Source organism: Kosakonia pseudosacchari, from assembly GCF_900184035.1.
Classification (GTDB): domain Bacteria; phylum Pseudomonadota; class Gammaproteobacteria; order Enterobacterales; family Enterobacteriaceae; genus Kosakonia; species Kosakonia pseudosacchari.
Genome location: NZ_FXWP01000009.1, coordinates 515542 through 630884 on the forward strand (window position 1 = coordinate 515542; position 115343 = coordinate 630884).

Consider the following 115343-nt stretch of genomic DNA (forward strand, 5'->3'; position numbering starts at 1 on the left):
ATCATTGCCGGGCAGACGCTCAACGACCCATGGCTATTTTTGTTCGCCATGGCCGCCTGGATTGGCTTTTGTACCTGGGCTTGCGCGCAGTTCACCAACAACGTCGCCTATGCCTTTCAACTGGCGGGTTATACCGCCGCGATTATCGCTTTCGCAATGGTCGATGTGACCGATATTACTGAGCTGTGGGACATTGCTCAGGCGCGCGTGTGCGAAGTGATTCTGGGAATTTTGTGCGGCGGCATGATGATGATGATCCTGCCCGGCAACGCGGACGGTACAACCCTGCTGTCTGCATTGAAAAAAATGCATGCACGTTTGCTGGAACATGCTAGCCTGCTGTGGCAGCCAGAAACCACCGATGCTATCCGCACCGCCCATGAGAGCGTTATCGGCCAGATCCTCACCACCAATTTACTGCGGATTCAGGCGTTCTGGAGCCATTACCGCTTTCGGCGACAAAACAGTTTGCTTACCTGGTTACTGCACCAACAGTTGCGCATGACCAGTGTGATCTCCAGCCTGCGCAGAATGCTGCTGAACTGGCCCGACGCGCCGGAAAATTTGCGCCCGGTTCTCGAGCAACTGCTCTCCGAGCTTGCTCACCCACGCACGGATGCCCTCACCGTCGCACGTCTTATCGCCCCGCTCGTACCCGGGATAAGGGACGATTACCGGCACCACGCATTCTGGCAGCGCTTGCGCTACTTTTGCCGTTTATACCTCACCAGTAGCCGCTGGCTGGCACGTGTGGAGAATGCTTCGCCGGTCAGCAGTTACACACCACCGCGAAGCCCCGGTTTGATGCGTGATACAGATAATGCCGAAGCGCTGTGGAGCGGCATTCGCACTTTTTGTGCGCTGAGTCTGGTCGGCGCATGGAGCATCAATACGCAGTGGGAATCGGGCTCAGCGGCACTGACGCTGGCGGCGATCAGCTGTGTGCTCTACTCCGTCTCGCCCGCGCCGTTTAACTCCCTGGCGCTGTTACTGCGCACCTTGATCTTGCTGTCGCTGTTCAGCTTTATGGTGAAATTCGGCCTGATGGTGCAAATCAGCGAGCTGACGGTGTTTCTGCTGTTTCTTTTCCCGCTGTTAACCACCCTGCAATTGTTGAAACTGCAAATGCCAAAACTGGCCGGGTTGTGGGGGCAATTGATTGTTTTTATGGGGTCGTTTATCGCAGTGACCAATCCACCCGTTTATGACTTTGCGAACTTCTTAAACGATAACCTGGCGAAGATCTCAGGTGTCGCGCTGGCGTGGCTTGCGTTCGCCGTGTTGCGTCCGGGTTCAGATGCCCGTAAAAGTCGGCGTCATATTCGCACGCTGCGCCGCAGCTTTGTCGATCAACTGAGCCGTATGCCGCAACTGAGTGAGCATGAGTTTGAATCGGTGGTTTATCACCACATTAGCCAGTTAAGTCATAGCCAGGATGCGCAAGCCCGGCGCTGGCTGCTGCGCTGGGGCGTTGTGTTGTTGAATTGCTCGCATGTGGTCTGGCAGCTACGCGGTTGGGAAATCCGCTCGGATCCGCTCAGCAAAGTCCGCGAATTGTGCATTGTGCTATTGCGCGATGTGATGAGTGAGCGTGGCGTCCAGCAACGAACGCTTTCTGCCACGCTGGCCGAGCTACAGCGGATTAGCGCGGTGCTGGGTAAACATCACCAGCCTGCCGCGCGAGAACTGGCCTCGGTTATCTGGCGCTTATATTGCGCGCTTTCGCAGCTGGAGCAAGCCCCGGCAGCCGGGACGCTTACTTGATAACGCCACAGGCATAGCGTGCGCCGCCACCGCCGAGCGGTTTCGGTTGATCGGACATATTATCGCCGCCGACATGAATCATTAGCGCTTTGTCTTTCACATCCGCAAGTTTTTTCAGACGCGGCGCCACTACCGGATCGGTCGCTTTACCGTCGTTGTTGACTACCAGCACGGGCAGATCGCCTAAATGTCCTGCACCTTCTGGCCCTTCATGCTTGCCGGTATGTTGCGGATCGAGGTGGCCTCCTGCCGCTTCCGCCGCAGAGGCTTTCCCCTCTTTAATAGCAGGCTGGCAACTGCCTTTAGCATGGACGTGAAAGCCATGCTCACCGGGTGGCAGGGCTTTCAGGTCTGGCGCAAACTCCAGCCCCTTGTCGGTTTCACTGATTTTTACACTACCAATAGACTGCCCCACGCCTTGCGCGGTGACCAGGTTCATCTCCACTTCTTCACTGGCGGCTTGCGCCCCGGCGCAAACCACGAGCGCCAGCAAAGCCAGACTAAAACGCTTCATATGACCTCCTTCGGTCTGTTTTTACCCTGTAAGTTTAAACCAGGGTGACAGATTTCACCGGGAGGTCATTTTCCCGCGTTACGGCACGTCGTAACCGAGCGCCGCTTTGCGAATGCGGAACCACTGCTGGCGCGTCATCTGGAGATTCAGTGCCCCCAGCGCCGAACGCACACGCTCAATTTTACCCGAGCCAATAATGGGCAGCGGCGCAGACGGCAGACGCATCACCCAGGCATAGACCACCTGTTCGATGGTTTCGGCATTCAGTTCCTGTGCAACGCGCGCCAGTTCATCCCGCAACGGCTGGAATGCAGCGTCGTTAAACAGACGCCCGCCGCCGAGACATGACCATGCCATCGGGCGAATACGCAGCTGTTGCAGTTGATCCAGCGTGCCATCCAGCAGTAGCGGCTGGTGTACGGGCGAGATCTCGACCTGATTGGTCGCCAGCGTAAACGGCAGGCGTGACTGCAACAGTGAGAACTGAGCCGGGGTGAAGTTAGAAACGCCAAAGTGGCGTACTTTTCCGCTCTGATGTAAATGCAGAAAAGCTTCCGCTACCTCATCGGCGTCCATCAACGGATCGGGACGGTGGATCAGTAACAAATCAAGGTGATCGGTGGCAAGATTCACCAGCGACTGTTCGGCACTGCGAATAATGTGGTCGCGTTCAGTAATGTAATGACCCAGCGCATGTTCCGGTTTCGCGGTGGTGGCGATGCCACATTTGCTGACAATCTCCATGCGGGCGCGCAGATGCGGAGCGAGCTTGAGCGCCTCGCCAAACGCGGCTTCACACAGATAACCGCCGTAGATATCGGCGTGATCAACGGTAGTAACACCGAGATCAAGATGAGACTCAATAAAGCTAACCAGCTGCTGCGGGGACATGTTCCAGTCCATTAAACGCCAGTAGCCCATCACAAAACGGGAGAACTCAGGGCCTTGCGGCGCGAGGGCAATACGTTGAACCATAATGATTTCCTCGAAGGTAATTTGCCTTCGAGTATACGCATTTTCGCGTTCAAAACAGTGAAGGTTGCTGAGGTTCTTCCGCAGAAGAGGCTTTGTTTGCACGCATTTTGCGCTGCAAACGCTGGCGGCACAAACGCAGCACCTCCTGCTTTTGCGCATCGGTCATTTTTTGCCAGTTAAAACGCTCATCGCGACTACGCATGCAGCCACGACAAAAACCACGCTCATCCGACTGACAAATACCGCGGCACGGGCTCTGGACGGGGAAAAACTCCAGTTGTTCTGGCACAGTCGTCTCCGTTAATACAGGCAGTTCCCTTTATTGAAGACTGCCTGTCGACAACGTGCAAGGCGAAAAACGCATTGTTCGCCACTTGCAACAGACCGATCGGTCTAGTAGAGTGGCGCGATGAGCAGAAATACCGAACATGACACGCGCGAACATTTACTGGCGACCGGCGAGCAGCTTTGTATGCATCGCGGGTTTACCGGTATGGGCCTGAGCGAATTACTGAAAACGGCAGAAGTGCCAAAAGGCTCTTTTTACCACTATTTTCGCTCCAAAGAGGCGTTCGGCGTGGCGTTGCTTGAGCGTCACTATGCCGCTTATCACCAGCGGCTGGCGACCCATTTCGCCAGCGGGCCAGGAAACTACCGCGACAGGCTGCTGGCGTATTATCAGGAAACGCTCCGGCAATTTAGCCAACAGGGAATTATTAGTGGTTGCCTGACGGTGAAGCTGTCGGCTGAAGTGTGCGATCTGTCGGAAGACATGCGTTCAACAATGGACAAAGGCGCGAGCAGCGTTATCGCCCTGCTCGCGGATACGCTGGAAAAAGGGCGTAACGATCGCAGCTTAACGTTTCAGGGCGAACCACTCACGCAGGCGCAAGTGTTGTACTCCCTGTGGTTAGGCGCCAATTTGCAGGCCAAAATTTCGCGAAGCGCCCTGCCGCTGGAAAGCGCGCTGGCGCATGCAAACAACATCATCGCAACGCCTGTCTGATAACAGGCATTTTTATTTCACTTTTTACTAGTCGACCGGTCTATTCAGGAGTTGTTATGTCCAGTAAATTATTTACGCCGCTGAAAGTGGGCGCGATTACCGTTCCAAACCGCGTTTTTATGGCGCCGTTGACGCGACTGCGCAGCATCGAACCGGGTGATATTCCTACGCCGTTGATGGCTGAATATTATCGTCAGCGCGCCAGCTCCGGCATGATTATCAGCGAAGCCACGCAAATCTCCGCCCAGGCGAAAGGCTATGCCGGCGCACCGGGTCTGCACAGCGCGGAACAAATCGCGGCGTGGCAGAAAATCACCGATGGCGTGCATCGCGAAAACGGTCGTATCGCCGTGCAACTGTGGCATACCGGTCGTATCTCTCATACCAGCGTACAACCGGGCGGCGCCGCGCCTGTTGCACCCTCGGCCATCAATGCCGGAACCCGTACTACACTGCGCGATGCCAATGGCAACGCCATTCGCGAGGATACCTCCACGCCGCGTGCGCTGGAAACCGACGAAATCCCGGGTATTGTGAACGATTTTCGCCAGGCGGTTGCCAACGCTCGTGCGGCCGGTTTTGACATGGTGGAGCTGCACTCGGCTCATGGCTATCTGCTGCACCAGTTCCTTTCACCATCAGCGAACCAGCGTACCGACCAGTACGGCGGCAGCGTGGAAAATCGCGCACGTCTGGTTCTCGAAGTGGTCGACGCGGTGAGCAAGGAGTGGGATGCAGAGCGTATTGGCATTCGCGTGTCCCCTATTGGCACTTTCCAGAACCTGGATAATGGCCCGAACGAGGAAGCCGATGCGCTCTATCTTATTGAGGAACTCGGTAAACGAGGAATCGCCTATCTGCATATGTCCGAGCCAGATTGGGCAGGCGGCGAGCCGTATACCGACGCGTTCCGTGAAAAAGTGCGCGCGCGCTTCCACGGCCCCATCATCGGGGCGGGTGCGTATACGCCAGAAAAAGCGGAAGAACTCATTGAGAAAGGCTTGATTGACGCCGTGGCTTTTGGTCGCGACTTCATCGCCAACCCGGATTTAGTAAAACGTCTGCAATTAAAAACGGAACTGAACCCGCAGCGCCCGGAAAGCTTCTATGGCGGCGGCGCGGAAGGTTACACCGACTACCCTTCTCTGTGATCCTCTGATTGTTCATTGATAGCGGCGGCTCTCCGCCGCTATACTTAAAACTGTGTTTCTATTCGGAACGTTAACACATTCATACAAGAGGACATTATGCGCTTACTTCACACCATGCTGCGCGTCGGCAATCTGCAACGCTCCATCGAATTTTATACTAACGTGCTGGGCATGAAGCTGCTGCGGACCAGTGAAAACCCGGAATATAAATATTCGCTGGCTTTCGTTGGCTACGGCCCGGAAAGCGAAGAAGCGGTGATTGAACTGACCTACAACTGGGGCGTGGAAAGCTACGATCTGGGTAATGCTTACGGTCATATCGCGCTGAGCGTGGAAAACGCGGCGCAAGCTTGCGAAGCTATCCGCAACAATGGCGGGAATGTGACACGTGAAGCGGGTCCGGTTAAAGGTGGAACCACGGTTATCGCCTTTGTTGAAGATCCGGATGGTTACAAAATCGAGCTGATCGAAGAGAAAGACGCCGGTAAAGGCCTGGGTAACTAATCCCCTCCGGGCGCGGTTTGCGCCCGCTGTTTTACATCCCTTCGTAAAATTTGCCATAATGCGCTGCCATTTTCCCGTATCAAGAGATCCTGATGTCCGATAACGCTCAACTGACTGGTCTGTGCGACCGTTTTCGCGGTTTTTATCCTGTGGTAATTGATGTTGAAACCGCCGGGTTTAACGCCAAAACCGACGCACTGCTGGAAGTCGCCGCCATTACGCTGAAAATGGATGAACAGGGCTGGCTCATGCCCGACAGCACGCTGCATTTCCACGTTGAGCCTTTCGAAGGCGCGAATCTGCAACCCGAAGCACTGGCCTTTAACGGCATTGATCCGAGCAACCCGCTGCGTGGCGCGGTAAGTGAGCATGACGCGCTGCACGCCATTTTTAAAATGGTGCGCAAAGGCATTAAAGATCAGGGTTGTAACCGCGCGATCATGGTGGCGCACAATGCGACATTCGATCACAGTTTTATGATGGCCGCTGCGGAGCGCGCTTCGCTGAAACGCAACCCGTTCCACCCGTTTGTCACTTTCGATACCGCGTCATTAAGCGGACTGGCGCTCGGGCAGACAGTGCTGTCAAAAGCGTGTGGCGCGGCGGGCATCGCGTTTGACGCCTCGCAGGCACACTCCGCGCTGTACGATACAGAGCAAACTGCCCTGCTGTTTTGCGAAATCGTCAACCGCTGGAAGCGTCTCGGTGGCTGGCCGCTGCCCATCGCGGACGAAAATCAGGCATAAAAAAAGCGACCGTCAGGTCGCTTTTTTGTTGGCAGAAATTACTCTGCGCCCGGCTCGTCTTTATGTTTTGCCGCTGCTTCTTTGATAAGCGTCTGCAATTCACCGCGCTGATACATTTCAATCACGATATCGCAGCCGCCAACCAGTTCGCCTTCAACCCACAGCTGCGGGAAGGTTGGCCAGTTAGCGTATTTCGGCAGTTCTGCGCGAATATCCGGGTTTTGCAGGATGTCTACATAGGCAAAACGTTCACCGCATGCAGAAAGCGCTTGCACCGCCTGGGCGGAGAAACCGCAGCTTGGCAGCTTCGGAGAGCCTTTCATATACAGCAGAATCGGGTTTTCAGCGATCTGGCGCTGGATTTTTTCAAGTGTTGTGCTCATTGTCTTGCTTCCTTCAACTTCTTCTACGGCAGATGTTCGCCATTGTAACGGTTCAATGGGACATCGGAAAATAACATTTTGTTCACCGTTCATGATTTTATCGTCTGTCGGCAAAAGTTGCCTTAAGAATATGACTTAACGCAACTCGCCATCCCGCTTGCTGCCTAACTCTTGCGCACATAGAAACGTTTTGCTGCTTTTTTTTGCGCTTGTTAACGAAACGAAGCTATAGATGCAAAAACAGTATTAACTTTTGGGGTTTTTATGGATTAGAATCGACGAGTTTTAAAAAACCATTTGCAGGCATATTAAATGCTTGCCCTAACAGGGGATTGCTCAGTGGCGCGGATACCAAAAGCTTCAATCACGCTCTGTGCTTTGTTGTTCACCACGATTTCTTTCACGCCATTAGCGAGTGCCTCAGAACAGGCGCGAGCATCGGCCGTGCAAAAATCGCATCTGGCGAAAGCATCCGAACGTAAGAAAAAAAATACATCCCAAAAGACATCAAAGAAAAACAGTCGCAGTCCGGCAGAAAAAACCACCAGCAAAAAAATAACGGAGAGCAAAAAAACTCCGGCAAACAAAAAAGTTACCACCAGTAAAAAAGCCAGCAAAATCACCTCGCGTCGTAATGCATCCAGCCCGTTAAAAACCACCGCTGTCACCTGGACTGAAAAATGTACGCCGCGCAAAGGCCACAAGCCGCATTGTGTGAAGGTCAAAAGCACTAACGCCATCGCCGATGTGCATAAAGTTCGCATTCAGAAAGCCCAAAAAACCGCCATGTCCAAGCTGATGAACCAGATTGGCAAGCCTTATCACTGGGGCGGCACCTCACCGAGCACCGGTTTCGATTGCAGCGGTCTGGTCTACTACGCGTATAAAGATCTGGTGAAATTCCGTATTCCGCGTACCGCCAATGAGATGTATCACCTGCGCGATGCATCGCCGGTGAATGTGGCGGAACTGGAGAGTGGCGATCTGGTGTTCTTCCGTACCCAGGGCCGTGGTACAGCCGATCACGTTGGCGTGTACGTCGGCAATGGTAAATTCATTCAGTCTCCGCGTAGCGGCCAGGATATTCAGGTCACATCACTGAGTGAAGATTACTGGCAGCGTCATTATGTTGGCGCGCGTCGCGTCGTAACGCCGAAAACCATTCGCTAATCCCTCACCTGCCGCACCTGCGGCAGGTAACTCCCTCTTTAGTCTGCCCTTTCGATTTGCTACCCTAATCCGCACATCCAGTAGGGCTATTGGATGTCATTAAAATAATGAAAGGAGAATAGCAATGTCGTTTGAATTACCTGCATTACCGTATGCAAAAGACGCCCTGGCGCCGCATATCTCAGCCGAAACGCTGGAATACCATTATGGTAAACATCATCAGACGTATGTCACCAACCTCAACAACCTGATCAAAGGCAGCGCTTTTGAAGGGAAAACTCTGGAAGAGATTGTGAAAAGCAGCGAAGGCGGCGTGTTCAACAATGCCGCCCAGGTCTGGAACCATACCTTCTACTGGCACTGCCTGGCTCCGAATGCCGGCGGTGAACCGACCGGTGAACTGGCGGCGGCTATCACCAAATCATTCGGTAGCTTTGCCGAATTCAAAGCGCAATTCACTGATGCGGCAGTAAAAAACTTCGGTTCAGGCTGGACGTGGCTGGTGAAAAAAGCGGATGGCGCATTGGCCATTGTTTCAACGTCTAATGCGGGCACTCCACTGACAAGCGATGCAACCCCGCTGTTAACCGTCGATGTGTGGGAACATGCGTATTACATTGATTACCGTAATGCGCGCCCGAACTACCTCGAACATTTCTGGGCGCTGGTAAACTGGTCATTCGTTGCCAAAAATTTAGCGGCATAAACGTGACATAAAACAAAGGAGGGGCCAGCCCCTCCTTTTTTGCATTCCTGCTATTTATTCTGCAGCGGCATAAGCACGTTCTGGCTGTGAGCGACCAGAGAACAGCACCACCAGCAGGCCCAGCCCGGCAATAATCGCCCCCATAACCGGGACGAAATCATAACCCAGCCCACCGGAAATCACTGCCCCACCGGCTGCCGCACCCAGCGCATTACCAAGGTTAAAGGCACCGATATTGACTGACGATGAAAGCCCAGGTGCTTCGTGCGCAACGCGCATGACACGCATCTGCAACGGTGGAACCACCGCAAACGTCGCCGCGCCCCATACCACCATGCTGATAGCCGCGCCCACTTCACTGCGCGCCAGGAACGGGATCGCCAGCATGATGGCAATCAGCAGAAGTAAAAAGCCTTTCAGCGTGCCGGTTACGGAACGATCCGCCAGTTTGCCGCCGAGATAGTTACCAATGGAGAAGCCAACGCCAATCAACACCAGCATCGCCGTGACAAAAACGGGAGTGGCATCGGTAATGGTATGCAGCACCGGCGCAATATAGGTATACAGCGTGAACATGGCACCCGCACCGAGCACGGTGGTCAGCAACGCGGATAACACCTGCGGGCGCACCAGCACCGACAGCTCTTTACGCACGTCCGGGCGCTCACCTGCGCCACCTTTCGGCAGTGAAAAGAACAGACTCGCCATGGCAATCACACCCAGCCCGGCGGTAGCCATGAACGACATACGCCAGCCAATGGTTTCACCCAGCCAGGTCGCGGCAGGTACACCGCCAATGTTAGCAATGGTCAACCCCATGAACATGGTCGCCACCGCGCTGGCCTGCTTCTCTTTCGCGACCACGCTTGCTGCCACCACCGAACCAAGACCAAAGAAAGCGCCATGGTTCAGGCTGGTGACGATACGCGCCAGCATTAATGTGGCGTAATCCGGCGCAATCGCCGACAGCACGTTACCGAGCGTAAAAATCGCCATCAAAAAGATCAGGGCGTTGCGTCTGCCGCGGTGAGACAGCAGCAACGTCATTAACGGCGCACCGACCATCACGCCGATCGCGTAGGCGCTAATCAGCATCCCCGCCGCCGGAATAGAAACGTCAACGCCGCGGGCAATAACCGGCAGTAATCCCATCGGGGAAAACTCGGTGGTACCAATGCCGAAGGCGCCAATCGCCAGGGCAAGCAAAGGGAAATTAATTTTCATCTGTCACTCCAAAATAGACATGCCGACTTGCGACCCTGTCGCTGAAGTCAAAAGTATGACAGCTATCACAAAAAACAGAAGTTAGCAGAATGACAAAAGATTATTGCAGAAGTGATAACAATAGCGGGGGAAGAAAACCGAGGGAGAAGAGGCTCTCCCTCGCGATAGATCAATGCAGTGCAGCAGTCAGACCGCCGAAAACAATCAGGCCCAGAACGATGACGGTAGTGATTAAAGAATACTTCAGATCGGTGCTCATCAATTTTCCCCTTTTTAATTTCCCCACAAAAAGTGAGATAACGCATTTTTGCACAAATTATCTTAAAAATCTTGCGGGAATTGGCAGGAGAAACGTTTTAATACTTCCCCTTTTGCTCAAGATCAGACAAAATTCGACGCTAAATTTATTAGCGTACCGGCCATTGACTCCCCTCCTGACGTCCAGTGTCGTTTTCCCGGCGTACCGCACCCCCTTTGATGGGTACAGGGTGATTAAAGGCAAACGTTTACCTTATGTATTATCAGGAGCTTATGATATGGTCTGGAGTGATATCTGATGGCAACGATTAAAGACGTAGCGAAACGAGCAAACGTTTCCACTACAACCGTATCACATGTAATTAACAAAACCCGTTTCGTCGCCGAAGAGACGCGCAATGCCGTGTGGGCGGCGATTAAAGAGTTGCACTATTCCCCCAGCGCCGTCGCCCGCAGCCTGAAAGTGAATCACACAAAATCAATCGGCTTGCTGGCCACCAGCAGTGAAGCGGCCTACTTTGCTGAAATTATTGAAGCCGTTGAGAAAAAGTGCTTCCAGAAGGGTTACACCCTGATCCTCGGTAATGCCTGGAATAGCCTGGAAAAACAGCGGGCTTATCTGTCGATGATGGCGCAAAAACGCGTCGATGGCTTGCTGGTAATGTGTTCCGAATACCCGGAATCGCTGTTAAGCATGCTCGAAGAGTACCGCCATATCCCGATGGTGGTGATGGACTGGGGCGAAGCGAAGGCCGACTTTACGGATTCCGTTATTGATAACGCCTTTGAAGGCGGTTATATGGCCGGGCGCTATCTTATTGACCGCGGACACCGCGATATTGGCGTGATCCCCGGTCCTCTGGAGCGTAACACTGGCGCTGGCCGTCTGGCTGGCTTTATGAAAGCGATGGAAGAAGCTCTTATTAGCGTGCCGGAAAGCTGGATCGTCCAGGGCGATTTCGAGCCGGAATCCGGCTATCGCGCGATGCAGCAAATCCTCGGTCAGGCGCATCGTCCTACCGCTGTCTTTTGCGGTGGTGACATTATGGCAATGGGCGCGCTGTGCGCTGCCGATGAGATGGGTTTACGCGTACCGCAGGATATTTCCCTGATTGGTTATGACAACGTGCGTAACTCACGCTTCTTCACCCCGGCGTTGACCACGATTCACCAGCCGAAAGACTCGCTGGGAGAAACGGCGTTTACCATGCTGCTTGATCGCATCGTCAACAAGCGCGAAGAGTCGCAGTCTATTGAAGTGCATCCGCGCCTGGTTGAGCGCCGTTCCGTGGCCGATGGTCCGTTCCGCGACTACCGCCGCTAATCGCTTATTACGGAGCCGTTAATTCGGCTCCCGTAACCATTCATTATTCAGCGTTTCACTATCTCCCAGGTATTCCAGCAGCCAGTTTAACGCCGGGGAAGCTTCATTTTGCTGCCACGTCAGGCAGCACGCCGCATCCGGGAAGGGGTTTTCCAGCGTCAGCGCGACCCAGTCACCGCTGTCGAGCCGAGGGCGGGCAAAGTGTGCCGGCACCATTCCCACGCATAACCCTGCCGATAAGCACGCCTCCGACGACGCCCAATCCGGGACGATCACGCGTTTCTGATTATCCAGCAGCCAGGTAATACGCTTCGGCAACGAGCGGGACGTATCTTCCTGGATAAGTGAAGGCCAGTTGCGTAAGGTGTCGTCGCTAAGCGGGCCCGCCAGTGACGCCAGCGGATGGCGACTGGAAACCACACATTTCCAGCTCAGCATCCCCATATCGCGAAACGCATAGCGCCCGCCGACGGGAATGGCCTGCGTTGCGCCGATCGCCAGTTCAACCCGCCCATCAGCAAGCGCATCCCAGACACCGTTAAATACTTCCTGGTAGACCTGTAACTCAACGTCGCTGAAATGGCGATAGAAATCGACGATCAATTGCCGGGTACGCTCAGGTTTGACGATGTTGTCGACCGCAATCGCCAGTTGTCCGCGCCAGCCGTTGGCGATTTGCTGACACTGCTGACGGGTGATCTGCATTTTTTTGATAACAGCACGCCCTTCTTTCAAAAACCAGACCCCGGCAGGCGTGAGCTCGACATCACGATGGCGGCGTTCAAACAGCGGAACAGCCAGCCACTCCTCAAGCTGTCGCACGGTATAGCTCACTGCAGAGGGCACACGGTGTAACTCCTGCGCTGCACCGCTAAAACTGCCATTGCGGGCGACAGCATCAACCACTTCCAGCGAATATTCTGACCACATAATCTGCCTGCAAAAATTTTGAAACCACTACGCAAATATTAGCGTTTCACAAGCCTTAATGCACTCCTTACACTCAACAGCCCTGATCACCTGCAATAAAGAGAAACCCACATGCAACCTGGCAATGGATTTTTAGTCTGGCTCGCGGGATTAAGCGTGCTCGGCTTTTTAGCCACTGATATGTACCTCCCCGCTTTCAGCGCAATACAGCAAGATTTACACACATCGTCTGCGGTGGTTAGCGCAACCTTAAGCCTGTTTCTGGCGGGCTTTGCCATTGCGCAACTGGTATGGGGGCCGCTATCGGATCGCTATGGCCGCAAGCCGGTTTTGCTGGCCGGGCTGGCGATTTTCGCGCTGGGCTGTTTGGGTACATTATGGGTACGCGATGCAACCCTGCTGCTGGTGCTGCGCTTTGTCCAGGCGGTTGGCGTCTGTGCCGCGACAGTAAGCTGGCAGGCGCTGGTGACGGATAACTATCCCGCGCATCGCGTCAATCGCATCTTCGCCACCATTATGCCGCTCGTTGGTTTAACACCCGCTCTGGCACCGCTGCTGGGAGCCTGGATCCTTGCGCATTTCAACTGGCAGGCCATTTTCGCCACCTTACTGGCGATCACAGTGATTCTGATGATCCCGGCATGGCGACTGAAAGCACCGGCGAATAAAATTGAGCACCACGAACAACCGCTGACCTTTATGGATCTGCTGCGCGCCAGGGATTACCGCGGGAATGTCATTATCTATGCCGCCTGCTCGGCCAGTTTCTTCGCCTGGCTGACCGGTTCGCCGTTTATTCTGCATGAAATGGGTTATGGCCCATCGGTGATTGGCCTCAGTTACGTGCCGCAAACCATCGCCTTTTTGGTCGGCGGTTACGGTTGCCGTGCCGCGCTGCAGAAATGGCAGGGTTCGCGTTTACTGCCGTGGCTGCTGGGGGCGTTCGCGTTAAGCGTCCTCGCCACCTGGGCCGTTGGTTTTATGCCGGACGTTTCGCTGACCGCGCTGCTCATCCCCTTCTGCTTTATGGCGATGGCCAACGGCGCGATTTACCCGATCGTGGTCGCGCAGGCGCTGCGTCCTTTCCCGCAAGCTACCGGCCGCGCCGCAGCTTTGCAGAATACGCTACAACTGGGTTTATGTTTCCTGGCAAGCCTGGTCGTCTCATGGCTCATCGCCACACCACTGCTTACGACAACCAGTGTCATGGTAGCAATGGTGCTGCTGGCCGCATTGGGCTATCGGCTTCAGCGCCGCGCAGCCGATGAACTGGCAGATAAAAAGGTGGTGGCTTCCTCGTCGCATTAATCGCATTGATAGTTGCGCAAGCGACTATCAATAACGCAGTGGTTAGCTTGCTACTGGCTTTTTATTGAATCACCCGATTTTGAAGCCTATACTCATTTTCGGCTGTTTAATAAATACGATAAATATTATGCATTAACGGGTACCGGATTGTACCCGTTTACCCATGGAAGGCCTTTCGGCAAGGGTCCTCTCCCTTCCTCTGTTCTACGTCGGATATCAGCCTCACGGTGAAAACCGTGAGATTTCTCACAAGCCCGAAAAAGCGTCTACGCTGTTTGAAGGTTCTGATCACTACCAGTGATGGAGAAGTTATGAGTTCATCGTGTATAGAAGAAGTTAGCGTACGGGATGACAATTGGTTCCGTATAGCAAACGAACTGCTGGGTCGCGCAGGTATCCGCGTCAACGGTCCCGCAGCGTCAGATATTCAGGTGAAAAATCCTGATTTTTTCAAACGCGTTTTACAGGAAGGCTCGCTCGGACTCGGCGAAAGTTATATGGACGGCTGGTGGGATTGCCCCCGCCTGGACATATTCTTTACCAAGGTGTTGCGCGCCGGGCTGGAAAACCAACTTCCGCATCATCTCAAAGACACACTCCGCATTGCCGGAGCAAGATTATTTAATCTGCAAAGCAAAAAAAGGGCCTGGATTGTGGGCAAAGAACATTACGATCTTGGTAATGATCTCTTTACCCGCATGCTGGATCCGCAGATGCAATACTCTTGCGCCTACTGGAAAGACGCTGAAACGCTGGATGACGCACAACGGGCAAAACTGCGGCTTATTGGTGAAAAGCTGCAGTTGAAACCCGGCATGCGCGTGCTGGATATTGGCTGTGGGTGGGGTGGCCTGGCGCAGTTTATGGCGCAACATTATGGCGTCAGTGTGGTTGGCGTGACGATTTCTGCAGAGCAGCAAAAACTGGCGCAGAAGCGTTGCGAAGGGCTGGATGTCGATATTCGCTTGCAGGATTATCGCGATCTCGACGAGCAATTTGACCGCATTGTTTCCGTTGGCATGTTTGAACATGTCGGGCCAAAAAACTACGCGACCTATTTCCGCGTCGTTGATCGTAACCTGAAACCCGATGGCATTTTTTTACTGCACACCATCGGCTCAAAACGAACCGATCACAATGTTGATCCGTGGATCAACCGCTACATCTTCCCGAATGGCTGTCTGCCTTCTGTGCGCCAGATTGCGGATGCCAGCGAATCACACTTTGTGATGGAAGACTGGCACAATTTCGGCGCGGATTATGACCGTACGTTGATGGCGTGGTATGAGCGTTTTCTTGACGCCTGGCCGGAAATTGCCGACAACTACTCGGAACGCTTTAAACGGATGTTCAGCTATTATCTCAATGCCTGCGCGGGAGCGTTTCGTGCGCGAGATATTCAGCTCTGGCAGGTGGTTTTCAGCCGGGGGATCGAACACGGGTTGCGCGTGGCGCGTTAACAAAATAAACCCCGGCATGCCGGGGTTTATTTTTACTCTTCACTGGCAGCGGCTACGATCGCCGCTTCTTTCGAAGCCAGCACGCGTTCCACGGTATCAACAACCGCCTGCGTTTGCGGGTCGATTTCGATATTCACGCGATGGCCCAGCTTTTTCGCGCCAAGCGTCGTGCGCTGCAGCGTTTCCGGAATCAGATGCACACAAAACCGGCTGCTGGTGACTTCGCCAACCGTCAGACTTATCCCGTCAATGCCGATAAATCCTTTGTACAGAATGTATTTCATCAGCGCAGGATCTTGCACCTTGAACCAGATCTGGCGGTTATTTTCCGAGGTCAGAATTTTGACAATTTCGGCGGTGGTCATGATATGACCCGACATTAAGTGACCGCCAATCTCATCACTGAATTTTGCGGCGCGCTCAACGTTTACCGTGTCGCCCACCTGCAGATCGCCGAGATTGGTGATACGCAGCGTCTCTTTCATCAGATCAAAGCTGATATGGCTGCCATTAATTGCCGTAACTGTCAGGCAGCAACCATTATTGGCAATGGAAGCGCCGGTCTCAATGCCATCCAGCATCGTCTCAGGCAACTCAACAACGTGAGTGCGGAAATTGGGTTTATCATCAATTGACACCAGTTTCGCCGTGCCTTGCACAATACCCGTAAACATACTTACCACTCCTGTTCCATTCATACGGTCATTACCGTGTTCTTTACGCACAATAACAGGTGAAATTTACCCTTGCCAGTTTCAATCGCCCTGCCCCCCTTTTTCCCGCCACTCTGGTGAGAAGATAAGCGTAGCGCCGCGTGCTAAAAGATAATTTTGCTTTATGACTGGCATGGCAAAAGCGCGCCATAGCAGGTAATATTTGTACACATGTCGCACCCATCGCTGTGCGGCATCCTTTTTAGCACAAGGAAAAACTCCTTCCTGATTAGTCGTTCCTTTCTTATTTATAACAACAAGATAAAAGGTGTTCGCGTGCAGAAGTATATAAGAGAAGCGGGTCAGTTACTGGCGCTCGCCGTGCCGGTTATTTTCGCGCAGGTCGCCCAGACAGCCATGGGCTTCGTCGATACGGTCATGGCCGGTGGCTACAGCGCCACGGATATGGCGGCGGTGGCAATCGGGACGTCAATCTGGTTTCCCGCCATTCTGTTTGGCCACGGCCTGCTGCTGGCAATGACGCCGGTGATTGCCCAGTTAAACGGTTCCGGACGTCGCGACAGAATCGCCCATCAGGTTGGCCAGGGGTTCTGGCTGGCGGGCTTGGTGGCGGTGTTGATCATGATTGTGCTGTGGAATGCCGGTCATATTATTTACGCCATGCATAACATCGACCCGCAACTGGCGGATAAAGCTGTGCGGTTTTTGCGTGCGCTGATGTGGGGCGCGCCAGGCTATCTCTTTTTCCAGGTGATGCGTAATCAGTGCGAAGGCCTCGCCCGCACGATCCCGGGTATGCTGATGGGGTTTGTCGGCCTGCTGGTGAATATCCCGGTGAACTACATCTTTATTTACGGTCATTTCGGTATGCCCGAACTCGGCGGCGTGGGCTGCGGTGTGGCGACAGCGTCCGTCTATTGGGTGATGTTTTTCTGCATGCGCCTGTACGTCAAACGCGCCCGCGCGATGCGTGATATTCAAGCCATGCAACGTTTTGCCAAACCGGACTTCGCGGTGTTAAAACGCCTGACCCAGCTCGGGCTTCCCATTGCGCTGGCACTCTTTTTCGAAGTGACGCTGTTTGCCGTGGTGGCGCTGCTCGTTTCGCCGTTGGGTATTGTCGATGTCGCCGGACATCAGATCGCGCTTAATTTCAGTTCGCTGATGTTCGTTCTGCCGATGTCACTGGCTGCCGCAGTGACAATTCGCGTCGGTTTTCGCCTTGGGCAAGGCTCAACGCTTGATGCAAAAACATCAGCGCACACGGGACTCATTGTCGGTATCTGCATGGCGGCATTAACAGCGATTTTTACCGCGTTAATGCGTGAACATATCGCGCTGATCTATAACGATAATCCAGAGGTCGTGACGCTGGCATCGCACTTGATGTTGCTGGCGGCGATTTACCAAATCTCCGACTCCATTCAGGTGATTGGCAGCGGTATCCTGCGTGGCTATAAAGATACGCGCTCGATCTTTTTTATCACCTTTATAGCTTACTGGGTGCTGGGTTTACCGGTGGGTTACACGCTGGCGTTAACCGATTTAGTGGTCGACAGAATGGGGCCAGCAGGCTTCTGGATGGGCTTTATTATTGGCCTGACGTCAGCGGCGATAATGATGATGCTGCGGATGCGTTTCCTGCAACGCCAGCCTTCTGCGCTGATTTTGCAGCGCGCCGCACGTTAAAACCGCAGTAGCCGCCCGCTGGCGGCTACTTTCACCGCGTTTTGGTTAGTTGTTCCGCAATCGAGTGAATTGCGTGAGAAATTTGCCATTTTCCACTTGCCACATCTCCGGCCTGCCGCTAATATTCGTCCCCGTTGTCAACCACAACACTGCGTTCATAGCTCAGTTGGTTAGAGCACCACCTTGACATGGTGGGGGTCGTTGGTTCGAGTCCAATTGAACGCACCATTCCTCTTCAGTGCGTCCGTAGCTCAGTTGGTTAGAGCACCACCTTGACATGGTGGGGGTCGATGGTTCGAGTCCATTCGGACGCACCATTCTTAGTTTTTCTCAGCATTTATTCCTCTTGTTTCATCTCATCATGAAAATCACCGTCACGCGTAAGCGCCCCTGATAAAGCGACCTTCCCCATATGCTGCAAATACCTGATAAAAAAAGCCGCACCCTGCGGCGCGGCTTTTCGTATTACAGCCTGGTTATCAGAAGCCGACTTTCAGCGTGATTTGACCACCGTAGCCGCCAGTGCCTGCGTCGTCGATGCTCCGGGTGTAACCCGCGCGCACGCCGAGGGTAACGTTATCGCGGATCTGGCCGTCGATGCCAACATCCAGCGACGCGGCGGTGCCGTCCTGATCCGGATTGAACGCGACCTCGCTGCCTGCTACGCCCGGCGCGCTGACGTTCAGCGTACCCTTCGAGTCGAAAGTCTGGATGAAGGACGGACGCACCCACCAGCTTACCGGTACCGGTTTGCCTGTCTCTTTCAGCGTCGCGTTGTTGCCCAGACGCAGACCGGCACGCACCTGCTGGCTGTGGCCGTCACCGAACTTCACGTCTGCGACGTCATCATTGCCATCTTTCAGGTTCACGCCGCGATACTGGTACTGCACCTGCGGTTCCAGCACCAGGCCGCCGCCGATCTCAAACGGCAGACCGGTTTCGAAGGAGCCAACGTAGCCCCAGCCATGGGTTTTCAGACCGTCGCCATCGCGCGGGTTGGTATCGAAGTTGTGGCGCGTCCCCTGGGCCACCACATCCATCCACCAGCCACTCTCATGCACGCCGTTGAGATAGAGACCACCGCTGTAAGCGTCGTCGCGTACCGTACCGGCTTTGGACTTGTTGTTGCGCTGCACGTCGACGGCAGAAAGCCCCGCCGCACCGTACACGCCAACAGTCCATTCCATGGTAGAGGCCGCTCCCTGCCACAGATCGCTACCGATCTGCAGGAAGGTATAGCCGCCTTTACTATCCGGCGTGTTGCCACTGCGCAGGTCGTTGCCGCCGTGATCGTGGCTCAGTTGACCGGCCTGGAAACGCGCCCACATGTTGCTACCGCTTTCGGCTGCGGTACGCGCCGCATAGCGACGGGCATCCAGCGAGCCGAGCAGCGCACTGTCGTAGTCCATTGCCTGCGCATAGACGGAGCTATAGAGATACGTCGCCGAACGGTAGTTTTGCGGGCCGTTCTCGTTGCCACCCGCTTCCGCAGTCGTCAGATACCAGCTCTCGTCGGCGCTGCCCTGTTGCAGGGTGTAGTTATACGCACCGGCCTGCAGGCTGCCGTTGAGGCTGAAAGCATCATCGGTCGTGGTCGCGCCGTTGATGGCATTCACCACCTGAATGCCGTTGCCGGTGGTACGTGCCCCCAGGCCACCCTGGCTACGAATGGCAATCTGCGTATTACCAGTGGCGGTGCCGCCGTCCAGCACTAGGCTGTCACTCACTGCGGTATTACCGGTAAACAGAGTGTTCAGGGTAATGGTGCCGCCATTGCCTACCAGGTTGGTAACGGTCAGGGTTTTCGGAACGAACGTCCCGGTCGGTGCCTGGTAATCGATCGAGCCGCCCAGCGTCAGGTTATTGAGCAGGGAGTCTGCGGTCATCAGCCAGCTTGAACCGGCATCGACGGTGAGATCGGTCGGGTCGATCATCCCGGTCAGCGTGGTACCGTTGGTCAGCTGCAGCGAGGTGCCGCGCTGAGCGATGATATCGGTCACGGCATCCAGCCCGCTGAATACCAGGGTACCGCTCTGCAGATAGGTACCGCCCGCCTGATTAAGCGCGCCGCTCAGGGTCAGCGTGTTATCACCTTCTTTATACAGCGTACCGCTACCATTGATGGCCGCGTTGACGGTGTTGGCACTGCTATCAGTGGTGATGCGCAGTTCGCCGCTGTTGTTAACATTACCGGCAAGCGTAGCACCATCGTTGACTTTAGTGACCCCAGTCAGCATACCGCCCTCGGCGACGCTCAGCGTACCGTTCTCGCTTACTACGGTGTTGTTGGCGCTGCCGTCAGCGGCAACCGACAGCAGACCGCCGCCTTCCAGTAGCACGCTTTCCGCAACCTTATTGGCAATAGAGAAGCTGCCAAGCGCGTTGGTGCCGTTGAGCGTGGTATCGGTGCCCGCCATCAACGCTGCGCCGCTATTGAGATTGATATTGGTGACCGTTGCACCATCTTCCAGCGCCAGCATGCCGCCGCGCTCAATAGCCGTCAGATCCGCCACGCCCCCGGCACGCACGAACTGGGCGCCGCCTTTGCTGACGGTAGTGGCAATCGCCGTGCCGCCAAAGGTGACACTCTGGGTACCGTTTTCGCTGACGGTGGACGAGGCGACAGTGCCGCCCTGATTAACCACCTGATCGCCAACCACCTTGTTGTCGATAACGATCGCCCCGTCATTGACGTTCTGGATCCCGCCCTCACGGATAATGGTGGAGATCACCGTCCCGCCGCTGTTGACGTTCTGGGTACCGCCACCGTTAATGGTGGTGCTGGTCGCGGTACCGCCGTTCAGCACGTTCTGGATCCCGCCAGCCTGGATGGTGGCAAAGACCGATGAACCCCCGCTATAGATATTCTGGATTCCGCGTTCGTAGATCGCCGTGCGCGTGGCGGTCCCGCCGCGGTAGACGTTCTGCACGGCATTCGCGGAAAGATCGGTATCCACCGCGCTGCCGCGCACGTTCTGCTGGCTGGAGTTGATCATCGAGGTGTTCACCGCCGTTGCGCCTGCGGCGATGTTTTGTACGGCGAAATCATCCATCAGGTTGTTTTCCGCGCGCCCACCGCTGTACACATTCTGGATGCTGTTGCGGTTACGGGTATCGGTCACCACTGCGCCGTCGTAAATACCCTGTATCGCCCCGTCGCTCAGCACGGTAGAAGTGGCTGAACCCCCGCTAAAAATACGTTGTTCCGCACGGGTGATTTCCGATCCGGTGGTAGTGCCGAAGACTTCCTGAATGCCGCCATCAATCACCACAGAGACTTCAGCATTGGCATTTTTGTTGATGACCTGACGTCCGCCGTTTTTCACAATGCTGACAATCGAGGTACCGTCAACCACCTGCAGGCCGCCATCGACAAAAGTAAAATCGGTGACGCCACCGGCGGCAACGTTTTGTCTGCCACCAGTAAAGATGGTGCCGCCGTAGGTGTAACCGCCCGCGTTAACGTTCTGCACGCCCCCCTTCTCGACGCGTGTTTCGAAGGCCTGCCCGCCGCTGCCGATATTCTGCGTACCGCCGAGCAGTCGCGCGGCGAAAGATTTCGCGCCGTTGTTGACGTACTGCGCACCGCCGTTCAAGACGGTGGAGATTGCCACCGCAGCGTTACTCAGGATCTGCGTCCCGCCGGCGTTAATGACGCTCTGGCGTGCCCAGCCATACGGATCCACGATCTGCGCACCGCCGTTATTAATCACCGCGTCGAACGACTGGCCGTGCACGCGCTGCACGCCACCGCTGTTAATCAGCGTGCCGCTGGCCTGGCCGCTCTTGGTTACCAGTTGCACCCCGCCGTCGCTGATGCTGGTGCCGGAAGCCGAACCTTCTACCAGTTGGGTACCACCGCCGAACACCGTACCATCAGACGCCGCACCGCCAGCGGAAATGTGTTGCACCCCGCCGTTATTCACGATCGAACCGGCAGCCAAGCCGCCATAATTGACGATTTGCTGACCGCCGTTATTGATCACGGACGAGATAGCCGTACCATCTACGCTCTGTACGCCACCGCTGTTGATATGGGTGTCGGTGGTTTTACCACTCCCTGCCACCAGTTGCGTACCGCCATCGTTCACGCTGGCACCGGAGGCAGTACCTTCCACCAGCTGTTTGCCGCCGCCGAAGATGGTGCCGTCAGACGCCGCGCCGCCGAGATTGATGTGCTGCAGGCCGCCGCTGTTCACCGTGGTGCCTGCCGCCAGACCACCTTTATTCACTAGCTGGATGCCGCCGTTACGCACCACGGCCGAGGTCGCGTTGCCATCAACGCTCTGTACACCGCCGCTATTGATGAGGGTGCCGGTCGCTTTGCCGGTGGTTGTGACAATTTGATAAGCGCCATCGTTGATACTGGTGCCGGACGCCGTGCCCGCCACCACTTGTTTACCGCCGCCGAAAATGGTGCCATCAGATGCAGCGCCACCAAGGTTGATGTGCTGCAGACCGCCGCTGTGAACGGCGGTGCCTGCCGCCAGGCCACCGTTATTCACCAACTGGATACCGCCATTGCGTACCACGGATGAGGTGGCGCTGCCGTCCACACTCTGCACACCGCCGCTGTTGATTTGGGTACTGGAGGTGTTGCCGGTAGCCTGCACGATTTGCAGACCGCCATCGCTGATGCTGGTCCCGGACGCGGTCCCTGCCACCAGCTGTTTACCCCCGCCAAAGATGGTGCCATCAGACGCCGCGCCACCAAGGTTAATGTGCTGCAGACCGCCGCTATTGACGATAGAGCCAGCGGCCAGCCCACCGCTGTTCACCAGCTGTACGCCACCGTTATTCACCACGGCGGAGGTCGCCGAGCCGTCAACGCGCTGCAGGCCGCCGCTGTTGATAAGCGCTCCCGTGGCAATGCCGCCGACCTGGACGTGCTGAATGCCGCCGTCGCCAATAACGGTATCGCCTGCCATACCCGCGACCTGCTGCGTTCCGCCCAGCAGCGTCGTTTTTGAGGCCGCGCCGCCGGCACGCACAATCTGCACGCCATCTTTATCGACGCGAGTATCGTTCGCATGACCGCCGCTGCGGATCAGCTGTTTACCGCCGGTGTAGACGATCGTGCCGTTAGCCGTGCCGTCAACATCCTGGAAACCGCCGTCATAGATTTTGCTGTCGATGGTTTTGCCGGTAACGTGAACCTGCTGCACGCCGCCTGAATCCACACGGGTATTGGATGCCGTACCTTCGACAATCTGAGTACCGCCAAACAACAGCGCATCCGAGGCAGCGCCGCCTTCGTTAATGTGCTGCAGCCCCCCAGAATTAACCAGCGAGTCCGTAGCAAGCGCACCGGAGTGGATCAACTGCACCCCGCTATCGTTGACCACGGCGGCGATCGCTGTGCCGTCCACCGCCTGAGTGCCACCGCTGTTGATGATGGTGTCGGTGGCTTTACCGGTGACCTGCACAAGCTGGTAAGCGCCGTTATTGATACTGGTGCCAGAGGCCGTACCGGCAACAACTTGCTTACCGCCGCCAAACACCGTGGTGTCGGATGCAGCGCCACCTTCATTGATGTGCTGCAGGCCGCCACTGTTAACCGTCGCGTTGTCCGCCAGGCCGCCGCGGTTCACCAGCTGGGCTCCGCCGTCATTGATAACCGATGAGGTAGCCGTGCCGTCCACACGTTGCAGGCCGCCTTCATTGATCAGCGATCCACTGGCGCTGCCACCTACCTGAACGTGCTGTACGCCGCCGGCACCGATAATGGTATCTGCCGCCACGCCCGCCAGTTGCTGAATACCGCCCAACAGTGTCGTGAAGGCAGTTGAGCCACCTGAGAGCACATTCTGAATACCGCCGCTGTTGATCACCGCGCTGGTAGCGGCTCCACCGCTGCGCACTTTCTGCAGACCGCCGTCGTTCACTTCTGCGGAGAACGAGACGCCGTCCACATCCTGTTCACCGCCGGCGTTAACCACCGCATCACTGCTCGTGCCGCTGGCGTGGATCTGCTGCAATCCGCCATTATTAATAATGGTGCCGGAGGTGGTGCCTTCCACCAGTTGAGTGCCGCCGAGCAGAATGGCATCGGATGCTGCACCGCCCTGGCTGATATGCTGCAGACCGCCGGTATTCACTACGCCGCCTGTCGCCAGCCCCCCACGGTTAACCTGCTGCGTACCGCCAGCATTAACAACCGAGGAGATGGCCTGGCCGTCTACGGTCTGCGTACCGCGATTGTTGATGATGGTACCGGTAGATTTGCCGGTTTCCTGTACCAGTTGCGCACCGCCGTCGTTGACGCTGGTGCCGGATGCAGTCCCCGCCAGTACCTGGGTGCCGCCGCCAAACACCACGCCGTCGGAAGCTGCTCCGCCCTGATTGATATGCTGAACCCCGCCGCTGTTCACGATGGTGCCCGCCGCCAGCGCGCCACTATGCACCAGTTGGGTACCGCCGCCGTTAACAACGGCGGAGATAGCGGTGCCGTCTACCGTCTGCGTGCCACGGTTGTTGATGATGGTACCGGTAGCTTTGCCGGTTTGCTGAACCAGTTGCGCGCCACCGTCGTTAAGGTGCGCACCGGATACCGTACCGGCCACGAATTGATTACCGCCGCCAAAAATAGCGGTGTCGGCAGCGGAACCACCGACGTTAACGTGCTGGACACCCCCGCTGTTTACCGTCGCGTCCTGAGAGAAACCACCGCCGTTGATGAGCTGGATGCCGCCTGTGTTAATAACGCCCTGGACTGAACTGCCGTTGACGGCTTGCACGCCGCCAGAGTTAATAATCGTCTGGCTTGCCAGTCCGCTTTCCAGCACCGTCTGCTCACCGCCAGCACCGACAATGGTGTTATTAGCCCTGCCGGCGACCGCCTGCTTGCCGCCGCTGTTAAGCTGCGTGCCTGTTGCCGTCCCGTCCACTTCAACAATCTGTGTCCCGTCAGTGACAACGGTGCCGGTCGTCTGACCGTTCTGGCGCACAATCTGCGAACCACCGTCCTGAACACGGGTATCCACAGTCTGGCCGCCCGCCACTATCTGGGTGCCACGGCTGGTGATGGTATGGTTGGTGGTTAACCCGCCAGGATGCACATTCTGCACGCCCTCCTGCACCACCTCATCGCGCGTCGAACCGGTGACGTCAAGGGTGAACGCCATCACCCCGCTGCTTGCGAACAGGCCGCCCACCGCCGCCGAGATCAATACCGCGCCGCCAGCGCGCTTGCCTTTCGCTCGGGTCAGTTCTGAAACCACCACAAACGCCCGCTGAACGTCATTCCACACCAGCCGGTAACTGCAGTTAAGACTTTTTTTCATTTCTATGTCCTCGAAACCCGTCTCTCATCCGTCAGGCGGCATGTTGATCGGGGTCTGCCAATGCTGTTGTTTTGATGCCAAAGGGATTGCTTCGCAGGGCAATCAGCCGACGAAGATGGCCGATAACCTGCTTGCCAGTGATAAAACGGGTGCATTCGTACTGCCGGTCCGTGCCTTTGTGGCGCGGACACCAGAAATAGTCCTGATGATCAAAATTGAACCGCACGTCATCCCAGCAGCCGTTGCAGACATGGGTATTGATGACGCGCCAGGGGGTATGAAATTCGCTGTTCGGCAGGCTGAATCCGCTGATCAGCACCACCGGGATCCGACAGCCCCAGGCAAGCCAGGAGAGACCGCTGCCGAGGCCGATAAAAAATTCGGCGTGCTCCAGCAGCGCCACACGTTCAGCAAGGGGCAGATTGCCGGTGAAATCTTCCGCGCCGTGGGGGATTTTGTTCCAGATGTAACCGCGACCTACCACGCGCTCTTTGTCGATACACAGCACGCGGTAGCCCTGCTCTTTCAGATAATCGATGACTTCATGCCAGCCGTTGCCGTTGTTCCAGAATTTGGCCTGGCTGGTGGACTGGGTCGCGATGCAGACATAGGGTTCAGCGATACGACGCGCGCTGCGCTGGCGCAGATCCGGAACGATTTCCTTGGGATCGACACCGAGAATATGCCCGGCGGTGCGGTGCAGACCCACGGCGCGAAAATCGAATGGCTGCTTGTCGAGATCGCCATGAAAAAACAGCCCGACGCGCCAGCTGGCATAAGGCGGCTCGCTCATGCCCGGCCCAGCCTGCCACTCTTCAGGAGTAGCGCAATGGAGCTGCGGATAGACCGGTTTGAAGAGATCGACGATCGGCTGTGCCATGGTGCAATAAACGTTGCACTGGTACGTCTGCCGAAAGCGTTCAGCGTAAGGTACCCAGCCAATGAGGTCGCCCAGCGTACCACCGGGAAATGAAACCAGTACCGTTTGGCCGCGCATATCCAGAACGTGATCCAGCACGGGCTCCGGCTGGGCGCCGTCCCAGACCCGCAGACGAAACGGCACATAATATTTTTTTGTGCTGATCACCCAGCCCTGCGCGACATCGTCGGCAAAGAGGATATTTCCCGTTTCGTCATCGCTTATTTCGACCCGCCAGTTACCGGCTGGCAACAATAACCGGGCACCGTCATTAAAATCATACAGGATACCCATCGGTCCCTGCTGAGTCGGAATTTCTGGCGGCGGAATAAAAGCATATCCCTGCCCAACAACGGCGGAAGTCGTCATCACCCAACCTTCATCATGAGTAAACGCGTTAAATAAGGCTGGCAATAAATAATAATCAGGCACCAGCCGACCTCCGGCGTTAATAATCCGGAACGAAATTTTTTATGAATTTTTCGAGTCTCATCAAGAGTCGATTAAGAGTAGTAACAAGACGTTTTATTGCAAATTCTTTCTAAAAGTTAAGTTCCAGAAATATCAACCAGTTAGTTTTTGCCCTCTTTCGCACCTTATTTATAATAAACATTAGAAACAATCACTTAACTGCAAACGGAAGTAGCTAATTTAGGATTATCCTTAAAGCAAATTTCATGCAAAAACGTGATATTAATTCAGAAATATAAAATATATTTCCACGCATCCAGGGAGTCTTTCCCAGATATATCCGCCTCACTGAGATGACAGAGAGAAGTAAAAAAAAGTCGTCCCGACAATTATTAAAAAGCAAACTGGCGCACACTTTTTATTTAATTAAGGGCTACGCCCTTTTACGCAGCGAAATAAACAGAACAATCTTATTGTTTATTTTTATGATTCATCAAGTGAGAAGATAAATAAGCGTAGCCGTAGCAGCGTAATAACGTTGCCGCAAAGGAGATTTCGCTCACATCGCCACGATGGCCAGGCCACAGGCTGACCCGTCTGCGCAACGGTTGCGCAATTATGTGATAACGGTTACACAACAAATCGATAATGACGATAAATTCGTATTTTGAAACAGCGTTTTTAATTCCTTTCTGCCAATGTCGACGCTATAATGCCGCCATCCTAATTTGAATGGATTCAGCTGATTGAACTGTAAAACAAATTACTCATATCAATTTTTCCCCGATCTGGCTGAATCTCAGGCACACATTCTTCTGCACGCTTTTTTGATGTCACCTATCCTTAGACTGTGGCATCGCTCTTTTCGCAACACAGGTTTGACTCCGAAGCCGTGCGCTAACCGGAGCGTAAATTCCCAATCCTTCTCAACTCAAACTTAAAGACCAGAACTGTCATGAAAAAGACCAAAATTGTTTGCACCATCGGTCCGAAAACCGAATCCGAAGAGATGCTGGCGAAAATGCTGGACGCTGGCATGAACGTCATGCGTTTAAACTTCTCTCACGGTGACTATGCTGAGCACGGCCAGCGCATTAAAAACCTGCGCAACGTGATGAGCAAAACCGGTAAAAAAGCGGCAATTCTGCTGGACACCAAAGGTCCGGAAATCCGCACCATCAAACTGGAAGGTGGCAACGACGTCTCCCTGAAAGCAGGTCAGACTTTCACCTTCACCACTGACAAATCTGTTGTCGGCAACGCGGACACTGTTGCCGTGACCTACGAAGGTTTCACCAACGATCTGAGCGTTGGCAACACCGTACTGGTAGACGATGGTCTGATTGGTATGGAAGTAACCGAAATCGTTGGCAATAAAGTTATCTGTAAAGTGCTGAACAACGGCGATCTCGGTGAAAACAAAGGCGTAAACCTGCCTGGCGTTTCCATCGCCCTGCCGGCATTGGCTGAAAAAGACAAGCAAGACCTGATCTTCGGTTGCGAACAAGGCGTCGACTTTGTTGCGGCGTCCTTCATCCGTAAACGTTCTGACGTGGTTGAAATTCGTGAGCACCTGAAAGCGCACGGCGGCGAGAATATCCAGATCATTTCCAAAATTGAAAACCAGGAAGGCCTGAACAACTTCGACGAAATCCTCGAAGCATCCGACGGCATCATGGTTGCGCGTGGCGACCTGGGCGTTGAAATCCCGGTTGAAGAAGTGATCTTCGCGCAGAAGATGATGATTGAAAAATGTATCCGCGCGCGCAAAGTTGTTATCACTGCGACCCAGATGCTTGATTCCATGATTAAAAACCCGCGTCCGACCCGCGCTGAAGCTGGCGACGTGGCGAACGCCATCCTCGACGGTACCGACGCAGTGATGCTCTCTGGCGAATCCGCTAAAGGGAAATACCCGCTGGAAGCGGTGACCATTATGGCCACCATTTGTGAGCGTACCGATCGCGTGATGACCAGCCGTCTGGATTTCAACAACGACAGCCGTAAACTGCGCATCACGGAAGCAGTTTGCCGCGGCGCGGTTGAAACTGCTGAAAAACTGGAAGCGCCGCTGATTGTTGTTGCGACTCAGGGCGGCAAATCTGCTCGCGCTGTGCGTAAATACTTCCCGGATGCCACCATTCTGGCGCTGACCACCAACGAAGTGACCGCGCGTCAGCTGGTGCTGAGCAAAGGCGTTATCCCGCAGCTGGTGAAAGAGATCTCTTCTACCGATGATTTCTACCGTCTGGGCAAAGAAGTGGCGCTGGACAGCGGCCTGGCAAGCAAAGGCGACGTAGTGGTTATGGTTTCCGGCGCACTGGTTCCGAGCGGCACCACAAACACAGCTTCCGTCCACGTTCTGTAATAATAACCGGACAATTCGGACTGATTAAAAAAGCGCCCTCGCGGCGCTTTTTTTATATTCTCGACTCCATTTAAAATAAAAAATCCAATCGGATTTCACTATTTAAACTGGCCATTATCTAAGATGAATCCGATGGAAGCTCGCTGTTTTAACACGCGTTTTTTAACCTTTTATTGAAAGTCGATGCTTCTTTGAGCGAACGATCAAATTTAAGTGGATTCCCATCAAAAAAATATTCTCAACCTAAAAAAGTTTGTGTAATACTTGTAACGCTACATGGAGATTAACTCAATCTAGAGGGTATTAATAATGAATCGTACTAAACTGGTACTGGGCGCGGTAATCCTGGGTTCTACTCTGCTGGCTGGTTGCTCCAGCAATGCTAAAATCGATCAGCTGTCTTCTGACGTTCAGACTCTGAACGCTAAAGTTGACCAGCTGAGCAACGACGTGAACGCAATCCGTTCCGACGTTCAGGCTGCTAAAGATGACGCAGCTCGCGCTAACCAGCGTCTGGACAACCAGGCTCACTCTTACCGTAAGTAAGAGTTCCTGTAATGAAATGGCGCACCCGGTGCGCCATTTTTTTTTGCCTGTAATATGCCCTTCTTTTTCGTCTACTGCGTTATAGCCTCTTGTTGTGCTTCTGCATCCACCGTTGTTCCTTTCACCCTGTTCTGTACCGATAACACGCTTTCTTTTGACGCTACCGCCGATGTTCTGGCCGGAATTGCTACCGGGTAACCCGCCCGACGATTCAACGCTTGCGTAATCATGCCACTATCACCGCCAGCACTGTGGATAAAAGCCTCCAGCGCGGGAGAGAAGTTGATCGGCACCGTCTGCGTATTTTCTTCAACTTTTTGTGCCAGCGGACGATGCACTTCAATAAAGTGCCGCCCGTCAGGCTCTACGGTGTATTTCACCGGCTCGTTGATGATTGTCACCCGCGTCCCAGCCGCAACCTGCGCAAACAGCGCCTGAATATCCGGCGCATTCATGCGGATACAGCCTGAGCTGACCCGTAACCCAACGCTGTCCGGCGCATTCGTACCGTGAATGAGATATTCACCATTACCAATCCCCAGACGCAGCGCAAAGCGCCCCAGCGGATTATTTGGCCCTGCGGGTACCACCGGCGGCAATTCAATGCCGTTTGCTAATGAACGCGCGCGAATGCCCGCAGTCGGTGTCCATGTCGGGTTCGGGATCTTCTGGCTAACTCGCGTCACCGAAACCGGCGTTTCCAGCCCCTGTTGACCAATACCTATCGGGTAAACCTGCACACTGTTTTTCCCCGGCGGGAAATAATAGAGTCGCAATTCCGCCAGATTAACCACAATGCCTTCGCGCGGCGTATCGGGCAAAATCATTTGTGAGGGGATAGTGACGATCGTGCCCGGTCTCGGTACGGGTGCAATCGTATTATTGGCTTCAAGGATCAACATGGCTGCCGTGTCGAAATGGCGGGCGATCGCCTGCAGGTTTTTATCCCCCGCCTGCACGGTGTAAGTCTGGTTTTGCCCAATGACACGGCTACCATCGGCAGGCAGGGGATATTCTGCCGCACGAGCCACCTGGAGTGCGCTTAAAGCGCCGAAAAGACATAAGGAGAGTAAAGACGCGCGTTTCATAGGAAGTTCCTGTATCCACTGACAAGGTGTCAGAAAGCTGAAGATCCAGCGAGGCGCTAAACACCTCGCGTCGTAACAGGATGAAATATGGTCTTTTAAGTTTAGCTAATGTTGGCTGCTTTGTTGCGAATCGCGCGGATCATCGCCTCAAGACCCTGCGAGCGAGAAGGGGTCAGATGTTGCGTGAGGGACATCTTTTCGAACCACGGGCGCACGTCAAACGCCACAATATCTTGCGCGGTCATCTGCTGATAGAGCACAAAGACGATGGCAATAAGCCCTTTGACAATCGCGGCATCGCTGTCGCCAGCCAGCTCTATCACGCCCGCTTCGTTGCAATGCATGACAATCCAGACCTGGCTCTGACAGCCCTGAATAATGTTCTCCGGGTTGTGCGCTTCGGCACTTAATTCCGGTAGACGCTGTCCCAGTTCAATAATATAGAGGTACTTCTCTTCCCAGTTGGCACAGCGGCTAAAATTGCGCAGCAGTTTCTCTTTATCGGGTAATGCGGCCATTTTTGCCTCTCACGTTAGCCCAGCAACTGATGAATACGTTTCAGGCCAGCCACCAGACGATCCACCTCTTCTTCTGTATTGTACATAACCAATGACGCGCGACACATGGCGGGAACATTGTAAAACGCCATCAACGGCATCGCACAGTGATGCCCGGTACGCACCGCAATACCGTAATTATCGAGGAAACTGCCGACATCATAGGCATGATGTTTCCCAAGATTAAACGCGATTACCCCCTGGCGCTGCGTCGGGCCATACAGTGTCAGATCCGGCACTTCTGCCAGCGCGTTGAGTGCGTAATGCATTAACGTCTGCTCGTATTCACCAATCGCTTCCAGCCCTAACTTATTGACATACTCAATCGCCGCGCCAAGCCCAATAATGCCGCCTGTGTTCGGCGTACCGGCCTCAAAACGCCACGGCGCTTTCGCATAAGTTGTGCCTTCGATCAGGCTCACAGTGGCGATCATCGAACCGCCCCCTTCCCACGGTGGCATATCCTGCAAGATAGCCTCTTTGGCATATAACACGCCGATACCCGTCGGCCCGTACAATTTATGGCCGGAGAAAACATAGAAATCGCAGTCCAGCGCCTGCACATCCACCGGATGGTGCATGACCGCCTGTGCGCCATCCACCAGCACTTTCGCGCCATGTTGATGTGCCAGCGCAATGATTTCCGCCACCGGGTTTTCGGTGCCCAGCACGTTCGACACCTGCGTGATCGCCAGTAGCCGCGAGCGTTCATCCAGCAGCGTGGGCAACACGTCCAGCTGCAGCGTGCCATCCTGGTTAAGCGGGATCACACGTAACTCTGCGCCCACGCGCTCGCACAGCATCTGCCACGGCACGATATTGGCATGGTGTTCCATCGCGCTAATGATAATGTTGTCGCCCGCGCGCACCTGCCTGTTCCCCCAGCTGTTCGCCACCAGGTTAATTCCCTCGGTCGTGCCGCGCACAAACACCAGCTCTTCGGGCAAACGTGCATGAAGAAACGCCGCTGCCTGCACCCGCACATTTTCCATCCGCTGAGTGGCTTCCGCGCTCAGCGTATGAATACCGCGGTGTACCGCCGCATAACCGTGGCGGAAAAATTCAGCTTCGGCATCAATCACCGGGTTCGGTTTTTGCGCACTGGCCGCACTGTCGAGATAGGCCAACGGTAGTCCGTTCACTTCACGCTGTAGCACCGGGAAATCGGCGCGAACGGCGTTCACGGGAAAACTCATACTCTGCCCCCTGCCAGGCGCTGGCTGATACGCGCCAGAACCTGTTGTTTCAATGCTTCGTCGCTAATGGCTTCCGTCAGTTCAGCCGCGAAGGCATGGATTATCATCTGTTGCGCCGCCTGTTGATTGATCCCTCGCGAGCGCAAATAAAACATCTGTTCATCATCAATGCGGCCAACGGTCGCGCCATGGCTGCATTTCACATCATCGGCATAAATTTCCAGTTGTGGCTTGGTGTCCACTTCAGCCAGACGACCGAGCAACAGATTATTGTTGGTCATCTGCCCGTCGGTTTTGATGGCATGTTGCGCAACTTTGATCAGACCATTAAACACCGCCCGGCCTTTATCGCTGACGATGGTTTTATGTAGCTGGCGGCTGTTGCAGTAGCCCTGATTATGCTCAAGCCAGGTACGGGTATCGCATACTTCCGCTTTCACCGGCATCGCCAGACTATTGATGCGCAACTGCGTGTTTTCGCCATTAAGTTGCGTACTGGTGTTATGACGCAACACCGCGCCGCCGAGCAGGAAACTGTGACTATCTGCCGCCGCATCTGCCGCCAGCAAGAGGTCATTATGCGCAAAGTGGTAGCTTTGCGGGTTTTCGAATGCCAGCTTGACGTGGTGCAGGTGCGCATTCGCCGCCACATTCATCGTCAGGCGTGAACCTGTAAAGTGGCGCGCATCGTTCAGGCTGACGTAATGTTCATAAACTGTCGCTTCCGCCCCCAGGCCAAGCTCAAGATGGTGGCGATAATGGGCGGTATTCATCTCCTCGCCCGCCAGCCCTTGAGTAATGTGCATAAGCAGCAACGGCTTAGCTGGCCGCTGGTTTCGCGCCACCTGAATCCAGGTCACGCTCTGCGCCAGGCTTTCTGTCAGATGCAGGAATACTTCCGGCTGCACCGGCGCAGGCAGCGCCTCTCGCACATCAGCAAAAGTGACATCAAAACCGGAACCCGCCGTGTCGTCACTCAGCGCCGCGTTAAATTGACCATCAACAAACACCAGCCGCACGGCGTCCACCGGCAGCGCCAGCGTATCGCGCTGCGCGGCACCGATAGTGCCATAGGTGCTAACAAACTGGCTGTTCAGCAACCCTTCCAGCGGCGTGTATTTCCAGTTTTCATGTTTGCGCGTCGGCAATCCTAAACGCAGCATTTGCTGCAGATGCTGCTGCGCCGATTCAGAACGCGCGCCGCCCTGCGTTTCAAACAGATGATGCCACTGTTGCAGCGCGTTACTGCTGTTCGGTAAGCCAGCCATAGCCCTGCTCCTCCAGTTGCTTAACCAGCGTGAAATCACCGGATTTCACGATGCGCCCCTGATACAACACATGGACGAAATCCGGCTTGATGTAATCCAGGATCCGCTGGTAGTGCGTGACAATGATAAATGCGCGTTTTTCGTCACGCAGCGCATTCACCCCTTCGGCAACAATTTTCAGCGCATCAATATCAAGGCCGGAGTCCGTTTCATCCAGAATGCACAGGTCAGGTTCCAGCACCGCCATTTGCAGAATGTCGTTACGTTTTTTCTCACCGCCGGAGAAGCCAACATTGACCGAACGGGTCAGCAAATCTTCCGGCATTTTCAGCAGCTTGATTTTGTCTTCCATCAGATCCTGGAAGTCAAACCGATCCAGCGCCTCTTCGCCGCGATACTCACGTACCGCATTAAGCGCCGTTTGCAGGAAGAACTGGTTACTGACGCCGGGGATCTCCACCGGATACTGGAACGCCATAAATACGCCTTCGCCGGCGCGGTCTTCCGGCGACAGCTCCAGTAAATCTTTGCCTTTAAACTCGACGCTGCCGCCTACCACTTCATAATCTTCACGTCCGGCCAGCGTCGCAGAAAGCGTGCTTTTCCCGGAGCCGTTCGGTCCCATAATCGCGTGAACTTCACCGGGGCGCACCTCCAGGCTCAGGCCACGCAGAATCGCTTTATCTTCAACGCTTACCTGCAAGTCTTTAATACTTAACATTTCTTATCCTTTAATCCTTAACCGACGCTGTGTTCAAGGCTGATAGCCAGCAGTTTTTGCGCTTCAACGGCAAACTCCAGCGGCAGTTCAGAGAAGACATCTTTACAGAAGCCGTTGACGATCATGGAGATAGCATCGTCTTCACTGATTCCGCGTTGCAGGCAATAGAAGAGTTGGTCTTCACCGATACGCGATGTCGTGGCTTCATGCTCAAGTTGCGCGCTGTTATTCCGGCACTCGACATACGGGAAGGTATGCGCCCCGCAATCTGGGCCGATCAGCATCGAGTCGCACTGGGTGAAATTACGGGCATTGGTCGCGGTCGGCATAATTTTCACCAGCCCCCGATAGCTGTTCTGGCTATGCCCGGCGGAGATCCCTTTCGAAATAATCGTCGATTTGGTGTTCTTGCCGATATGGATCATCTTGGTGCCGGTGTCCGCCTGCTGATGTCCGCTGGTCAATGCGACGGAGAAGAACTCACCGATCGAGTTATCGCCGCGCAGAATACAGCTCGGGTATTTCCAGGTAATGGCGGATCCCGTTTCAGACTGCGTCCATGACATCTTGCTGTTTTCGCCTTCGCACAGCGCACGCTTGGTCACAAAATTGAGGATGCCACCGGTGTTGTTATCCCCCGGGAACCAGTTTTGCACCGTGGAGTATTTCACTTCCGCGTCTTTGTGGATGATCACTTCCACCACTGCCGCGTGCAGCTGATAGCTGTCGCGCACCGGTGCGGAACACCCTTCGATATAGCTGACGTAGCTCCCTTCATCCGCCACCAGAATGGTGCGCTCGAACTGGCCGGTTTTTTCCGCGTTAATGCGAAAATAGGTCGACAGTTCCATCGGGCAACGCACGCCTTTCGGGATGTAGATAAACGTGCCGTCAGAGGCAACGGCGGCGTTAAGCGCGGCGAAAAAGTTGTCATTAGAGGGCACCACCGTTCCGAGGTATTTTTTTACCAGTTCCGGGTGGTCATGTATCGCCTCGCCGAACGAGCAGAAGATGATTCCTTGCTCAGACAATTTTTCACGGTAGGTCGTCGCCACGGAGACGGAGTCAAAAATGGCATCGACTGCCACTTCTTTGCCTTCGCGCACCGGGACGCCGAGTTGGTTAAACGCCTCTTCAACTTCTTCCGTCAGCCAGGCATTTGCGCCGGTCTGTTGCACCGCGCCGGGCTGTGAGGCGCACGTGTCGTCGCAGTTGCCACAGGAAGGTGCGGAGTAGTAACTGTAATCCTGATAATCCAGTTTTTCGTAATGGGCTTTCAGCCAGTGTGGCTCTTCCATCTCCAGCCACGCCCGGAAAGCGTTCAGGCGAAATTCGAGCATCCATTCTGGCTCATTGCGTTTCGCTGAAATGGCCCGCACGACATCTTCATTGATGCCTTTTGCCAGCTCGTCAGTGCTTAACCTGGTAAAAAAGCCCTCTTTATAATTGAGGTTGCCGCCGGTCCAGATTTTGACATCGTCAGTTGCTTCAGTATTACGAGACATAGTACCGCCTATACCCCGAAACTTTCGCCACAGCCGCATTCGTGCTGAGCTTTCGGGTTATGAAATTTGAAGATCTGATTTAAACCTTCACGCACGTAATCTACTTCGGTGCCGTCAATAAACGGCATCGCCTGCAGCGGTACGTAAAGGCGTGCGCCGTCAGATTCGTAAAGCAAATCGTCTTCGTTCGGTTCCGTCACGGTATCGAGTACATAGCCAAAACCTGCGCACCCCGTCTGCTTGATACCCAGCCGTACACCGAGTACTCCGGCCTGCTTACTGACCAGCGCACGGATATGTTCTGCGGCAGCGGGTGTCATGGTTAGCCCCCGCCACGTAAAATCTTGCGGATTAAATGATTCCATCGTTTACCTCACATCAGCAGATCAAAGGCTCATAATGCTATGTTAGTGATAATGATTATCACTTCAACCTCTTTTCCGAAGGGTTATTACCCATGAGTCCCTTTTTTCGGCACATGGTATAAGCATAGACTCTGCGCCAGGGCTTTACAGGTAAGTGAAAATTTGTTTAATAAATTGATAAATAATGATTTTAGAGGGCACTGCGGCGAATAAGGGGTAAAAAAGAAAAGATGTATAGTCAATACCTATTATTGAGATAGGGTGTTGGTATTTCTTAATGAAAAAAGTGACTCGCTTAGTAAAACATTACCTTTTCGCAAAACGGCGTCTTAAACGCATAACCCCAACTTCAGCGCTTTGCGTTTTCAAAATTAATCTCCAGTGATATCAATAGGCCGCATGTCGACGGCAAAATAGTCATAGTAAAAAGTTGAACCGGATGCTGGAATGAGTGTCCGAAAACAAGGATTTTTGACCACATTTGAGCAAGTTATGGATAAAACGGCGTTGATTTTGTTGTTGCTTGCGGTGGTGGTTCTGGTGGTGGGTTTATGGTCAATTTTCAGCGAAACGCTGTGGGTAGTAGCCAGCTTCCTGGAAACGTTGCTTTACCCAACTATCTCCACGCCGGAGTGACGTTATGGTGTTCTGGTCGCGACAGGAAAATGGCTCTGGAATAAGAGAAAACTGTCGAAAAAGAAGAAATGCCCCTCTCATTTCTGAGATAAAGTCAGCTATGTTCGGTTTTTTAAAAATGCGCTCACCTCGCTGGGCCATCAAACAAGGAGAGTATTGATGCATGCAAAACCAATGATGTCTTTTTTAGATAGCGGCGCGGGTTTTCCCGTGCTGTTGGGCCATAGCTATTTGTTCGATAAATCGATGTGGTCGCCGCAAATAGAAACACTCAGCCAGCACTTTCGTGTGATAGCCCCGGATTTGTGGGGACATGGCGAATCCCCTGCTTTGCCTGGCTCCCCAGCCTCTCTGGCCGATATTGCCGCAGACCATTTGGCTTTAATGGATTCACTCAAGATCGACCAGTTTGCCGTGGTCGGCTTATCGGTTGGTGGAATGTGGGGAGCAGAACTCGCTGCCGCCGCACCTGCGCGTGTGAAGGCAATGATGTTATTTGATACCTTTATTGGTGATGAAACCGATGTGGCGCGTGAGCGTTACTTCGCGATGCTCAACGCCATCGATGCGACTGGCACCATTCCGCCAGCGTTGCTTGATTATATTGTCGGTCAATTTTATTCGCAGTTTGCCGCGCCTGCAGATGTTCAGCAGCTTACCGCATATCTTTCCTCACTTTCTGCGGAGCAGCTTCGCAAAAGCATCGTGCCGCTTGGTAAATTGATTTTCGGCCGACCAGATCGTATGAGCATTCTGGATGCTGTGGCTTGTCCGGCGCATGTGGCAACTGGCGAACTGGATCTGCCGCGCCCGCCAGTGGAAGGGCGACAGATGGCAGAAGCATTAGGTTGTGAATTCACGTTGATTCCTAATGCGGCGCATATCAGTAACCGGGAGAACCCCCAATGTGTTACGCAATTGATTGTCGATTTCCTGAAACAACATTGTTGATTCCCCTTACATTGTAAAAGGCAGGTAATTTACACACCCGGCGATAGTTTAAGACTGACCATTTCATTAACCGGACGGGAAACAGAATCAGATGATATGTTTCCCGTTTTTTTTCTGTTATTCCCAATCAGGTTATACCTGTCATAAAAATGTCATTATATTTTTATGTTCGCCCATCTATTTTTAAACGTATCCTAAATACATCTTCAATACGCCTGCTTAACATTGCCGCCCTAAAAGGTAATAAAGCTCCCGGCTTTTAAATACCCGCGTATTATCCGCAAACATCTTACTTATGGTTAATAGTGTTAATTCATTGGTGCTTTATTGCTGTAAGCCAAACACCGGGCAGGCGCTCGTTATGCTTATTCGCAGCCAATCACATTTATCACGACAAAACAACAACCTAACTCAAACCATACGTAAAAATCAAAATCATCAAACCAACTAAATATAAACATTAAGAATAATCTTCTCTGTTAATTTATAGATTTAAGCGATCATTTTCCTAAGAGTAATAGCTACAAACTATCAAAATAAGATAATCGATCATTTAAAACAATTTTCAATCGTTATCCGGGCCTGTGTAGAATTAAAAATTGTTCATTAAGAATGTCCTGTTCTTTTGAGTAGGGGCTAAATCAGGAAAATGAAAATTAACACACTGGAAATTAAAGGCAGAAAATTCCTGATGACGGCAGAGTTTCATCCCATCATTACGCTCTCAGGAAAAAAGATCCTCCGCTATCAAGCAGTAGCACAATTCTATAACGGTGAGGATTTTCTCATTCCCGCTGAGCAAACAGGCGTGCTTCTCGAAGAAACGGCGGTCAACAGAAAAGTAACCGATTTTATTTTTGAGGTTATTTGTCATGTACTAAAAATGAAGGAAACCATGACGGTTTCCTTCATTTTATCGCCGCAGTTAATTAATGATATGGATTATCTTACCCAGCTCATTGAACGCTGCCAGCACAATGATATTGCCCCGCAACGTATCGAAATTGAAGTCAGCAACAATCTTACTTACCCTCAATTTATCAGTAAGTTACCAGCATTAAAGCAAGCCAGAGAGTACGGTTTTATGGTTTCACTCGGTAAGTTTGGTTGCGGAAATGAACATGCAGAGCGCCTGCAATTGTTTGCATTCAATACCATCAAAATCGATCGTTCCCTTGTTGACGGCATTGCCCGCCACCCGGCAAAACTTTCAACACTGCACCGTTTCATTGACAGCGTGATACCAGCCGGGACGGATGTGATTTGTGAAGGCGTGGACAGCACCGCCGACCTCGCCCTGCTTAACAGGTATAACGCTGGCGGTATTCAGGGGTACACCTTTTCCCGCCCGCTGACCTTTAAGCAACTCCAGCTACTGGAAGGGTTCTGAACCCGCACAAAAGCCGCTGGCGGACGATCGGTTAAAAGCGCTGCATCAGACTGGCTGCCCGTGTCTTATTCCTCTGCGTTTTCGCGGGTGCAGATGATCGCTTTATCTTCAGTGTGCTTGCTGTCCGCGTAGAAAAAGGCTTTTTTGCCCGTTTCGATCTGCGTGATGATATGGATCGCCGCCCAGTTGGTCGCCTTGTTTTGATCCTGGCTGTCGGTGTAAATCAGCGCGCGTCCGGAGTATTGATCGGAGATCTCATATGGCTTCTCCTGTGGATTCGTGTAATGTCGGCCATTGATAGTGAGCCCATCCGGTTCGACGCTGGCGCGGTATTCATCGCACTGCAGTGTGATGCCCGCAGCAGAGGAATACGCCGATAATAAGGCTAAACAGCCGCCCGCAATAAACTTGACCATAACCATCCCGTATACATTTTGTTGGCAACAGAATAATACAGCGCCCCTGAAAAGGGGCGCGTTAACAAAGGTTAGTTATAAAGCGAAGGTTCGCCGACCGGGCGGGTTTTAAAACGCCGGTGGATCCAGAGATACTGCTCCGGTGCGCGCAGAATTTCGCGCTCAATCACTTTGTTCATGTAGCTGGCGGCGGCAAACTCATCCTGAACCGGATAGTCATTCATCGCCTGGCCGATATGCAGCGAATAACCAGAGCAATCCTCTTTGCGCACCATCGTGACCGTCAACATTTTTGCCCCGGAAAGGCGCGATAAAACGTAGGTGCCGTTGGTGGTTGCCGCGTTTTGAACACTAAAGAACGGGGCGAAAATACTGCCTTTGCGACCGTAATCCTGATCCGGCGCGAACCAAACGGCTTCCCCTTGTTTCAGCGCATTGACCAGGCCTTTCAGGTTACGGCGATCAATCATCGACTTATTGGAACGCATACGACCGCGCGTCTGTACCCACTCCATTAGCACATTATTATGGGGACGATAGGTCGCCATCATTGGCTGACAAAGCCCCATTACGCGCCCGCCTAACTCCAGCGACATAAAATGCACGCCGACCACCATCACGCCACACTGGCTGGCCTGGGCGGTCTGTAAATGCTGATAGCCTTCGACGTCAAACCAGCGGCGTACGCGCTTATCCGACCAAAACCACGCCATGCCGGTTTCAATCAACCCCATGCCCAACGACATAAAGTTTTTCGCAATCAGCCGCTCACGCAGCTCATCACTCATATGGGGGAAACAGAGTTCGAGATTACGGCGAGCGATACGCTCGCGACGTTGCAGGAATCGACGCGATTGCCGACCGAGCCCCGCGCCAAAGCGGGCAAGAACAGGATAAGGAAGTTGAACAAGTAGCCAGAGTAAACCGAGTCCGGCCCATGTCACCCAATGTCGTGGGTGTAAAAACGCTAACTTAAATGATGTCATCATTGTTACCTAAAAGCCTCTATTCAGTAGCGCTTAAAGAGACAATGAATCACTTCATCAGGTCATTACGCGTTACAGCCAATCGCGCCGGTTGCAGATAACCGGGCGGTACATCCAGTGCCGGACAATATAGCACGAAGAGCTAAAATCTAATGCGCAGAATAATGAATAAAAAATGAAGATTTTTCGGCGGTTATCCCGCCGAAAATAATCAGACGATTGCTGTGGTCAGCCGTGATGAACAGCACAGGCGGGATTGTTCGTCATAAATATCGATTTGCCAGACCTGATGCCGCCCGCCCGTATGCAGCGCCCGACAGACACCGCGCACGCGCCCGCTACGCACCGAGCGCAAATGGTTGGCGTTAACCTCCAGCCCCACCACTTTCTGTTCCCCTTCTGTACACAAATAGCCTGCAACAGAACCGAGTGTTTCAGCGAGTACCACCGACGCGCCACCGTGTAACAGGCCAAAAGGCTGATGAGTTCGTTGATCTACCGGCATGCTCGCCTCCAGCGCATCGTCACTGATGCGCTCAAAGTGAATATCCAGCAACCCCACCATATTGCCATCACCCATTGCATTCAGGGCTTCCAGCGTAACCGCACGTTTCCAGATCATCCCAAAATCTCCAGTAAGGCCTGAAGTGGATGGCGCACGCCATTCCCTTCGATTCGTTTCACCTGGCTGCGACAAGAGTAGCCGGTCGCCAGACAGCGATTACGCGGCAAACGCTGCATTGCCTGATGCCAGGAAAGCTCATAAATGCCCAGCGAACTGGCATGGTTCTTCACTTCATGACCATACGTTCCGGCCATACCGCAGCAGCCCACGCTGACATTTTCCAGCACCGCGCCGAAGCGCGCGAAAATCGCCGCCCATTGCCCCGTAGCACCCGGTAGCGCCGTCACTTCTGTGCAATGACCGAACAGATACCAGGGCTCGCCGCTGCGTGCTCGCTCATCGATGTTATCCAGCGCCGAAGGCAACCATTCATGCACCAGTTGCACATGAAAATCCCCACGCTTATCGCCTAACGCCAGCTTGTACTCGTCGCGGTAGCAGAGCACCAGCGCCGGGTCGACACCCACCATTGGCATGCCCAGTTGTGCCACGCGATTAAGGAAATCTGCGGTTTTCTGCGCCGTTTTGGCAAAGCGATTGAGGAAACCTTTAATGTGTTGCGCCTTGCCGTTTGGTGAGAAAGGCAGCACTACCGGCGCGAAGCCGAGCCGTTCGACCAGTCGAACAAAATCGGCCACCACTTGTGCATCGTAATAGCTGGTGAACGGGTCCTGCACCACCAGCACAGTTTTCGCTTTCTGTGCGTCATCGAGCTGCTCAAGCTGCTCAAGCGTCATGTTCGCCGTGCGATGCCCAACCATCTGACGCTGCAATGACGGCACCGACAGCAACGGTAAATCCACCATGCCGATATGCTTCTCAGAAAGGGAACGTACCCACGGCTGGTTCATAAAGAAGTTAAAGGTCTTCGGCGCGCGCGCCATTAAAGGCGCATAGCTTTCCACCGTGGCAACCAGATGATCGCGCACCGGGCGCAGATAACGGCTGTGATAGAGCTGCAGGAAGCGTGACCGGAACTCCGGCACATCAATCTTGATTGGGCACTGCGTTGAGCACGCTTTACAGGCCAGGCAACCGGACATCGCCTCTTTGACCTCATGCGAGAAATCATACTCACCGCGACGCGCATGCCAGCTATTGCGCGTACGCTCAATTAATGTACGTAAACTGGCTCGCTTTTCCGGCAGCTCTTTTTCCAGCTTAACCGGATCGATGCCGCGATCGGCCAGCAATCGCAGCCATTCGCGCACCAGCGTTGCCCGTCCTTTTGGTGAATGAATACGGTTCGCCGAGATTTTCATCGACGGACACATCGGGCTTTTCACATCGAAATTAAAGCACAAGCCATTACCGTTACACTCCATGGCACCACGCCATGAGGAGCGCACGGCGATAGGAATTTGCCGGTCAAGCGTGCCGCGTTTAACGTCATCCACCTTCTTCATCGGCGCATCAATGCCTTCAGGTGGGCAGATTTTACCGGGGTTCAGACGGTTTTCCGGATCGAATGCCGCTTTAATTTTGCGTAACTCGCCATAAAGCTGCTCGCCAAAAAAGGCCGGGCTATATTCGGCGCGGAAACCTTTCCCGTGCTCGCCCCACAGTAAACCGCCATATTTCGCCGTTAGCGCCACCACATCATCGGAAATGGATTTCATCAGCACTTCTTGCTGCGGGTCGCACATATCCAGCGCAGGCCGCACGTGCAACACCCCGGCGTCAACGTGACCAAACATGCCGTAGCTCAGGCCGTGCCCATCAAGCAATGCACGAAATTCAGCGATATAGTCCGCCAGATGTTCCGGCGGTACGCAGGTATCTTCCGCGAAGGGAATCGGCTTGGCCGCGCCTTTCGCGTTCCCTAACAACCCGACGGCTTTTTTACGCATGGCGTAAATGCGCTCGATCCCCGTCAGATCCTCGCACAATTGCCAGCCAATCACGCCGCCTTCACCATTGGACATTAACGTATCGAGGCGCTGGCACAACGCCTGTACTTGCGCATCAATCAGCGGTTGATCGTCACCGGCAAACTCAACAATATTCAGGCCAAGCATGTTTTTATCCGGCACATCAGTAATTAACTCTTTCACCGAGTGCCAGACAATATCTTCCCGCGCCAGGTTGAGCACTTTCGAATCCACGGTTTCGACGGAGAGCGCTTGCGCTTCCACCATAAACGGCGCATTGCGCAGCGCGGAATCAAACGAATCATATTTAACGTTCACCAGACGGCGAACTTTTGGTAGCGGCGTAATATCAAGGCGCGCTTCGGTAATAAACGCCAGCGTCCCTTCTGAGCCAGTCAGAATGCGGGTTAAATCAAATTCGGTCATTTCGTCATTAAACACATGACGCAGATCGTAGCCGGTCAGAAAACGGTTCAGTTTAGGGAAACTATCCAGAATCAACTGACGATTATCACGACAACGCTCCAGCACCGTTTTATAAATGCGTCCGATAGCGGTGCTGGCATTGCCCAGCGTTTCTGCCAGCGCCACCGGCATCGCCTGTGTATCAAGGATATCGCCGCCCAGCAACACAGCGCGGACACCCAGCACATGGTCAGAGGTTTTCCCGTAAACAAGGGAACCCTGCCCGGAAGCGTCGGTGTTGATCATTCCCCCCAGGGTCGCGCGGTTGCTGGTCGACAGCTCTGGCGCGAAGAAGAAGCCATAAGGTTTCAAATACTGGTTGAGCTGATCTTTGATGACGCCCGCCTCAACGCGCACCCACCCCTCTTCGGGGTTGATTTCCATAATGCGATTCATATAGCGGGACATATCAACGATGATGCCCTGGTTCAGCGCCTGACCATTGGTGCCGGTACCGCCGCCGCGCGGAGTAAAGACCAGCGTGCGAAAACGCGGCTCGGCAGCGAGGCGTGTGATCAAGGCAACGTCGGACGTTGAACGAGGGAAAACGACGGCATCGGGTAATAGCTGGTAAATACTGTTGTCTGTCGCCATCGTTAGCCTGTCGGCGTAGCTGGTGGCGGTATCACCGGTAAAACCTTGTTGCTCCAAAGCCTGCAAAAAATTCAGCACCAGTTGAACGACGCCCGGTGCCTGGGAAATCTGTGGGATCATTATGCTTGACCCTGCCTGACTGTTAGTGTTGTGAAGTGTTAATCGTTTGCTTTAAGCATTCATCGTTGTATCACATTTTTTTCTTATGCGCCCATGAGAATTACAGGCAGAATCGGACTGTCCAAAACTGCTGAAATCATTAATCATTATCACTGGTGATTTCCAGAAACACCGAATTTTCAGCCACTCAACAAGGTGAGTAAATCATATGGTTGATCTACGTCAGTCCAGGGATGTACCGCAAATCATGCTGTCGGTACTGTTTTTAGCAATCATGATTATCGCCTGTCTGTGGGTCGTCCAGCCCTTCATCCTCGGTTTTGCCTGGGCGGGAACGGTGGTGATCGCCACCTGGCCACTGCTGGTGCGCCTGCAACGCGTGCTGTTTGGTCGCCGCTCGCTGGCGGTGTTAGTCATGATGTTGCTGTTAATCCTGCTGTTTATTATTCCTGTCGCGCTACTGGTTAATAGCCTGGTGGACTCCAGCGGCCCGGTGATCCATGCCATCAGCACCGGTGCCATGTCACCGCCGGATTTAGCCTGGCTAAACAGCATTCCTTTCGTTGGTGAGAAGCTCTATGCGGGCTGGCACAGCCTGCTGGATATGGGCGGCAGCGCCATTATGGCTAAACTGCGCCCGTACGTGGGGGCGACAACCACCTGGTTTGTCGGCCAGGCCGCGCATATCGGGCGCTTTATGCTGCACTGCGCCCTGATGTTGCTGTTCAGCGCTCTGCTCTACTGGCGCGGTGAGCAAGTTGCCAGAGGGATCCGCCATTTCGCCATTCGTCTTGCCGGAAAACGTGGCGATGCCGCTGTGCTGCTGGCAGGCCAGGCAATCCGCGCCGTAGCGCTTGGCGTGGTAGTCACCGCACTGGTGCAGGCCGTGCTTGGCGGCGTTGGTCTGGCCATTTCCGGCGTGCCGTACGCGACATTGTTTACCGTGGTTATGCTGATGACCTGTCTGGTACAGCTCGGGCCATTACTGGTGCTGGTTCCGGCCATTATCTGGCTTTACTGGAGCGGAGATTCCACCTGGGGCACCGTACTGCTGGTGTGGAGTTGCGTTGTCGCCACGCTGGATAACTTTATCCGCCCGGTACTTATCCGTATGGGCGCGGATTTACCGCTGATCCTTATTCTTTCAGGGGTAATTGGCGGACTGGTCGCTTTCGGTATGATTGGCCTGTTTATTGGTCCGGTATTACTGGCGGTTTCCTGGCGGCTATTCTCCGCTTGGGTGAATGAAGCGCCCGAACCGGTAGCGGCAGATAATGCGCTAAGCGAAGTCGACGATTTAGACAACCCCTCCTGAAAATAATAAGGCGGGGTAGCCCGCCTTAATTATTATTAAGCGCTACTTATCATTTCAGACACGAAATCCCGATCAGATCCCTCTGAAAGCGAAATAATGGCCGGTTTAGCCCATATATTCTTCACGTCCATTTAACTAATGAGACGAATCTGATCGACGCAAAAAATCGACATGCCTACTATTAGCTCACGGTTATAAATCAACACCTTGATTTATAAGCATGGAAATCCCCTGAGTGAAACAACGAATTGCTGTGTGTAGTCTTTGCCCATCTCCCACGATGGGCTTTTTTTTCGCCGCTTTGCGCGCAAACACTTATTTACCGGATGCAGACACGCTACCTTTGCCGCTCACTGCGCAGGCACCATTATCAATAGCCGCACCAATCGGTAGCTAATGCATCGTGCCCGTCACCGGCACGAATATGACCGTTATAAGGCACACAGCCATTAAGATGTCGCCCATGCCGGCACGAGAAACATTAATAGACAACGTTTCATTTAAATAACCTCAGCACTATTACTGGCAATAGCTATTTACCTTCCGCATCTGCGAAATAAAAACGGTAATATTGAATAAATTGAAACCACGACAATGCGCTCAAGAAAAATCAGCTTATGTATTTACCTGCACCCGCTGCTAATAAGATTATGCTGAGATAGCACATGATCAACGATGTTACGTAACCGACCCTGTAGCGCCCTATCAATCCTGCGTGAACCACGCGTAGTTCACCCGCCGGGTTCAACGTCGATAAACCCCGTCACGTCATGACAAATAAAATGAACATCCTGACACTCAGCTATTTCTACCATTAGATAAACCTCAATAAAATTATCTCTTAAAACACGGGGGAAATAGAAAACCACAAGATGATAAATCACAAGAGAGGGTTATATGCAGGGCAATTCTCAATACAATAAACCTATACCAGGGGCAGGCACGAATAGCTTACGATCATACAAATACCTTACGTAATTCTAGGCCATGCAGCGTGGTTGTAATTTCAGCAGGTGTATTGTTGTCTGTTTGTGCAAATAGCTGGCTTAAAGCTGAAAGCTTTCCGAAACCCCCAGCCAGGCTGGGGGTTTCTACAGACAAAAAATAGCCCACCATTCGATGGGCTACGATTTTATCCCTGGCTGACGTCGCACCAACTCATCATTTTCCAGGCTCCGGGAAGCACGCGGGTCTCGCCGTAAACGTTCACCGTGAGCGCTGCGCGAATATCTGCCGATGAGGCACCGATTTGCAGCTCAAACTCACCCGGCTCAACAATGCGTTGCCCGTCACGCCGAGTAAAGTTGAGCATATCCACCGGTACGGTGAACGTCAGCGTTGCCGTTTCACCCGGCGACAATGTCACGCGCTGGAACGCTTTTAGCTCCTGTATCGGGCGTACCATCGACGCTACCTTATCCCGGACATACAGTTGCACTACCTCACTGCCGCTGCGCTCTCCGGTATTTTTCACCTGCACCTGTACGCGAATATCGCCATCGATCGCCACCTCAGGCGTGAGCAGCACCGGGTTGATATACTCGAACTGCGTCCAGCTCTTGCCGTAGCCAAAGGGGTAAAGTGCGCCAAAATGGAAGGCAAAGGGTGTACCACCGCTTTTCAGCTTGTGGTTGTAATAATAGGGCATCGCACCCGCGCTTTTCGGCACGCTGACCACCAGACGCCCCTGCGGCTCTGCTCGCCCGGTCAACACATCAGCAATCGCCCGGCCCCCCTCCTGCCCCGGTGCCCACGCCATCAACCATGCGGCAACGCGCGACTCCAGCCCTTGCAGGTTATACGGACGCCCGCCAGTCATAACCACCACTACCGGCTTCCCGGTTGCCACTAACGCCTCCAGCAACTGCTGTTGCACACCTGGCAGCGTCAGGCTATCCGTGTCGGAACCTTCTCCCACTGTCCCGCTCTGGAATAGCCCGGCAAGATCGCCCACACAGGCAATAATCACCTCGCTTTCTTGCGCCACGCTCACCGCGTGCGGGATCAGGCTCAAATCCATGGAAACCGGTGACTGCTGCATCGGTTTACCCGATGCGTCCCCGGGGAAAACGGGGGCGCCAGCCATACGTTTTTCAATAATATGGCAGCCTTTAGCATAGCGGACGTTTCCCTCTCCCAGCGTCTGGCGCAGCGCCGCAAGCGGCGTGGTGACCTGCGTGGTCTCCTCCAGCATATCGCTAATGATCAAATGCACCGGGAAACTGTAACCGCTGAGCAAAGCCAGCGGATCGTCAGCGGTCGGGCCAATTACCGCCACTTTCGGCGTGCCGTTCAATGGCAGAATGCCGTTATTTTCCAGCAGCGTCATTGAGCGCGTAGCGACCTCGTGCGCTACCTGCCGCGTCTCAACGGACTGCAAGTCGATACCCTGTTCATCGGTATAAGGGTGTTCGAACAAACCGAGGCGAAATTTCACTGCCAGCACGCGGGCGACGATTTCATCCACTTTTGCCATGGAAATAAGACCGCGCTCAACGGCCTCTGCCAGGTGACGCGCGCAGTCATCTTTTGGCAACTCAACATCCAGCCCGGCATTAAACGAGAGCGCTGCGGATTCTGCGGCATCGTGTGTCACACCGTGATGTTGATGTAACAGGCTGACGCCGCCGTAATCGGCAACAATAATGCCCTCGAAGCCCCACTGTTCACGCAGCAAGGTGGTGAGCAAGAAATGATCGCTGTGACCAGGCTGATTATCAATGTCGTGATAGGCCGGCATCACCGATCCTGCTTTCGCCAGCTTTACCGCCATCTCGAACGGCAGCAAAAAGGTGTCGTTCAGCTCGCAAAAACCCAGGTGCACCGGGGCATGGTTACGCGCGCCTTCGCTAAACGAGTGACCAACATAGTGTTTGAGCGTCGCCAGCATATCGCCCTTTTCACCCTGCAAACCTTTCACGTACGCGCAAGCCATCACTCCCACCAGCCACGGATCTTCACCAAACGTCTCTTCAGTGCGTCCCCAGCGGACATCACGCGAGACATCCAGCACCGGAGCCAGCCCCTGTTTGCAGCCGGTCGATCGCGCTTCCAGCCCAATATGATGAGCGGCACGCTGCACAAGTTGCGGATCCCAGGTTGAACCGTAGTTCAGCGAGGAGGGAAATAACGTTGCGTCTTTGCACAACAAGCCAACCAGGCACTCTTCATGAAACAGCGCGGGGATACCCAACCGCGTCTCTTCCACTAACGTTTTTTGTAGCCGATTAGCCGCGCGCACGCCGCGCTTCGCCTCCACTATATGCGTGCCCAGCGGACGGGTTATTTGCCCGACGCCCAGCTTAAGCCGCTGCGCCAGCGCCGCCTGCGCGCTGACGCCGGCAAACTCATCGCTGAGATCGGTGCGCTCGCGGTGCTCACCCTCTTCTGAAAGCACCAGCCATAAAGCATGCATTTGCGCGAATTTCTCTTCCGGCGTCATCCGCGCCAGTAAGTCCGCAACGCGTTCGGCCACGGGACGGTTTGCGTCCTGGTAGATAGCAGTCATCGGGTCACTCCTGTGTTATTGAAATCCGGGGCGGTTTGCACTGTCGTGTCGCTTTCGCTGTTACCGCGTTTACGTATCAGATCTTGCGCGATACTGTCGGCAACCTGGCTATTCAGTTTGTAGCGGGTCAAGAGCAGTACCATGCAGATAAACAGCAGGCAGGGGATCAGCGTAAACAGCGCGTTAATGGTCGTCAGCACCGTGGCACTCTGGGCTGCCTGGTTCGGCGCATAGTCCACTGCGCCCAGCACCCAACCCACAACGGCACCGCCGAGCGCCAGGCCAAATTTAATGGCGAATAACGCGGTAGAGAACACCAGTCCGTCAAGGCGACGCCCGCTGCGGTGCTCTTCGTAATCCACCACATCAGAGAACATGGTCCATTGCAGTGGCGTGGTCAGGTTCTGAATAAAGCTGAAAACGATATTGAGGCCAAAAATAAGCCACACTTGTGTCGGTGGGATAATAAAGATCAGCGCCGCGAAAACAACGAACGTAATAATTGTCCACTGGTAGGCGCGCACCCGGTCAAATTTCCCTAACAACCGTGCTGATAATAGCGCTCCGCTTAGAGCGGCGATCATGCCGGAAACAATAAAAGTAAACACCATATCCGGGCGCTGTAATACGTATTTGACGTAATACATCGTGGCAGAACCACGCGTTACAACTGCGGTTAACAGCAAAATATTAAACACAAAAACAATGCGCCACTGCGTATTCCCCGCCAGCAATTTGAGATCGCTGAACAGCGAACCGGAGCTATCATTTCGCGGCGTAAAACGTTCGCGCGTCAGGAAAAAACAGCCAAAAAATAGCGCAATGCCCAGCAACCCCATCATGCTCATGGCATAGAAATAGCCTTTCTGATCGTTACCCGCGCCCAGTTTCGCCACCAGCGGCAGCGCGATAACGGTGACGATCAGGCCGCCGATAAACGATAAACCAAAGCGCCAGGACTGCAGCGAATGTCGCTCGTGTGGATCCATCGTCAGCGCACCGGGCATCGCGCAGTAAGGTACGTTAATCGCCGAGTAGATGAAGCTAAGGATGGCGTAAGTGACGCAGGCATAGAGGATTTTTGCCGTTGCCCCGGCGTCCGGGACATAAAAGGTAATAATGCAACTCACACCGAACGGTATTGCAAACCACAGCAGCCAGGGGCGAAAACGCCCGTGTCGCGTTTGCGTGCGATCCACCAGTGCGCCGATACAAGGATCGACAAAAGCATCCACCGCGCGCACAACCAAAAACATGGTTCCCATAATGGCGGCGGGTAAGCCAAACACATCCGTATAGAAATAAGCGAGAAACAGCGTTGCGGTTTGCCAGACGAGGGCGCTTGCCATATCGCCAAGACCATAACCTATTTTGTCTTTTGTACTCAGGACAGAGGAGATTGTCATTTTTATCAGCCTTGTGAGGTCAAAAAATATTTCAACGTGGCGCGATAAATTAACGTCGCGCGGCTCACTACAGGCTCAAGTATTGGAAGAAGCCTACGAGGGGACAATTGCAATAATTGCCAGGCTTTTTACGTTTTTTAGTAATTGTGATCGCCGCCGAGTTCGCGGCTGAAATAAAAAAATCCCCGACATTATGCCGGGGATTTTACTTTTGCCTTTATTTTTTCAGTTCGGCGAGACTGAGCCAGGTCTGCACCACGGTGTCCGGATTGAGCGAGAGACTATCAATGCCCTCATCCATCAACCATGCGGCAAAATCTTCGTGATCCGAAGGTCCCTGCCCGCAAATACCGACATATTTGCCCTGCTTTTTCGCCGCACGGATCGCCATGGAAAGCAGCGCTTTCACCGCGTCGTTACGTTCGTCGAACAATTCAGAGACCACGCCGGAGTCGCGATCGAGGCCCAGCGCCAGTTGAGTCATGTCGTTCGAGCCGATAGAGAAACCATCGAAATACTCGAGGAACTGCTCCGCCAGCAGCGCGTTGGACGGGATTTCGCACATCATGATGATTTTCAGCCCGTTCTCACCGCGTTTCAGTCCCTGACGCGCAAGTTCATCAACCACCGCTTTTGCCTGTTCAACGGTACGCACAAACGGGACCATGATTTCTACGTTGGTCAGCCCCATATCGTTACGCACGCGTTTTACCGCTTCGCATTCAAGCGCAAAGCAGTCGCGGAAGCTGTCGGCCACATAACGGCCCGCGCCACGGAAGCCGAGCATTGGGTTCTCTTCTTCCGGCTCGTAACGCTCACCGCCAACCAGATTGGCGTATTCGTTCGATTTAAAATCGGACAGACGCACAATCACCCGTTTTGGCCAGAATGCTGCGCCCAGTGTCGAAATGCCTTCCGTCAGACGCCCTACATAAAACTCAACCGGCGAATCGAAGCCTTTCATCATTTCGCGGATTTCATTTTGTAATTTCGCGTCCTGGTCATCAAACTCCAGCAGCGCGCGCGGATGCACACCGATCATACGGTTGATGATGAATTCCAGACGTGCAAGCCCTACGCCTTCGTTTGGCAGGCAAGCAAAATCAAACGCGCGATCCGGGTTGCCGACGTTCATCATGATCTTCAGCGGCAGATCCGGCATGGTGTCTACGCTTGAACTTTTCACGCTGAAATCCAGCAGATCGGCATACACATAACCGGTATCGCCTTCGGCGCAGGAGACGGTGACTTTCTCGCCGGTTTTAATGCGTTCCGTCGCATCGCCGCAGCCCACCACCGCCGGGATACCTAACTCACGCGCAATGATCGCCGCGTGGCAGGTCCGACCGCCGCGGTTGGTCACAATGGCCGCCGCTTTTTTCATGATCGGTTCCCAATCCGGGTCGGTCATGTCGGTCACCAGCACATCGCCTGGCTCGATCAGGTTCATCTCACTGATATCATGAATGACTTTTACCGTACCTGCGCCAATGCGATGCCCAATGGCACGGCCTTCAGAGATAATGCGCCCCTGAGCATGCAGCGTGTAACGCTCCATCACCTGGCCACGCGAGCGTACGGTTTCCGGACGCGCCTGAACGATGAACAAGTTGCCAGTATGGCCGTCTTTCGCCCATTCAATATCCATTGGACGGCCATAATGTTTCTCGATTTGCACCGCCTGCTTCGCCAGCGCTTGTACTTCGTCGTCGGTCAGGGAGAAACGGTCGCGCTCGGCCTGCGGAACATCTTCAATTTGCACCTGCTTGCCATGCTCTTGCGTCGGTGCATAGATCATGCGGATTTTCTTCGACCCCATGGTGCGACGCACAATGGCCGGACGATTTGCCGCCAGCGTTGGCTTATGCACGTAGAACTCATCAGGGTTCACGGCGCCCTGCACCACCATTTCGCCCAGCCCCCAGGCAGAGGTGATAAACACCACCTGATCAAAGCCGGATTCCGTATCAATGGTGAACATCACGCCAGAAGAGCCGATATCCGACCGCACCATGCGCTGTACACCGGCAGAAAGCGCGACGCCACGGTGATCGTAACCCTGATGCACGCGATAGGAGATGGCGCGATCGTTAAATAACGAGGCAAACACATGCTTCACCGCCACCAGCACGGCGTCATACCCTTGCACGTTGAGGAAGGTTTCCTGCTGACCGGCAAACGAGGCATCCGGCATGTCTTCCGCTGTCGCAGAAGAGCGCACCGCGAAAGAGGCTTCGGCGTCATCTTCGGAGAGTTTGGCGTAGGCTTCGTGGACGGCTTTTTCCAGATCGGGCTGGAACGGCGTGTCGACAATCCACTGGCGGATCTGCGCACCCGCTTTTGCCAGTTCGGAAACATCATCGATGTCGGTTTTATCCAGTAATTCGTAAATGCGCTGATTTAGCCCGCTTTGTTCCAGAAACTGGTTAAACGCATCGGCCGTGGTCGCAAACCCATTCGGTACGGAAACCCCCATACCGGACAGATTAGTAATCATTTCACCAAGGGAGGCATTTTTGCCCCCAACTCTGTCTACATCATTCATGCCGAGTTGGTCATACCAAAGCACCAGCGGAGACGAGCCATTGTTGGACATCGAAACAATCCTTTTGTGATATATGAATGGGTAAAAACGTCGAACTACATTTTTATCCTGGCATAATTAATTCCGTTGAAAAAACGGTGAATCGTGTAAGCAATTACGATTTCTGGTTTTTCGGATAGATTCCCATCAATAAATCACCTTGAGTAATTTCTCAATTTTGTATCTCCTTATTTTTTATAGGGGAAACTAAAAAAATGAACCACAGAGTTCATTAAAAATAAAAACACCATTTCATTTTAAAAATGAGAAAAAGGAGATACGCATGTTGCGGATTTTAATTTATGCTTTCAGCGAATTACGCATGTCATTCAGGATGGGTTAAATGGACAGTTCAGTTGATCGCCACGTCTTTTATATTTCTGATGGAACCGCTATCACCGCTGAAGTATTAGGCCATGCGGTAATGTCGCAATTCCCGGTCGCTATCAGCAGTATCACGCTGCCGTTTGTCGAAAACGAGAGCCGTGCCCGTGCCGTCAAAGAACAAATAGACGCCATCTATCAGCAAACCGGCAATCGTCCCCTGGTGTTCTACTCGATTGTGATACCGGAAATTCGCGCCATTATTTTGCAAAGCGAAGGATTTTGTCAGGATATCGTCCAGGCGCTGGTTGCGCCGCTGCAGGAGGAATTAAAACTCGATCCTACCCCCATTGCGCACCGCACACATGGGCTTAATCCAGGTAATTTAACCAAATATGATGCGCGTATCGCGGCAATTGATTACACCCTCGCGCACGACGACGGTATTTCGTTGCGCAATCTTGATCAGGCTCAGGTGATTTTACTGGGCGTTTCGCGCTGTGGGAAAACACCGACCAGCCTGTATCTGGCGATGCAATTTGGTATTCGCGCGGCAAATTATCCTTTTATTGCCGACGATATGGATAACCTCGTTCTCCCCGCTGCGTTAAAACCCCTGCAGCATAAATTATTTGGTCTGACCATTAATCCGGAGCGTCTTGCCGCCATTCGCGAAGAGCGCCGGGAAAATAGCCGCTACGCGTCGTTGCGCCAGTGCCGCATGGAAGTCGCAGAAGTGGAAGCGCTTTACCGCAAGAATCAAATCCCCTGCCTTAATAGTACCAACTACTCGGTAGAAGAAATTGCCACCAAGATGCTCGATATTATGGGGTTAAATCGCCGCATGTACTAACATGCTAGTACATGGGTGCATAATGCGCTATGATACTGCCCGGAAACGTGATGTCCTTTGTAACCCCTCTTGAAATAAGCCGGGATTGGTTTAAGGTGTTGCGCATCACTTCCGGCATTCCTGCCGCTGAAGCACCTAATTTTTGAGATTCTTGATGAACAAAACTGATGAACTTCGCACTGCGCCTATCAGCAGCCTGGTGACACCAGCTGAACTTGCGCAGCGCTACCCTGTTACCTCAGAGGTAGCTGAGCATGTGACCGCATCCCGTCGGCGGATAGAAAAAATACTGAATGGTGAAGATCGCCGCCTGTTGGTGATTATTGGTCCCTGCTCAATTCACGATCTTGACGCCGCCGTTGATTACGCGAGCCGTTTACAAGTATTACGTGAAAAACACCACGCGCATCTGGAAATAGTCATGCGCACCTACTTCGAAAAACCGCGCACCGTAGTGGGCTGGAAAGGGTTGATTTCCGATCCGGATCTGAACGGCAGTTACCGCGTAAATCACGGTCTTGAGCTGGCGCGTAAGCTGCTGTTGCAGGTCAATGAGCTAGGCGTGCCCACCGCCACAGAATTCCTCGATATGGTGACCGGCCAGTTTATTGCCGATTTAATTAGCTGGGGTGCTATTGGCGCGCGCACCACGGAAAGCCAGATCCACCGGGAAATGGCCTCGGCGCTTTCTTGCCCGGTCGGTTTTAAAAATGGTACCGATGGCAATACACGTATCGCCGTTGATGCGATCCGTGCTTCACGCGCCAGCCATATGTTCCTCTCGCCGGATAAAAGCGGGCAAATGACCATTTATCAGACCAGCGGCAACCCCTACGGCCACATCATTATGCGTGGCGGTAAAAAACCAAATTACCATGCCGAAGATATCGCCAATGCGTGCGATACGCTGCGTGAATTTGGTTTGCCGGAGCATCTGGTGGTGGATTTCAGCCACGGCAACTGCCAGAAAGAGCACCGCCGCCAGTTGGATGTCTGTGACGACATTTGTACGCAAATCCTTAATGGCTCGCTCGCGATCGCTGGTGTGATGGCGGAAAGTTTCCTGCAAGAAGGCACGCAAAAAATTGTCAGTGGCCAGCCGCTCGTATACGGGCAATCTATTACCGATCCCTGTCTGAACTGGGAAGACAGCGAACTGCTGCTGGAAAAACTCGCAACCGCGGTTGCCACCCGCTTTTAACTTTTTCCTGCTGACTACCTCAGAATGACGCATTCCCCCTACTTTTTCCTGGGGGAACTGCGTTTAAGTAAGCAATCTCCCTTGCGTCACATCACCATACTATTGATAATCATTATCAATATCATTATTGGTTTGTCTTAAAACGGATATGTCGCACATGGATAGCACGCCTGCATCACCAGTCATGCCTCAGGAAAAGCCCACGCTCATCACCCCAACCGATCGCCGCATTCATAGCCGTTCATTGCTGGGGGATGAAGGACGTGTCGTTATTGAGCACAACGGGCAGCAATATCTGCTGCGCCAGACGCACGCCGGAAAATTGATCCTGACAAAGTAGGCCGTTTTTAACTCGAGCAGCTTACTTCCAGCCGTTTGCCCCAGTCAGGCGGGCGGCTGACATAATCATCACTGCGATCAATAAATGGCTGTCGTAATGCCTCATGAAGTCGCTCCAGCTCGCTGTTATCACCTTTCTCTGCGGCATCTATGGCGCGCTGCGCCAGCCAGTTCCGCAACACCATCGCCGGATTAACCTGCTGCATATGCGCCTGTCGCTGTGCGTCATCGATATTCTCCTGCTGTAAGCGCGCCCGATATCGTGCAAACCAGTCATCAAATGCGCCGCGATCGATAAACTCATCGCGTAACGGCGACGCAGCACTTTGCTGCCCGGTCAGACTGAGCATGCGGAACGTACGCGTATAATCGCTGCCTTCACGCGCCATCAGGGCAAACAGCGAATTCAGAAGATCGTTATCCCCTTGCTGGCGGGTGAAGAAGCCCAATTTGCTGCGCATCAACAGGCCATATTCAGTGAGTAACTGGTGCTGGTAATCATCCAGTGCGGCGTTTAGGCTCTCCGCAGCAATAAATGGCGATAGTGACTGCGCCAGGCGCTGGAGATTCCAGAGCGCCACCGCCGGCTGGTTTTCAAAACTGTACCTTCCCTGGTAATCAGAGTGGTTGCAGATAAAACCGGGCTGGTAATCATCAAGAAAACCGAACGGGCCATAGTCGATCGTTAAACCAAGAATCGACATGTTATCGGTATTCATTACACCGTGCGCGAACCCTACCGCTTGCCAGCGCGCAATCAACTGCGCGGTACGCCGCACGACATCCCGGAACCATGCGACATATTTATCGCTTTCGTTTTGCAATTCCGGCCAGTGATGACGGATAACAAAATCTGCCAGTTGACGGACTTTTTGCGGATCGCGTCGGTAGTAAAAATGTTCGAAATGACCAAACCGCACATGGCTTTCGGCAATACGCATCAGCATCGCGCCCTGCTCCTGCGTTTCGCGCATCACCGGCGTATCGCTGGTCACAATGCTCAATGCGCGCGTGGTCGGGATCCCCAGATAATGCATTGCTTCTGAAGCCAGGCTTTCGCGAATGGTCGAACGCAACACCGCACGGCCATCCCCCATGCGCGAATACGGCGTCAGCCCGGCGCCTTTCAAGTGCCAGTCCCGGGTTGTGCCGTCCGGGAGTTGCTGCTCACCGAGCAAAATCCCGCGTCCATCACCTAATTGTCCGGCCCAGACACCAAACTGATGTCCACTGTAGACCTGCGCCAGGGGAGACATGCCAGGCAACAGCGCTTCACCGCCCCACACTCCTGCTCCCGAGGCGGGATGAAACAGCGCATCCGGTACATCCAGCGCATGTGCCAACGGCTCATTGCGCCAGAGCAACCGGGCGTTGTGCAGCGGCGTTGGGGATAATGCGGTATAAAAATCTGGCAATTCATCTCGCCAGTGGGTAGTAAAAGACAGGGTCATGGTTCCTCCTGCCTTTAGTGTAGTGCTAACTATGGTGTTTAAACACCGGGTAAAAGCAGGGCTATGGTTGAACCAGAGAGGTTAACTGTTCGACGGCGACGGGTGGCCACATTGCGCCAAGCATGGCGCTAAAGGGAAAGGCCGAAGCGCGGTTGAGGGCGTGTTCATCATCAATGCCTGCAATCATCAATGCATCACAATAGGGCTCGAGCTGCGAAACAATCACCCGCATAAAAGGTTCGAATGAAGGTGAAGCCAGCCGCTGATGAACAAAATTTTTATCCAATACCACCCGCTTAAATAAGCCATCAAAAATGGCTTTGGTCGACGCGGTTCCGGCACCAAAATTAGACAGCACCAGGGAATATTGTTTCGCCAATAGAAACAATAGATGATTATCTTTTCCCCTATTTAGATCGGGAAAATTCTCATTAATGGTAAATTCAAGAAAAGGAAATTTCCTAATGTTTGTTGCAAGCGTTTCATCTGTTAACAGGACATCAATCAAAGAGGGCGCAATATTAATCCAGGCCGTTAATTGATGTTGGATAAAAAAGAGTTGGCAGGCTTCAAGCAGTGCCAGTTGTTCATTGAATAAGGTGAGTATTTCTTCAGGCGTAAGGCGCGGGAGGACCAGCTCTGTAGGCGTGCGGACATTGCTGTCGGGCCCCACAAAGTTAATGATAATTTCCAGTCCCTGTAGCATTCCGTTACTTTTTCTCGCAGGAAGTAATAGAAGCTCAGAGCGATAGGTGTCATCCAGCGATACTATCATTGCGCCAGCCCCGCATTAAGGGTGATATCCGGCATTGTCAAACACAGGGGAAGATATTTCAAATCTATTGTTTTAAATGAGATTAACTTCATTTTTTTCCCGTTTTATTTTTTGGCTGCTCCTTAACCTTTATTAGCCTGATAACGAATTCACGGATGTCCGGATCCCAATGTACACAGATATTAATTAAGATAAACGTGATTATTTAGTGGAAATTTCCTGGTTTAAAAAAAGCCCTTGCGGGCTTTCTCATTTTAGATGCGACGTGCTTGCCAGAAATTTTTACGCCAGTAGACATTATCCAGAGAAGAGCGCATCACTCCCCGGCTGGTTGAGGCATGAATGAACTCATTATCCGTATCGTAAATACCAACGTGCAATCCGCTCTCTCCGGAACCGGTTTTAAAGAAAACCAGGTCGCCTGGTAGCAAATCATCTTTATCGATTTTCGTGCCGATTTCCGCCTGTTGGCGCGTCTCGCGCGGCAGTTGTAAAGAAAACTTATCGCGAAACGTCATCATAACGAAGCCGGAACAATCAACGCCGGAACGGCTCATGCCACCGTAGCGATACGGCGTACCATGCCACTGGCTCAGCTGATCATTCAGGCCAGCAATAACGGTTATCGAATCTGACAATCTTGGATTTGGCGGCGGCGCGCGATGAGAACTACATCCTGCAAGGAATAACGCCGCTGCCAGCAATAACCAGATACGCATTCTGGATCACGCCTCTTTATTTCTTTTTCTCGGAATAATCTACCGTGTGAATCAGATCTGTGGCAAGTCACCTTTTCGTCACGTTGCGGGGATCAGCACGCGGTGACCTTCCACATCCAGTTGGCGAAAAGCCAACCCATACGCCGTCGCCAGATGAGATGGTGTCAGCACCTCGTCCTGCCGCCCGCTCATTAACAGTTTGCCGCCACTGAGCAGCCAGGCCTGACGCGCATGTCGCAACGTATGGTTAAGATCGTGGCTACTCATCACCACGGTAATTCCTGCGGCAACCAGCTCGTTTAAAAGCTTATCGAGTGCTGCCTGCTGGGCAACATCGAGGCTATTCATCGGCTCATCCAGCAACAAAAGCTCCCCGGTGGGGTTACCGGCGGGGTGAATTTGTAAAATCACTGCCGCTAAGCGTACCCGCTGCCACTCCCCGCCTGACAGGTGATTCACCGCCCGCCCCAGCTTATCGCTGAGGCCAAGCTTGCCCGCGATCTGTGCAAGCAGCGCGGTATGTGCGTTATCGCGCTGATGCAAGGACAAGTACTGCCAGACTGGCATCGCGAACGGCGGTGCCTGCTGCTGGGCCAGGTAAGCGCGGTGTTGCGCCAGCTGCGATGCTGGCCACTGTGTCAAAGAACGGGCATTAAACAGCACGCTTCCCTGCCCGCCTGATAACCCAGCAATGCGCGCCAGCAGGGTGCTTTTCCCTGCACCATTCGGTCCGACAAGATGCAGGACTTCTCCCCGGCCGATCGATGCTGTTATCGGCCCAAGCCTTCCGGGTTCAGCCACATCCTGAAGCTGCAACAGCATTGACATTACTTCGCCAGCGCCTGTTTCACCGCATCAACGAGAATCGGATCTTCCGGTGTCATATCCGGTGAGAAGCGTTGAATCACGTTGCCATCACGACCAATCAGGAATTTTTCAAAATTCCACAGAATATCGCCCGGCTCTTTCGGCGCTCGCCCCTTGCTCTCCATACGTTCGTAGAAACCACTTCCCTCAGGTGCAACGGCCTTCGGCGCTGCAGCAATGAGCTTTTTATACAGCGGGTGACGTGCTTCACCATTCACATCGATTTTGCTGAACAGCGGAAATGTTATGCCATACGTGGTGCTACAGAAGGTTTTAATCTCCTCTTCTGAACCTGGTTCCTGGCCGAGAAACTGATTGCAGGGAAAACCGAGTACGGTAAAACCTTTGCTTTCAAATTCTTTTTGCATCTGTTCCAGTTGTTCGTACTGTGGCGTCAGCCCACATTTAGAGGCAACGTTGACCAGCAGCAGCACCTTGCCGAGGTAACCTGCAAGCGTTGTCTGTTCACCATCGATAGTCTTAACTTCAGTATTGAGAATATCCTGTTGCATAGCGTCACCTTAATGAATGTTATGGTTTGCGGGCTCAACGCCCGGCTCTCAATAATAGCCAGATAAATACCGGCGCGCCCAGCGTCGACGTCACAACGCCTATTGGCAACTCGGCCGCATTGAGCGCCAGACGTGCTATCACATCGGCAAATAACAGTGCCACCGCTCCTGCCAGCGCGCAGCCTGGCAGCAATGCCCGATGATCGGTCAAACCGCACAGACGTAAGATATGGGGAATGACCAGACCGATAAAACCAATTGAGCCCGCCAGCGCGACGCTTACGCCGACCAGCCAGCCCGTGGCTACCACCAACACGTTTCGCCATAGCCACATCGGTAATCCTAACTGGCGCGCGGAAATATCTCCCAGAGCCAGCATATTCAGTGGCTGAGACTGGAAAGAGACCCAAATGATGACAGGCACCAGTGCCGCCATCAGCCAGCTTTGTTGCCAGTCTACCCCGCCAAAACCTCCCATCATCCAGTACATTAGCTGGCGCAAGTCGAAGGAAGAAGAGAAATAGACGGCCCAGGTCATTAATGCAGTACAGATAATACCCAACGCGACGCCAGCCAGCAGCAAACGGCTGGTTGAGATATGGCGACGCGCGAAACGCAGCAGGATCAGCGTCACAATGAGCGCCCCGGCGATCGCACAAACGCCCAGCGCCCAGCCAGGCAGCAATCCGCCACCCAGCAATACAGCAGCAATTAGGCCAACGCCCGCACCGCTGGAGACGCCCAGCAATCCAGGTTCCGCAAGCGGGTTTTCGAACAGTGCCTGCATCACCGCACCGCACAACGCCAGTGCAGCCCCAACCAACAACACGGCCAGCGTACGTGGCAGACGAATCTGCCAGACAAACAGTTGCCCATCCGGTGTAAACCAGGCACCGGGAGAAATCCATTGATCGCCCGCACAGAGACTGAACAGCAGCGCGAAGAGTAAAAGTAGCAGCAAGCCACCCAGCCAGCGGCGGTTGCGTTGCTGTTGAAGATGAGCGTATGCCAGCATGTTTTCCGTTTTATTGGTCAGCAAGGCCACTGATTTTAAAGATGATGCCGGATGCTGAAAAGAAAAAAGGCCGCGATGCGGCCTTTTTAATTAGTTCATATCATTCAGCTTTGGGCGAAGCGTTTTCGACACGGCTCTTTAACTTCTGGCCGGGTCTGAAGGTCACCACGCGCCGGGCTGTAATGGGAATATCTTCGCCCGTTTTTGGATTACGACCCGGACGTTGATTTTTGTCGCGCAAATCGAAATTGCCAAAGCCGGAGAGTTTTACCTGCTCACCGTTTTCCAGAGCACGACGGATCTCTTCGAAAAACAGCTCTACCAGCTCTTTTGCGTCCCGTTTGCTAAGCCCAAGCTTATCAAACAGATATTCTGACATTTCAGCTTTTGTAAGCGCCATAGGTTCAATCCCTCAATGATGCCTGGAATCGCTCTTTTAATGCCTCTACACATCTGGCAACGGTAGCGGCAATCTCCTCTTCTTCGAGTGTACGGCTGGTATCCTGAAGGATCAGGCTAATGGCAAGGCTCTTATACCCTTCCGCTACACCCTTACCGCGGTACACGTCAAATAAGTTTACGCCAACTACCTGATTTACGCCAACTTTCTTACATTCGCCCAAAACATCTGCTGCAGGCACATTTTCTGCGACCACAACAGCGATATCACGGCGGTTCGCCGGGAAGCGCGAAATCTCCTGAGCCTGAGGCACCACGCGGTCTGCAAGCGCATTCAACTCCAGTTCAAATACCAGTGTGCGGCCGTTCAGATCAAGCTTACGTTCCAGTTCCGGGTGAACAACACCAATAAAACCAATGCGCTTATCTTTCAGATAAATCGCTGCAGATTGGCCTGGGTGCAGTGCAGGATTCGTTTCCGCGCGGAACTCAATGGCGGAAAGTTTACCTGTAAGTTCCAGCACGGACTCAAGATCGCCTTTTAAATCGAAGAAATCGACGCTTCCTTTCACCAGATCCCAGTGCTCGTCATAACGGTTACCGCAAATCGCGCCGGCCAGCATCACATCCTGACGGATGCCAAGATTAGCTTGCGTATCAGGTACAAAGCGCAGGCCGGTTTCGAAAATACGCACACGGCTCTGCTGACGATTCTGGTTATAAACGATAGTGCCGAGCAAACCGGTCCACAGAGAGAGGCGCATCGCCGACATCTCGCTGGAGATTGGGCTTGGCAGGATGAGTGCTTCCTCACCTGGATGAATCAGTTGCTGCAGCTTCGGATCGACAAAGCTGTAAGTAATGACTTCCTGGTAGCCTTTATCGTTAAGCATGGTTTTAACACGCTTCATCGACAGGTTTGCTTCGCGGTGCTCGCCCATAATCAGGCCAGCCTGCACCGGCTCATCAGGAATATTGTTGTAGCCGTAAACGCGGGCAACTTCTTCGACCAGATCTTCTTCGATTTCCATGTCGAAACGCCAGCTCGGGGCAACCGCCAGCCACTCGTCCTGGCCTTCAGTCACTTCGCAGCCCAGACGCTTCAGAATATCGCTGACCTGTTCGTCGGCAATATGATGACCAATCAGACGATCCAGTTTGCTACGGCGCAGACGGATAGTCGCGCGTTTCGGCAGAGTGGCTTCATTCGTGACATCAATCACCGGGCCGGCTTCACCGCCGCAGATATCAAGCAGCAGACGGGTGGCGCGTTCCATCGCTTTGTATTGCAGTTGCGGATCGACACCACGCTCATAACGGTGAGAAGCATCAGTATGCAAACCGTGACGGCGCGCGCGGCCAGTAATTGACAGCGGATTGAAGAAAGCACATTCCAGCAGCACGTTCTGCGTTTCGCTGTTCACGCCGGAGTGTTCACCACCGAAGATACCGCCCATTGCCAATGCTTTGCTATGGTCAGCTATCACCAGCGTGTCTGCGTTCAGTTTGGCTTCATTACCGTCCAGCAGCACCAGGGTTTCGCCCTCTTTTGCCATACGCACCACAATGCCACCTTCCAGACGGTCGCGGTCAAACGCATGCATTGGCTGCCCCAGCTCCAGCAGAACGTAGTTGGTCACGTCCACAACGGCGTCAATCGAGCGAATGCCGCAACGGCGCAGCTTCTCTTTCATCCACAGCGGGGTTGGTGCTTTGACGTTGATACCTTTTACGACACGACCAAGGTAGCGCGGACAGGCCTCTGCCGCTTCCACAGTAATCGGCAGCGTATCGGCGATGGTAGCGGCAACCGGTGCGATATCCGGCGCGGTCAGCGGAGATTTGTTGAGCACCGCAACATCACGCGCCACACCGATGATACCGAGGCAATCTGCACGGTTCGGCGTCACGCTGATTTCGATGGTGTTGTCATCAAGTTTTAAATATTCACGGATATCGGTACCGATCGGCGCATCCGCCGGCAGTTCAATAATGCCGTTATGATCGTCAGAAATCCCCAGCTCAGAGAAAGAGCAGAGCATGCCTTCCGACGGCTCGCCACGCAGTTTTGCCGCTTTTATTTTGAAATCACCCGGCAGTACTGCACCGACAGTGGCGACAGCGACTTTGAGCCCGAGACGGCAGTTTGGCGCGCCACAGACGATGTCCAGAAGACGCTCACCGCCCACGTTTACTTTCGTTACGCGCAGTTTGTCGGCGTTCGGGTGCTGAGCGCACTCCATCACTTCGCCAACGACGACGCCATGAAACGCACCGGCAACCGGCTCAACACCGTCGACCTCAAGGCCTGCCATGGTGATTTGCCCGGACAGCGCTTCGCTATCAATGGCTGGATTAACCCATTCGCGTAACCACAGTTCACTGAATTTCATTGTTTTGCCTGCCTTTATTTAAACTGTTTGAGGAAACGCAAATCGTTTTCGAAGAACGCGCGCAAGTCAGTGACACCGTAACGGAGCATCGTCAGGCGCTCCATACCCATACCGAATGCAAAACCTGAGTAAACTTCCGGATCAATACCGACGTTACGCAGTACATTTGGATGCACCATCCCGCAGCCTAGAACCTCAAGCCATTTGCCGTTTTTACCCATGACATCCACTTCCGCAGAGGGCTCAGTAAACGGGAAATAGGACGGGCGGAAACGGATCTGCAAATCTTCTTCAAAGAAGTTACGCAGGAAGTCGTGCAACGTGCCTTTCAGATTGGTGAAGCTGATATTTTTATCAACAATCAACCCTTCCATCTGATGGAACATCGGTGTGTGCGTCTGGTCGTAGTCGTTACGATACACGCGACCTGGCGCAATAATGCGGATAGGCGGTTGCTGATTTTCCATCGTGCGGATCTGCACGCCTGAAGTCTGGGTGCGCAGCAGACGGGTTGCATCAAACCAGAAGGTGTCGTGATCAGCGCGTGCCGGGTGGTGACCCGGGATGTTTAACGCATCGAAGTTATGATAATCATCTTCGATTTCCGGACCGGTGGCGACAGTAAAGCCAAGCTCACCAAAGAAACTTTCGATGCGGTCGATTGTGCGGGTCACCGGATGCAAACCGCCATTCTCTATTCGACGCCCCGGCAGCGACACATCAATAGTTTCGGCGGCGAGGCGTGCATTTAATGCAGCATTTTCAAGATCCGATTTACGCGCATTCAGCGCATGTTGCACTTGCTCTTTCGCTTCGTTGATCACCGCACCCGCAGCCGGGCGCTCTTCTGGCGGCAGCTCACGCAGGGTGGTCATCTGAAGGGTCAGGTGCCCTTTCTTGCCCAGGTATTCGACGCGTACGTTGTCCAGCGCGGCGACATCTGAAGCATCGTTAATGGCTGCCTTCGCACTGGCAACCAGCTCTGCGAGATGTGACATGGTTTTCCTCGTTATATGACGATATTTACAAGCGGCAGATACAAAAAAAGCCTCCACAAGGGAGGCTTTCTGGCGCTGTTTTCCGTTTCTTCTTTCACGCGCTAGCCTCCCGGGTTCAGGTGCTAAAGTAAAAAAAGAAGCGGAAAATAGCAGCATTCATGCTTGCGTTACCTTAACAGGGTAAGTGGCGGCGATGGCTTATTGAAAACGTATCACGGCAAAATGTCAATGCATTGATAATGTTAAAGCAAAAGAGGGAGCTAAGCTCCCTCTCTTAAACTGGCTTACGCCAGAGCTGCTTTCGCTTTTTCAACCAGGGCAGTAAATGCCACTTTGTCGAATACTGCGATGTCAGCCAGGATCTTACGGTCGATTTCAACAGAGGCTTTTTTCAGGCCGTTGATGAATTTGCTGTAAGAAATACCGTTCTGACGTGCTGCTGCGTTGATACGTGCAATCCACAGTTGACGGAACTGACGCTTTTTCTGACGACGGTCACGATAAGCGTACTGACCAGCTTTGATAACAGCCTGGAAGGCAACACGGTAAACGCGTGAACGCGCGCCGTAGTAACCTTTAGCTTGTTTCAAAATTTTCTTATGACGTGCACGTGCAATCACACCACGTTTTACGCGAGCCATATGCTCTCTCCTGTATCTATATTCTTAAAAAAGTTAAAAGGTTAACGACTTATGCGTACGGCAGGCACGCGATTACCAGACCCAGATCGCCTTTAGAAACCATGGCTTTCGGACGCAGGTGACGTTTACGCTTGGTAGCTTTTTTGGTCAGAATATGACGCAGGTTAGCATGCTTGTGCTTAAAACCACCTTTACCGGTTTTTTTGAAGCGCTTAGCAGCACCGCGTACGGTCTTAATTTTTGGCATTTTTTAACTTCCACTTCGCATTGTTAATAAACGAAACAAAGGCGAATTAAACCCGTGAACTTATGGCCCACAGGTTTAATTACTTGATGGCCTTACTGTTTCTTCTTCGGAGCAAGCACCATAATCATCTGGCGGCCTTCGATCTTCGTTGGGAAAGATTCGACCACTGCCAGTTCAACCAGATCTTCTTTCACGCGATTAAGCACTTCCATACCGATCTGTTGGTGGGCCATCTCACGACCGCGGAAACGCAGCGTGATTTTGGCCTTATCGCCCTCTTCGAGAAAGCGAATCAGGCTGCGGAGTTTTACCTGATAGTCGCCTTCATCTGTACCAGGTCGGAATTTGATTTCCTTAACCTGAATAACTTTTTGCTTCTTCTTCTGTTCCTTAGAAGATTTGCTCTTTTCATAGAGGAACTTGCCGTAATCCATTATACGGCAAACGGGCGGCTCGGCGTTAGGGCTAATTTCGACTAAATCGACCCCGGCTTCTTCAGCTTTTTCCAGAGCTTCTCTGAGACTCACAATACCAAGCTGCTCGCCTTCCAGACCTGTTAAGCGAACTTCCGTGGCGCGAATCTCGCCATTAATACGATTGGGACGCGCCGTTTGAACTCGTTTTCCGCCTTTAATACCTTATTCCTCCAGTTGTTGAAGACTGCGGCTGCGAATCTCTTGTTGCAGCTTCTCGATAACATCGTTTACGTCCAGGCTACCCAGGTCTTTACCGCGACGGGTACGCACAGCCACTTTGCCGGCTTCAACCTCTTTGTCACCACAAACCAGCATATAAGGGACACGACGTAAAGTGTGCTCGCGGATTTTAAAGCCAATCTTCTCGTTTCTCAAGTCTGCTTTTACACGAATGCCCGCATTTTGCAGTTTACGGGTCAATTCGTTAACGTATTCAGCCTGTGAATCAGTGATGTTCATCACAACTACCTGCACTGGTGCAAGCCAGGTTGGGAAGAAGCCTGCAAATTCTTCAGTCAGGATGCCGATAAAGCGCTCCAGAGAACCAAGAATTGCACGGTGAATCATCACTGGGACTTGTCGCTCGTTACTTTCGCCAACATAAGAGGCGTTCAGACGAGACGGCAAGGAGAAGTCCAGCTGGACAGTACCGCACTGCCATGCACGATCGAGGCAGTCATACAGGGTAAATTCAATTTTCGGACCGTAGAATGCGCCTTCACCCAGTTGATACTCAAATGGGATATTATTCTCTTCCAGCGCCACAGCCAGGTCCGCCTCAGCACGATCCCACATCTCGTCGCTACCGATACGTTTTTCCGGACGAGTGGAGAGCTTGACGACGATCTTCTCGAAGCCAAAGGTGCTGTACATATCGTAGACCAAACGAATACAAGCGTTCACTTCATCACGCACCTGCTCTTCTGTACAGAAGATGTGGGCGTCATCCTGAGTGAAACCGCGTACGCGCATTAAGCCATGCAGAGCGCCTGACGGCTCGTTACGATGGCAACTACCGAACTCTGCCATACGTAACGGCAGATCGCGGTAAGATTTTAAGCCCTGGTTAAAGATCTGTACGTGACCCGGGCAGTTCATCGGCTTGATGCAATATTCACGGTTCTCAGAAGAAGTCGTAAACATGGCATCTTTGTAGTTGTCCCAGTGGCCGGTTTTTTCCCACAGCACACGGTCCATCATGAACGGGCCTTTTACTTCCTGATACTGGTACTCTTTCAGTTTAGAACGTACGAAAGTTTCCAGTTCACGGAAGATAGTCCAGCCATCGTTATGCCAGAACACCATACCCGGCGCTTCTTCCTGCATATGATACAGATCGAGCTGCTTACCGATTTTACGGTGATCGCGTTTTGCCGCCTCTTCCAGACGTTGTAAATACGCGTTCAGCGCTTTTTTATCTGCCCACGCGGTGCCATAAATACGCTGCAGCATTTTATTATTGCTGTCGCCGCGCCAGTAGGCACCCGCTGTTTTCATCAATTTGAAGTGATGGCAGAAACGCATGTTCGGCACGTGCGGACCACGGCACATGTCGACATATTCCTGATGATGATACAAGCCAGGCTTGTCATCATGGGCAATATTTTCATCAAGGATCGAAACTTTATAGCTTTCGCCGCGTTTAACAAACGTCTCGCGCGCCTCTTTCCAGCTTACTTTCTGCTTGATGACATCGTAGTTCGTTTCGGCGAGCTCATGCATACGCTTTTCGAGCGCGTCGATATCTTCCTGGGTCAGCGTATGGTCAAGATCAACGTCATAGTAGAAACCGTTATCAATAACCGGACCAATAGCCATTTTGGTGTTGGGCCAAAGTTGCTTAATCGCATGACCTAACAGATGCGCACAGGAGTGACGGATGATTTCCAGACCGTCCTCATCTTTTGCGGTGATGATGGCGAGTTTGGCATCGCTGTCAATCACATCACATGCATCTACCAGTTCACCGTTGACGCGACCAGCAATACAGGCTTTCGCCAGTCCCGGACCGATATCCAGCGCAACATCCATTGGGCTTACAGCGTGGTCATAATGGCGTTGACTGCCATCAGGAAGAGTAATTACAGGCATTTCATTTCCTTAATTTGCAGTGGTGCCCCGCACGAAAGAGCACATACAAAATGAGAGATCAAAGATATAACAGCCGCGACGATAAGTTTTCTCGCTTCACTCTGCGGAATTTGTACAGCGTAGAGATCAACCACTACCTGATACCCTTACCTGCCGCTGTTAAGTACCCGGCAATAGTACACATTTGCGAAGGGGGTTGAAAGGATTAGTGTGACATAGCTCAAGAGTGCTGCTTTATTGCAGATTTACGATACCGCCTTAAAAATGTTGCAAAAACAACCACCCAACCTAAGGATTTTCTGATTTTTTAGCAAAATCTTGACATGGTGGCATCTCAAGCCATTTATTTGGCTACCCGTTAACGCCCAACCTACTGATAAAGCATGGCAATCTTTTACTCCATTGTTATTTTCGCACTTCTCGCGATCATTATTTTTTCGTTTTATAAGCACCACAGCATGAAGTCGTCCCGCACCCTTCCGGGCCGTTACAAGAAACGGCGTGGATAACACCGTTTTCTTTTACAAGTCAGGACGTTTCAGAAAGGCACGCATGGCTCGTGCCTTTCTTTATCATATCTACCCTGCTTTTTCAGGCGTTGTAACCTAAAGCGCGGATCACGGTTTCCATCGCTTCTTGCGTTAGCTCGGATCGCTTAATTTTCGTATTGGCCAGCATGGTTCTGACCACCCCGGCAATCACAATATGTTTAGGTTCTTGTCCGAGATCGCGCATTTCTAGGACGATTTTTCCCACTACACGGCACATTTCTTCATATAACGCTTCGTCTTTGGACGTCCCCATGGCACCTCCGGTAGCGATAGTTTTGATAAGCAGGCTGCCTTATGAAGAAAGCGGCTTGCATCCGTAAAAAGTCAGTAAAGCATATTGTTACCAACTACTGTACACTGCCGCTTCCCCCTGATCGCATGAAGAAGCGATTTGAACGGCTTTTTCCTTACGCTCCCTCTTTTTCAGGCATTTGCACAAAGTTAAATTTGCCTGCAAATTTACCTTAAAGTTACTCAGCTCGTTGCCGATGATTAATACATTAGCGGTCTGAATGAATTAATGACGGTAATGCAGGCAATCAACCATAATGAGTTTATCGGGCTGAACCTCTCCGCCCGAAAAAAAACGACCTCCACGCTACAAGAAAGCATTGAACGTCTGTCTTCGGGGTTACGCATTAATGGCGCGAAAGACGATGCTGCCGGGCAGTCTATCGCTAACCGCATGCGTTCTAACGCCAGTGCGGACAGTGTGGTGGCGCGCGGTCTTGATGATGCTATCAGTATGGCGCAGACCGCTGATGGCAGTTTGCATACCGTTAGCGAACTTTTGATCCGGGCGAAAAGCCTGGCCATACAATCCGGAAATAGCACCCTCTCCGAGAGTGACCGGCAAAGCATTCAGAACGAATATCAAAATATTCTTAACAATATCCAGTCAATCTCAGAGAGTACCGAAATTTTTGGACGCTACCCGTTGGCGACTGATTCACCAGAATTGCCGCCGGAGTTGATTGGTGATGTGCCACCACTAAACGTCAAGTTTCCGGTTCAGGGTACCAATTATTCGTACAGTTCAGGCATTGTCTCGCTGGCCTACATCCCTGCCGGTTCAACCAATATTGCTATAACGATTGATTCACTGGGACTCGATGATGATATTCAGTTATTCACGCGCGACGGCAAACACCTGGCCGGGACACCAATTAACGGCACAGCCCCGGACTATACATGGAAAAGCCGCGGCATCACGGATTCAGCGAAAGCGACCAGCCGTGTTCTGACCGAGGCCAATGGTTTTGCGCATGGTGCTACCTACGACGATTCTTTGCTGATTGAAGGGGGCGCAACATGGGCGCTCAACGGTAGCGAGACGCTAAATTACAACGGTATGACTATCGGTTATAGCGGCGATGGTGACCGGTACGAACCGGGCAACGCTTTTAATGACGGTAGCAACGGTTCAAACCGACTTGAGCGCGTAAAGATCGATAACGTTACGGAAGATTTGGTGGTAATGATCGTGGGTAGTGGTTCTTTTACCAGTAACTTAACCTGGGGCACCCTGCCAAAGCCCACGATAACGCCAGCAGAACCGCCGAAACAGAGTCGCCCGTGGGAGGTCGTAACCAGCGCGAATGTGGGTGATGAGATCCAGTCCGTAACCATGCCAACCACACCGGCTGACGTGAAATCCCTGGGATTAAACGCGACATCCTTGCAAACCGCCGCCTCGGCAGGTGTCGCAATGGGTGCGCTTGACAAAGCACTGGATAAAGTAAGTGGCTGGCGCGCACAGTACGGCGCGTATATTAATCGTTTTGAATCGAATAAATCGGTACTGACACAACAAAACGTTGCAACAGCAGCAGCGAAGAGCAGGATAGAAGATGCAGATTATGCGCTGGAAGTCAGCAAGATGGCCAAAGCCCAAATATTACAGCAGAGCCAGGATATGGTACTAAAAGTCGCTAACCAATCTGCAGAAAATATTCTGGCGCTTCTTCGCAGCTAACATTGTATTTTCGCTACGTTTAATAACAGCACTTAATAACAAAGCCATTTGTCGCCCGCAACTGAATAACCTATTTCAAAGAATCCGTATTGCAGTACAAATACAAAAAACCGGTACGACATGATCCGGTTTTTTCAAAGTTAATGAATTAACTTAGAATGTATTTAGTTCCACTCACCCGCAACCAGGGTATGCGCGTTAAACGCATTATCATTTGAGCCCTGAGCTGACTGAGACACAGGAACCATATTGGAACCCGCTTCAATGTTGGTGATGTTAGTGTTAGTCTGGCTGGCAGTTGCTGCAGGCTGAGCCGCGAAAACGCCAAACGAGAGTGCAGAAAGCACGACGGCGACCGCAGCGGTTTTGATTTTTTTCATAATTAAATTCTCATGCTTGAATAACAACATAACTGGCGGGGCGTTTTTTTGCCCGTGTTGTTAGTGTAGATCTGGATCACACTTTTGCACAGTCAATTTATTTATCTATTCGTGTCAAATAAACTGAATATGTAACGCAAATATTAATTATGAGGAAATTATGAAGAGAAAAGAATACTTAAACGAAATTGAATAATGAATAGTGGAATGAAAAGAGCACAAATTAACAAATAAAAAATGGGCCGATATTTTCGGCCCAACGAATTACATTTTATAGCCTAACGTTACCGTCGTTCTGCGATCGGTATGATCCGGCGCGGTTGACGGTGGCTGAGAGTTCCAGGTCAGGTTATACGCAACTTTCAAAGCAAAGTGCGCGTTAATCGCTACGTTCAGCGCGGTTTCCGAGTTCACAGTAGTATCGTCCGCACCAAATACGGAAACACCCTGGGTGAATTTCGTGTTATCGGTCATCTGCCAGGCGTAGGTGCCAGAAGCATAACCGAGCCCGGTCGTTTTCGTGTTGCCGTCGGTGTACTTGTCATAACGTACACCAGGACCGAATTCAAAGCGCAGGCTGTGAACCGGGCCATTCAGGAACTGACGACCATAACCAGCCGTCAGTACGTCGCGATCGCGATAGCCGTTATAGCGGTCAGTTAACCAGCTCGCCTGGCCAAACAGGTAATCGTAATCCGTCATGTTATAACGACTACGACCACCTACTGCGTATTTTTCAGACGAACGCACATCATTTGACGATGTATTGCTGGCGTTGCCCCACAAAGACCAGGCAGTCGTCTCGCCGTACCAGGTCAAGGTGGAATCAGCAGTCAAAGAGGAGCTCTTTGTATTGCCGGACTGAGCCAGATAACCACCGTTTACACCGCCTTCAAACGGCGCTTTAGCGGTAGAGGGATCATCCATGACAGTAAAAACAGTATCATCTGCAAACGCGTGCATTGATACAAACACACCCGCCGCCATCACAAGCACGGGTACTGTCTTCAAAAGCTTCATTTATTTAGAGTCCGAACAGCAAAAAAAGAGACCAACACGGTCCCGGAAACTTTCATTAGGATCAATGACCAACGGTCCAAAGAAAGGTAACAAATTATAAAAAGGCCGCTTAAACATATCAATGAAATCTTATTTGATTTTTTGAATAAGAGGGATCTCAAAACAGCAAAATTGGTTATTAATACCCACTGCGCATTTAATCAATATCATTTTGAAATCATGCCCTTAATTCCTTTCCCTTCTGCCTGAACAGTGCCAGGCTTACAGCAACCAGAGAAAAAGGAGGTCATCATGGCAGCTATATACACCCTTACACTGGCGCCTTCGCTTGATAGTGCGACGCTGACGCCACAAATTTATCCCGAAGGTAAATTACGCTGTACAGCACCCGTATTTGAGCCTGGCGGCGGCGGCATTAATGTTGCACGTGCGATTGCACATCTGGGCGGGAAAGCAACGGCAATATTTCCAGCAGGCGGCGCAACGGGCGAACATCTCACTGCACTACTGGCGGACGAAAATGTGCCGACCATTACCGTAGCCACACAAGACTGGACGCGGCAGAACCTGCACGTCCATATCGAGTCCAGCGGTGAGCAATACCGGTTTGTTATGCCTGGTGCCGCGTTGAATGAAGACGAATTTCGCCAGATAGAAGAAAAAGTCCTGACGATTGAACGCGGCGCGATTTTGGTGATAAGCGGCAGCCTGCCTCCGGGCGTCCAGGTTGAAAAGTTAACGCAGTTAGTTAAAGCTGCGCAAAAACAAGGCATTCGCTGCATTGTCGATAGCTCGGGCGAGGCACTGACGGCCGCGCTGACCATAGGTAATATTGAGCTGGTAAAACCCAATCAGAAGGAGTTGAGCGCGCTGGTGGGGCGAGAGCTCACCCAGCCTGATGATGTGCGCAAAGCCGCGCAGGAGATCGTCCAGACGGGCAAAGCCTTGCGCGTAGTCGTCTCCCTTGGCCCGCAGGGAGCGCTGGGCGTGGATGCGGATACCTGTGTTCAGGTCGTACCGCCACCGATGAAAAGCCAAAGCACGGTGGGCGCAGGCGACAGCATGGTTGGTGCAATGACGCTCAAACTTGCACAAGATGCGCCTTTTGATGACATGGTACGTTTCGGCGTCGCCGCCGGGAGTGCTGCCACCATCAACCAGGGTACTCGCTTGTGCGCGCGGGAAGACACGCAAAAGATTTACGACTATTTGCGCCATGCCTGATATATCTCCCCTTCCGGCTGGAAGGGGAAATATCAAATATCTCTACGGTGGTCGACAAATGTCACTCGCCGTCTATGCTAAAAAAACATCAAGATAACAACGAGGTGAACGATGGGCAGCGATGGTATTACTCGCTACGTAGTTGAGGTCAAATTTCATGACCAAACGCTGACAGACATCAACGAGCTCAATAACCACTTTACACGTGCCGGCTTTCTCCTCACGATGGCAGATGATAACGGCAACGTACACGATCTTGGCACCAATACGTTCGGTTTCATCAGTGCGCTAAGTGAAAAAGATGTTCAGGCGCTGGCAAGCGGGCTTGCTGAAAGCGCTGTAGACGAAGAGACGGAAATCACGGTCACCACCTGGGAAGCGTTCCAGAAGCAGGAACATTAAGTGCCTTTCCACCGTTGCGTATGCCGGGCGTGCGGTAAGTCGGATTTTTCAACAGCTGTAGTGCGCTAACCTTATGATCTGGCTGATTACATGGGAGAGACATCATGTGGCAAGCGATAAGTGGTCTGTTAAGCGAACAACTGGGTGAAGGCGAAATTGAACAACGCGACGAACTGCCCGGTGGCGAAATCCATGCCGCGTGGCACGTACGCTACGCCGGGCGCGATCTCTTCGTAAAGTGTGATGATCGCGCACTGCTGCCCATTTTTACGGCCGAAGCCGACCAGCTCGCCCTGCTGGCACGCAGTAATACCGTGCGTGTCCCTGCGGTTTGGGCGGTGGGAAGCGACCGCGACTACAGCTTTCTGGTCATGGAGTATCTTCCTGCACGTCCGCTTGATGCGCACAACGCGTTTATGCTCGGTCAGCAGTTAGCGCGCCTGCACCAGTGGAGCGATCAGCCGCAGTTTGGCCTCGACTTCGATAACGATCTTTCCACCACGCCGCAGCCCAACGCATGGCAGCGCCGCTGGTCAACGTTTTTTGCGGAGCAACGTATTGGCTGGCAGTTAGAGCTGGCCGCGGAAAGAGGGCTGGAGTTTGGCAATATCGATGCGATTGTCGAACACGTTCAACAACGGTTGAGCTCTCACCAACCGCAGCCCTCGCTATTACATGGCGATCTTTGGTCGGCCAATTGCGCGCTTGGGCCTGACGGCCCTTACATCTATGACCCGGCTTGCTACTGGGGTGACCGTGAGTGTGACCTGGCGATGCTCCCCCTGCACCCGGACCAGCCGCCGCAAATCTATGACGGTTACCAGTCCATCTCCCCGCTCCCCTCTGATTTTCTCGATCGCCAACCCCTTTACCAGCTGTACACGTTGTTTAACCGGGCAATCTTATTCGGTGGAGAACATCTGGTGAATGCGCAAAAAGCGCTGGATCGCGTGCTGGCGGCGTGAGTGTTGTTCTCAGACCCGGGGCGCAACGCCTCGGGTTTGGGTATTACAGGAAACCGAGCAGCGTAAAGAAGAAATAACCGGCAACAATAATGAGCACCGGTAATATGTAGAGCGGGAATATTTGCAGAAAGATGGTGTGATGCGGCACCACAATGCGAGCTTCAATCTGTTCGCGCGTTAACCCTTCCGGCCCTTTGGCTTTCTCGAGGATCATCTGATTTTCCACGCCTTCACGCAGAAAACGCGCCTGGCGACTCATGCGCGCACCGGACGCCTGCAGCGCCAGCCCGACAAAGATCAGCACATAAATAATCCAGAACATAATGTTCAGGCTTTGGTGGAAATCGGGTGTTGGTGAGTTGTACCAAAAAAGATTCAGGAACGGCGTGTTAAAACGCATCATCTCAATGATTACATGGGCGAAATCAAGCATTACGGCATTAATGCCCGGCTGTTTTTCGCTGTGATCGTACATAAATTTCAGTACAGAAATGATTGTCGAAATGACGGCTGGAATAAAAATCACCCAACCCAGGACGCGTTTCAGTACGGCGATGCGTCCAGCTTGTTGATACGTCATGGATTCCCCTTGTAAGTGACGCACTGTTTGCGCCTTAGTCTACCTGCTGATAACCATTTTCGCCTGATCTTTAAAGGCAGTATGATGAATGCTTAACCATAATTTCGCTTTTACCCCTGCAAAATCCGTGAATAGAGAGGTGTTATGTCTGCCCCGCGACAAATTCTTGCTGCCATTTTTGATATGGATGGATTACTGATTGACTCTGAACCGCTCTGGGATCGCGCCGAACTTGAAGTTGTGGCTGGCCTTGGGGTTGATATTTCAAGACGCAATGAGTTGCCCGATACGCTTGGCCTGCGCATCGATATGGTAGTTGAAATGTGGTATGCCCAGCAGCCCTGGAATGGTCCGGGCTGTCAGGAAGTCACCGAGAGAATCATTCAGCGCGCCATCTCTCTGGTTGAAGAAAAGCGCCCGTTGCTGCCGGGTGTACGTGAAGCCATCGCGCTGTGTAAGGACAGCGGGCTGTCGGTTGGACTGGCATCCGCATCGCCGCTGCATATGCTGGAAAAAGTGCTGACCATGTTCGATCTACGCGACAGTTTCGACGCACTCGCCTCAGCGGAAAAGCTCCCCTACAGCAAGCCGCACCCGCAGGTTTATCTGGACTGCGCGGCAAAACTTGGGGTAGATCCGCTCACGTGTGTAGCGCTGGAAGATTCGGTTAACGGCATGATTGCCAGCAAAGCGGCGCGGATGCGTTCCATCGTTGTGCCGGATGCCGAACATCGCGCGGACCCGCGCTATGTCCTTGCTAACGTGAAACTAGAAAGCCTCGAACAGCTCACTCCCGAACATCTGCGCGGTTAATTTTGCCTGCGGGGTGATACAGATCACCCCATTACATCTCATTTTTGAAACGCTATTTCATTTTTATTTGTATTTTCTTTGTCCGCCTTCTATTCTGATCTTCAGGCGCAGATGCCGATGACAACAATTTATAACGCCGGAGTAAATATGATACTGGAAGCCTTTAAGCTTACGGGTAAAGTGGCTATCGTCACCGGGTGCGACACCGGGCTGGGTCAGGGAATGGCATTAGGGCTTGCGGAAGCGGGCTGCGATATCGTCGGTGTTGGCCGCAAAGTGCCTCAGGAAACCGCCTCCCGCGTGCAGGCCTTAGGACGCCGTTTCCATGCTATTCAGGCAGACCTTCGCCACCAGCACGGTCTGGAGGAGGTGGTAAAACAAGCCGTAGCGACATTTGGGCACATCAACATTCTGGTGAATAACGCGGGTACGATTCGCCGCTGCGATGCCATTGATTTCAGTGAGCAAGACTGGGATGACGTGATGAATCTGAACCTGAAAACAGTATTTTTTCTCTCTCAGGCGGTGGCACGGCAATTTATCGCTCAGGGTGATGGCGGAAAAATCATCAACATCGCCTCGATGCTCTCGTATCAGGGCGGTATTCGCGTGCCTTCATATACGGCGTCCAAGAGCGGCGTCATGGGGCTGACGCGTTTACTGGCAAACGAATGGGCGCCACATCAGATTAACGTGAATGCGATAGCACCCGGCTATATGGTGACCAATAACACACAGCAACTGCGGGAAGATGCGGAGCGCAGCCAGGAGATCCTTGACCGTATCCCGGCTGGGCGCTGGGGTGAACCAGAAGATCTGAAAGGCGCTGCGGTATTCCTGGCCTCAAAAGCGGCGGATTATATTAATGGTTACACCCTTGCCGTCGATGGTGGCTGGCTGGCGCGTTAAGCGTTCAGGATTGTGACAAAGAGTTACACCGTCACCTCTTCCGCCTACTGTACAAACATCCTATACTGTATGCATCGACAGTTGAGTGAGTTTGACCATGACGGCGGAAGGACACCTGCTTTTTTCCATTGCTTGCGCGGTGTTTTCCAAAAACGCTGAGTTAACGCCTGTCCTTGCTCAGGGTGACTGGTGGCATATTGTCCCGTCCGCTATTCTCACCTGTCTGCTGCCGGATATCGATCATCCCAAATCCTTTCTCGGTCAGCGCCTGAAGTGGATATCAAAACCTGTCGCCCGCGCTTTCGGGCATCGCGGATTTACGCATAGCCTGCTGGCGGTTTTTCTGGCACTGACGCTCTTTTATTTAAAAGTGCCAGAAAGCTGGATAGTGCCCGCCGATGCGCTACAGGGAATGGTGGTGGGTTATCTCAGCCATATTCTGGCGGACATGCTTACTCCTGCCGGCGTACCGCTGCTCTGGCCATGCCGCTGGCGCTTTCGTCTGCCGCTGCTGGTGCCGCAAAAAGGGAATCAACTGGAGCGCGTACTTTGTATGGCATTGTTTACTTATGCGGTATGGATGCCGCAAACCTTGCCCGAAAACGGTGCAGTCCGCTGGTCCTCACACATAATAACGTCGCTGCAAGATCAGTTTAATCGCTTTATTCATCAGCAATCTGACCATTAAACCGTCATTTTCCCGACTTTTGATATATACCATTCCATTTGGATATAAGCCTGTTCCGGCACATCTGATAACCTTGCGCAACAGGAACGGCCGAGAAGGCCGACCGAATAATGATATCAGGAGAACGGGGATGAATTTTCCACTCATCGCGAACGTGGTAGTGTTCGTGGCACTGCTGTTTTTGCTGGCGCAGGCGCGTCACAAACAGTGGAGCCTGGCAAAAAAAGTACTGGTCGGTTTAGGCCTCGGCGTGATCTTTGGCCTCGCGCTGCAGGCTATCTATGGTGCTGATAACCCGGTACTGAAAGAGTCCATCCAGTGGTTCAACGTAGTCGGTAATGGCTATGTTCAGTTGCTGCAAATGATTGTCATGCCGCTGGTTTTCGCTTCGATTCTGAGCGCCGTTGCGCGTCTGCATAACGCGTCACAACTGGGAAAAATCAGTTTTCTGACCATCGGGACACTGCTGTTCACCACGCTCATCGCCGCGCTGGTGGGCGTGCTGGTGACCAATCTGTTCGGTTTGACGGCAGAAGGTCTGGTGCAGGGTACGGCAGAAACCGCGCGTTTGAACGCCATTCAGAGCAATTATGTCGGCAAAGTAGCCGATCTCACCGTGCCGCAATTGCTGCTCTCTTTCGTACCGAAAAACCCGTTTGCCGACCTGACCGGCGCAAACCCAACGTCAATTATCAGCATCGTTATCTTCGCGGCTTTCCTTGGCGTTGCGGCACTGAAGCTGCTGAAAGATGATGCGCCGAAAGGTCAGCGCGTACTGACCGCTATCGATACGCTGCAAAGCTGGGTGATGAAACTGGTACGCCTTGTGATGCAACTGACACCGTATGGCGTACTGGCGCTGATGACCAAAGTTGTCGCGGGTTCTAACATTCAGGACATCATTAAACTCGGCAGCTTCGTTATCGCCTCTTACCTTGGCCTGGGCATTATGTTTGTGGTGCATGGTCTGCTGCTCGGCGTGAACGGCGTTAGCCCGCTGAAATTCTTCCGTAAAGTATGGCCGGTACTGACATTTGCCTTCACCAGCCGCTCCAGCGCTGCGTCCATTCCGCTGAACGTAGAAGCGCAAACACGTCGCCTGGGTGTACCGGAATCTATCGCCAGCTTCTCCGCCTCTTTTGGCGCAACCATTGGACAGAATGGCTGTGCGGGTCTTTACCCGGCGATGCTGGCAGTAATGGTAGCCCCGACCGTTGGCATTAACCCGCTAGATCCGCTGTGGATTGCCACCTTAGTCGGGATTGTCACCGTGAGTTCCGCAGGCGTAGCGGGCGTGGGTGGCGGTGCGACGTTTGCCGCACTTATCGTGCTGCCTGCGCTGGGCCTGCCGGTCACGCTGGTGGCGCTGCTCATCTCCGTTGAACCGCTTATTGATATGGGCCGTACCGCCCTGAACGTCAGCGGTTCCATGACCGCCGGTACATTGACCAGCCAGTGGCTGAAACAGACCGATAAAGCTGTGCTGGACAGTGAAGAGGACGCCGAACTGGCGCACCGTTAATCACCCGGCATGAAATAACCGATGCCTCTGTTTGAGGGGCACCGTTTGATAAAAAAACCGCCTGTAATAACAGGCGGTTTTTTTTACTCTTCCTCTATCTCGCCTTCCTGGCGCATTTGCAACGCCCAGCGCTGAGCGGCTTCCGGAACGCTAAAGATCGGCGAGCGGCGAAACTTTTCCCCCATCAACACAAACGCCACATACTTGCCACGCAGCAACCAGACATCACGATAGCCATCCACTTTTGAGGCGTGTTCGGGGGGAGCCGGTTCGACGCGCGGGACATAGCTGATAATGGCTCGGTTTTGTTGACGATAAGATTTCATAAGCGATGCGTTCTACAGACAAATTCTACAAACATTAAAGACCTATCATAGCCGATTGTGAGCTTGTGCGTCGCGCCTGGAACCACTTTCTCTGATTTTTCACCTCCATTCTGTCTCCTGATTAACCAGGTTAACGCAGCACGTTGTTCTATAGTTAGAAGGGTTTTAAGGAAACATCGACCATTTTTCAGCAATGAAAACAGGAGACGAGTTCAATGTCGCACAATGAGAAAGACCCACATCATCACGCCCCGGTCCATGACGCAAACGAATCCCGCCCAGGGCTGGATTCCCTTGCCCCTGAGGACAATTCCCACCGCCCTTCCCCGCGTCCCACAGCACCTGGCGAGCAACCGACCGCGCCAGGGAGTATGAAAGCGCCGGACACGTCGAATGACAAACTGAACGCGCTGGAGCCTTACCGAAAGGGCGGCGAGAATTATCCCCTTACCACTAACCAGGGCGTGCGCATCGCCGATGATCAAAACTCCCTGCGCGCGGGAAAACGCGGCCCAACACTGCTGGAAGATTTTATCCTGCGGGAGAAAATCACCCATTTCGACCATGAACGTATCCCCGAACGTATCGTGCATGCACGCGGGTCGGCAGCGCATGGTTACTTTCAGCCTTATCGCAGCCTGAGCGATATTACCAAAGCGGATTTTCTCTCTGATGCGGATAAAATCACCCCGGTTTTTGTCCGTTTTTCTACAGTGCAAGGCGGCGCGGGTTCAGCGGACACCGTCCGCGACATCCGTGGATTTGCCACCAAGTTCTATACCGAAGAAGGCATTTTTGACCTGGTTGGCAACAATACGCCGGTCTTTTTCATCCAGGATGCGCATAAATTCCCCGATTTTGTCCATGCGGTAAAACCAGAACCGCACTGGGCGATCCCGCAAGGCCAAAGCGCGCACGACACCTTCTGGGACTATGTTTCGCTACAGCCGGAAACCTTACACAATGTGATGTGGGCGATGTCCGATCGCGGCATTCCGCGCAGCTATCGCACGATGGAAGGTTTCGGGATCCACACATTTCGCCTGATCAACGCCGAAGGCAAAGCCACGTTTGTGCGCTTCCACTGGAAACCATTGGCAGGCAAAGCATCGCTGGTGTGGGACGAATCGCAAAAACTGACCGGGCGCGACCCGGACTTCCACCGTCGCGAGTTATGGGAAGCCATTGAGGCAGGTGATTACCCGGAGTATGAGCTGGGTTTACAGCTGATCCCGGAAGAGGATGAATTCAAATTTGATTTCGACCTGCTGGACCCAACCAAGCTGATCCCCGAAGAGCTAGTTCCCGTACAGCGTGTCGGTAAAATGGTGTTAAACCGTAACCCGGATAACTTTTTTGCTGAAAACGAGCAGGCTGCGTTCCATCCAGGGCATATCGTGCCGGGCCTCGATTTTACCAATGACCCGCTGCTGCAGGGGCGTCTGTTCTCCTATACCGATACGCAAATCAGCCGGCTTGGCGGGCCGAACTTCCATGAAATCCCCATCAACCGCCCGACTTGCCCGTACCATAATCTGCAGCGCGACGGCATGCACCGCATGGAGATTGATACGAATCCCGCCAACTATGAACCGAACTCCATCAACGATAACTGGCCGCGGGAAACACCGCCCGGCCCGAAACGAGGCGGTTTCGAAACCTACCAGGAACGCGTCGAAGGGGAAAAAATTCGCGAGCGCAGCCCCTCATTCGGTGAATATTACGCGCATCCGCGCCTGTTCTGGTTAAGCCAGACGCCGTTTGAACAACGTCATATTATTGACGCTTTCAGCTTCGAGCTGAGCAAAGTGGTGCGCGCGTATATTCGTGAACGCGTGGTGGATCACCTGGCGCACATCGACATTCATCTGGCGCAAGGCGTAGCGGAAAACCTCGGCATCACCTTGAGCGATGATCAGTTAAATATCGCCCCGCCGCCAGAGGTGAATGGCTTGAAAAAAGATCCGTCGCTGAGTCTTTATGCCGTCCCGGATGGTAACGTGAAAGGCCGGGTGGTAGCCATTTTACTGCATGATAAGGTCAGCGCGACGGATGTACTCAATGTATTGCAGGGGCTGAAAGCCAAAGGCGTTCATAGCAAACTGCTCTATGCGCGAATGGGCAACGTGACAGCGGATGACGGCTCTGAATTACCGATTGCCGCAACCTTCGCCGGATCGCCGTCGCTGACGGTAGATGGCGTTATTGTTCCCGGCGGCGATATCAGCGATATCCTGCAAAATGGCGATGCGAAATATTATTTGCTGGAAGCCTATAAGCACCTGAAAACTATCGCGCTTGCCGGTGATGCGCGGCAGTTTAAGCGCTTACTGGATGTGGATGAGCAGGGAGAGGATGGTATTGTCGAGGCGGATAGCGCCACGGCGAATTTTATTGATGATTTTCTGACGCATCTTGCGGCGCACCGCGTCTGGTCGCGCATCAGCAAAATCGATAGCATTCCGGCGTAAGCGTTATTACAGCCATAAAAAACCGGCCAACTGGCCGGTTTTTTATTTGCTCAGGCTATAAACCGAAATTACTGCTTAGCTTGCGGGTCAGTATCATACTCGGCGCAGGTCTGGTAGCCGGAGTTCATGACATGGCCGGTTTCATCCAGCGCAACGAAATAGGTTTCGGTTTTGCCGTCACGTTGACCCAGAATATAGGTCTGGCAAGTCCCGCGCGCGTGGATCATCGTAACTTCAGAAGAAGGACGGCCAGCAACCTGCATAACCTGCTGACGGCTCATGCCTTTTTTCACATCTTTTACCACCGGCTGAGAAACCTGATCTTTTGCACGATCGTAAGCCGTACAACCCGCCAGCATAGTCAGCACTGCAGCTGCGCCCAGAATTCCTGCGATGTTCTTATTCATATTCCATCCTCTTTTGTATCCGCTTGTGTATCAGCGTGTTATCTAAGCCTGGAATATAAAATTGCATTTTTCAACTAACAGAGTGCATCGGCATAACTTTCGGAGAAATCTAATAAAAGTGAAATAAGCTGCTAAAACGCCGTAAATTGCGGCACTCAAATCTGTGATCCTTGTCGTTTTACCGCCAAAGGGTTAATTTGGCCCTATTATCTATTTGCACCCTGCAAAGCAGGACAACACAACGGAGGGGTAAATGACTCTGCAACAAGAGATTATTCAGGCGCTAGGCGTGAAGCCCGCGGTCAATGCCGAAGAAGAAGTTCGCCGCAGCGTGGATTTCCTGAAAACCTATCTGAAAACCTATCCTTTTTTGCAAACGCTGGTGCTTGGCATTAGCGGCGGCCAGGATTCCACGCTGGCCGGGAAAATCAGCCAGATGGCGATCAGCGAACTGCGCCAGGAAACGGGCAATCAAGCATATCAGTTTATCGCCGTCCGCCTCCCTTACGGTAAGCAAGCGGATGAACAGGATTGCCAGGATGCCATCGCGTTTATTCAGCCGGATCGCGTCCTTACCGTGAATATCAAAGCCTCGGTGCTGGCAAGCGAGCAAGCACTGCGTGAAACCGGCATCGAACTGAGCGATTTCGTGCGCGGCAATGAAAAAGCGCGCGAGCGAATGAAAGCGCAATACAGTATTGCAGGCATGACGAAAGGCGTGGTGGTGGGTACCGATCATGCCGCCGAAGCAGTGACCGGTTTCTTCACCAAATATGGCGATGGTGGCACTGATATCAACCCCCTTTTCCGTCTGAACAAACGCCAGGGTAAACAATTGCTGGCTTACCTGGGCTGCCCGGAACATCTTTATAAAAAAGCGCCAACGGCCGATCTGGAAGACGATCGTCCTTCACTGCCGGATGAAGCCGCCCTGGGCGTAACTTACGAAAATATCGATGATTATCTGGAAGGAAAAACGCTGGATGCCAGTATCGCGAAAATCATCGAAGGCTGGTATGTGAAAACAGAGCACAAGCGCCGCCCGCCGATTACCGTATTCGACGATTTCTGGAAACAGAAATAACCCGCAGGCGGCGCAAGCCGCCTCTTTTTTAGCCACTTATTGACTGCTATACTGGATAGGTAAACAGTATCAGGAGTCTTTTGTGGTCAGGCGTCAATCAGCCCCGCGTCTTGAATTCGAAGCGGCGGCAATCTATGAATATCCGGAACATCTTCGTCCGTGGCTGGAAGCCATGCCCAAACAGCCCGGCGTCTATATTTTTCATGGCGAAAGCGAGGCGATGCCGCTTTATATCGGTAAAAGCGTCAATATCCGCAGCCGTGTGCTGTCGCACCTGCGCACGCCAGATGAAGCGGCGATGCTGCGTCAGTCGCGGCGTATCACCTGGATTTGCACCGCCGGGGAGATTGGCGCGCTGTTGCTTGAAGCGCGGCTGATTAAAGAACAACAACCGCTCTTTAATAAGCGCCTGCGCCGTAATCGCCAGCTCTGCTCGCTTCGCCTTAGCGGCGAAAAGCCACAAGTGGTGTATGCCAAAGAGGTGGATTTCTCCTCCTCTCCCGATCTGTATGGCCTGTTTGCCAATCGCCGTGCCGCATTACAAGCGCTGCAGTCTATCGCTGATGACGAAAAGCTGTGTTATGGGCTACTGCGTCTGGAATCACTAAGCCGTGGCCGGGCTTGTTTTCGATCCGCGTTACAACGCTGTGCCGGAGCGTGTTGTGGCAAAGAGACTCGCGAAGCACATGATGAACGCTTCGCCGCCGCAATGGCGCGTTTGCAACTGGTTTGCTGGCCATGGCGCGGCCCAATTGGGCTAAAAGAGAGCGCAGCAGGAATGACGCAGTACCATATCATTCACAACTGGCTATGGTTAGGTTCAGTTGATGAGCCCGCCGCTGCCGCGCAACTGCTTCGCTTACCGGCGGGTTTCGATCATGACGGCTACAAAATTCTCTGCAAGCCGCTGCTTTCCGGGGATTACGACATCATCGAACTGGATTAATGGCCGGGCAGCCAGGTGATTTCACTGAACAGTAATTGCCCTTCAGACTTTAGCAACCGCAGGGTTTGCCGACCTTCCTGCCAGTAGGCGCCCTGATCGGCGGTTAATAACTTATCGCCCAACTGCCACGCGCCACTCAGGACGAAAATAACGCCGCCGCGTGTACCAATAGTGGTAAACGTGCGGTCGGCGATACGGACTTTCGCCTGGCAGCGATCGCGGCGCGTCATTACGTTAAAATCCAGCGACATCCGCCCGTCGGAAAGCTCGGCTCTGACCGGCTGCTCACCGGCAAAAGCGAAGGGCTGGTGGTGTTTAAGCGTGTGGCTGAAAGCATCTCCCCCGTTCAGCGTTACCTCGCCACCTTCAATGAGTGTTATGACCCGATCCACACCGGGAAATTGCGGAAAATCACCGTTGCTGGCCAGCGAAGCGATACTGGCTCGCCAGTTAAAATCACGTGTTGCGGGCGGAAAACAGCAAATTTCCCGGGTTTCACCCGCCCCATTACGCCAGAGGTTTACCGGCATTTTACGGATATCAAAGAATTCCATCATCACTCCTGAATGGCGCGGTGCTTCACCTGCGCCGCTGCCTCTTCGGGCAGCCTGCATCATTGTTATTGTTTACTTTGCCATGTGTGAATTATCGGCAGCCGATGCGATTTGCCTTAGGCTGTTGCGCAATCAGACATGTAAAAAATCATAAATTTCAGATAAGTAACATCGCCACAAAAACGAGGTTTAACGAGAATACCGCGCCAGAAGCGGCTGGCAAGAGGGAAACAAGAAAAAACCGCCGGTTCTGCCCATCACGTAAAACAAGCGATGAGCAAAACCGGCGGTCTTAAGGAGGGGTGCTGAATTATTCAGCAGGTGCAGGAGGCATTTTACCTTCCGCTGCCGGATGTTCTGTCAGACGCTTCTCAAAATTCGCATTGAATTGCTTTTTCTGTTCCGGGGTCAGAATGTTGTAAATCTTATTCTGCGTCTCCATACGTTTCAGCATGCTTTCTTTATGCTGCTGTTCCATTTTGGTGATTTGCGCTTCGGCTTTCGCGCGGTCAAAGCTGTCGCTGGTAATGATGTCATGCATTGCGCGCATCTCTTCCACCGGCGGGCGTTTCATCTCTTCGCGCTGGCTTTTCATGATGTCGCGGACTTGCTGTTTCTGCGCATCGGTCAGGTTCAGGCCTTTGAACATCATGTCGTGCGGGCCCTTACCTTTGTGGTGCATCATTGGTTTCGCGTCGCCGGGTGCGGCGGTGGTATCCGCAGCATGAGCCAGACCAGCAGCGCCAAAAGCCAGGGTAGAGGCAACAAACAGAGCAGTCAATTTACGCATAATTTTATTCCTTACTTCGGTTTTACTTACGGCGGTTGCCGTGTTGACGCTATTCACTTTACTGCCTTTATCGTCAATTAATCAGAGCGACGGTAAAACAATGAAAGTGTAAATATCATTTTTACGTCAAATATGAAGGAAATAAGGATAAAGCATGGAGAGTCGAAAATTAAATATTCAACAGACTGATTAAAAAGCAATTATGGAGAATCTTAAATCAAAGTATTTTATTAATAAAGAGTTCACCAGGATAATTCTGTAATTTATTTAAGAAAAGCAAAAAGAAATAAGCCCTGCGTTAACAGGGCTGGATGTTTAATTAATTTTTTCAAGCATTAGCCCGGCGCGTAAGCCAATGGCAACATTCGGATTGGGAAACAAAACATACTCCTGCTCATGTTGCACCACATACCGCTCGCCGCGATCCTCTGCCAGTAATGTGCCCGCGCTGAAGTCCGTAAAATTGAGCGTATTCGCACTCATGAAGAGTTTAAATTCTTCACTGTGGCGGGTCAGTTGCTGTACCACCCGATAGCGCAGCGGCCTATTTTCCGTGTCTGGCGCAGGCTCACCCGCCAGTAACGCCGCCAGCGCCCAGGCCGTACGCTGGAACTGGCTTAAATCGTTTTCACCAAACGGCAACGCTTTGCCAAGCTCCAGAGTGCAAGCCAGTGCGTTGAAGTGCTCACAGCTGTAGTGTGTAAACGTGCCGCCTGGCGCCTGGTGAAATACCAGCGCCTCCAGCCCGGCGGCCCCCAGCCACTCCAGAAACAACTCATCCCACGGCTCTGCTCGCAGGGGTAATACGCCAAAGCGAACATGGTGCGAACCACGGATCGCGGTGTGTAAATCCAGATGCCAGCGCACCTCATCGCCCGCGGCAAAGAAATGCGTCACCGCCCGTTCGAGCTGAGCGGCGCGCACCGTTTCATCGTTAGGCGGCAACTGCTGCCAGCGGCCACCAAACATTCGGTTGAGATCGTTATGCAAAAAACGCTTGTTTTGCGCCAGTGCCTGCGGGTTTCCAAGGATCACCAGCAGCCGCCAGGTAAGCGGTTGTTCGCCCGCAAACACATTTTTAAGCAACAGATCCAGCATCTCCACCGGCGCAGTTTCATTACCGTGGATAGCACATGAGATGACCAGCGATCGCCCGACGGGTTGTTTCGGGATCAGTTCCAGAATCCCTTGTTCGTGCCACAACCAGTGAATACCGCCCGACTCCCCTGACATTTTTCGCGGGATATCGCCCGCAAGCGTTGCAGCAAGAAAGTTATCCATACGGCCTCCGGTTAACGCTGGAAGGGATACACCGATCCCAGATTCAACAACTGCGTTAATCGGTCCAGCGCTTCCCGCCCCTCGCGTAAGAGCTGCGGATCGGCTAAATCCGCTTGCGTCAGCCGATCGCGATAGTACCGATCCACCCAGTCATTGAGGGTGGCAAACAAACTGTCATTCATCATCACCGCCGGGTTAACGGCCTGCTGTTCCGCCTCGGTAAGCACCACACGCAAGCGCAGACACGCCGGACCACCACCGTTCGCCATGCTTTCTCGCAGATCAAACACGTTAAGCTCACTGATCGGGTTATCCTGCGCCAGCAGCGTGTTCAGATAGCGCCACACACCGGCATGTTCCTGTGACTCCTGCGGTAATACCAGCAACATGCTGCCATCATCCCGACTCAGCAGTTGGCTGTTAAACAGATAGGTCGCCACCGCATCGGTAACAGAAACGGCCTGCTGCGGAACTTCAATCGCCATAAATCCCGGTACTTTTGAGTGTAGCTCGGCCAGCACACGAGCCTGGTCGGCAAAAGCCAGTTCGTGACAAAAAAGTACCTGTCGGTTCGAAACGGCAATCACATCGTTATGAAACACGCCCAGATCGATAACGTCCGGGTTTTGTCGGGCGAAAACCACCTGCTCCGTGCGCACCTGGTTAATACGCGCCACCGCCTCGCTGGCTTCGCGCGTCTGGCGTGCCGGATAGCGCGCCGGGGCATCCAGGCTTGCGTACTCCCTGCCATAAACGAAGAGTTGCACACCCGCTTCGCCGTAATCACCGCCAAAGCGGTTATGGTTCGCCGCACCTTCATCGCCAAACATGGCGACCTGCGGCAGCGCCGGATGGACAGCAAACGTCGTTTCATCGCAGAAGATAGCGCGCAACAACGCTTCTGTCGTCGGGGCTTCCATCGCGCGGTGGAATTTATTATTCAGGTTGGCAACCGTGAGATGCACTTTGCCATCCAGCGCATCAGCCGACGGGCAGACGGTAGCCGCGTTCGCGACCCACATCGCCGATGCCGAACTGGCGGCGGAGAGGATCTGCGGCGCTTGCGCGGCAGCTTTTTCCACCACCTGCTCATCGCTACCGCTGAAACCAAGCTGGCGCAAGACCGCGATATTGGGGCGCTCCTGTGGCGGGATAACCGCCTGCGGAAAACCCGCGTCGGCGAGCGCTTTCATTTTCAGCAGCCCCTGCTTCGCCGCCAGTTTCGGGTTAGAAACCTGAAAGCGGTGTTTGGTCGAGGCTTCATTACCGAAAGATAATCCGGCGTAATGATGCGTGAGCCCGACCAGGCCGTCGAAGTTGACCTCACGTGCTTTCATGGCTGCGCCTCGCGGGAGAAATCAAGCCCCGGGCTGAGCGTCTGTGGCAACGTTAATGCGGGAGATTCAAGACTCGCCATCGGCCAGGCGCAGTAATCCGCCGCGTACCAGGCGCTGGCGCGATGGTTACCCGACGCGCCGACACCACCAAACGGCGCGGTACTGGCGGCACCGGTTAACGGTTTATTCCAGTTGACGATCCCGGCGCGCGCTTCCAGCAGCAGTTGATCAAATTTTTGCCGATCCGGTGAAATCAACCCGCAGGCCAGCCCGTAGCGTGTGTCATTCGCCATACGGATCGCCTGATCAAAATCGTCATAGCGCCAGACACACAGCAGAGGGCCAAACACTTCTTCATCCGGCACTCCCGCAACGTCCGTCATCTCGATAATCCCCGGCGTCAGCAGCGAGGTTCCTTCCGCCAACAGGCGCGGCGCCAGCAAGGTTTTACCACCACGCGCTTCGTGCGCCTGCCAGGCCTGGTAAACCTGCTGCGCTGCCTGGGGTGAAATTAAGCCTCCGAAAAACGGCGCGGGTTCCGCATCCCAGGCCTGCGGTTGCAGCCGCGCGCTCACTTCCACCAGCCGCGCGAGAAAATCATCGCCCGCTTTTGAACGTTTCACCAGTAAGCGACGCGCGCAGGTGCAGCGCTGCCCGGCGGTAATAAATGCTGACTGGATCGCCAGATGGACGGCGGCATCGGTATCGTCAGGATCTTCAACAATTAGTGGGTTGTTGCCGCCCATCTCCAGTGCGAGGATCTTTTCAGGCTGCCCGGCAAGCTGGCGGTGTAGCTGATATCCCGTATTGGCGCTGCCGGTAAAGAGCAACCCATCCAGCCCCGGTAATGCGCTCAGCGCCTGGCCGGTCTCACGCCCGCCCTGCACCAGATTGAGCACGCCTGCGGGCAAACCGGCCTGCTCCCAGAGTTTGACTACCGCTTCGCCGGTCCACGGCGTGAGTTCGCTTGGTTTAAAAATCACGGTATTACCCGCGAGTAGCGCCGGGATAATATGCCCATTCGGCAGATGGCCGGGGAAGTTATACGGCCCGAAAACGGCCAGCACGCCATGCGGGCGATGGCGCAGTGTTGCGGCACCATCCGCCATCTCCGTGTGTTGTTCCCCGGTGCGCGTGTGGTACGCCTTTACTGATATTGAGGCTTTGTTGATCATCGCCGTCACTTCGGTCGCCGCTTCCCAGCGCGGTTTACCGGTTTCACGGGCGATAATTTCTGCCAGCGCCGCTTTATTACTCTCCAGCAGCGCTGCGAATGTCTCAACAATGGTCTGGCGTTCCGTAAAAGCCCGCCGCGCCCACTGCGGGAAGGCCTCGCGTGCGGCCTGATACGCCAGAGCCACTTGCTCGCTATCAGCATCAAAGCCGTGCCACAGTGCGTCGTGGCTTACCGGGTTGGTTTTGACGCGGCGTTCGCCCTGGCCTGTTACCCAGTCACCCTTAATCCATAAACTCATTTCGTTTTCTCCTCGCCACTTTTCTCTTCGGCACACAGGCGCACCAGCCGCACGGTATCGCCGGGCTGGCACTTCAACGCATCCAGTTCAGCTGCCGTTAATAGCAAACGCTCAGTGTTCGGGTCCGCGTAAATCAGCATGGCGCGAAATTGCTGGTACTGCTCATTGGAGACCATACACGCGGGCCATTCACCCGGCGCGCGCTGGCCTTCGCCTACCGTCACCAGGCGACTTTTGCGAATCGCCCGCACCCGGTCGACATCGCATTCAAGCGTCGGACCGCCATCAAAAATGTCGACGTAGTTACGATAGCGAAAACCCTCTTTTTCCAGCACCGCTCGGGCCGGTGCCGTTTGTGGATGCACTTCGCCGATCACCGCTTGCGCTTCTTGTGAAAGAAAGTGGGTATAAATAGGATGCTTTGGCATCAGCTCCGCGATAAAGGCTTTTTGCCCGGTGCCGCACAGGTAATCCGCCCGGCTGAACTCCATCGAAAAGAAACGCTTGCCGAGGCTCTCCCAGAACGGCGAATAACCGTGCTCGTCAATCACGCCGCGCATCTCGGCCACCACTTTTTCATTGAAGCGCTCGCGGAATGCCGCCATGAACAGAAAGCGGGATTTCGACAACAGGTAGCCATTGCCCTCTTTACGCCAGGCGGGATCGAGAAACAGGGTGCAAAGTTCGCTGCTGCCAGTGTGATCGTTACTGAGAAACAGCGTTGGCAGCGCGTTATAAACATTCAGCTCTTTCGAGGCATGAACCTGGGTCCCGACCCGGTAGTTATACCAGGGATCGTTCAGGCCAACCGCAACCTCAATGGCGCAAATCCCGGCAACCTCGCCGCTTTGCGTCTCTTCCAGCACAAAAACGTACCCTTGTTCACCCTTCGGCAACTCTCCTTGCCAGGTACGGCGTGAGCGCTCAATCCGCGCAGCAAGCGTGGCTTCATCAACGGGCAACGACGTCAGGCCGCCACCGGTTTTCCCGGCCAGCCGCATCAGCGCCGGTAAATCGCCTTCGGCGACAGGACGGATCACCATCATGATGCGCTCTCCGCAATGAATTTTTCACAGGCGCGGGCTACACGCGTAAGCCCGTCGCGGATCTCTTCTTCGCTGATATTCAGCGCTGGCGCAAAGCGCAGCACATTGCCACCGGCAATCAACACCATTGCGCCTTCTGCCGCTGCCAGTTGTGAAAGTTGCTTTGCTTTTCCCGCATACTCAGGCGCCAGTTGACAGCCGATCAGCAACCCTAAGCCGCGGATTTCACTGAACAGGTGATAACGGTCATTGATCGCCGCAAGCTGCTCCGTAAACCATTGATGGCGTTGCTTCACGCCGGTCAGGGTTTCCCGTGTGTTGACGATATCGAGCAACGCACCGGCCACCGCGCCAGCCAGAGGATTCCCGCCGTAAGTCGTACCATGGGTACCGACATTCATCACTTTGCCAAACTGTTCGGTGGTCAGCATCGCGCCAATTGGGAAACCGCCACCCAACGCTTTTGCCGTGGTCAGCGCATCCGGCGTCACGCCGTAATGCATATAGGCATACAGTTCGCCGGTGCGGCCAACACCGGTTTGCACTTCATCAAAAATCAGCAGCGCGTTATGGCGCGTGCACAGCTCACGCAACCCTTGCAAAAACGCCTGGCTGGCAGGCACCACGCCGCCTTCACCCTGCATCGGCTCGACAATAACGGCGCAGGTATCGTCATTAATTAAGGCGCTGGCGGAGGCAAGATCGTTGAACTGCGCATGCTGGATTTGCGGCGGCAACGGCGCAAAATCTTGCGAATAAGCTGGCTGCCCACCCGCGCTGACGGTAAATAAGGTGCGTCCATGGAACGCATTCTTGAACGCGACAATGCCGCTTTTGTGCGGACCGAACGTATCGTGAGCATACTTGCGCGCCAGCTTCAGCGCCGCTTCATTCGCCTCGGCACCGGAGTTACAAAAGAAGGCGCGATCGGCAAAGGTCGCGTCCAGCAGGCGTTTCGCCAGTTTCAGCACCGGCTCGTTAGTGTAACCGTTGCCGGTATGCCAGAACTTCGCCGCCTGCTCGCTAAGTGCTCTACACAGCGCAGGGTGCGCGTGCCCCAGCGCATTTACCGCAATCCCGCCGGCAAAGTCGACATACTCTTTGCCCTGTTGATCCCACAGGCGGGAACCTTCACCGCGTACCGGAATAAAAGGCGCAGGCGCGTAGACAGGCAACATCCATTGATCAAAATTTTCACGCGTAATTGACAGAGACATAGCGACCTCATCCGGTAAATAAATAGTTGATAAAATGTTAACGAATATGAACGTTTTCGCTGTAAATGTAGATTGCACGGTTCGTGCCAGCCAGCGATAAAAATGCATAAACGGCTTGCAGCAACGTAATTTCAACAACTTAAAACCTGTCGCCATTCACTTTATTTGCATAAAAAGTGAATAAACAGAGATCGAAATGCGGTAGTGCGTGAGTAAAGACGCCTGTTTATGCAATTAGAAATTTTAATTATAGAACTGTGATCATCAGCGAAATTAATTTACATCGTGCGCCCTGTTTTAGTGCGTTTCGCCCTAAATGAGGGCGCGTGCTGCGCCAGTGCGCATCGGCGGTGGCGATATCAATAAGTGGCGGTGGTGAAATGTAAATTCTGCTAACATCTCTGCATCTTTCACTCTGCTAAATGGCTGCGACTATGAAATTCGTCTCTTTTAATATCAATGGCCTGCGCGCCCGACCTCACCAGCTTGAAGCGCTGGTTGAGCAACATCAGCCGGACGTCATCGGCCTGCAGGAGACCAAAGTCCACGACGATATGTTTCCGCTCGAAGATGTCGCACGGCTGGGCTACAACGTTTTTTATCACGGACAGAAAGGCCACTACGGCGTTGCGTTGCTGACCAAAGAGACGCCGATTTCCGTGCGTCGCGGCTGGCCGAACGACGGGGAAGAAGCGCAGCGCCGCATTATCATGGCGGAGATCCCCTCGCCTATCGGCGATATCACGGTGATTAATGGCTATTTCCCGCAGGGCGAAAGCCGCGACCACCCGCTGAAATTCCCGGCGAAAGAGAAGTTCTACCAGGATTTGCAAACCTATCTGGACACGGAACTCGATAAAACAAAACCGGTGTTGATCATGGGCGATATGAATATCAGCCCGACAGATCTCGATATCGGTATTGGCGAAGAGAACCGCAAACGCTGGCTGCGCACCGGTAAATGCTCCTTCCTGCCGGAAGAGCGCGAATGGATGGAGCGACTGAAAGGCTGGGGGCTGGTGGATACCTTCCGCGAAGCCAACCCGGAAACGCAGGATCGCTTCTCATGGTTTGATTACCGCTCGAAAGGCTTCGACGATAACCGCGGCCTGCGTATCGATCTGCTGCTGGCAAGCCAACCGCTGGCAGAACGCTGCATTGAAACGGGTATTGATTACGACATCCGCAGCATGGAAAAACCGTCCGACCACGCACCCGTGTGGGCAAAATTTAAGGTCTGACCGATGACGCCCGCGCGTTCTCCGTGGGTTTGTGCAACGTGGCTGGCGGATCTGCTACAACACCGCCCGATCACCGCTGGCCCGCAGGGCGAGTGGCGGCTGCTGGAGGTGGGCTTCGACGCTGAACACCGCTATCGCGCCGGGCATATTCCCGGCGCGGATTATATCGACACCCGCGAAGTAGAAAGCCCGCCGCTGTGGAATGTGCTCAAGCCAGCACAATTACGTCAGGTGCTGCTCAGGCATGGCCTGCGCGCCGATATTACCGTCATTCTTTACGGCCGGAGCAATTATGCGGCGGAGCGGATGGCGCATATTTTGTTATACGCCGGGATCAGGGATGTTCGCTTACTGGATGGCGGCTGGCAGAGCTGGCTGCGAGCCGGTTTAGCCTGGCAAACCGGTGCAGCGGCGGGCATAACCCCGTCATCGGATTTCGGCGTGAGTGTCCCGGCACAACCTCAGCTACTGCTCACTATGGCGCAAACCCAAAAGCGTTTAGCGCAGCCCGGTACGTTGCTGGTTAGTATCCGCAGTTGGCCTGAGTTTAGCGGTCAGACAAGCGGCTACGACTATATCGCCGCGGCTGGTGATATCCCCGGCGCCCGCTGGGGGCAGGCCGCGGGCGACAGCCAGTTTATTACCAACTTTCACCACCCGGACGGCACGGTGCGAAACCCGTCAGAGATCGCCGCGCTCTGGCAACAACAGCACATCACTGGCGATAAGCCGGTGATTTTTTACTGCGGCACCGGCTGGCGCGCCGCGTTTGCTTTTTTTATAGCCCGCGCACTCGGCTGGGCGGATATCGCCGTGTATGATGGCGGCTGGTTCGAATGGAGCCAGCACTCAAACGGAACGCCGTAATGACTCTTTTAAAAACCCTGGATGTCGTGGCCGCTATTATTGAGCGCGACGGCAAAATTTTACTGGCGCAGCGCCCCGACCATGCCGATCAGGCCGGTCTGTGGGAATTTGCCGGTGGCAAGGTAGAAGCCGGGGAAACACAACCACAGGCGCTAAAGCGCGAGTTGCGCGAAGAGTTGGGTATTGACGCCGAGCCTGCGCGCTATATTGCCAGCCATCAGCGGGAGGTTTCCGGGCGGCTGATTCATTTGCACGCCTGGCACGTGGAGAATTTCAACGGCGAACCAGTACGCCACTATCACCGGGATTTGCGGTGGTGCTTACCCGCCGAAGCACTGAAACTGCCGCTGGCTCCGGCGGATATTCCCCTGCTGGAAGCGTTTATGGCTTCACGCGCCGCCACACCAGCGGGTTAGTGGAAATGACTTTCTCATCGCGCTGGCATTGTAATAACACGCCCTCGGTTTTGATAACCGCCCCTTCGCTGTAGTTTTGATTACCGTATACGCAGCATTGCATGCAAGGCTGCGTGGTCTGCGTCTGCCCACCGGAGCTGAACACTTCCGGCGGCACATTCACCTCAATCCCCGGCGACGGTAAACGTTCAGCCAGCGCGCTGGTTGAGGCAGCGAGCAGTAACGCAGCTGCTATCCACTTAATTCGGGTCATAACTTGTCCTTTCTGATTGACGCCACTCATTACTATAACGGATCTCTGCGTCAGGACTTTAATTTCGTCGATCATCGTTTTTAGTTATGACAGATTGCCAATTATTAATTTGCCTGGTGTGCGGATTTTTCCCTTGCGGCATGCAGCCTTGCGAATGTTATAGTCCAAAAGTGCCTGCTTTTTGCGCGCCACCATCACAACAAATTCACCACAACAATAAGAGACTCTTATATCTATGGATCAGACGCACTCTCTTGCATCATTTCTCCAGTATGTCGAACAGCGCGACCCGCACCAGCCGGAGTTCTCCCAGGCCGTTCGTGAAGTGATGACTACCCTCTGGCCCTTTCTTGAAGCTCACCCGCGTTATCGCCAGATGTCTTTACTCGAACGCCTCGTTGAACCGGAGCGCGTGATTCAGTTTCGCGTCGCCTGGGTTGATGATCGCAATCAGGTGCAGGTTAACCGCGCGTGGCGTGTACAGTTCAGTTCGGCCATTGGTCCCTACAAAGGCGGTATGCGTTTTCACCCGTCGGTGAATCTGTCGATCCTCAAGTTCCTCGGCTTCGAACAAACGTTCAAAAATGCGCTCACTACCCTGCCGATGGGCGGCGGCAAAGGCGGCAGTGATTTCGATCCCAAAGGCAAAAGCGATGGCGAAGTGATGCGCTTCTGCCAGGCTCTGATGAGCGAACTGTATCGCCATCTTGGCGCGGATACCGATGTGCCCGCCGGGGATATTGGCGTCGGCGCTCGCGAAGTCGGTTTTATGGCCGGGATGATGAAAAAGCTCTCTAACAATACCGCCTGCGTGTTTACCGGTAAGGGGCTGTCGTTTGGCGGCAGTCTGATCCGCCCGGAAGCGACCGGTTACGGCCTGGTCTATTTCACCGAGGCGATGCTCAAGCGTCACGGTCTTAGCTTTGAAGGGATGCGCGTGGCGGTTTCCGGCTCCGGCAACGTGGCACAGTACGCTATTGAAAAAGCGATGGCCTTCGGTGCACGGGTGATTACCGCGTCGGATTCTGCCGGTACGGTGGTAGATGAAGCCGGTTTTGACCGTGAAAAACTGGCCCGCCTGTGCGAGATCAAAGCCAGCCGTGATGGCCGCATCGCAGATTACGCGCGTGAATTTGGTCTGACGTACCTCGAAGGCAAGCAGCCGTGGTCCGTGCCGGTCGATATCGCGCTGCCGTGTGCCACGCAAAATGAGCTGGATAGCGACGCGGCGCGCGTATTGATTGCCAACGGCGTAAAAGCGGTGGCGGAAGGCGCAAATATGCCCACCACCATTGATGCCACTGAACTGTTTCTCGGGGCGGGCGTGCTGTTCGCACCGGGTAAAGCCGCGAATGCTGGCGGGGTGGCCACCTCTGGTCTGGAGATGGCGCAGAATGCCGCGCGCATGGGCTGGAAAGCGGAAAAAGTGGATGCGCGTTTGCATCACATCATGCTGGATATTCACCAGGCTTGCGTTGAGTACGGCGGTGAAGGCAAACAGACGCACTATGTGCGCGGTGCCAACATCGCGGGCTTCGTGAAAGTCGCCGACGCGATGCTGGCACAAGGCGTGATTTGATAGGCAGGCCGGGTAACAGAGAAAAGGTGTTATCCGGCCGGAGACGCCGCGTCACCGCCCGCCTCTGCAGCTGGCGGGCGTTTTTTCCCCCGGCCTTTGGCAAACGGTTTTTTCTTCTCGCCGCCCGGTGCCACCAGCCCACGGAACTGACGCACCGGCGTGTTGCGCGCCTGGTGAATCAGCTCGTGCAGCGTACCAACCAGCGGCTGCATAAAGTCCTGATAGCGGCACTCTTTCTCACTGATTTGCGTCAGTACCGACTCCCAGTGCGCGGTCATGTCCGGCCGCGCCGCCATCTCCGGCAGCGAGTGGATCAACGCCCGGCCCGGTTCGGTCGAATGGATGTAGCGTCCTTTCTTCACCAAAAAACAGCGCTTAAAGAGCAGTTCAATAATCCCCGCGCGCGTCGCCTCGGTGCCCAGACCATCGGTAGCACGCAGAATTTTTTTCAGTTCTTTGTCCTGCACGAACCGCGCAATCCCGGTCATCGCCGACAGCAAGGTGGCATCGGTAAAGTGGCGTGGCGGCTGAGTCTGGCGCGCGACCACTTCGCCTTTTTCGCACAGCAATTCGTCGCCTTTTGCCACCACCGGCAACGGCGTGCCGTCGTTCTCTTCATCGCGCTCTTTCGAACCAAGCAGCGTGCGCCATCCGGCCTCCGCCAGAAAACGCGCTTTGGCGATAAACTTGCCGTTGGCGATATCAAGATCGATCTGGCATTTGCGGAACACCGCATCCGGGCAGAACTGCATCAGATACTGGCGAGCGATCAGGTTATAAACGTTGGCTTCGTTATCGCTGAGATTGACCTTCGAGGCGCGGGCCGTCGGAATGATCGCATGGTGCGCATCAACTTTCTTATCGTCCCAGCAGCGGTTGCGCGTCTCCGGGTTCACAACCGGCTGCGGCAACAGATCCGGGGCATGCGCGCCAATTGCGTTCATCACCGCGTGTCGCCCGGCGAAGTGCTCTTCCGGTAAGTAGCGGCAATCGGAACGCGGATAGGTAATAAGTTTGTGGGTTTCGTAGAGTTTCTGGCAAATATCAAGCACGTTCTGCGCACTGAGCCCATAGCGCTTTGCCGCTTCGATCTGCAACGCAGAAAGCGAAAACGGCAGCGGTGCGGGTTCTGATTCCCGTTTATCGTTATAGGCCGTTACCAGCGCGGGTTGACCGCTAATGCGGCTCACCACATGCTCCGCCAGCGGACGATGTAACAAGCGCCCTTCATCGTCCTGATAAGGTTCACACGCCTCGCTCGGCTGCCACAGGGCGGTAAAGCGTTCTCCGGCAGGCGTGACGATATGCGCTTTCACCTCAAAGAAATCTTTCGCCACGAAGTTTTCAATCTCTTCGTCGCGACGCACCACCAGCCCGAGCACCGGCGTTTGCACGCGCCCGACAGAGAGCACGCCCTGATAACCGGCGTTGCGCCCCAGCAGCGTATAAGCGCGGGTCATATTGATACCATAGAGCCAGTCGGCGCGGGCACGCGCCAGCGCCGACACGCACAGCGGAATAAATTCGCTATTTGCCCGCAGACGCTCAATCGCCCGCTCTACGGCCTGCGGATTGAGATCGTTAATCAGGCAACGCTGCACCTGCTGGCGTTTTTCTGCTGGCAGTTGCAGGTAATCAATCACTTCATCCACCAGTAACTGCCCTTCACGATCCGGGTCACCAGCGTGCACCACCTGTTCGGCATCGGCGAGCAGGCGTTTGATGACATTGATTTGCTTGAGCACCGACGGGCGCGGCTGCAACTGCCACTTTTCCGGCACGATCGGAAGATCGGCCAGATTCCAGCGCGCATAGCGGCTGTCATAAGCGTCCGGCTGCGCCTGCTCAAGCAGGTGACCAATGCACCAGGTCACCACCTGACCATTACCGCACTCAATATAGCCGTCGCCTTTGCGATGCGGCTTCGGCAGCACATCGGCAATGGCACGCGCCAGACTGGGCTTTTCGGCAATAAATAACCGCATAGGATTAACGGATCTCGATCATTGGTCGACCGCCGCGTGCGCTGACCAGCTCACCAATCGCGCTCAGTTGAATACCGTATTCCGCCGCCGTCGCTTTGACTTCCTCTTCCGAACCCGGCGCTACCGCCAGCAGCAAGCCACCGGACGTTTGCGGATCGCACAGCAAATCGCGCACCGCCGTTGGCATCTCGCCCATCAGATGACCATAGCTGGCGAAGTTACGCTGCGTACCGCCCGGCACTGCGCCCTGCGCAATGTACTCTTCAACGCCCGGCAATTTCGGCACATCCTGATACCAGACTTGTGCCTGCACGCCAGCGCCCTGACACATTTCACTCAGGTGGCCGAGCAGGCCAAAGCCGGTGACATCGGTCATCGCTTTTACGCCGTCGATCCCGGCAAAAGCGGCACCGGCAAGGTTCATGCGGCACATCACTTCTGTTGCCAGACCAACGTGTTCCGGTTTGAGCAGCGATTTTTTCTCCGCTGTGGTCAACACGCCAATGCCCAGCGGCTTGGTAAGGTACAGTTTGCAGCCCGCCTGGGCGGTGCTGTTTTTCTTCACGCGTTCGGTTGGTACCACACCGGTTACGGCAAGGCCAAAAATCGGCTCCGGCGCATCAATTGAGTGACCACCCGCCAGGGCAATCCCCGCCTGCTGGCAGGCAAAACGCCCACCGTCGATCACCTCGCGCGCAATTTCCGGCGCCAGTTTGTCGAGCGGCCAGCCCAGGATGGCAATCGCCATAATCGGTTTGCCGCCCATCGCGAAAACGTCGCTAATGGCGTTGGTCGCGGCAATGCGGCCAAAGTCGAAGGGGTTATCGACAATCGGCATAAAGAAGTCAGTGGTGCTGATAATGCAGGTGCCGTTACCCAAATCGTAAACGGCGGCGTCATCACGCGTTTCGTTGCCGACAAGCAGGTTCGGGTCGAGAAACTTCGCCTGCTCGCTATGCAGAATGGTATCCAGCACTTTGGGGGAAATTTTACAACCGCAACCGGCTCCGTGGCTGTATTGCGTTAAACGAATGGCTTGCTCGCTCATGGACATCTCCTGTCATTGCAATCGCGCTATGGTAGCGCCCAAATGCTGAGCTGGTAAGTCTGGCAATCTGAATTCGCGCGTTATTGCTCATTAAGCAAACGAAACAGACATAACCTGCGATGATTTTTTGCTCGCAAACATCATCTCAATAACTACATCGGCCATTTTGCGAGTCACCGCAATGTTCTTTTTGGCATTTTATGACAGAAATATGACAGCAGCCACTGAGGGCTACAGACGCTTTTTTACATAAAGGAACCGCTCATGAAAAAAAATATCATCGCGTTTTGTCTTGCTAGTTTGCTCTCTACCAGCGCTTTTGCTCTGGTTCCATCCGGGAATGACGCCACCACCAAACCTGATCTTTATTACCTGAAAAATGCGCAGGCCATTGATAGCCTGGCGCTGTTACCACCGCCGCCGGAAGTCGGTAGCATCGCGTTTTTAAACGATCAGGCAATGTACGAGCAGGGCCGCTTACTGCGTAACACCGAGCGCGGCAAACAGGCAGCGGAAGACGCAAACCTGAGCAGCGGCGGCGTGGCAAACGCCTTCTCCAGCGCATTTGGCTCACCGATCACCGAGAAAGACTCCCCGCAGCTGCATAAGCTGTTGACCAATATGATCGAAGATGCGGGCGATCTTGCCACGCGCGGCGCGAAGCAAAAATATATGCGTATCCGCCCGTTTGCTTTTTATGGCGTGCCAACCTGCAACACCAAAGAGCAGGATTCGCTGGCGAAAAACGGCTCATATCCGTCCGGTCACACCTCTATCGGCTGGGCGACCGCACTGGTGCTGGCTGAGATTAACCCACAGCGCCAGGATCAGATCCTCAAACGCGGATATGACCTGGGGCAAAGCCGGGTGATCTGTGGCTACCACTGGCAAAGTGATGTGGACGCCGCGCGCATTGTCGGCTCCGCTGTCGTTGCCACTTTGCATACCAATCCGGCGTTCCAGCAACAGTTGCAGAAAGCCAAAGACGAGTTTGCCGCCCAGCATAAATAAATTGCGCGCCCTGACGGGCGGACTTTCACGCTGATCCCTTCGCGTTTTTATCGGCGAAAGCGGACTGGGCTTTAACAGAAAGCGGCTGCGGCAGAGTTGTCGCAGCCGTCAGATAGCAGGTGACGCTTAGAAACGTGTCACGAACGGCGTGGTATCCGGTACGGTGACCGTGGTCGAGGCTTTCAGTTGCGGTGTGCCGAGATACAGAAAACCGACGATTTTATCCTGTTCGCGGCAGGCAAACGCCTGGCGAACCACCGGGCTGTCGGTCAGCGGGCCGGTGCGCCAGATGCCGTTAAACCCCTGCGCCAGTGCCGCCATCTGCATTGCCATAACCGCGCAGCCGGCAGAAAGCAACTGTTCCCACTGCGGGACTTTGTGGTGAACTTCGCATTTCGCCACCACCGAGATGATCAACGGCGCACGAAAAGGCGATGTACGCGCTTTTTCGATACCTTTTTCATCCTGGCCTGCAGCAATCGCGGCCTGCTCCAGCGTCTGACTGAAACGTTCGCGCCCTTCCCCTTCGATGACAAAAAAATGCCAGGGCTGAAGCGTACCGTGATCCGGCGCGCGCATCCCCGCATGTAAAATGTTATCCAGTTGTTCACCTGCCGGGGCCGGTTCTGCCAGCCGGGATGCGCTACGACGATTGACGAGCAGCTCAAGTGCGTCCATTAGTTAAACTCCCGTATTGAAATTTGTTCACAAAATTAACACGAGCGTAGAAATTGTTACAGCGCCGGAGGCGATTCCTGCTGACAACTGGCGGCGGGGTAATTAGGATAACCACACTTTGCCGCTCGGGCAGCGGTGGTCGTTAACTACCAGGGAGAATACATGCGAACCCTTTGGCGAATTATTGCCGGTTTTTTCAAGTGGAGCTGGCGATTGCTGAATTTTATCCGCAAGCTGGTGCTGAATCTTTTCTTTATTTTGTTGGTGCTGGTTGTCGCAGGCGTGTGGATGCAAATGAGCGATAGCAAAACCAGCAGCAACGGCCGGGGCGCATTGCTGCTGGATATTTCGGGCGTGGTGGTGGACAAAACCTCTGCCAGTAGCCGCCTTGGCGCGCTGGGTCGCCAGTTGTTTGGTGCCAGTTCGGATCGTCTTCAGGAAAACTCGCTCTTTGACATCGTCGACACCATTCGCCAGGCACAGCATGACCGGAATATCACCGGGATTGTGATGGATCTGAAAAATTTTGCCGGCGCCGATCAATCGTCGATGCAGTATATCGGCAAAGCGCTGCGTGAGTTCCGCGACAGCGGCAAGCCGGTTTATGCCGTGGGCGATAACTACAGTCAGGGCCAGTATTACCTTGCCAGCTTCGCCAATAAGATCTGGCTGTCGCCGCAGGGCGTGGTTGATCTGCACGGCTTTGCCACCAACGGTCTCTACTACAAATCGCTGCTTGATAAGCTAAAAGTCACCACCCATGTATTCCGCGTCGGGACCTATAAATCCGCCGTTGAGCCGTTTATTCGCGACGATATGTCCCCGGCAGCACGTGACGCGGATAGCCGCTGGATTAACGAGTTGTGGCAGAACTACCTCAACACCGTTGCCGCTAACCGCCAAATCACCGCGCAGCAGGTCTTCCCTGGCGCACAAGCGATGCTGGATGGTCTGCGTAAAGTGGATGGCGACACAGCGAAATACGCGCTGGATAACAAGCTGGTTGATGAGCTGGGTTCCGCCACCGATGCGGAAAAAGCGATGGTTAAACAGTTTGGCTGGAGCACGGAGGATAAGAACTTCCGCGCGGTCAGCATGTACGATTACCAGGCGAAAAAACCAAGCGATGTGGGCGATACCGTGGCAGTGATTTTCGCTAACGGCGCGATCATGGACGGTGAAGAGACGCCGGGGAACGTCGGCGGCGATACGACGGCCGCGCAGATCCGCGACGCACGCCTGGATCCGAAAGTGAAAGCCATTGTGCTGCGTGTTAACAGCCCTGGCGGCAGCGTTAGCGCATCGGAAGTTATCCGCTCAGAACTGGCGGCTGCCCGCGCGGCAGGTAAGCCGGTAGTGGTTTCAATGGGCGGCATGGCGGCCTCCGGCGGTTACTGGATCTCGACACCGGCGAACTACATTGTCGCCAGTGCCAGCACGCTGACCGGGTCGATTGGTATCTTCGGGGTTATTAACACGCTGGAAAACAGCCTCGACAGCATCGGTGTGCATACTGATGGCGTAGCAACCTCGCCGCTGGCAGATGTCAGCATGACCAAAGCGTTGCCGGACGAAGTTTCGCAGATGATGCAGTTGAGCATTGAAAATGGCTACAAACGCTTTATCACGCTGGTGGCGCAGTCGCGCAACAGCACACCTGAGCAGGTCGATAAAATCGCGCAGGGCCACGTCTGGACAGGCCTGGATGCGAAAAACAACGGTCTGGTCGATGCGTTGGGCGATTTCGACGACGCGCTGGCGAAAGCGGCTGAGCTTGCGAAACTGAAACAGTGGCATATCGATTACTACGAGGAAGAGCCGAGTTTCTTTGATCGGGTAATGGATAGCATGTCCGGTTCGGTAAGCGCCATGCTGCCAAAAGCACTGCAGGCCTATCTGCCCGCGCCGCTGGCAAGCGCTGCGCTGGAGATGAAAGCTGAAACCGACAAACTGGCGGTGTTTAACGATCCACAAAATCGTTATGCACTCTGTCTGAACTGCGCCAATATCCGCTAAAATCACCTGACCTCGTCCCCTCCACCGGAGGGGATTTTTTTGATGAAGCCAGAATATAACTATGCAAAAAAAATCCATTTACGTTGCCTACACGGGCGGTACTATCGGTATGCAACGCTCAGAACACGGCTATGTGCCGGTTTCCGGTCACCTGCAACGTCAACTGGCGCTGATGCCGGAGTTTCATCGCCCGGAAATGCCCGATTTCACCATCCATGAATATGAGCCGCTGATGGATTCGTCCGATATGACGCCGGAAGACTGGCAACATATTGCAGATGATGTAAAAGCTCACTATGACGATTACGATGGTTTTGTCATTCTGCACGGAACAGACACGATGGCTTACACCGCGTCGGCGCTGTCGTTTATGCTGGAAAACTTAGGCAAACCGGTAATTGTGACAGGGTCACAAATTCCTCTCGCCGAACTGCGTTCTGACGGGCAGATCAACCTGCTGAATGCCTTATATGTGGCGGCAAATTTCCCGATTAACGAAGTGACGCTGTTCTTCAATAACCGTCTGTATCGTGGCAACCGTACCACCAAGGCGCATGCCGATGGTTTCGACGCGTTCGCTTCGCCTAACCTTGCACCACTACTCGAAGCGGGTATCCATATTCGCCGTCTGGGCACGCCGCCCGCGCCGCATACCACGGGAGAGCTGGTTGTCCACCCGATCACTCCGCAGCCGATTGGCGTGGTGACGATTTATCCCGGCATTTCCGCCGATGTGGTGCGCAACTTCCTGCGCCAGCCGGTAAAAGCGCTGATACTGCGTTCTTACGGCGTGGGTAATGCGCCGCAAAACGGTGAGTTTCTGAAAGAGTTACAGGAAGCCAGCGCGCGCGGCATTGTGGTCGTCAACCTGACACAATGTATGTCCGGCAAAGTCAACATGGGTGGCTACGCCACCGGCAATGCCCTTGCCCACGCTGGCGTGATTGGCGGCGCAGACATGACCGTGGAAGCGACGCTGACAAAACTTCACTACCTGTTAAGCCAGGATCTGGACGCTGATTCCATTCGCACCGCCATGACACAAAACCTGCGCGGTGAACTGACGCCGGATGAATGAGGAGGCTGGTATGATGCAACGCGCACTGCTGCTGGTCGATATTCAGAATGATTTCTGCGCTGGCGGCGCGCTGGCTGTGGCGGAAGGTGACAGCACAGTTGATGTTGCTAACGCCATGATTACGTGGTGTAAAACACGCGGCAATTCCATCGTGGCAAGCCAGGACTGGCACCCGGCCGGACATAGTAGTTTCGCCAGTCAGCACCACGTCGCGCCGTTCACGACTGGCGAACTGGCGGGGTTAGCCCAAACGTTTTGGCCCGATCACTGTGTACAAAACAGCGAGGGCGCGGCGCTACATCCGTTGCTAAACCAGAAAGCCATTGACGCGGTGTTTTACAAAGGGGAAAACCCGCTGATTGACAGTTACAGCGCGTTTTTCGATAACGGCCATCGTCAGGAAACCGCCCTGCACAAATGGTTGCAGCAGCACGGCATCCGCGAACTGGTAATTCTCGGTTTAGCCACCGATTACTGCGTGAAATTTACCGTGCTGGATGCGCTACAACTTGGATACGAGGTGAATGTCATTACCGATGGTTGCCGTGGCGTGAACCTGAATCCGCAGGACAGCACGCAGGCGTTTATGGAGATGTCAGCGGCTGGCGCGACGCTCTATACGCTCGCGGACTGGCAGGAAACGCACGCCTGATGATGCCCCTGCCGGATGGCGTTGCGCCTCCGGCATGGCGACTTACGATTTAAATGTCGCGATCGGCTTTGGCGAAATGCCAAAATCCTCTTTTAATTGCTGCTTACTTTTCATCACCATCTGGCCGTTGGTGTCAATGGTCATGTGCTGCGCCTGCGTGTTATTGCGCGCCTGCCACAGCATCACCAGTTGCAGGCTGTTCTCTTTTTGCTCTGCTGTCAGCGCAACGCCATCCGGCCATTTACCTAACTCAACGGCCGTTACCAGGCGCAGGTAAATCTCCGGCGTCATGCTGTTAACGATTTGATCAAGATTCATCTTGAAAACTCCGTGGAATAATTGCTGAATCGTTTTTTCAACCCTGAGATCGTTCGCCGTTTTCGTCATCCGTAAAACTCAGGGAAGCAGAGTTGACGCAATAGCGTTCGCCGGTCGGTTGCGGACCATCCGGAAAGACGTGTCCCAGGTGCGCATCACATTTTCCACAGCGGATTTCCACACGCTGCATGCCATGGGAATAATCGTTGATATAGCGGATAGCGTCTTCGCTCACCGGCTCAAAGAAACTTGGCCAGCCGCAGCCAGAATCATATTTCGTTTGTGAATTGAACAGCGCGGCGTCACACACCAGACAGTGATAAACCCCGTCGCGTTTGTTATGCAGAAAACGCCCGGTGAACGGCGGCTCAGTGCCGTGGTTCTGCGTCACGTAAAACTGCATTTCAGTCAGTGTTTTTTTCAGGTCGTCTTCAGAAGAATTATGCGCCATTTGCTCACGCCTCACGGTAAAAACTCGACAACTTTTCAGCCTGATTCTAACAAAACATTAACACTGCGGCGTTAACTTTTGTTCTAAACTTATTTGTTGCGGTAAAGCAGCCGGTGAATTGTGATTAATCTCACATTTTTATCCTGTCCGACCTTTAAAATTCCGGGCGGCGCCCCTATATGGGGAGCATGCTCAAAGGAAGAGTGAGGCGAGTCAGTCGAACAAAGGTTATGCGGAGGATTGATTTGTCGCAATGATTGACACGATTCCGCTTGACGCTGCGTAAGGTTTTTGTAATTTTACAGCCAACCTTTTATTCACTAACAAATAGCTGGTGGAATATATGACTATCAAAGTAGGTATCAACGGTTTTGGCCGTATCGGTCGCATTGTTTTCCGTGCTGCTCAGGAACGTTCTGACATCGAAATCGTTGGTATCAACGATCTGTTGGACGCTGAATACATGGCGTACATGCTGAAGTATGACTCCACTCACGGTCGTTTCAACGGTACCGTAGAAGTGAAAGACGGCCACCTGGTTGTTAACGGCAAAACCATCCGTGTTACTGCTGAGAAAGACCCGGCTAACCTGAAATGGAACGAAATCGGCGTTGACGTCGTTGCTGAAGCTACCGGTATCTTCCTGACCGACGAAACCGCGCGTAAACACATCACCGCTGGCGCGAAAAAAGTTGTTCTGACTGGCCCGTCCAAAGACAACACCCCGATGTTCGTACGTGGCGCTAACTTCGACAAATATGCCGGCCAGGACATCGTTTCCAACGCTTCCTGCACCACTAACTGCCTGGCTCCGCTGGCAAAAGTTATCAACGACAACTTCGGCATCATCGAAGGTCTGATGACCACTGTTCACGCGACCACCGCAACGCAGAAAACCGTTGATGGCCCGTCTCACAAAGACTGGCGTGGCGGCCGCGGCGCATCCCAGAACATCATCCCGTCCTCTACCGGTGCTGCTAAAGCTGTAGGTAAAGTACTGCCGGAACTGAACGGCAAACTGACTGGTATGGCGTTCCGCGTTCCGACTCCGAACGTATCTGTTGTTGACCTGACCGTTCGTCTGGAAAAAGCAGCGTCCTACGAAGAAATCAAGAAAGCCATCAAAGCCGCTTCTGAAGGCCCGATGAAAGGCGTTCTGGGTTACACCGAAGACGACGTAGTTTCTACCGATTTCAACGGTGAAGTTTGCACTTCCGTGTTCGATGCTAAAGCCGGTATCGCCCTGAACGACAACTTCGTGAAACTGGTTTCCTGGTACGACAACGAAACCGGTTATTCCAACAAAGTTCTGGATCTGATCGCTCACATCTCCAAATAAGTTGAGATGAGAACCTGATCTGAAAGAGCGACTTCGGTCGCTCTTTTTTTGTTTTGAAGACAGAGGATTGCGTTAATGATTAATAAAATTTTTGCACTTCCGGTAGTCGAACAAATTACCCCTACTCTCTCCCTGCGCAAAATGGACGAGCTGGACGTCATCGTCGTCGACCATCCGCAGGTTAAAGGTTCATTCGCCTTACAGGGCGCACATCTGCTCTCCTGGAAACCGCAGGGTGAAAAAGAAGTCCTGTGGCTGAGCGGCAACACGCCGTTTAAAAATGGTGTCGCACTGCGCGGCGGCGTGCCGGTTTGCTGGCCGTGGTTCGGCCCGGCAAAACAACAAGGCCTGCCAGCGCATGGTTTTGCGCGCAATCTGCCGTGGGCGCTGAAAGCGCATAACGAAGACGCCAGCGGCGTCGTGCTGACTTTTGAACTGCAGAGCAGCGATGCCTCGCGTAAATTCTGGCCGCACGACTTTACGGTGTATGCCCGTTACAAACTGGGCGCGACCTGCGAAATGGAGCTGGAAGCCCACGGTGAGTTTGAAACCACCTCGGCGCTGCACACCTATTTCAACGTCGGTGATATCGCGGCGGTAAAAGTGAGTGGTCTTGGCGATCGTTTCATCGACAAAGTGAACGATGCGAAAGAAGATGTGCTGGCCGACGGTGTGCAAACATTCCCGGATCGTACCGACCGCGTCTATCTGAATGCTGAAGCCTGCAGCCTGATCCACGACAGCGCGCTTAACCGCACCATTGAAGTCATCCACAGCCATAACGCGAATGTTGTGGCGTGGAACCCCGGCCCGGCGCTCTCCGTCAGCATGGCTGACATGCCGGATGACGGGTACAAAACATTTGTCTGCGTGGAATCGGTTAACGCGACCGTGCCGCAGAAAACCACAGAAGAGAAGCCTTCCCGCCTGGCGCAGACTATCCGCGTCGTTAAACGCTGATCCTGCCAACCCTCTCCTGACAGGAGAGGGTTATTATTTCTGTTACACCACGTCGAGCGGCGTTTTACGGCCCGGAGCCGGGAAAGCGTTATCCAGCCGCGCTAACTCATCGTGGCTTAACGTAATATTCAATGCCGCCGCATTTTCCTGCACATGCGCCACGCTGGACGCTTTAGGAATGGCTATCACGCCCTGATGGCTAATCACCCATGCCAGTAAAATTTGCGCAGCGCTCACACCATGTACCGCGGCAATCTCGCGCACCGTACTGTTTTCCAGTAAACCATCGCGCAGACGGCCAGCCTGAGCCAGCGGACAATACGCCATTACGGGCATTGCCTGTTGCTGACACCACGGCAGCAGATCATATTCAATGCCGCGCGAACCAAGATGATACAACACCTGATTTGCCGCACAGGCATCACCGCCGCGCACGCGCATCAGCTCCTGCATATCACTGTAATCCAGATTTGAAACGCCCCAGCGGCGTATTTTGCCCTGCGCGATCAGCGTTTCCATCACCTCGACGGTTTCAGCGAGGGAGTAGTTACCGCGCCAGTGCAGCAGATAGAGATCGAGAACCTCTGTTTTCAGACGCCGCAGGCTGGCTTCGCAGGCAGCAATGGCTTTCTTGCCACCGGCATTCCACGGATACACTTTGGATACCAGAAATACCTTATCACGCAAACCGCCCTGTAAGGCTTCGCCGACCACCTCTTCCGCTCCGCCATCGGCGTACATTTCCGCCGTATCAATCACCGTTAATCCCAGATCGATACCCGCGCGCAGCGCATCCACTTCTTTCTGACGCAGCCGCGTATTTTCACCCATGTACCAGGTGCCCTGGCCAATGGCGGGCTGCGAAACCTGGCCTGCAAAAACGACTTTTTTGTCTGCCATATACTCCTCCTGCTAAACGTTTCACCGTAAAGCAAAACAGGGCCAGTGGCCCTGTTTTATTGCACAGATCGTACTATTCAACTGCACAATCAGAAGCGGTACGTCACCCCGGTGGACAACAGCCCGCTCCAGGATTTGTCCACCATCGGGCTGTCCTTGATTTCATCCGACAGATGGGTGTAACGACCGGCACCGTACACGGCCCAGCTGTCCGTCAGGCGATAGCTAACCGAGAGCTCCAGATAGGGGCTCCAGCCATTATCCGGTTCGTAGCTCTTCAGGCCGCTGCGGCGCGCTTCGGAACGCGACACACCGTAGTAGTAGTTGTTCAGGTTATCGCTGGCCCACTCAACACCAATGCCCGGCGTGACGCTCAGCGCACCGTTGTTGTAGTTATACAACCAGCCGATGTCCCACATAACGCCGTTGCTGTTATCCAGCACATCGCCCGCAAGGGTGGTGCGCAGGAAACCGTAATCAGGAGTATTGTGGACGTAGGAAAGCCCCGCCATCATCGTCCCTTTACGGCGATCCAACTGGCGCAGCTGACGGTTATCGCTGTCTTTTGGTTTGAACTCCCACGGAGAGTAAAACGCGGTGATGGAGAGTTTATCCGCCTGGTCATTCCACAGGTAATAACCGCCGCCTAAACCGCGAAACCAGAAATTATCACTCTCATAGGTGATAACAGGAATCGGCAGGACACGCTTATCATACTGTTTATACGGGGATTCAAGGACGCCCACGCCAGCGCCCAGTGAAAAGGTATTTTCTGCATTTGCTGCAAAAGCGCAGGACGCGGTCAGCACGCCCAGTGCCACGAGTTTGATTTTGGTCACAGTCCTTTCTTTCCTGTAGTCAAATAATTGGCGCATGAAGTTTAACCGCCCGCGCCAGCCTACCCAAATTTTTTTACCTAAACATTACAAAAAATCGCAAATTCTGTATGCCTGTTAGCCAGCCGCAACGGGTACGGAAAAATACTTTCGCCCCCTGCTAATCTACCCTCTTCGGACATTTCTGGTGATCAATGACACGCTGTACATACCGTTACACGGCAGTGCTCATCATCTGTCATAAGGCTGGTATATAGTGTCGCGGAAACAGAGAGCCATTCTTCTGTCACGTTAAAAAACAACATATTTTAAACAAATGAAGATCACGTAGTTTTAATTTTATAATGAAAATCAAAAATACTTTCTGCCTACATTTCCTGATGGCGCTTCTTGCCGTCCTGTTCCTGTGCATTCATCCGCTGGTGACCCGCTTTGATCCACCGCTTAAATTCCAGCCGCTGATTAAAGCAATGGACGGCACGGCAAAAGAACAGGCGGAAAAAATAGCCACTATTTCTCATGCCCTGCAGGGGAATGCGATTTTTTTCATTGGCGCATCGGAAGTCGCCACCTCTGAAGATGAACCTTACGCTGTATATAATTACCTTAATAATGATTTACATCGTAATGTCGTCGCATTTGGCGACAGCTTTGATGATAGCGTCACCCATTTTCTTCTGCTGTCCCGCTTTAAGAATGACCTTAACGCAAACAGTAAAGTCGTTTTGCTGCTCGCACCCGATAGTTTTTATTCAACCGGCGTACCTCCAGCTATTTTCGCGAATAATTTTCCGGCACCGGTTTTTAATCCTTTAATGCAGGATGAGCAAACACGCCCATTCCTGGTCAACTACTTACGCCATATCAATAAAAAAGAGACCAGCCATTTAACTTTTGAACAAATGAAAATTTCTGGCTGGGACCTGGATAATATCTGGCAAGAAATCAGTTACGAATTTGCGAATTTCTGCACACTGATTAAAAACGACTGGCTGGCGATGCTGGATGTGGAAGCGTCGCCTGCACGGCCCTGGCCTGTGCAACCCGCTGTCGACATCACGCCGAACTGGGAACACGAACTGGCCCACGCCCGCGAACTGAACGAGGCGCGACAGGAAAGCGCAGATACCTTGTGGATGGACAAAACGGTTTATGAACCCGGCGAAAAGCCAGAAGTCTGGGACGATTCGCCCGTTGAGCCGGAGCAGTTGAAAGCCTTTCGCGCCATGATCACGTTGCTTAAAGAGCGCCACGTTCAGGTGGTGGTGATTATCGATGCGATAAACCGTCGTGCGGTGCAAAATCCTGAACTTGTGCAGCCTGCGGTGACGCAGACCACCGCCATTTTGAAAGAAAACCAGATCCCCTATTTTGATATGTACTCCATGCCCTATCAGGATGGCTGGAACTGGGATCGCCTGCATCCCACCGATCTGGCATGGGTACCGATGGACCGCTTTATTATTGAGAGCTTTAAACGATGAAATACGCTATTCGCCTGTTTTTCCTTTATCTCTTACTGGCGGTCACCGTTATCGCGTGGTCCTCTGTTGATGAAAGCATGAATTTAAAAGTGCACTTTGAATACCAAAAGTTCTGAGGAATGAATGATGTACAGCTCCGGAACCTTTTTCTTTTTTCTCTTTTCCTCGGCGTTGTTGTTTGCGCTGGTTAACCGCGTGCTGCGCTATCGGTTAACTTATTTATCGGCTTTTTCCGTGCTGGCGGCATTTGGCTGGGGATATATATTTCAGGGCGACTATATCGTTCCCGTTGCGGTTTTTTTCAGCTTTTATATTCTCGTCACCTTAAAAGAGAAAGGCTGGTTAAAAACCTGGCAAGCGGTAAGTTTAACATTAGTGCCTTTGTTCGCGGTGAAATTACATCTGAATAACCATTGGGGCATGATTGGCTTATCTTTTATGACCTTCCGCGCCATCGATGTTTTGCTCTATCGCAATAAAAAAGATGGCAACAATGCTTTGCACTACTTCTGTTACCTGTTTATGCCGTTTATTATTCTGGCCGGCCCTATGTACCGCTGGCGGACATGGATAACGGATATTAATAAACCCGTATTTACACTCACACGTGAGCAATTTCTCATTGCCACAGAGCAAATTGTTACCGGCATCGTGCAGAAATTTTTATTCGCCATGCTGATCGATAACCTGGTGATCCAGGAGTGGAGCCACCGCCCGTTTACATTCAGTGTGGGTGTGGTGATGTCGCTGGCCTACAGCGCCTATCTCTATTTTGATTTCGCTGGTTACAGCAATATGGCTATTGGTGCCGCTCGCCTGTTTGGCCTGAATGTTCCGGCAAACTTTAATATGCCCATTCTGGCGAAAAACCCGCAGGATTTCTGGCGTCGTTTCCACATCAGCCTTTCAGAGTGGCTGCGTGATGTGGTGTTTATGCCAATTTATATGAATTTAATGAAGCTCGACTTTTTCCGTCAGAACAAAACGCTGGCGCAGAATATCGGTATTTTCTGCACACTGTTTTGTATGGGGGCATGGAACGGGCTCGAACGGCACTATGTGATTAGCGGCGCGCTGTTTGGCGCTATTTCTGTGGCACACAACATGCTGCTGTGGTCAGCCAAACGAAGCCCGACGCTGAACCGCTGGCTGCACTATCCCACCATTCTCTTTTTGGGACGCCTGTTAACGCTGGCAAGCGCTGCGGCATCTCTTTACATTTTTAGCGGAATGTCACCCCTATGAACCTACACTCTGACCTCCAGGCGCTGCAGGATTTCCTGCGTGCGGCATTACTCGATCCCGCCCGCCCGCATCAGTTAGCGATAAGCGGCAGCGACGACGCACTCAACTGGCAACAGCTTTCTGTCGCGGTGACAGACTGGGCCAAACGCTATCAGCGCTGTCAGCCACAAGCCATGACACCCGTGGTGTTATACGGCCACCAGCAGGCGGAATTCGCCGTCGCCATCTATAGCTGCCTGCTGCATAATATTCCTTACATTCCGGTAGATTGCATCTACCCACAGGAGCGGCTGAAAGAGATTTGCCAGCTCGCCAGCGCGCCGTATTACTACGATGTCGCGATCCGGCAGTTTGTGCCGACCGGTGAAACCGGCCAGCCGCTGGCGGAGCCAGATCTCGCCTATATCATGTTTACCTCTGGCAGCACGGGTAAACCGAAAGGCGTACAGATCGGCCGTGAAAGCGTGTGGCACTTTATGCAGTGGGTGCGTCAGGATTTTGCCTTGCCGGAAGTCCCGGTGCTGATGAACCACGCGGTGTTCAGCTTTGACCTTTCCCTGATTCCCTTGCTGGCAAACCTGGCGACCGGCGGCCATATCGTGCTGAATGCCAAAGAGGATATCGCCGCGGAAAACTGGCTTGAACGCCTGAAAAGTAACGCGGTCTCAGTCTGGGTTTCCACCCCCTCTTTCGCTTACCAGAAGTTGCTCTCACCGCAATTCAACAGTGATTATTTACCCGCGCTTAGCGTGTTTGTATTTATCGGCGAAGTACTTAACAAAGCGCTGGTCAAACAGCTGCGCCGCCGCTTCCCGCAGGCCAAAATTCTCAACTCCTACGGCCCGACCGAAGCGACAATCGCCACCACCGTTGTCGAAATCACTGACGAAATCCTCGCCAGCGAAAACGATCTGCTGCCGGTCGGCACCATGATGCCGGAAAGCCGAATGGAGATTACCGCCGACGGGGAGCTGATTATTTGGGGCAAAAACGTGATGCGCGGCTATCTCGGCCTGCCACAAGAGAACGCGGCGAAACTGCTGCACCGCGATGGCGAAAGCTGGCGCGGCTACAAGACCGGTGACCTGGGTTACGAAGATGGGCTTATTTACTGCCAGGGCCGCAACGACAGCCAGATCAAACTCAACGGTTACCGCATCGAAATCAACGAGATTGAAAACCGCCTGCTGGCAATGTCCGGCATTCGTGAAGCCGTGGTATTACCGCTGATGAAAGCGGGTGGCGGCGTGCTGCGTATCGCGGCGTTTTGCGTAACCAATCTGGCGCCGGAGGCGATTAAACATTCGCTTGCACAGGTGGTGCCGCCGTACATGGTGCCGTCGCAAATCATTATCCAGGAGGCTTTGCCGCTGAACCCTAACGGCAAAATCGACCGCAAACTGCTGGACACCCATGCCCGCAGCAACTGAATAGACAGGAAAAACCATGGAACAAGAAATTCTCGCGCTGTTTGAAAAAATTTTATCCCGCAAAGTGGGCTTTCATGATGAGCTGATTGAGTCCGATATTCTCGACTCCATCCTCGCCGTCGATATGGTGCTGGAAGTGCAGGACGTTTACGGCTGCATGATCCCACCGACAGAAGTCGCCAGCGTGCTGAAAACCCCGGCGGATTTAGCACAGTACATTGAAGAGCATCGCAGCTAACCAATCGTTTTCCGGTGTCGGGCGTTATCGTCTGGCACCGCTTCTTGCGTTTTGCTGGCGAATCCCGCCCTGTAAATCCTGGTTGTCATCATCCTTTAACACAGCTCGCGTACTTCTGTTGTCGATAATCGTTCCGCTTCGGCGAAGTGACCATGACGGCGTCACTTTTTCTATACTTGCGATCCCGCACATCCTGTAAAAATTTACCAACATTCGACTGATGTAAAATGTTGGCATTTTCCAACACAGAAACCCCATATTTAATATAAAAAATCTGTATAAATCACACTCAATAGATATTTACCCTAAATAAGGGGTAAAAAAAGCCCCTCAGCCATCGGAATCTTCTTCAACGATAACTTGATCAAAGCCGGATACACGCTCATAACAAATAGGACGGAGCATAATTTTTATCCCGTTGGTTTGCGACGCTAAAAGTGGAAAAACTGATAGCTGTACTGTTCCCACAGATTACGAAAGGACGGCATGCCATGAATATATTCGATCACTATCGCCAGCGTTATGAAGCTGCCAAGGACGAAGAGTTCACTCTGCAGGAGTTTCTTGCCATCTGTAAGCAAGATCGCAGCGCCTATGCGAATGCTGCTGAAAGGCTGCTGATGGCCATAGGGGAACCTGTGATGGTAGACACTGCCCAGGAGCCACGGCTTTCCCGTCTCTTTTCGAACCGGGTTATCGGACGCTACCCCGCGTTCGAGGAATTTTATGGAATGGAAGAGGCGATTGAGCAAATTGTCTCGTACCTGAAACACGCCGCGCAGGGTCTGGAAGAGAAGAAACAGATCCTCTACCTGCTCGGCCCGGTGGGCGGTGGTAAATCGTCACTGGCCGAACGCCTGAAATCCTTAATGCAGCGGGTGCCGATTTACGTGCTGAGCGCCAACGGCGAACGTAGCCCGGTCAACGACCACCCGTTGTGCCTGTTTAACCCGCAGGAAGACGCGCAAATTCTTGAAAAAGAGTACAGCGTCCCGCGCCGTTACCTCGGCACGATCATGTCGCCGTGGGCGGCGAAACGTCTGCATGAATTTGGCGGCGACATCAGCAAATTCCGCGTGGTGAAAGTCTGGCCGTCGATACTGGAACAGATCGCGATTGCCAAAACAGAGCCAGGCGATGAGAACAACCAGGACATTTCAGCGCTGGTCGGTAA

106 protein-coding genes, 2 tRNA genes, 1 other RNA gene and 1 other annotated feature (2 of these 110 only partly in view) are annotated in these 115343 nt (G+C 53.4%); of the genes, 50 read left to right on the top strand and 59 right to left on the bottom strand.

What is annotated here, in order from left to right; all coding sequences use genetic code 11:
• A protein-coding gene (locus BN2591_RS04430) for an FUSC family protein (protein WP_086869377.1) crosses the window boundary here: on the top strand, window positions 1-1764 show its 3' portion. 249 nt of this gene lie to the left of the window's left edge; the window shows 1764 of its 2013 coding nt (coding positions 250-2013); the start codon falls outside the window, past its left edge; its stop codon occupies window positions 1762-1764.
• Here BN2591_RS04430 and sodC read toward each other — a convergent pair.
• From sodC to BN2591_RS04445, 3 genes are all read right to left on the bottom strand, one after another.
• Window positions 1757-2278 carry a superoxide dismutase [Cu-Zn] SodC gene (sodC, locus tag BN2591_RS04435; RefSeq protein ID WP_086869379.1) on the bottom strand — a complete coding sequence of 174 codons (522 nt, stop codon included), beginning with the start codon at window positions 2276-2278 and terminating at the stop codon, window positions 1757-1759. The two genes, BN2591_RS04430 and sodC, sit on opposite strands and share 8 nt — an antisense overlap.
• Window positions 2279-2356: 78 nt before the next feature.
• On the bottom strand, window positions 2357-3253 hold the full coding sequence (locus BN2591_RS04440; protein WP_086869380.1) for an aldo/keto reductase: 897 nt from the start codon (window positions 3251-3253) through the stop codon (window positions 2357-2359).
• A gap of 49 nt (window positions 3254-3302) precedes the next feature.
• Window positions 3303-3542, bottom strand: a complete 240-nt coding sequence (locus BN2591_RS04445; RefSeq protein ID WP_016496290.1) for a DUF1289 domain-containing protein — start codon at window positions 3540-3542, stop codon at window positions 3303-3305.
• Window positions 3543-3662: 120 nt separating this feature from the next.
• On the opposite strand from BN2591_RS04445, the gene BN2591_RS04450 reads away from it, so the two are divergent.
• The 4 genes from BN2591_RS04450 to rnt all read left to right on the top strand — a co-directional run bounded on the left by BN2591_RS04450 (window position 3663) and on the right by rnt (window position 6660).
• Window positions 3663-4259 carry a TetR/AcrR family transcriptional regulator gene (locus tag BN2591_RS04450; protein ID WP_086869382.1) on the top strand — a complete coding sequence of 199 codons (597 nt, stop codon included), beginning with the start codon at window positions 3663-3665 and terminating at the stop codon, window positions 4257-4259.
• A 56-nt stretch (window positions 4260-4315) separates the two neighbouring features.
• A complete protein-coding gene (gene nemA, locus BN2591_RS04455) occupies window positions 4316-5410 on the top strand; it encodes an alkene reductase (RefSeq protein ID WP_086869384.1) in 1095 nt (364 codons plus the stop codon).
• 96 nt (window positions 5411-5506) lie between these two features.
• Complete coding sequence (gene gloA / locus BN2591_RS04460) at window positions 5507-5914, top strand: lactoylglutathione lyase (RefSeq protein WP_016496293.1); 408 nt, start codon at window positions 5507-5509, stop codon at window positions 5912-5914.
• Between the two features lie 92 nt (window positions 5915-6006).
• A complete protein-coding gene (gene rnt, locus BN2591_RS04465; RefSeq protein ID WP_086869385.1) occupies window positions 6007-6660 on the top strand; it encodes a ribonuclease T in 654 nt (217 codons plus the stop codon).
• 38 nt (window positions 6661-6698) lie between these two features.
• On the opposite strand, the gene BN2591_RS04470 is transcribed toward rnt, so the two are convergent.
• Entirely contained in the window at window positions 6699-7043 is a 345-nt protein-coding gene (locus BN2591_RS04470) for a Grx4 family monothiol glutaredoxin (protein WP_065368638.1), read from the bottom strand.
• 339 nt (window positions 7044-7382) lie between these two features.
• Between BN2591_RS04470 and BN2591_RS04475 the strand changes: the two genes are divergently transcribed.
• Both BN2591_RS04475 and sodB read left to right on the top strand, forming a co-directional pair.
• The gene (locus BN2591_RS04475; protein WP_086869387.1) at window positions 7383-8213 is read left to right on the top strand and encodes a C40 family peptidase; all 831 of its coding nucleotides are present in this window, start codon (window positions 7383-7385) and stop codon (window positions 8211-8213) included.
• A 124-nt stretch (window positions 8214-8337) separates the two neighbouring features.
• Window positions 8338-8919, top strand: a complete 582-nt coding sequence (gene sodB / locus BN2591_RS04480; protein ID WP_086869388.1) for a superoxide dismutase [Fe] — start codon at window positions 8338-8340, stop codon at window positions 8917-8919.
• A 54-nt stretch (window positions 8920-8973) separates the two neighbouring features.
• Here sodB and BN2591_RS04485 read toward each other — a convergent pair whose 3' ends face one another.
• A complete protein-coding gene (locus BN2591_RS04485; RefSeq protein ID WP_086869390.1) occupies window positions 8974-10143 on the bottom strand; it encodes an MFS transporter in 1170 nt (389 codons plus the stop codon).
• Between the two features lie 169 nt (window positions 10144-10312).
• Window positions 10313-10402 (bottom strand): cytochrome bd-I oxidase subunit CydH, encoded by a 90-nt coding sequence (gene cydH / locus BN2591_RS04490; protein WP_086869391.1) that lies wholly within the window; start codon window positions 10400-10402, stop codon window positions 10313-10315.
• Window positions 10403-10699: 297 nt separating this feature from the next.
• Between cydH and purR the strand changes: the two genes are divergently transcribed.
• On the top strand, window positions 10700-11725 hold the full coding sequence (purR, locus tag BN2591_RS04495; RefSeq protein ID WP_086869393.1) for an HTH-type transcriptional repressor PurR: 1026 nt from the start codon (window positions 10700-10702) through the stop codon (window positions 11723-11725).
• 18 nt (window positions 11726-11743) lie between these two features.
• Here purR and punR read toward each other — a convergent pair whose 3' ends face one another.
• Window positions 11744-12655 (bottom strand): DNA-binding transcriptional activator PunR, encoded by a 912-nt coding sequence (gene punR / locus BN2591_RS04500; protein ID WP_086869394.1) that lies wholly within the window; start codon window positions 12653-12655, stop codon window positions 11744-11746.
• A 111-nt stretch (window positions 12656-12766) separates the two neighbouring features.
• Here punR and punC point away from each other — a divergent pair, with 111 nt between their 5' ends.
• Complete coding sequence (punC, locus tag BN2591_RS04505; protein ID WP_086869395.1) at window positions 12767-13963, top strand: purine nucleoside transporter PunC; 1197 nt, start codon at window positions 12767-12769, stop codon at window positions 13961-13963.
• Between the two features lie 311 nt (window positions 13964-14274).
• Window positions 14275-15423, top strand: coding sequence for a cyclopropane fatty acyl phospholipid synthase (gene cfa / locus BN2591_RS04510; protein ID WP_086869397.1), 1149 nt, complete (start codon window positions 14275-14277; stop codon window positions 15421-15423).
• A 32-nt stretch (window positions 15424-15455) separates the two neighbouring features.
• Here cfa and BN2591_RS04515 read toward each other — a convergent pair whose 3' ends face one another.
• The gene (locus BN2591_RS04515) at window positions 15456-16097 is read right to left on the bottom strand and encodes a riboflavin synthase subunit alpha (protein ID WP_086869398.1); all 642 of its coding nucleotides are present in this window, start codon (window positions 16095-16097) and stop codon (window positions 15456-15458) included.
• A 315-nt stretch (window positions 16098-16412) separates the two neighbouring features.
• On the opposite strand from BN2591_RS04515, the gene mdtK reads away from it, so the two are divergent.
• The 3 genes from mdtK to BN2591_RS04530 all read left to right on the top strand — a co-directional run bounded on the left by mdtK (window position 16413) and on the right by BN2591_RS04530 (window position 18103).
• Complete coding sequence (gene mdtK / locus BN2591_RS04520) at window positions 16413-17786, top strand: MdtK family multidrug efflux MATE transporter (RefSeq protein ID WP_086869944.1); 1374 nt, start codon at window positions 16413-16415, stop codon at window positions 17784-17786.
• Window positions 17787-17937: 151 nt separating this feature from the next.
• Window positions 17938-18014: transfer RNA gene (locus BN2591_RS04525), tRNA-Val, on the top strand.
• A 12-nt stretch (window positions 18015-18026) separates the two neighbouring features.
• A tRNA-Val gene (locus BN2591_RS04530) sits at window positions 18027-18103 on the top strand.
• A gap of 162 nt (window positions 18104-18265) precedes the next feature.
• On the opposite strand, the gene BN2591_RS04535 is transcribed toward BN2591_RS04530, so the two are convergent.
• Window positions 18266-25069: an AIDA repeat-containing protein gene (locus BN2591_RS04535; protein ID WP_086869400.1), complete on the bottom strand. Its 6804-nt coding sequence runs from the start codon at window positions 25067-25069 to the stop codon at window positions 18266-18268.
• Window positions 25070-25100: 31 nt separating this feature from the next.
• Window positions 25101-26357: an autotransporter strand-loop-strand O-heptosyltransferase gene (locus tag BN2591_RS04540; RefSeq protein WP_086869946.1), complete on the bottom strand. Its 1257-nt coding sequence runs from the start codon at window positions 26355-26357 to the stop codon at window positions 25101-25103.
• Between the two features lie 788 nt (window positions 26358-27145).
• Here BN2591_RS04540 and ynhH point away from each other — a divergent pair.
• The 3 genes from ynhH to BN2591_RS04550 all read left to right on the top strand — a co-directional run bounded on the left by ynhH (window position 27146) and on the right by BN2591_RS04550 (window position 29313).
• A complete protein-coding gene (ynhH, locus tag BN2591_RS24965; protein WP_425268942.1) occupies window positions 27146-27340 on the top strand; it encodes a protein YnhH in 195 nt (64 codons plus the stop codon).
• 14 nt (window positions 27341-27354) lie between these two features.
• Window positions 27355-28767: a pyruvate kinase PykF gene (gene pykF, locus BN2591_RS04545; protein ID WP_086869401.1), complete on the top strand. Its 1413-nt coding sequence runs from the start codon at window positions 27355-27357 to the stop codon at window positions 28765-28767.
• Between the two features lie 309 nt (window positions 28768-29076).
• Window positions 29077-29313, top strand: coding sequence for a major outer membrane lipoprotein (locus BN2591_RS04550; RefSeq protein ID WP_007374746.1), 237 nt, complete (start codon window positions 29077-29079; stop codon window positions 29311-29313).
• A gap of 71 nt (window positions 29314-29384) precedes the next feature.
• Here the strand turns inward: BN2591_RS04550 and ldtE are convergent, their stop codons facing one another.
• The 7 genes from ldtE to sufA all read right to left on the bottom strand — a co-directional run bounded on the left by ldtE (window position 29385) and on the right by sufA (window position 36013).
• Window positions 29385-30401 carry a L,D-transpeptidase LdtE gene (gene ldtE / locus BN2591_RS04555; protein ID WP_086869403.1) on the bottom strand — a complete coding sequence of 339 codons (1017 nt, stop codon included), beginning with the start codon at window positions 30399-30401 and terminating at the stop codon, window positions 29385-29387.
• A gap of 101 nt (window positions 30402-30502) precedes the next feature.
• On the bottom strand, window positions 30503-30919 hold the full coding sequence (sufE, locus tag BN2591_RS04560) for a cysteine desulfuration protein SufE (protein WP_086869404.1): 417 nt from the start codon (window positions 30917-30919) through the stop codon (window positions 30503-30505).
• A 14-nt stretch (window positions 30920-30933) separates the two neighbouring features.
• Window positions 30934-32154, bottom strand: a complete 1221-nt coding sequence (sufS, locus tag BN2591_RS04565) for a cysteine desulfurase SufS (RefSeq protein ID WP_086869406.1) — start codon at window positions 32152-32154, stop codon at window positions 30934-30936.
• Window positions 32151-33422 carry a Fe-S cluster assembly protein SufD gene (gene sufD, locus BN2591_RS04570; protein WP_086869407.1) on the bottom strand — a complete coding sequence of 424 codons (1272 nt, stop codon included), beginning with the start codon at window positions 33420-33422 and terminating at the stop codon, window positions 32151-32153. The genes sufS and sufD overlap by 4 nt, the downstream gene beginning before the upstream one ends.
• On the bottom strand, window positions 33397-34143 hold the full coding sequence (gene sufC / locus BN2591_RS04575; RefSeq protein ID WP_086869408.1) for a Fe-S cluster assembly ATPase SufC: 747 nt from the start codon (window positions 34141-34143) through the stop codon (window positions 33397-33399). The genes sufD and sufC overlap by 26 nt, the downstream gene beginning before the upstream one ends.
• 17 nt (window positions 34144-34160) lie before the next feature.
• On the bottom strand, window positions 34161-35648 hold the full coding sequence (gene sufB, locus BN2591_RS04580) for a Fe-S cluster assembly protein SufB (protein ID WP_086869410.1): 1488 nt from the start codon (window positions 35646-35648) through the stop codon (window positions 34161-34163).
• Between the two features lie 8 nt (window positions 35649-35656).
• Window positions 35657-36013 carry a Fe-S cluster assembly scaffold SufA gene (gene sufA / locus BN2591_RS04585; protein ID WP_086869412.1) on the bottom strand — a complete coding sequence of 119 codons (357 nt, stop codon included), beginning with the start codon at window positions 36011-36013 and terminating at the stop codon, window positions 35657-35659.
• Window positions 36014-36460: 447 nt separating this feature from the next.
• Between sufA and BN2591_RS04590 the strand changes: the two genes are divergently transcribed.
• The 3 genes from BN2591_RS04590 to BN2591_RS04600 all read left to right on the top strand — a co-directional run bounded on the left by BN2591_RS04590 (window position 36461) and on the right by BN2591_RS04600 (window position 38990).
• Complete coding sequence (locus BN2591_RS04590) at window positions 36461-36649, top strand: Ecr family regulatory small membrane protein (RefSeq protein ID WP_086869414.1); 189 nt, start codon at window positions 36461-36463, stop codon at window positions 36647-36649.
• A gap of 159 nt (window positions 36650-36808) precedes the next feature.
• Complete coding sequence (locus tag BN2591_RS04595; protein ID WP_086869415.1) at window positions 36809-37600, top strand: alpha/beta fold hydrolase; 792 nt, start codon at window positions 36809-36811, stop codon at window positions 37598-37600.
• A gap of 649 nt (window positions 37601-38249) precedes the next feature.
• Window positions 38250-38990: an EAL domain-containing protein gene (locus BN2591_RS04600; protein WP_086869417.1), complete on the top strand. Its 741-nt coding sequence runs from the start codon at window positions 38250-38252 to the stop codon at window positions 38988-38990.
• A 65-nt stretch (window positions 38991-39055) separates the two neighbouring features.
• On the opposite strand, the gene BN2591_RS04605 is transcribed toward BN2591_RS04600, so the two are convergent.
• The 4 genes from BN2591_RS04605 to ydiJ form a co-directional block, all read right to left on the bottom strand.
• Window positions 39056-39406 carry a hypothetical protein gene (locus BN2591_RS04605; RefSeq protein WP_244172975.1) on the bottom strand — a complete coding sequence of 117 codons (351 nt, stop codon included), beginning with the start codon at window positions 39404-39406 and terminating at the stop codon, window positions 39056-39058.
• Between the two features lie 71 nt (window positions 39407-39477).
• Complete coding sequence (lpxP, locus tag BN2591_RS04610; RefSeq protein WP_086869421.1) at window positions 39478-40395, bottom strand: kdo(2)-lipid IV(A) palmitoleoyltransferase; 918 nt, start codon at window positions 40393-40395, stop codon at window positions 39478-39480.
• A 208-nt stretch (window positions 40396-40603) separates the two neighbouring features.
• Window positions 40604-41014 carry a 1,4-dihydroxy-2-naphthoyl-CoA hydrolase gene (gene menI, locus BN2591_RS04615; protein WP_086869422.1) on the bottom strand — a complete coding sequence of 137 codons (411 nt, stop codon included), beginning with the start codon at window positions 41012-41014 and terminating at the stop codon, window positions 40604-40606.
• Window positions 41011-44067: a D-2-hydroxyglutarate dehydrogenase YdiJ gene (gene ydiJ / locus BN2591_RS04620; RefSeq protein WP_086869424.1), complete on the bottom strand. Its 3057-nt coding sequence runs from the start codon at window positions 44065-44067 to the stop codon at window positions 41011-41013. The genes menI and ydiJ overlap by 4 nt, the downstream gene beginning before the upstream one ends.
• Window positions 44068-44275: 208 nt before the next feature.
• On the opposite strand from ydiJ, the gene ydiK reads away from it, so the two are divergent.
• Window positions 44276-45382, top strand: coding sequence for an AI-2E family transporter YdiK (gene ydiK, locus BN2591_RS04625; RefSeq protein ID WP_086869425.1), 1107 nt, complete (start codon window positions 44276-44278; stop codon window positions 45380-45382).
• Between the two features lie 188 nt (window positions 45383-45570).
• Window positions 45571-45678, top strand: an RNA gene (gene rprA / locus BN2591_RS04630) — antisense sRNA RprA.
• 836 nt (window positions 45679-46514) lie between these two features.
• Here the strand turns inward: rprA and BN2591_RS04635 are convergent.
• From BN2591_RS04635 to ppsA, 3 genes are all read right to left on the bottom strand, one after another.
• Window positions 46515-48890: a glycoside hydrolase family 3 N-terminal domain-containing protein gene (locus BN2591_RS04635; RefSeq protein ID WP_086869426.1), complete on the bottom strand. Its 2376-nt coding sequence runs from the start codon at window positions 48888-48890 to the stop codon at window positions 46515-46517.
• On the bottom strand, window positions 48887-50296 hold the full coding sequence (locus BN2591_RS04640) for an MFS transporter (RefSeq protein WP_086869428.1): 1410 nt from the start codon (window positions 50294-50296) through the stop codon (window positions 48887-48889). Before BN2591_RS04640 ends, BN2591_RS04635 begins: the two co-directional genes overlap by 4 nt.
• 217 nt (window positions 50297-50513) lie before the next feature.
• Complete coding sequence (gene ppsA, locus BN2591_RS04645; protein WP_086869430.1) at window positions 50514-52892, bottom strand: phosphoenolpyruvate synthase; 2379 nt, start codon at window positions 52890-52892, stop codon at window positions 50514-50516.
• 331 nt (window positions 52893-53223) lie between these two features.
• Here ppsA and ppsR point away from each other — a divergent pair, with 331 nt between their 5' ends.
• The 3 genes from ppsR (at window position 53224) to hemP (ending at window position 55598) form a co-directional block, all read left to right on the top strand.
• On the top strand, window positions 53224-54057 hold the full coding sequence (gene ppsR, locus BN2591_RS04650) for a posphoenolpyruvate synthetase regulatory kinase/phosphorylase PpsR (RefSeq protein WP_086869431.1): 834 nt from the start codon (window positions 53224-53226) through the stop codon (window positions 54055-54057).
• A 154-nt stretch (window positions 54058-54211) separates the two neighbouring features.
• A complete protein-coding gene (gene aroH, locus BN2591_RS04655; RefSeq protein WP_086869433.1) occupies window positions 54212-55258 on the top strand; it encodes a 3-deoxy-7-phosphoheptulonate synthase AroH in 1047 nt (348 codons plus the stop codon).
• 148 nt (window positions 55259-55406) lie between these two features.
• Window positions 55407-55598: a hemin uptake protein HemP gene (hemP, locus tag BN2591_RS04660; protein ID WP_086869434.1), complete on the top strand. Its 192-nt coding sequence runs from the start codon at window positions 55407-55409 to the stop codon at window positions 55596-55598.
• Between the two features lie 7 nt (window positions 55599-55605).
• On the opposite strand, the gene selO is transcribed toward hemP, so the two are convergent.
• The 15 genes from selO to fumD all read right to left on the bottom strand — a co-directional run bounded on the left by selO (window position 55606) and on the right by fumD (window position 68985).
• On the bottom strand, window positions 55606-57048 hold the full coding sequence (gene selO, locus BN2591_RS04665; RefSeq protein WP_086869436.1) for a protein adenylyltransferase SelO: 1443 nt from the start codon (window positions 57046-57048) through the stop codon (window positions 55606-55608).
• A 61-nt stretch (window positions 57049-57109) separates the two neighbouring features.
• Window positions 57110-57823, bottom strand: coding sequence for an EAL domain-containing protein (locus tag BN2591_RS04670; protein WP_086869437.1), 714 nt, complete (start codon window positions 57821-57823; stop codon window positions 57110-57112).
• 254 nt (window positions 57824-58077) lie between these two features.
• On the bottom strand, window positions 58078-58542 hold the full coding sequence (locus BN2591_RS04675; protein ID WP_017456559.1) for a C40 family peptidase: 465 nt from the start codon (window positions 58540-58542) through the stop codon (window positions 58078-58080).
• A gap of 78 nt (window positions 58543-58620) precedes the next feature.
• The gene (gene btuD, locus BN2591_RS04680; RefSeq protein WP_086869439.1) at window positions 58621-59370 is read right to left on the bottom strand and encodes a vitamin B12 ABC transporter ATP-binding protein BtuD; all 750 of its coding nucleotides are present in this window, start codon (window positions 59368-59370) and stop codon (window positions 58621-58623) included.
• Window positions 59370-59921, bottom strand: coding sequence for a glutathione peroxidase (locus BN2591_RS04685; protein ID WP_086869440.1), 552 nt, complete (start codon window positions 59919-59921; stop codon window positions 59370-59372). Before BN2591_RS04685 ends, btuD begins: the two co-directional genes overlap by 1 nt.
• A 34-nt stretch (window positions 59922-59955) precedes the next feature.
• On the bottom strand, window positions 59956-60936 hold the full coding sequence (btuC, locus tag BN2591_RS04690) for a vitamin B12 ABC transporter permease BtuC (RefSeq protein WP_025263640.1): 981 nt from the start codon (window positions 60934-60936) through the stop codon (window positions 59956-59958).
• A gap of 100 nt (window positions 60937-61036) precedes the next feature.
• Window positions 61037-61336, bottom strand: coding sequence for an integration host factor subunit alpha (ihfA, locus tag BN2591_RS04695; RefSeq protein WP_006820203.1), 300 nt, complete (start codon window positions 61334-61336; stop codon window positions 61037-61039).
• A gap of 4 nt (window positions 61337-61340) precedes the next feature.
• Window positions 61341-63728, bottom strand: a complete 2388-nt coding sequence (gene pheT / locus BN2591_RS04700) for a phenylalanine--tRNA ligase subunit beta (protein ID WP_086869443.1) — start codon at window positions 63726-63728, stop codon at window positions 61341-61343.
• A 14-nt stretch (window positions 63729-63742) separates the two neighbouring features.
• Window positions 63743-64726 carry a phenylalanine--tRNA ligase subunit alpha gene (gene pheS / locus BN2591_RS04705; RefSeq protein ID WP_065368665.1) on the bottom strand — a complete coding sequence of 328 codons (984 nt, stop codon included), beginning with the start codon at window positions 64724-64726 and terminating at the stop codon, window positions 63743-63745.
• 40 nt (window positions 64727-64766) lie between these two features.
• Window positions 64767-64891, bottom strand: a sequence feature (Phe leader region).
• Window positions 64842-64886 carry a pheST operon leader peptide PheM gene (pheM, locus tag BN2591_RS24465; protein WP_001386830.1) on the bottom strand — a complete coding sequence of 15 codons (45 nt, stop codon included), beginning with the start codon at window positions 64884-64886 and terminating at the stop codon, window positions 64842-64844. Its footprint overlaps the feature before it by 45 nt.
• Before the next feature lie 119 nt (window positions 64892-65010).
• Window positions 65011-65367 (bottom strand): 50S ribosomal protein L20, encoded by a 357-nt coding sequence (gene rplT, locus BN2591_RS04710; protein ID WP_013366084.1) that lies wholly within the window; start codon window positions 65365-65367, stop codon window positions 65011-65013.
• A gap of 49 nt (window positions 65368-65416) precedes the next feature.
• Window positions 65417-65614 (bottom strand): 50S ribosomal protein L35, encoded by a 198-nt coding sequence (gene rpmI, locus BN2591_RS04715; protein WP_001124225.1) that lies wholly within the window; start codon window positions 65612-65614, stop codon window positions 65417-65419.
• A 92-nt stretch (window positions 65615-65706) separates the two neighbouring features.
• Window positions 65707-66249: a translation initiation factor IF-3 gene (infC, locus tag BN2591_RS04720; RefSeq protein ID WP_071908164.1), complete on the bottom strand. Its 543-nt coding sequence runs from the start codon at window positions 66247-66249 to the stop codon at window positions 65707-65709.
• Window positions 66250-66252: 3 nt separating this feature from the next.
• Window positions 66253-68181: a threonine--tRNA ligase gene (thrS, locus tag BN2591_RS04725; protein WP_017456552.1), complete on the bottom strand. Its 1929-nt coding sequence runs from the start codon at window positions 68179-68181 to the stop codon at window positions 66253-66255.
• A 591-nt stretch (window positions 68182-68772) separates the two neighbouring features.
• Window positions 68773-68985, bottom strand: coding sequence for a fumarate hydratase FumD (gene fumD, locus BN2591_RS04730; protein ID WP_017456551.1), 213 nt, complete (start codon window positions 68983-68985; stop codon window positions 68773-68775).
• A gap of 276 nt (window positions 68986-69261) precedes the next feature.
• On the opposite strand from fumD, the gene BN2591_RS04735 reads away from it, so the two are divergent.
• Window positions 69262-70707 (top strand): flagellin N-terminal helical domain-containing protein, encoded by a 1446-nt coding sequence (locus tag BN2591_RS04735; protein WP_086869948.1) that lies wholly within the window; start codon window positions 69262-69264, stop codon window positions 70705-70707.
• Window positions 70708-70871: 164 nt separating this feature from the next.
• On the opposite strand, the gene BN2591_RS04740 is transcribed toward BN2591_RS04735, so the two are convergent.
• Window positions 70872-71087, bottom strand: a complete 216-nt coding sequence (locus BN2591_RS04740; RefSeq protein ID WP_086869445.1) for a YdgH/BhsA/McbA family protein — start codon at window positions 71085-71087, stop codon at window positions 70872-70874.
• Window positions 71088-71351: 264 nt separating this feature from the next.
• The gene (locus tag BN2591_RS04745) at window positions 71352-72107 is read right to left on the bottom strand and encodes a DUF481 domain-containing protein (RefSeq protein ID WP_086869447.1); all 756 of its coding nucleotides are present in this window, start codon (window positions 72105-72107) and stop codon (window positions 71352-71354) included.
• A gap of 291 nt (window positions 72108-72398) precedes the next feature.
• On the opposite strand from BN2591_RS04745, the gene pfkB reads away from it, so the two are divergent.
• From pfkB to BN2591_RS04760, 3 genes are all read left to right on the top strand, one after another.
• Entirely contained in the window at window positions 72399-73331 is a 933-nt protein-coding gene (gene pfkB, locus BN2591_RS04750) for a 6-phosphofructokinase II (RefSeq protein WP_086869449.1), read from the top strand.
• A gap of 111 nt (window positions 73332-73442) precedes the next feature.
• The gene (ghoS, locus tag BN2591_RS04755) at window positions 73443-73733 is read left to right on the top strand and encodes a type V toxin-antitoxin system endoribonuclease antitoxin GhoS (RefSeq protein ID WP_086869451.1); all 291 of its coding nucleotides are present in this window, start codon (window positions 73443-73445) and stop codon (window positions 73731-73733) included.
• Between the two features lie 104 nt (window positions 73734-73837).
• Entirely contained in the window at window positions 73838-74698 is an 861-nt protein-coding gene (locus BN2591_RS04760) for a fructosamine kinase family protein (RefSeq protein WP_086869453.1), read from the top strand.
• Between the two features lie 43 nt (window positions 74699-74741).
• Here the strand turns inward: BN2591_RS04760 and BN2591_RS04765 are convergent, their stop codons facing one another.
• Window positions 74742-75278: a YniB family protein gene (locus BN2591_RS04765; protein WP_086869455.1), complete on the bottom strand. Its 537-nt coding sequence runs from the start codon at window positions 75276-75278 to the stop codon at window positions 74742-74744.
• Window positions 75279-75422: 144 nt separating this feature from the next.
• On the opposite strand from BN2591_RS04765, the gene hxpB reads away from it, so the two are divergent.
• The 4 genes from hxpB to BN2591_RS04785 all read left to right on the top strand — a co-directional run bounded on the left by hxpB (window position 75423) and on the right by BN2591_RS04785 (window position 79210).
• Window positions 75423-76091: a hexitol phosphatase HxpB gene (hxpB, locus tag BN2591_RS04770; RefSeq protein ID WP_086869457.1), complete on the top strand. Its 669-nt coding sequence runs from the start codon at window positions 75423-75425 to the stop codon at window positions 76089-76091.
• A 147-nt stretch (window positions 76092-76238) separates the two neighbouring features.
• Window positions 76239-77000 carry a 2-dehydro-3-deoxy-D-gluconate 5-dehydrogenase KduD gene (gene kduD / locus BN2591_RS04775; RefSeq protein ID WP_086869459.1) on the top strand — a complete coding sequence of 254 codons (762 nt, stop codon included), beginning with the start codon at window positions 76239-76241 and terminating at the stop codon, window positions 76998-77000.
• A gap of 97 nt (window positions 77001-77097) precedes the next feature.
• Window positions 77098-77688 carry a metal-dependent hydrolase gene (locus BN2591_RS04780; protein ID WP_086869460.1) on the top strand — a complete coding sequence of 197 codons (591 nt, stop codon included), beginning with the start codon at window positions 77098-77100 and terminating at the stop codon, window positions 77686-77688.
• Window positions 77689-77818: 130 nt separating this feature from the next.
• On the top strand, window positions 77819-79210 hold the full coding sequence (locus BN2591_RS04785) for an L-cystine transporter (protein WP_086869462.1): 1392 nt from the start codon (window positions 77819-77821) through the stop codon (window positions 79208-79210).
• 83 nt (window positions 79211-79293) lie between these two features.
• Here the strand turns inward: BN2591_RS04785 and cedA are convergent, their stop codons facing one another.
• Window positions 79294-79536, bottom strand: coding sequence for a cell division activator CedA (cedA, locus tag BN2591_RS04790; RefSeq protein ID WP_065368672.1), 243 nt, complete (start codon window positions 79534-79536; stop codon window positions 79294-79296).
• Window positions 79537-79751: 215 nt separating this feature from the next.
• On the opposite strand from cedA, the gene katE reads away from it, so the two are divergent.
• Complete coding sequence (gene katE, locus BN2591_RS04795; RefSeq protein WP_086869464.1) at window positions 79752-82007, top strand: catalase HPII; 2256 nt, start codon at window positions 79752-79754, stop codon at window positions 82005-82007.
• A gap of 68 nt (window positions 82008-82075) precedes the next feature.
• On the opposite strand, the gene osmE is transcribed toward katE, so the two are convergent.
• Entirely contained in the window at window positions 82076-82414 is a 339-nt protein-coding gene (gene osmE / locus BN2591_RS04800) for an osmotically-inducible lipoprotein OsmE (RefSeq protein ID WP_017456537.1), read from the bottom strand.
• Window positions 82415-82667: 253 nt separating this feature from the next.
• Between osmE and nadE the strand changes: the two genes are divergently transcribed.
• Both nadE and cho read left to right on the top strand, forming a co-directional pair.
• On the top strand, window positions 82668-83498 hold the full coding sequence (nadE, locus tag BN2591_RS04805) for an ammonia-dependent NAD(+) synthetase (protein WP_086869466.1): 831 nt from the start codon (window positions 82668-82670) through the stop codon (window positions 83496-83498).
• Window positions 83499-83580: 82 nt separating this feature from the next.
• Entirely contained in the window at window positions 83581-84444 is an 864-nt protein-coding gene (cho, locus tag BN2591_RS04810) for an excinuclease Cho (RefSeq protein WP_162494941.1), read from the top strand.
• On the opposite strand, the gene ves is transcribed toward cho, so the two are convergent.
• The 7 genes from ves to astC all read right to left on the bottom strand — a co-directional run bounded on the left by ves (window position 84441) and on the right by astC (window position 92144).
• Window positions 84441-84998 (bottom strand): environmental stress-induced protein Ves, encoded by a 558-nt coding sequence (gene ves, locus BN2591_RS04815; protein ID WP_086869470.1) that lies wholly within the window; start codon window positions 84996-84998, stop codon window positions 84441-84443. The genes cho and ves overlap by 4 nt on opposite strands.
• 310 nt (window positions 84999-85308) lie before the next feature.
• The gene (gene spy, locus BN2591_RS04820; protein ID WP_086869471.1) at window positions 85309-85788 is read right to left on the bottom strand and encodes an ATP-independent periplasmic protein-refolding chaperone Spy; all 480 of its coding nucleotides are present in this window, start codon (window positions 85786-85788) and stop codon (window positions 85309-85311) included.
• Window positions 85789-86103: 315 nt separating this feature from the next.
• Window positions 86104-87069, bottom strand: a complete 966-nt coding sequence (astE, locus tag BN2591_RS04825; protein WP_086869473.1) for a succinylglutamate desuccinylase — start codon at window positions 87067-87069, stop codon at window positions 86104-86106.
• 11 nt (window positions 87070-87080) lie between these two features.
• Window positions 87081-88406, bottom strand: coding sequence for an N-succinylarginine dihydrolase (astB, locus tag BN2591_RS04830; protein WP_086869476.1), 1326 nt, complete (start codon window positions 88404-88406; stop codon window positions 87081-87083).
• Entirely contained in the window at window positions 88403-89881 is a 1479-nt protein-coding gene (astD, locus tag BN2591_RS04835; RefSeq protein ID WP_086869478.1) for a succinylglutamate-semialdehyde dehydrogenase, read from the bottom strand. Before astD ends, astB begins: the two co-directional genes overlap by 4 nt.
• Window positions 89878-90927: an arginine N-succinyltransferase gene (gene astA, locus BN2591_RS04840; RefSeq protein WP_086869479.1), complete on the bottom strand. Its 1050-nt coding sequence runs from the start codon at window positions 90925-90927 to the stop codon at window positions 89878-89880. The genes astD and astA overlap by 4 nt, the downstream gene beginning before the upstream one ends.
• Window positions 90924-92144: a succinylornithine/acetylornithine transaminase gene (gene astC, locus BN2591_RS04845; RefSeq protein WP_086869950.1), complete on the bottom strand. Its 1221-nt coding sequence runs from the start codon at window positions 92142-92144 to the stop codon at window positions 90924-90926. Before astC ends, astA begins: the two co-directional genes overlap by 4 nt.
• Before the next feature lie 434 nt (window positions 92145-92578).
• Between astC and xthA the strand changes: the two genes are divergently transcribed.
• From xthA to BN2591_RS04860, 3 genes are read left to right on the top strand one after another with little or no spacing between them, the layout of a single operon-like run.
• Window positions 92579-93385, top strand: coding sequence for an exodeoxyribonuclease III (xthA, locus tag BN2591_RS04850; RefSeq protein ID WP_065368680.1), 807 nt, complete (start codon window positions 92579-92581; stop codon window positions 93383-93385).
• A gap of 3 nt (window positions 93386-93388) precedes the next feature.
• Complete coding sequence (locus BN2591_RS04855; RefSeq protein ID WP_086869481.1) at window positions 93389-94252, top strand: sulfurtransferase; 864 nt, start codon at window positions 93389-93391, stop codon at window positions 94250-94252.
• The gene (locus BN2591_RS04860; RefSeq protein WP_086869483.1) at window positions 94252-94668 is read left to right on the top strand and encodes a pyrimidine (deoxy)nucleoside triphosphate diphosphatase; all 417 of its coding nucleotides are present in this window, start codon (window positions 94252-94254) and stop codon (window positions 94666-94668) included. The genes BN2591_RS04855 and BN2591_RS04860 overlap by 1 nt, the downstream gene beginning before the upstream one ends.
• Here BN2591_RS04860 and BN2591_RS04865 read toward each other — a convergent pair.
• Entirely contained in the window at window positions 94634-94921 is a 288-nt protein-coding gene (locus BN2591_RS04865) for a DUF1496 domain-containing protein (protein ID WP_086869485.1), read from the bottom strand. The genes BN2591_RS04860 and BN2591_RS04865 overlap by 35 nt on opposite strands.
• 235 nt (window positions 94922-95156) lie before the next feature.
• On the opposite strand from BN2591_RS04865, the gene gdhA reads away from it, so the two are divergent.
• Entirely contained in the window at window positions 95157-96500 is a 1344-nt protein-coding gene (gene gdhA / locus BN2591_RS04870) for an NADP-specific glutamate dehydrogenase (protein ID WP_086869487.1), read from the top strand.
• Window positions 96501-96529: 29 nt separating this feature from the next.
• Here the strand turns inward: gdhA and BN2591_RS04875 are convergent, their stop codons facing one another.
• Both BN2591_RS04875 and selD read right to left on the bottom strand, forming a co-directional pair.
• A complete protein-coding gene (locus BN2591_RS04875) occupies window positions 96530-98485 on the bottom strand; it encodes a DNA topoisomerase III (RefSeq protein ID WP_086869489.1) in 1956 nt (651 codons plus the stop codon).
• A 4-nt stretch (window positions 98486-98489) separates the two neighbouring features.
• The gene (gene selD, locus BN2591_RS04880; RefSeq protein ID WP_086869491.1) at window positions 98490-99533 is read right to left on the bottom strand and encodes a selenide, water dikinase SelD; all 1044 of its coding nucleotides are present in this window, start codon (window positions 99531-99533) and stop codon (window positions 98490-98492) included.
• Window positions 99534-99797: 264 nt separating this feature from the next.
• Between selD and phoC the strand changes: the two genes are divergently transcribed.
• A complete protein-coding gene (phoC, locus tag BN2591_RS04885; protein ID WP_086869493.1) occupies window positions 99798-100544 on the top strand; it encodes an acid phosphatase PhoC in 747 nt (248 codons plus the stop codon).
• Between the two features lie 126 nt (window positions 100545-100670).
• On the opposite strand, the gene BN2591_RS04890 is transcribed toward phoC, so the two are convergent.
• Complete coding sequence (locus tag BN2591_RS04890) at window positions 100671-101222, bottom strand: NAD(P)H nitroreductase (RefSeq protein WP_086869495.1); 552 nt, start codon at window positions 101220-101222, stop codon at window positions 100671-100673.
• A 162-nt stretch (window positions 101223-101384) separates the two neighbouring features.
• On the opposite strand from BN2591_RS04890, the gene sppA reads away from it, so the two are divergent.
• The 3 genes from sppA (at window position 101385) to pncA (ending at window position 104968) form a co-directional block, all read left to right on the top strand.
• Window positions 101385-103238, top strand: a complete 1854-nt coding sequence (sppA, locus tag BN2591_RS04895) for a signal peptide peptidase SppA (protein WP_086869497.1) — start codon at window positions 101385-101387, stop codon at window positions 103236-103238.
• Between the two features lie 61 nt (window positions 103239-103299).
• Window positions 103300-104316 carry an asparaginase gene (gene ansA / locus BN2591_RS04900; RefSeq protein WP_086869499.1) on the top strand — a complete coding sequence of 339 codons (1017 nt, stop codon included), beginning with the start codon at window positions 103300-103302 and terminating at the stop codon, window positions 104314-104316.
• A 10-nt stretch (window positions 104317-104326) separates the two neighbouring features.
• The gene (pncA, locus tag BN2591_RS04905) at window positions 104327-104968 is read left to right on the top strand and encodes a bifunctional nicotinamidase/pyrazinamidase (protein WP_086869501.1); all 642 of its coding nucleotides are present in this window, start codon (window positions 104327-104329) and stop codon (window positions 104966-104968) included.
• A gap of 42 nt (window positions 104969-105010) precedes the next feature.
• On the opposite strand, the gene BN2591_RS04910 is transcribed toward pncA, so the two are convergent.
• Window positions 105011-105286, bottom strand: a complete 276-nt coding sequence (locus tag BN2591_RS04910) for a YeaC family protein (RefSeq protein ID WP_086869503.1) — start codon at window positions 105284-105286, stop codon at window positions 105011-105013.
• Window positions 105287-105323: 37 nt separating this feature from the next.
• Window positions 105324-105737 carry a peptide-methionine (R)-S-oxide reductase MsrB gene (gene msrB, locus BN2591_RS04915; protein ID WP_020454026.1) on the bottom strand — a complete coding sequence of 138 codons (414 nt, stop codon included), beginning with the start codon at window positions 105735-105737 and terminating at the stop codon, window positions 105324-105326.
• A 343-nt stretch (window positions 105738-106080) separates the two neighbouring features.
• Between msrB and gapA the strand changes: the two genes are divergently transcribed.
• Entirely contained in the window at window positions 106081-107076 is a 996-nt protein-coding gene (gene gapA / locus BN2591_RS04920) for a glyceraldehyde-3-phosphate dehydrogenase (RefSeq protein WP_017456513.1), read from the top strand.
• A gap of 75 nt (window positions 107077-107151) precedes the next feature.
• On the top strand, window positions 107152-108036 hold the full coding sequence (locus tag BN2591_RS04925; RefSeq protein WP_086869505.1) for a D-hexose-6-phosphate mutarotase: 885 nt from the start codon (window positions 107152-107154) through the stop codon (window positions 108034-108036).
• Window positions 108037-108078: 42 nt separating this feature from the next.
• Here BN2591_RS04925 and BN2591_RS04930 read toward each other — a convergent pair whose 3' ends face one another.
• On the bottom strand, window positions 108079-108936 hold the full coding sequence (locus BN2591_RS04930) for an aldo/keto reductase (RefSeq protein ID WP_086869507.1): 858 nt from the start codon (window positions 108934-108936) through the stop codon (window positions 108079-108081).
• Window positions 108937-109025: 89 nt separating this feature from the next.
• Complete coding sequence (locus tag BN2591_RS04935; RefSeq protein WP_086869509.1) at window positions 109026-109775, bottom strand: MipA/OmpV family protein; 750 nt, start codon at window positions 109773-109775, stop codon at window positions 109026-109028.
• A gap of 341 nt (window positions 109776-110116) precedes the next feature.
• Between BN2591_RS04935 and BN2591_RS04940 the strand changes: the two genes are divergently transcribed.
• From BN2591_RS04940 to yeaG, 5 genes are all read left to right on the top strand, one after another.
• The gene (locus BN2591_RS04940) at window positions 110117-111256 is read left to right on the top strand and encodes a D-alanyl-lipoteichoic acid biosynthesis protein DltD (RefSeq protein ID WP_086869511.1); all 1140 of its coding nucleotides are present in this window, start codon (window positions 110117-110119) and stop codon (window positions 111254-111256) included.
• Window positions 111257-111382: 126 nt separating this feature from the next.
• Complete coding sequence (locus BN2591_RS04945) at window positions 111383-112501, top strand: MBOAT family O-acyltransferase (protein ID WP_086869513.1); 1119 nt, start codon at window positions 111383-111385, stop codon at window positions 112499-112501.
• Complete coding sequence (locus tag BN2591_RS04950; RefSeq protein ID WP_086869515.1) at window positions 112498-113931, top strand: AMP-binding protein; 1434 nt, start codon at window positions 112498-112500, stop codon at window positions 113929-113931. Before BN2591_RS04945 ends, BN2591_RS04950 begins: the two co-directional genes overlap by 4 nt.
• A 16-nt stretch (window positions 113932-113947) precedes the next feature.
• The gene (locus BN2591_RS04955) at window positions 113948-114169 is read left to right on the top strand and encodes an acyl carrier protein (RefSeq protein ID WP_020454034.1); all 222 of its coding nucleotides are present in this window, start codon (window positions 113948-113950) and stop codon (window positions 114167-114169) included.
• Between the two features lie 491 nt (window positions 114170-114660).
• On the top strand, window positions 114661-115343 hold the start of the coding sequence (gene yeaG, locus BN2591_RS04960; protein ID WP_086869517.1) for a protein kinase YeaG. Its footprint extends 1252 nt past the window's final position; only the first 683 of its 1935 coding nucleotides appear in the window; the start codon lies at window positions 114661-114663; its stop codon lies beyond the right edge, outside the window.

What these genes read in the sequence shown, in the direction of transcription:
- btuD (WP_086869439.1), bottom strand. Translation starts at nt 59,370, where the DNA reads ATGTCAATGCTGTTGCAGCTTCAGGATGTGGCTGAACCCGGAAGGCTT.
- pfkB (WP_086869449.1), top strand. Translation starts at nt 72,399, where the DNA reads ATGGCAGCTATATACACCCTTACACTGGCGCCTTCGCTTGATAGTGCG.
- gloA (WP_016496293.1), top strand. Translation starts at nt 5,507, where the DNA reads ATGCGCTTACTTCACACCATGCTGCGCGTCGGCAATCTGCAACGCTCC.
- rnt (WP_086869385.1), top strand. Translation starts at nt 6,007, where the DNA reads ATGTCCGATAACGCTCAACTGACTGGTCTGTGCGACCGTTTTCGCGGT.
- BN2591_RS04605 (WP_244172975.1), bottom strand. Translation starts at nt 39,406, where the DNA reads ATGGTCAAGTTTATTGCGGGCGGCTGTTTAGCCTTATTATCGGCGTAT.
- msrB (WP_020454026.1), bottom strand. Translation starts at nt 105,737, where the DNA reads ATGGCGCATAATTCTTCTGAAGACGACCTGAAAAAAACACTGACTGAA.
- rpmI (WP_001124225.1), bottom strand. Translation starts at nt 65,614, where the DNA reads ATGCCAAAAATTAAGACCGTACGCGGTGCTGCTAAGCGCTTCAAAAAA.
- BN2591_RS04745 (WP_086869447.1), bottom strand. Translation starts at nt 72,107, where the DNA reads ATGAAGCTTTTGAAGACAGTACCCGTGCTTGTGATGGCGGCGGGTGTG.
- thrS (WP_017456552.1), bottom strand. Translation starts at nt 68,181, where the DNA reads ATGCCTGTAATTACTCTTCCTGATGGCAGTCAACGCCATTATGACCAC.
- ihfA (WP_006820203.1), bottom strand. Translation starts at nt 61,336, where the DNA reads ATGGCGCTTACAAAAGCTGAAATGTCAGAATATCTGTTTGATAAGCTT.
- rplT (WP_013366084.1), bottom strand. Translation starts at nt 65,367, where the DNA reads ATGGCTCGCGTAAAACGTGGTGTGATTGCACGTGCACGTCATAAGAAA.
- btuC (WP_025263640.1), bottom strand. Translation starts at nt 60,936, where the DNA reads ATGCTGGCATACGCTCATCTTCAACAGCAACGCAACCGCCGCTGGCTG.
- BN2591_RS04760 (WP_086869453.1), top strand. Translation starts at nt 73,838, where the DNA reads ATGTGGCAAGCGATAAGTGGTCTGTTAAGCGAACAACTGGGTGAAGGC.
- sufB (WP_086869410.1), bottom strand. Translation starts at nt 35,648, where the DNA reads ATGTCTCGTAATACTGAAGCAACTGACGATGTCAAAATCTGGACCGGC.
- ppsR (WP_086869431.1), top strand. Translation starts at nt 53,224, where the DNA reads ATGGACAGTTCAGTTGATCGCCACGTCTTTTATATTTCTGATGGAACC.
- ppsA (WP_086869430.1), bottom strand. Translation starts at nt 52,892, where the DNA reads ATGTCCAACAATGGCTCGTCTCCGCTGGTGCTTTGGTATGACCAACTC.
- selD (WP_086869491.1), bottom strand. Translation starts at nt 99,533, where the DNA reads ATGAGCGAGCAAGCCATTCGTTTAACGCAATACAGCCACGGAGCCGGT.
- BN2591_RS04955 (WP_020454034.1), top strand. Translation starts at nt 113,948, where the DNA reads ATGGAACAAGAAATTCTCGCGCTGTTTGAAAAAATTTTATCCCGCAAA.
- sufE (WP_086869404.1), bottom strand. Translation starts at nt 30,919, where the DNA reads ATGGCCGCATTACCCGATAAAGAGAAACTGCTGCGCAATTTTAGCCGC.
- phoC (WP_086869493.1), top strand. Translation starts at nt 99,798, where the DNA reads ATGAAAAAAAATATCATCGCGTTTTGTCTTGCTAGTTTGCTCTCTACC.
- astE (WP_086869473.1), bottom strand. Translation starts at nt 87,069, where the DNA reads ATGGATAACTTTCTTGCTGCAACGCTTGCGGGCGATATCCCGCGAAAA.
- purR (WP_086869393.1), top strand. Translation starts at nt 10,700, where the DNA reads ATGGCAACGATTAAAGACGTAGCGAAACGAGCAAACGTTTCCACTACA.
- pheS (WP_065368665.1), bottom strand. Translation starts at nt 64,726, where the DNA reads ATGTCACATCTCGCAGAGCTGGTTGCCAGTGCGAAGGCAGCCATTAAC.
- BN2591_RS04540 (WP_086869946.1), bottom strand. Translation starts at nt 26,357, where the DNA reads ATGACGACTTCCGCCGTTGTTGGGCAGGGATATGCTTTTATTCCGCCG.
- lpxP (WP_086869421.1), bottom strand. Translation starts at nt 40,395, where the DNA reads ATGATGACATCATTTAAGTTAGCGTTTTTACACCCACGACATTGGGTG.
- BN2591_RS04930 (WP_086869507.1), bottom strand. Translation starts at nt 108,936, where the DNA reads ATGGCAGACAAAAAAGTCGTTTTTGCAGGCCAGGTTTCGCAGCCCGCC.
- spy (WP_086869471.1), bottom strand. Translation starts at nt 85,788, where the DNA reads ATGCGTAAATTGACTGCTCTGTTTGTTGCCTCTACCCTGGCTTTTGGC.
- cfa (WP_086869397.1), top strand. Translation starts at nt 14,275, where the DNA reads ATGAGTTCATCGTGTATAGAAGAAGTTAGCGTACGGGATGACAATTGG.
- nadE (WP_086869466.1), top strand. Translation starts at nt 82,668, where the DNA reads ATGACTCTGCAACAAGAGATTATTCAGGCGCTAGGCGTGAAGCCCGCG.
- BN2591_RS04890 (WP_086869495.1), bottom strand. Translation starts at nt 101,222, where the DNA reads ATGGACGCACTTGAGCTGCTCGTCAATCGTCGTAGCGCATCCCGGCTG.
- BN2591_RS04855 (WP_086869481.1), top strand. Translation starts at nt 93,389, where the DNA reads ATGACGCCCGCGCGTTCTCCGTGGGTTTGTGCAACGTGGCTGGCGGAT.
- nemA (WP_086869384.1), top strand. Translation starts at nt 4,316, where the DNA reads ATGTCCAGTAAATTATTTACGCCGCTGAAAGTGGGCGCGATTACCGTT.
- kduD (WP_086869459.1), top strand. Translation starts at nt 76,239, where the DNA reads ATGATACTGGAAGCCTTTAAGCTTACGGGTAAAGTGGCTATCGTCACC.
- hemP (WP_086869434.1), top strand. Translation starts at nt 55,407, where the DNA reads ATGTCGCACATGGATAGCACGCCTGCATCACCAGTCATGCCTCAGGAA.
- BN2591_RS04595 (WP_086869415.1), top strand. Translation starts at nt 36,809, where the DNA reads ATGCATGCAAAACCAATGATGTCTTTTTTAGATAGCGGCGCGGGTTTT.
- fumD (WP_017456551.1), bottom strand. Translation starts at nt 68,985, where the DNA reads ATGGGGACGTCCAAAGACGAAGCGTTATATGAAGAAATGTGCCGTGTA.
- ldtE (WP_086869403.1), bottom strand. Translation starts at nt 30,401, where the DNA reads ATGAAACGCGCGTCTTTACTCTCCTTATGTCTTTTCGGCGCTTTAAGC.
- astD (WP_086869478.1), bottom strand. Translation starts at nt 89,881, where the DNA reads ATGAGTTTATGGATTAAGGGTGACTGGGTAACAGGCCAGGGCGAACGC.
- cydH (WP_086869391.1), bottom strand. Translation starts at nt 10,402, where the DNA reads ATGAGCACCGATCTGAAGTATTCTTTAATCACTACCGTCATCGTTCTG.
- BN2591_RS04865 (WP_086869485.1), bottom strand. Translation starts at nt 94,921, where the DNA reads ATGACCCGAATTAAGTGGATAGCAGCTGCGTTACTGCTCGCTGCCTCA.
- BN2591_RS04785 (WP_086869462.1), top strand. Translation starts at nt 77,819, where the DNA reads ATGAATTTTCCACTCATCGCGAACGTGGTAGTGTTCGTGGCACTGCTG.
- BN2591_RS04485 (WP_086869390.1), bottom strand. Translation starts at nt 10,143, where the DNA reads ATGAAAATTAATTTCCCTTTGCTTGCCCTGGCGATTGGCGCCTTCGGC.
- ydiJ (WP_086869424.1), bottom strand. Translation starts at nt 44,067, where the DNA reads ATGATCCCACAGATTTCCCAGGCACCGGGCGTCGTTCAACTGGTGCTG.
- punC (WP_086869395.1), top strand. Translation starts at nt 12,767, where the DNA reads ATGCAACCTGGCAATGGATTTTTAGTCTGGCTCGCGGGATTAAGCGTG.
- BN2591_RS04910 (WP_086869503.1), bottom strand. Translation starts at nt 105,286, where the DNA reads ATGAATCTTGATCAAATCGTTAACAGCATGACGCCGGAGATTTACCTG.
- aroH (WP_086869433.1), top strand. Translation starts at nt 54,212, where the DNA reads ATGAACAAAACTGATGAACTTCGCACTGCGCCTATCAGCAGCCTGGTG.
- BN2591_RS04765 (WP_086869455.1), bottom strand. Translation starts at nt 75,278, where the DNA reads ATGACGTATCAACAAGCTGGACGCATCGCCGTACTGAAACGCGTCCTG.
- katE (WP_086869464.1), top strand. Translation starts at nt 79,752, where the DNA reads ATGTCGCACAATGAGAAAGACCCACATCATCACGCCCCGGTCCATGAC.
- sufS (WP_086869406.1), bottom strand. Translation starts at nt 32,154, where the DNA reads ATGAGTTTTCCCGTGAACGCCGTTCGCGCCGATTTCCCGGTGCTACAG.
- BN2591_RS04875 (WP_086869489.1), bottom strand. Translation starts at nt 98,485, where the DNA reads ATGCGGTTATTTATTGCCGAAAAGCCCAGTCTGGCGCGTGCCATTGCC.
- cedA (WP_065368672.1), bottom strand. Translation starts at nt 79,536, where the DNA reads ATGAAATCTTATCGTCAACAAAACCGAGCCATTATCAGCTATGTCCCG.
- BN2591_RS04685 (WP_086869440.1), bottom strand. Translation starts at nt 59,921, where the DNA reads ATGCAACAGGATATTCTCAATACTGAAGTTAAGACTATCGATGGTGAA.
- gdhA (WP_086869487.1), top strand. Translation starts at nt 95,157, where the DNA reads ATGGATCAGACGCACTCTCTTGCATCATTTCTCCAGTATGTCGAACAG.
- BN2591_RS04535 (WP_086869400.1), bottom strand. Translation starts at nt 25,069, where the DNA reads ATGAAAAAAAGTCTTAACTGCAGTTACCGGCTGGTGTGGAATGACGTT.
- BN2591_RS04945 (WP_086869513.1), top strand. Translation starts at nt 111,383, where the DNA reads ATGTACAGCTCCGGAACCTTTTTCTTTTTTCTCTTTTCCTCGGCGTTG.
- sufA (WP_086869412.1), bottom strand. Translation starts at nt 36,013, where the DNA reads ATGGAATCATTTAATCCGCAAGATTTTACGTGGCGGGGGCTAACCATG.
- BN2591_RS04470 (WP_065368638.1), bottom strand. Translation starts at nt 7,043, where the DNA reads ATGAGCACAACACTTGAAAAAATCCAGCGCCAGATCGCTGAAAACCCG.
- BN2591_RS04635 (WP_086869426.1), bottom strand. Translation starts at nt 48,890, where the DNA reads ATGACTGCTATCTACCAGGACGCAAACCGTCCCGTGGCCGAACGCGTT.
- BN2591_RS04675 (WP_017456559.1), bottom strand. Translation starts at nt 58,542, where the DNA reads ATGCGTATCTGGTTATTGCTGGCAGCGGCGTTATTCCTTGCAGGATGT.
- BN2591_RS04515 (WP_086869398.1), bottom strand. Translation starts at nt 16,097, where the DNA reads ATGTTTACGGGTATTGTGCAAGGCACGGCGAAACTGGTGTCAATTGAT.
- punR (WP_086869394.1), bottom strand. Translation starts at nt 12,655, where the DNA reads ATGTGGTCAGAATATTCGCTGGAAGTGGTTGATGCTGTCGCCCGCAAT.
- BN2591_RS04590 (WP_086869414.1), top strand. Translation starts at nt 36,461, where the DNA reads ATGAGTGTCCGAAAACAAGGATTTTTGACCACATTTGAGCAAGTTATG.
- astA (WP_086869479.1), bottom strand. Translation starts at nt 90,927, where the DNA reads ATGATGGTGATCCGTCCTGTCGCCGAAGGCGATTTACCGGCGCTGATG.
- BN2591_RS04950 (WP_086869515.1), top strand. Translation starts at nt 112,498, where the DNA reads ATGAACCTACACTCTGACCTCCAGGCGCTGCAGGATTTCCTGCGTGCG.
- astB (WP_086869476.1), bottom strand. Translation starts at nt 88,406, where the DNA reads ATGAAAGCACGTGAGGTCAACTTCGACGGCCTGGTCGGGCTCACGCAT.
- pncA (WP_086869501.1), top strand. Translation starts at nt 104,327, where the DNA reads ATGATGCAACGCGCACTGCTGCTGGTCGATATTCAGAATGATTTCTGC.
- pheT (WP_086869443.1), bottom strand. Translation starts at nt 63,728, where the DNA reads ATGAAATTCAGTGAACTGTGGTTACGCGAATGGGTTAATCCAGCCATT.
- BN2591_RS04670 (WP_086869437.1), bottom strand. Translation starts at nt 57,823, where the DNA reads ATGATAGTATCGCTGGATGACACCTATCGCTCTGAGCTTCTATTACTT.
- ghoS (WP_086869451.1), top strand. Translation starts at nt 73,443, where the DNA reads ATGGGCAGCGATGGTATTACTCGCTACGTAGTTGAGGTCAAATTTCAT.
- BN2591_RS04940 (WP_086869511.1), top strand. Translation starts at nt 110,117, where the DNA reads ATGAAAATCAAAAATACTTTCTGCCTACATTTCCTGATGGCGCTTCTT.
- osmE (WP_017456537.1), bottom strand. Translation starts at nt 82,414, where the DNA reads ATGAATAAGAACATCGCAGGAATTCTGGGCGCAGCTGCAGTGCTGACT.
- BN2591_RS04640 (WP_086869428.1), bottom strand. Translation starts at nt 50,296, where the DNA reads ATGACAATCTCCTCTGTCCTGAGTACAAAAGACAAAATAGGTTATGGT.
- BN2591_RS04440 (WP_086869380.1), bottom strand. Translation starts at nt 3,253, where the DNA reads ATGGTTCAACGTATTGCCCTCGCGCCGCAAGGCCCTGAGTTCTCCCGT.
- BN2591_RS04925 (WP_086869505.1), top strand. Translation starts at nt 107,152, where the DNA reads ATGATTAATAAAATTTTTGCACTTCCGGTAGTCGAACAAATTACCCCT.
- sufC (WP_086869408.1), bottom strand. Translation starts at nt 34,143, where the DNA reads ATGTTAAGTATTAAAGACTTGCAGGTAAGCGTTGAAGATAAAGCGATT.
- BN2591_RS04860 (WP_086869483.1), top strand. Translation starts at nt 94,252, where the DNA reads ATGACTCTTTTAAAAACCCTGGATGTCGTGGCCGCTATTATTGAGCGC.
- hxpB (WP_086869457.1), top strand. Translation starts at nt 75,423, where the DNA reads ATGTCTGCCCCGCGACAAATTCTTGCTGCCATTTTTGATATGGATGGA.
- sodB (WP_086869388.1), top strand. Translation starts at nt 8,338, where the DNA reads ATGTCGTTTGAATTACCTGCATTACCGTATGCAAAAGACGCCCTGGCG.
- pykF (WP_086869401.1), top strand. Translation starts at nt 27,355, where the DNA reads ATGAAAAAGACCAAAATTGTTTGCACCATCGGTCCGAAAACCGAATCC.
- sodC (WP_086869379.1), bottom strand. Translation starts at nt 2,278, where the DNA reads ATGAAGCGTTTTAGTCTGGCTTTGCTGGCGCTCGTGGTTTGCGCCGGG.
- BN2591_RS04735 (WP_086869948.1), top strand. Translation starts at nt 69,262, where the DNA reads ATGCAGGCAATCAACCATAATGAGTTTATCGGGCTGAACCTCTCCGCC.
- menI (WP_086869422.1), bottom strand. Translation starts at nt 41,014, where the DNA reads ATGATCTGGAAACGTGCGGTTACGCTGGAAGCCCTGAATGCAATGGGT.
- BN2591_RS04550 (WP_007374746.1), top strand. Translation starts at nt 29,077, where the DNA reads ATGAATCGTACTAAACTGGTACTGGGCGCGGTAATCCTGGGTTCTACT.
- ves (WP_086869470.1), bottom strand. Translation starts at nt 84,998, where the DNA reads ATGGAATTCTTTGATATCCGTAAAATGCCGGTAAACCTCTGGCGTAAT.
- BN2591_RS04600 (WP_086869417.1), top strand. Translation starts at nt 38,250, where the DNA reads ATGAAAATTAACACACTGGAAATTAAAGGCAGAAAATTCCTGATGACG.
- sppA (WP_086869497.1), top strand. Translation starts at nt 101,385, where the DNA reads ATGCGAACCCTTTGGCGAATTATTGCCGGTTTTTTCAAGTGGAGCTGG.
- astC (WP_086869950.1), bottom strand. Translation starts at nt 92,144, where the DNA reads ATGTCTCTGTCAATTACGCGTGAAAATTTTGATCAATGGATGTTGCCT.
- xthA (WP_065368680.1), top strand. Translation starts at nt 92,579, where the DNA reads ATGAAATTCGTCTCTTTTAATATCAATGGCCTGCGCGCCCGACCTCAC.
- gapA (WP_017456513.1), top strand. Translation starts at nt 106,081, where the DNA reads ATGACTATCAAAGTAGGTATCAACGGTTTTGGCCGTATCGGTCGCATT.
- BN2591_RS04450 (WP_086869382.1), top strand. Translation starts at nt 3,663, where the DNA reads ATGAGCAGAAATACCGAACATGACACGCGCGAACATTTACTGGCGACC.
- ydiK (WP_086869425.1), top strand. Translation starts at nt 44,276, where the DNA reads ATGGTTGATCTACGTCAGTCCAGGGATGTACCGCAAATCATGCTGTCG.
- BN2591_RS04780 (WP_086869460.1), top strand. Translation starts at nt 77,098, where the DNA reads ATGACGGCGGAAGGACACCTGCTTTTTTCCATTGCTTGCGCGGTGTTT.
- BN2591_RS04740 (WP_086869445.1), bottom strand. Translation starts at nt 71,087, where the DNA reads ATGAAAAAAATCAAAACCGCTGCGGTCGCCGTCGTGCTTTCTGCACTC.
- sufD (WP_086869407.1), bottom strand. Translation starts at nt 33,422, where the DNA reads ATGGCTGGCTTACCGAACAGCAGTAACGCGCTGCAACAGTGGCATCAT.
- selO (WP_086869436.1), bottom strand. Translation starts at nt 57,048, where the DNA reads ATGACCCTGTCTTTTACTACCCACTGGCGAGATGAATTGCCAGATTTT.
- ansA (WP_086869499.1), top strand. Translation starts at nt 103,300, where the DNA reads ATGCAAAAAAAATCCATTTACGTTGCCTACACGGGCGGTACTATCGGT.